The sequence below is a fragment of the Paenimyroides aestuarii genome (genome assembly GCF_024628805.1).
GTDB classification, from domain to species: Bacteria; Bacteroidota; Bacteroidia; order Flavobacteriales; family Flavobacteriaceae; genus Flavobacterium; species Flavobacterium aestuarii_A.
In genome coordinates this window covers 1382515-1497857 of record NZ_CP102382.1, presented here as the reverse complement: position 1 = coordinate 1497857, position 115343 = coordinate 1382515, and the positions used below count along the sequence as shown (strand labels likewise).

The 115343-nt window shown below is 35.4% G+C and carries 118 protein-coding genes, 5 tRNA genes and 1 pseudogene (1 of these 124 running past the window's edge); 65 read left to right on the top strand and 59 right to left on the bottom strand.

Going from position 1 to position 115343, the window contains the following annotated elements:
* The 3 genes and pseudogenes from NPX36_RS07130 to NPX36_RS07120 all read right to left on the bottom strand — a co-directional run.
* Positions 1–812, bottom strand: the 5' portion of a protein-coding gene (locus NPX36_RS07130) for a dihydroorotase (RefSeq protein WP_257498048.1). The gene continues 526 nt to the left of window position 1, outside the view; 812 of the gene's 1338 nt are visible here — the first part of the coding sequence; it begins with the start codon at positions 810–812; its stop codon lies beyond the left edge, outside the window.
* On the bottom strand, positions 813–1535 hold the full coding sequence (locus tag NPX36_RS07125) for a polyprenol monophosphomannose synthase (protein WP_257498047.1): 723 nt from the start codon (positions 1533–1535) through the stop codon (positions 813–815). It abuts the gene before it with no gap.
* 75 nt (positions 1536–1610) lie between these two features.
* Positions 1611–2503, bottom strand: a pseudogene (locus NPX36_RS07120) (IS982 family transposase).
* 148 nt (positions 2504–2651) lie between these two features.
* Between NPX36_RS07120 and NPX36_RS07115 the strand changes: the two are divergent.
* The 6 genes from NPX36_RS07115 (at position 2652) to NPX36_RS07090 (ending at position 8476) form a co-directional block, all read left to right on the top strand.
* The gene (locus tag NPX36_RS07115; protein ID WP_257498046.1) at positions 2652–3320 is read left to right on the top strand and encodes a DUF4271 domain-containing protein; all 669 of its coding nucleotides are present in this window, start codon (positions 2652–2654) and stop codon (positions 3318–3320) included.
* Positions 3321–3333: 13 nt separating this feature from the next.
* A complete protein-coding gene (locus tag NPX36_RS07110; protein ID WP_257498045.1) occupies positions 3334–4077 on the top strand; it encodes a uroporphyrinogen-III synthase in 744 nt (247 codons plus the stop codon).
* Positions 4078–4184: 107 nt separating this feature from the next.
* On the top strand, positions 4185–5042 hold the full coding sequence (locus NPX36_RS07105; protein WP_257498044.1) for a DUF4476 domain-containing protein: 858 nt from the start codon (positions 4185–4187) through the stop codon (positions 5040–5042).
* 143 nt (positions 5043–5185) lie between these two features.
* A complete protein-coding gene (locus NPX36_RS07100) occupies positions 5186–5518 on the top strand; it encodes a hypothetical protein (RefSeq protein ID WP_257498043.1) in 333 nt (110 codons plus the stop codon).
* A 144-nt stretch (positions 5519–5662) separates the two neighbouring features.
* Positions 5663–8008: a TonB-dependent receptor gene (locus NPX36_RS07095; protein ID WP_257498042.1), complete on the top strand. Its 2346-nt coding sequence runs from the start codon at positions 5663–5665 to the stop codon at positions 8006–8008.
* An 18-nt stretch (positions 8009–8026) separates the two neighbouring features.
* A complete protein-coding gene (locus NPX36_RS07090; RefSeq protein WP_257498041.1) occupies positions 8027–8476 on the top strand; it encodes a DUF4625 domain-containing protein in 450 nt (149 codons plus the stop codon).
* Between the two features lie 108 nt (positions 8477–8584).
* Here the strand turns inward: NPX36_RS07090 and mscL are convergent, their stop codons facing one another.
* Entirely contained in the window at positions 8585–9028 is a 444-nt protein-coding gene (gene mscL / locus NPX36_RS07085; RefSeq protein WP_257498040.1) for a large conductance mechanosensitive channel protein MscL, read from the bottom strand.
* Positions 9029–9086: 58 nt separating this feature from the next.
* A complete protein-coding gene (locus NPX36_RS07080) occupies positions 9087–11513 on the bottom strand; it encodes a bifunctional UDP-N-acetylmuramoyl-tripeptide:D-alanyl-D-alanine ligase/alanine racemase (RefSeq protein WP_257498039.1) in 2427 nt (808 codons plus the stop codon).
* A gap of 110 nt (positions 11514–11623) precedes the next feature.
* Here NPX36_RS07080 and NPX36_RS07075 point away from each other — a divergent pair, with 110 nt between their 5' ends.
* Positions 11624–12424, top strand: a complete 801-nt coding sequence (locus NPX36_RS07075) for a sulfite exporter TauE/SafE family protein (RefSeq protein WP_257498038.1) — start codon at positions 11624–11626, stop codon at positions 12422–12424.
* Between the two features lie 76 nt (positions 12425–12500).
* On the top strand, positions 12501–13910 hold the full coding sequence (locus tag NPX36_RS07070) for an MBL fold metallo-hydrolase (RefSeq protein ID WP_257498037.1): 1410 nt from the start codon (positions 12501–12503) through the stop codon (positions 13908–13910).
* Positions 13911–14391: 481 nt separating this feature from the next.
* Here the strand turns inward: NPX36_RS07070 and NPX36_RS07065 are convergent, their stop codons facing one another.
* A complete protein-coding gene (locus NPX36_RS07065; RefSeq protein ID WP_257498036.1) occupies positions 14392–15057 on the bottom strand; it encodes a hypothetical protein in 666 nt (221 codons plus the stop codon).
* 136 nt (positions 15058–15193) lie between these two features.
* Between NPX36_RS07065 and dnaG the strand changes: the two genes are divergently transcribed.
* On the top strand, positions 15194–17161 hold the full coding sequence (dnaG, locus tag NPX36_RS07060) for a DNA primase (protein ID WP_257498035.1): 1968 nt from the start codon (positions 15194–15196) through the stop codon (positions 17159–17161).
* A gap of 75 nt (positions 17162–17236) precedes the next feature.
* On the opposite strand, the gene nadE is transcribed toward dnaG, so the two are convergent.
* A complete protein-coding gene (gene nadE, locus NPX36_RS07055) occupies positions 17237–18043 on the bottom strand; it encodes an NAD(+) synthase (protein WP_257500703.1) in 807 nt (268 codons plus the stop codon).
* A gap of 59 nt (positions 18044–18102) precedes the next feature.
* Between nadE and gldB the strand changes: the two genes are divergently transcribed.
* The 5 genes from gldB (at position 18103) to NPX36_RS07030 (ending at position 21472) form a co-directional block, all read left to right on the top strand.
* The gene (gene gldB / locus NPX36_RS07050; RefSeq protein WP_257500702.1) at positions 18103–19062 is read left to right on the top strand and encodes a gliding motility lipoprotein GldB; all 960 of its coding nucleotides are present in this window, start codon (positions 18103–18105) and stop codon (positions 19060–19062) included.
* Positions 19062–19397 (top strand): gliding motility protein GldC, encoded by a 336-nt coding sequence (gldC, locus tag NPX36_RS07045; RefSeq protein ID WP_257500701.1) that lies wholly within the window; start codon positions 19062–19064, stop codon positions 19395–19397. Before gldB ends, gldC begins: the two co-directional genes overlap by 1 nt.
* Positions 19398–19433: 36 nt before the next feature.
* Positions 19434–19700 (top strand): hypothetical protein, encoded by a 267-nt coding sequence (locus tag NPX36_RS07040; protein WP_257500700.1) that lies wholly within the window; start codon positions 19434–19436, stop codon positions 19698–19700.
* A 69-nt stretch (positions 19701–19769) separates the two neighbouring features.
* A complete protein-coding gene (rpe, locus tag NPX36_RS07035; RefSeq protein WP_257500699.1) occupies positions 19770–20432 on the top strand; it encodes a ribulose-phosphate 3-epimerase in 663 nt (220 codons plus the stop codon).
* A gap of 98 nt (positions 20433–20530) precedes the next feature.
* Entirely contained in the window at positions 20531–21472 is a 942-nt protein-coding gene (locus NPX36_RS07030; protein WP_257500698.1) for a T9SS type A sorting domain-containing protein, read from the top strand.
* Between the two features lie 14 nt (positions 21473–21486).
* Here NPX36_RS07030 and NPX36_RS07025 read toward each other — a convergent pair whose 3' ends face one another.
* Positions 21487–23376: a TonB-dependent receptor plug domain-containing protein gene (locus tag NPX36_RS07025; protein WP_257500697.1), complete on the bottom strand. Its 1890-nt coding sequence runs from the start codon at positions 23374–23376 to the stop codon at positions 21487–21489.
* A 75-nt stretch (positions 23377–23451) separates the two neighbouring features.
* Between NPX36_RS07025 and NPX36_RS07020 the strand changes: the two genes are divergently transcribed.
* The 3 genes from NPX36_RS07020 to NPX36_RS07010 all read left to right on the top strand — a co-directional run bounded on the left by NPX36_RS07020 (position 23452) and on the right by NPX36_RS07010 (position 27095).
* Positions 23452–24948: an aminotransferase-like domain-containing protein gene (locus NPX36_RS07020; RefSeq protein ID WP_257500696.1), complete on the top strand. Its 1497-nt coding sequence runs from the start codon at positions 23452–23454 to the stop codon at positions 24946–24948.
* A gap of 123 nt (positions 24949–25071) precedes the next feature.
* Positions 25072–26349 (top strand): DUF4026 domain-containing protein, encoded by a 1278-nt coding sequence (locus NPX36_RS07015; RefSeq protein ID WP_257500695.1) that lies wholly within the window; start codon positions 25072–25074, stop codon positions 26347–26349.
* A 20-nt stretch (positions 26350–26369) separates the two neighbouring features.
* A complete protein-coding gene (locus tag NPX36_RS07010; RefSeq protein ID WP_257500694.1) occupies positions 26370–27095 on the top strand; it encodes an MBL fold metallo-hydrolase in 726 nt (241 codons plus the stop codon).
* On the opposite strand, the gene NPX36_RS07005 is transcribed toward NPX36_RS07010, so the two are convergent.
* The 3 genes from NPX36_RS07005 to yiaA form a co-directional block, all read right to left on the bottom strand.
* The gene (locus tag NPX36_RS07005) at positions 27092–27637 is read right to left on the bottom strand and encodes a DinB family protein (RefSeq protein ID WP_257500693.1); all 546 of its coding nucleotides are present in this window, start codon (positions 27635–27637) and stop codon (positions 27092–27094) included. The genes NPX36_RS07010 and NPX36_RS07005 overlap by 4 nt on opposite strands.
* A gap of 55 nt (positions 27638–27692) precedes the next feature.
* On the bottom strand, positions 27693–28226 hold the full coding sequence (locus NPX36_RS07000) for a Crp/Fnr family transcriptional regulator (RefSeq protein ID WP_257500692.1): 534 nt from the start codon (positions 28224–28226) through the stop codon (positions 27693–27695).
* A gap of 96 nt (positions 28227–28322) precedes the next feature.
* The gene (yiaA, locus tag NPX36_RS06995; RefSeq protein ID WP_257500691.1) at positions 28323–28778 is read right to left on the bottom strand and encodes an inner membrane protein YiaA; all 456 of its coding nucleotides are present in this window, start codon (positions 28776–28778) and stop codon (positions 28323–28325) included.
* Positions 28779–28913: 135 nt separating this feature from the next.
* Between yiaA and NPX36_RS06990 the strand changes: the two genes are divergently transcribed.
* A complete protein-coding gene (locus NPX36_RS06990; RefSeq protein WP_257500690.1) occupies positions 28914–30362 on the top strand; it encodes a hypothetical protein in 1449 nt (482 codons plus the stop codon).
* A gap of 3 nt (positions 30363–30365) precedes the next feature.
* On the opposite strand, the gene NPX36_RS06985 is transcribed toward NPX36_RS06990, so the two are convergent.
* Both NPX36_RS06985 and NPX36_RS06980 read right to left on the bottom strand, forming a co-directional pair.
* Positions 30366–30779 (bottom strand): hypothetical protein, encoded by a 414-nt coding sequence (locus NPX36_RS06985; RefSeq protein ID WP_257500689.1) that lies wholly within the window; start codon positions 30777–30779, stop codon positions 30366–30368.
* Between the two features lie 4 nt (positions 30780–30783).
* Positions 30784–31341, bottom strand: coding sequence for a DUF4256 domain-containing protein (locus NPX36_RS06980; protein WP_257500688.1), 558 nt, complete (start codon positions 31339–31341; stop codon positions 30784–30786).
* A 92-nt stretch (positions 31342–31433) separates the two neighbouring features.
* On the opposite strand from NPX36_RS06980, the gene NPX36_RS06975 reads away from it, so the two are divergent.
* Complete coding sequence (locus NPX36_RS06975) at positions 31434–32342, top strand: DUF808 domain-containing protein (RefSeq protein WP_257500687.1); 909 nt, start codon at positions 31434–31436, stop codon at positions 32340–32342.
* Between the two features lie 35 nt (positions 32343–32377).
* Here NPX36_RS06975 and NPX36_RS06970 read toward each other — a convergent pair whose 3' ends face one another.
* From NPX36_RS06970 to hemA, 11 genes are all read right to left on the bottom strand, one after another.
* The gene (locus NPX36_RS06970) at positions 32378–32779 is read right to left on the bottom strand and encodes a c-type cytochrome (RefSeq protein ID WP_257500686.1); all 402 of its coding nucleotides are present in this window, start codon (positions 32777–32779) and stop codon (positions 32378–32380) included.
* Between the two features lie 7 nt (positions 32780–32786).
* Positions 32787–33800: a porphobilinogen synthase gene (gene hemB, locus NPX36_RS06965; RefSeq protein WP_257500685.1), complete on the bottom strand. Its 1014-nt coding sequence runs from the start codon at positions 33798–33800 to the stop codon at positions 32787–32789.
* Positions 33801–33822: 22 nt separating this feature from the next.
* Entirely contained in the window at positions 33823–34230 is a 408-nt protein-coding gene (locus NPX36_RS06960) for a hypothetical protein (protein ID WP_257500684.1), read from the bottom strand.
* 14 nt (positions 34231–34244) lie between these two features.
* Entirely contained in the window at positions 34245–35183 is a 939-nt protein-coding gene (locus NPX36_RS06955; RefSeq protein ID WP_257500683.1) for a DUF4421 domain-containing protein, read from the bottom strand.
* Positions 35171–36076, bottom strand: coding sequence for an oxygen-dependent coproporphyrinogen oxidase (gene hemF / locus NPX36_RS06950; RefSeq protein ID WP_257500682.1), 906 nt, complete (start codon positions 36074–36076; stop codon positions 35171–35173). The genes NPX36_RS06955 and hemF overlap by 13 nt, the downstream gene beginning before the upstream one ends.
* Positions 36077–36171: 95 nt before the next feature.
* Entirely contained in the window at positions 36172–36531 is a 360-nt protein-coding gene (locus tag NPX36_RS06945) for a hypothetical protein (RefSeq protein WP_257500681.1), read from the bottom strand.
* A gap of 193 nt (positions 36532–36724) precedes the next feature.
* Positions 36725–37273: a transposase gene (locus NPX36_RS06940; RefSeq protein ID WP_257500680.1), complete on the bottom strand. Its 549-nt coding sequence runs from the start codon at positions 37271–37273 to the stop codon at positions 36725–36727.
* A 96-nt stretch (positions 37274–37369) separates the two neighbouring features.
* The gene (gene hemE / locus NPX36_RS06935) at positions 37370–38395 is read right to left on the bottom strand and encodes a uroporphyrinogen decarboxylase (RefSeq protein WP_257500679.1); all 1026 of its coding nucleotides are present in this window, start codon (positions 38393–38395) and stop codon (positions 37370–37372) included.
* Positions 38396–38471: 76 nt separating this feature from the next.
* The gene (locus NPX36_RS06930; RefSeq protein ID WP_257500678.1) at positions 38472–39146 is read right to left on the bottom strand and encodes a uroporphyrinogen-III synthase; all 675 of its coding nucleotides are present in this window, start codon (positions 39144–39146) and stop codon (positions 38472–38474) included.
* Position 39147: 1 nt separating this feature from the next.
* Positions 39148–40071, bottom strand: coding sequence for a hydroxymethylbilane synthase (hemC, locus tag NPX36_RS06925; protein ID WP_257500677.1), 924 nt, complete (start codon positions 40069–40071; stop codon positions 39148–39150).
* On the bottom strand, positions 40064–41323 hold the full coding sequence (gene hemA / locus NPX36_RS06920; protein WP_257500676.1) for a glutamyl-tRNA reductase: 1260 nt from the start codon (positions 41321–41323) through the stop codon (positions 40064–40066). Before hemA ends, hemC begins: the two co-directional genes overlap by 8 nt.
* A gap of 231 nt (positions 41324–41554) precedes the next feature.
* On the opposite strand from hemA, the gene NPX36_RS06915 reads away from it, so the two are divergent.
* From NPX36_RS06915 to NPX36_RS06895, 5 genes are all read left to right on the top strand, one after another.
* Complete coding sequence (locus NPX36_RS06915) at positions 41555–42424, top strand: helix-turn-helix domain-containing protein (protein WP_257500675.1); 870 nt, start codon at positions 41555–41557, stop codon at positions 42422–42424.
* 72 nt (positions 42425–42496) lie between these two features.
* Positions 42497–43510 carry a ferrochelatase gene (gene hemH, locus NPX36_RS06910; RefSeq protein WP_257500674.1) on the top strand — a complete coding sequence of 338 codons (1014 nt, stop codon included), beginning with the start codon at positions 42497–42499 and terminating at the stop codon, positions 43508–43510.
* 69 nt (positions 43511–43579) lie between these two features.
* Positions 43580–44113, top strand: coding sequence for a CopD family protein (locus NPX36_RS06905; RefSeq protein ID WP_257500673.1), 534 nt, complete (start codon positions 43580–43582; stop codon positions 44111–44113).
* A gap of 8 nt (positions 44114–44121) precedes the next feature.
* Positions 44122–45594 carry a sensor histidine kinase gene (locus tag NPX36_RS06900; RefSeq protein ID WP_257500672.1) on the top strand — a complete coding sequence of 491 codons (1473 nt, stop codon included), beginning with the start codon at positions 44122–44124 and terminating at the stop codon, positions 45592–45594.
* 13 nt (positions 45595–45607) lie between these two features.
* Positions 45608–46390: an enoyl-CoA hydratase/isomerase family protein gene (locus tag NPX36_RS06895; protein ID WP_257500671.1), complete on the top strand. Its 783-nt coding sequence runs from the start codon at positions 45608–45610 to the stop codon at positions 46388–46390.
* Between the two features lie 65 nt (positions 46391–46455).
* Here NPX36_RS06895 and NPX36_RS06890 read toward each other — a convergent pair whose 3' ends face one another.
* The 3 genes from NPX36_RS06890 to NPX36_RS06880 form a co-directional block, all read right to left on the bottom strand.
* Positions 46456–46923 carry a hypothetical protein gene (locus NPX36_RS06890; protein WP_257500670.1) on the bottom strand — a complete coding sequence of 156 codons (468 nt, stop codon included), beginning with the start codon at positions 46921–46923 and terminating at the stop codon, positions 46456–46458.
* A 77-nt stretch (positions 46924–47000) separates the two neighbouring features.
* Complete coding sequence (gene mtgA, locus NPX36_RS06885; RefSeq protein WP_257500669.1) at positions 47001–47690, bottom strand: monofunctional biosynthetic peptidoglycan transglycosylase; 690 nt, start codon at positions 47688–47690, stop codon at positions 47001–47003.
* 32 nt (positions 47691–47722) lie between these two features.
* A complete protein-coding gene (locus NPX36_RS06880) occupies positions 47723–48409 on the bottom strand; it encodes a DedA family protein (RefSeq protein ID WP_257500668.1) in 687 nt (228 codons plus the stop codon).
* 151 nt (positions 48410–48560) lie between these two features.
* Between NPX36_RS06880 and NPX36_RS06875 the strand changes: the two genes are divergently transcribed.
* Positions 48561–50465 carry a S9 family peptidase gene (locus tag NPX36_RS06875; protein ID WP_257500667.1) on the top strand — a complete coding sequence of 635 codons (1905 nt, stop codon included), beginning with the start codon at positions 48561–48563 and terminating at the stop codon, positions 50463–50465.
* A gap of 83 nt (positions 50466–50548) precedes the next feature.
* Here the strand turns inward: NPX36_RS06875 and NPX36_RS06870 are convergent, their stop codons facing one another.
* Complete coding sequence (locus tag NPX36_RS06870; RefSeq protein WP_257500666.1) at positions 50549–51013, bottom strand: hypothetical protein; 465 nt, start codon at positions 51011–51013, stop codon at positions 50549–50551.
* Positions 51014–51175: 162 nt separating this feature from the next.
* On the opposite strand from NPX36_RS06870, the gene NPX36_RS06865 reads away from it, so the two are divergent.
* Positions 51176–51469, top strand: coding sequence for a hypothetical protein (locus tag NPX36_RS06865; protein WP_257500665.1), 294 nt, complete (start codon positions 51176–51178; stop codon positions 51467–51469).
* Positions 51470–51479: 10 nt separating this feature from the next.
* Here NPX36_RS06865 and NPX36_RS06860 read toward each other — a convergent pair whose 3' ends face one another.
* Complete coding sequence (locus NPX36_RS06860; RefSeq protein WP_257498120.1) at positions 51480–52373, bottom strand: IS982 family transposase; 894 nt, start codon at positions 52371–52373, stop codon at positions 51480–51482.
* 563 nt (positions 52374–52936) lie between these two features.
* Between NPX36_RS06860 and NPX36_RS06855 the strand changes: the two genes are divergently transcribed.
* Positions 52937–54130 carry a C1 family peptidase gene (locus NPX36_RS06855; RefSeq protein ID WP_257500664.1) on the top strand — a complete coding sequence of 398 codons (1194 nt, stop codon included), beginning with the start codon at positions 52937–52939 and terminating at the stop codon, positions 54128–54130.
* 71 nt (positions 54131–54201) lie between these two features.
* Positions 54202–55152: a mechanosensitive ion channel family protein gene (locus tag NPX36_RS06850; RefSeq protein WP_257500663.1), complete on the top strand. Its 951-nt coding sequence runs from the start codon at positions 54202–54204 to the stop codon at positions 55150–55152.
* Between the two features lie 103 nt (positions 55153–55255).
* Here NPX36_RS06850 and NPX36_RS06845 read toward each other — a convergent pair whose 3' ends face one another.
* From NPX36_RS06845 to NPX36_RS06835, 3 genes are read right to left on the bottom strand one after another with little or no spacing between them, the layout of a single operon-like run.
* Positions 55256–56416 carry a hypothetical protein gene (locus NPX36_RS06845; RefSeq protein WP_257500662.1) on the bottom strand — a complete coding sequence of 387 codons (1161 nt, stop codon included), beginning with the start codon at positions 56414–56416 and terminating at the stop codon, positions 55256–55258.
* Positions 56417–56426: 10 nt separating this feature from the next.
* On the bottom strand, positions 56427–57479 hold the full coding sequence (gene thiL, locus NPX36_RS06840; protein WP_257500661.1) for a thiamine-phosphate kinase: 1053 nt from the start codon (positions 57477–57479) through the stop codon (positions 56427–56429).
* Between the two features lie 47 nt (positions 57480–57526).
* Positions 57527–60850, bottom strand: a complete 3324-nt coding sequence (locus tag NPX36_RS06835; RefSeq protein WP_257500660.1) for a DUF2723 domain-containing protein — start codon at positions 60848–60850, stop codon at positions 57527–57529.
* 183 nt (positions 60851–61033) lie between these two features.
* Here NPX36_RS06835 and NPX36_RS06830 point away from each other — a divergent pair.
* From NPX36_RS06830 to NPX36_RS06815, 4 genes are all read left to right on the top strand, one after another.
* Positions 61034–61104, top strand: a tRNA-Gln gene (locus NPX36_RS06830).
* A 30-nt stretch (positions 61105–61134) separates the two neighbouring features.
* A tRNA-Gln gene (locus tag NPX36_RS06825) sits at positions 61135–61205 on the top strand.
* Positions 61206–61312: 107 nt separating this feature from the next.
* On the top strand, positions 61313–61645 hold the full coding sequence (locus tag NPX36_RS06820; RefSeq protein WP_257500659.1) for a hypothetical protein: 333 nt from the start codon (positions 61313–61315) through the stop codon (positions 61643–61645).
* Positions 61646–61713: 68 nt separating this feature from the next.
* A complete protein-coding gene (locus NPX36_RS06815) occupies positions 61714–63336 on the top strand; it encodes a SulP family inorganic anion transporter (RefSeq protein WP_257500658.1) in 1623 nt (540 codons plus the stop codon).
* Positions 63337–63431: 95 nt separating this feature from the next.
* On the opposite strand, the gene NPX36_RS06810 is transcribed toward NPX36_RS06815, so the two are convergent.
* The 8 genes from NPX36_RS06810 to NPX36_RS06775 form a co-directional block, all read right to left on the bottom strand.
* Entirely contained in the window at positions 63432–64394 is a 963-nt protein-coding gene (locus NPX36_RS06810; RefSeq protein WP_257500657.1) for a sodium-dependent bicarbonate transport family permease, read from the bottom strand.
* A 104-nt stretch (positions 64395–64498) separates the two neighbouring features.
* Positions 64499–65311 carry a DUF2490 domain-containing protein gene (locus NPX36_RS06805; RefSeq protein WP_257500656.1) on the bottom strand — a complete coding sequence of 271 codons (813 nt, stop codon included), beginning with the start codon at positions 65309–65311 and terminating at the stop codon, positions 64499–64501.
* Between the two features lie 48 nt (positions 65312–65359).
* A complete protein-coding gene (locus NPX36_RS06800; protein WP_257500655.1) occupies positions 65360–66025 on the bottom strand; it encodes a hypothetical protein in 666 nt (221 codons plus the stop codon).
* A gap of 86 nt (positions 66026–66111) precedes the next feature.
* Positions 66112–67065 carry an L-threonylcarbamoyladenylate synthase gene (locus tag NPX36_RS06795; RefSeq protein ID WP_257500654.1) on the bottom strand — a complete coding sequence of 318 codons (954 nt, stop codon included), beginning with the start codon at positions 67063–67065 and terminating at the stop codon, positions 66112–66114.
* Between the two features lie 9 nt (positions 67066–67074).
* On the bottom strand, positions 67075–67911 hold the full coding sequence (locus NPX36_RS06790; RefSeq protein ID WP_257500653.1) for a DUF6671 family protein: 837 nt from the start codon (positions 67909–67911) through the stop codon (positions 67075–67077).
* A gap of 2 nt (positions 67912–67913) precedes the next feature.
* Positions 67914–68195 (bottom strand): hypothetical protein, encoded by a 282-nt coding sequence (locus NPX36_RS06785; RefSeq protein WP_257500652.1) that lies wholly within the window; start codon positions 68193–68195, stop codon positions 67914–67916.
* Positions 68188–68364 carry a hypothetical protein gene (locus NPX36_RS06780; protein ID WP_257500651.1) on the bottom strand — a complete coding sequence of 59 codons (177 nt, stop codon included), beginning with the start codon at positions 68362–68364 and terminating at the stop codon, positions 68188–68190. The genes NPX36_RS06785 and NPX36_RS06780 overlap by 8 nt, the downstream gene beginning before the upstream one ends.
* A 21-nt stretch (positions 68365–68385) precedes the next feature.
* The gene (locus NPX36_RS06775) at positions 68386–69822 is read right to left on the bottom strand and encodes an NADP-dependent isocitrate dehydrogenase (RefSeq protein ID WP_257500650.1); all 1437 of its coding nucleotides are present in this window, start codon (positions 69820–69822) and stop codon (positions 68386–68388) included.
* A gap of 98 nt (positions 69823–69920) precedes the next feature.
* On the opposite strand from NPX36_RS06775, the gene NPX36_RS06770 reads away from it, so the two are divergent.
* Both NPX36_RS06770 and NPX36_RS06765 read left to right on the top strand, forming a co-directional pair.
* Positions 69921–70844 carry a LysR family transcriptional regulator gene (locus tag NPX36_RS06770; protein WP_257500649.1) on the top strand — a complete coding sequence of 308 codons (924 nt, stop codon included), beginning with the start codon at positions 69921–69923 and terminating at the stop codon, positions 70842–70844.
* Between the two features lie 237 nt (positions 70845–71081).
* Positions 71082–71726, top strand: coding sequence for a carbonic anhydrase (locus NPX36_RS06765; RefSeq protein WP_257500648.1), 645 nt, complete (start codon positions 71082–71084; stop codon positions 71724–71726).
* A gap of 31 nt (positions 71727–71757) precedes the next feature.
* Here NPX36_RS06765 and NPX36_RS06760 read toward each other — a convergent pair whose 3' ends face one another.
* Positions 71758–72351 (bottom strand): riboflavin synthase, encoded by a 594-nt coding sequence (locus NPX36_RS06760; protein ID WP_257500647.1) that lies wholly within the window; start codon positions 72349–72351, stop codon positions 71758–71760.
* Between the two features lie 55 nt (positions 72352–72406).
* On the opposite strand from NPX36_RS06760, the gene pdxA reads away from it, so the two are divergent.
* The 6 genes from pdxA (at position 72407) to accC (ending at position 77412) form a co-directional block, all read left to right on the top strand.
* On the top strand, positions 72407–73450 hold the full coding sequence (gene pdxA, locus NPX36_RS06755) for a 4-hydroxythreonine-4-phosphate dehydrogenase PdxA (protein ID WP_257500646.1): 1044 nt from the start codon (positions 72407–72409) through the stop codon (positions 73448–73450).
* Positions 73451–73521: 71 nt separating this feature from the next.
* Positions 73522–74115, top strand: coding sequence for a YceD family protein (locus NPX36_RS06750; RefSeq protein ID WP_257500645.1), 594 nt, complete (start codon positions 73522–73524; stop codon positions 74113–74115).
* A gap of 9 nt (positions 74116–74124) precedes the next feature.
* Positions 74125–74319, top strand: a complete 195-nt coding sequence (gene rpmF, locus NPX36_RS06745) for a 50S ribosomal protein L32 (RefSeq protein ID WP_091522482.1) — start codon at positions 74125–74127, stop codon at positions 74317–74319.
* Positions 74320–74490: 171 nt separating this feature from the next.
* Positions 74491–75492 carry a beta-ketoacyl-ACP synthase III gene (locus NPX36_RS06740; RefSeq protein ID WP_257500644.1) on the top strand — a complete coding sequence of 334 codons (1002 nt, stop codon included), beginning with the start codon at positions 74491–74493 and terminating at the stop codon, positions 75490–75492.
* 28 nt (positions 75493–75520) lie between these two features.
* On the top strand, positions 75521–76012 hold the full coding sequence (gene accB, locus NPX36_RS06735; protein ID WP_257500643.1) for an acetyl-CoA carboxylase biotin carboxyl carrier protein: 492 nt from the start codon (positions 75521–75523) through the stop codon (positions 76010–76012).
* A 47-nt stretch (positions 76013–76059) separates the two neighbouring features.
* On the top strand, positions 76060–77412 hold the full coding sequence (gene accC / locus NPX36_RS06730) for an acetyl-CoA carboxylase biotin carboxylase subunit (RefSeq protein ID WP_257500642.1): 1353 nt from the start codon (positions 76060–76062) through the stop codon (positions 77410–77412).
* A gap of 290 nt (positions 77413–77702) precedes the next feature.
* Here accC and NPX36_RS06725 read toward each other — a convergent pair whose 3' ends face one another.
* The 9 genes from NPX36_RS06725 to NPX36_RS06685 all read right to left on the bottom strand — a co-directional run bounded on the left by NPX36_RS06725 (position 77703) and on the right by NPX36_RS06685 (position 83573).
* Positions 77703–78680, bottom strand: a complete 978-nt coding sequence (locus NPX36_RS06725) for a PQQ-binding-like beta-propeller repeat protein (protein WP_257500641.1) — start codon at positions 78678–78680, stop codon at positions 77703–77705.
* 176 nt (positions 78681–78856) lie between these two features.
* Positions 78857–79411, bottom strand: coding sequence for an REP-associated tyrosine transposase (locus NPX36_RS06720; protein ID WP_257500640.1), 555 nt, complete (start codon positions 79409–79411; stop codon positions 78857–78859).
* A gap of 20 nt (positions 79412–79431) precedes the next feature.
* Positions 79432–80211, bottom strand: a complete 780-nt coding sequence (locus NPX36_RS06715; RefSeq protein WP_257500639.1) for a hypothetical protein — start codon at positions 80209–80211, stop codon at positions 79432–79434.
* A gap of 441 nt (positions 80212–80652) precedes the next feature.
* Positions 80653–81015, bottom strand: coding sequence for a hypothetical protein (locus NPX36_RS06710; protein ID WP_257500638.1), 363 nt, complete (start codon positions 81013–81015; stop codon positions 80653–80655).
* A gap of 237 nt (positions 81016–81252) precedes the next feature.
* The gene (locus NPX36_RS06705) at positions 81253–81729 is read right to left on the bottom strand and encodes a hypothetical protein (protein ID WP_257500637.1); all 477 of its coding nucleotides are present in this window, start codon (positions 81727–81729) and stop codon (positions 81253–81255) included.
* A 5-nt stretch (positions 81730–81734) separates the two neighbouring features.
* Complete coding sequence (locus tag NPX36_RS06700; protein WP_257500636.1) at positions 81735–82031, bottom strand: hypothetical protein; 297 nt, start codon at positions 82029–82031, stop codon at positions 81735–81737.
* A gap of 409 nt (positions 82032–82440) precedes the next feature.
* Positions 82441–82887: a hypothetical protein gene (locus tag NPX36_RS06695; RefSeq protein WP_257500635.1), complete on the bottom strand. Its 447-nt coding sequence runs from the start codon at positions 82885–82887 to the stop codon at positions 82441–82443.
* A gap of 4 nt (positions 82888–82891) precedes the next feature.
* On the bottom strand, positions 82892–83104 hold the full coding sequence (locus NPX36_RS06690) for a hypothetical protein (RefSeq protein ID WP_257500634.1): 213 nt from the start codon (positions 83102–83104) through the stop codon (positions 82892–82894).
* 118 nt (positions 83105–83222) lie between these two features.
* Positions 83223–83573 (bottom strand): hypothetical protein, encoded by a 351-nt coding sequence (locus NPX36_RS06685; protein WP_257500633.1) that lies wholly within the window; start codon positions 83571–83573, stop codon positions 83223–83225.
* A gap of 498 nt (positions 83574–84071) precedes the next feature.
* Here NPX36_RS06685 and NPX36_RS06680 point away from each other — a divergent pair, with 498 nt between their 5' ends.
* The 21 genes from NPX36_RS06680 to NPX36_RS06580 all read left to right on the top strand — a co-directional run bounded on the left by NPX36_RS06680 (position 84072) and on the right by NPX36_RS06580 (position 105068).
* The gene (locus NPX36_RS06680; RefSeq protein ID WP_091517786.1) at positions 84072–84266 is read left to right on the top strand and encodes a cold-shock protein; all 195 of its coding nucleotides are present in this window, start codon (positions 84072–84074) and stop codon (positions 84264–84266) included.
* Positions 84267–84468: 202 nt separating this feature from the next.
* Entirely contained in the window at positions 84469–84834 is a 366-nt protein-coding gene (locus tag NPX36_RS06675; protein WP_257500632.1) for an NADH-quinone oxidoreductase subunit A, read from the top strand.
* 14 nt (positions 84835–84848) lie between these two features.
* Positions 84849–85400 (top strand): NADH-quinone oxidoreductase subunit B, encoded by a 552-nt coding sequence (locus NPX36_RS06670; RefSeq protein WP_257500631.1) that lies wholly within the window; start codon positions 84849–84851, stop codon positions 85398–85400.
* 1 nt (position 85401) lies between these two features.
* Positions 85402–85923 carry an NADH-quinone oxidoreductase subunit C gene (locus NPX36_RS06665; protein ID WP_257500630.1) on the top strand — a complete coding sequence of 174 codons (522 nt, stop codon included), beginning with the start codon at positions 85402–85404 and terminating at the stop codon, positions 85921–85923.
* 10 nt (positions 85924–85933) lie between these two features.
* Positions 85934–87172, top strand: a complete 1239-nt coding sequence (locus tag NPX36_RS06660; protein WP_257500629.1) for an NADH-quinone oxidoreductase subunit D — start codon at positions 85934–85936, stop codon at positions 87170–87172.
* Between the two features lie 3 nt (positions 87173–87175).
* Positions 87176–87712: a complex I 24 kDa subunit family protein gene (locus tag NPX36_RS06655; RefSeq protein WP_257500628.1), complete on the top strand. Its 537-nt coding sequence runs from the start codon at positions 87176–87178 to the stop codon at positions 87710–87712.
* Between the two features lie 4 nt (positions 87713–87716).
* Positions 87717–89081 carry an NADH-quinone oxidoreductase subunit NuoF gene (gene nuoF, locus NPX36_RS06650; protein WP_257500627.1) on the top strand — a complete coding sequence of 455 codons (1365 nt, stop codon included), beginning with the start codon at positions 87717–87719 and terminating at the stop codon, positions 89079–89081.
* An 87-nt stretch (positions 89082–89168) separates the two neighbouring features.
* Entirely contained in the window at positions 89169–90191 is a 1023-nt protein-coding gene (locus NPX36_RS06645) for a 2Fe-2S iron-sulfur cluster-binding protein (protein ID WP_257500626.1), read from the top strand.
* A gap of 2 nt (positions 90192–90193) precedes the next feature.
* Complete coding sequence (gene nuoH / locus NPX36_RS06640; protein ID WP_257500625.1) at positions 90194–91225, top strand: NADH-quinone oxidoreductase subunit NuoH; 1032 nt, start codon at positions 90194–90196, stop codon at positions 91223–91225.
* 11 nt (positions 91226–91236) lie between these two features.
* Entirely contained in the window at positions 91237–91776 is a 540-nt protein-coding gene (locus NPX36_RS06635; RefSeq protein WP_257500624.1) for a NuoI/complex I 23 kDa subunit family protein, read from the top strand.
* Between the two features lie 2 nt (positions 91777–91778).
* The gene (locus NPX36_RS06630) at positions 91779–92285 is read left to right on the top strand and encodes an NADH-quinone oxidoreductase subunit J family protein (RefSeq protein WP_257500623.1); all 507 of its coding nucleotides are present in this window, start codon (positions 91779–91781) and stop codon (positions 92283–92285) included.
* A 1-nt stretch (position 92286) separates the two neighbouring features.
* Positions 92287–92607 (top strand): NADH-quinone oxidoreductase subunit NuoK, encoded by a 321-nt coding sequence (gene nuoK / locus NPX36_RS06625; RefSeq protein ID WP_257500622.1) that lies wholly within the window; start codon positions 92287–92289, stop codon positions 92605–92607.
* Position 92608: 1 nt separating this feature from the next.
* The gene (gene nuoL, locus NPX36_RS06620; RefSeq protein ID WP_257500621.1) at positions 92609–94477 is read left to right on the top strand and encodes an NADH-quinone oxidoreductase subunit L; all 1869 of its coding nucleotides are present in this window, start codon (positions 92609–92611) and stop codon (positions 94475–94477) included.
* Positions 94478–94487: 10 nt separating this feature from the next.
* Positions 94488–95891 (top strand): complex I subunit 4 family protein, encoded by a 1404-nt coding sequence (locus NPX36_RS06615; protein WP_257500620.1) that lies wholly within the window; start codon positions 94488–94490, stop codon positions 95889–95891.
* A gap of 19 nt (positions 95892–95910) precedes the next feature.
* Positions 95911–97284 (top strand): NADH-quinone oxidoreductase subunit N, encoded by a 1374-nt coding sequence (locus NPX36_RS06610; protein ID WP_257500619.1) that lies wholly within the window; start codon positions 95911–95913, stop codon positions 97282–97284.
* Between the two features lie 318 nt (positions 97285–97602).
* Positions 97603–97851 carry a hypothetical protein gene (locus tag NPX36_RS06605; protein WP_257500618.1) on the top strand — a complete coding sequence of 83 codons (249 nt, stop codon included), beginning with the start codon at positions 97603–97605 and terminating at the stop codon, positions 97849–97851.
* 78 nt (positions 97852–97929) lie between these two features.
* Positions 97930–98718, top strand: a complete 789-nt coding sequence (locus tag NPX36_RS06600) for a GLPGLI family protein (RefSeq protein WP_257500617.1) — start codon at positions 97930–97932, stop codon at positions 98716–98718.
* A gap of 49 nt (positions 98719–98767) precedes the next feature.
* Positions 98768–101392, top strand: a complete 2625-nt coding sequence (locus NPX36_RS06595; RefSeq protein ID WP_257500616.1) for a carboxypeptidase-like regulatory domain-containing protein — start codon at positions 98768–98770, stop codon at positions 101390–101392.
* Positions 101393–101462: 70 nt separating this feature from the next.
* Entirely contained in the window at positions 101463–102650 is a 1188-nt protein-coding gene (locus NPX36_RS06590; RefSeq protein WP_257500615.1) for an oxygenase MpaB family protein, read from the top strand.
* 65 nt (positions 102651–102715) lie between these two features.
* Complete coding sequence (locus NPX36_RS06585) at positions 102716–103750, top strand: LLM class flavin-dependent oxidoreductase (protein ID WP_257500614.1); 1035 nt, start codon at positions 102716–102718, stop codon at positions 103748–103750.
* Between the two features lie 247 nt (positions 103751–103997).
* Entirely contained in the window at positions 103998–105068 is a 1071-nt protein-coding gene (locus NPX36_RS06580; protein ID WP_257500613.1) for an NADH:flavin oxidoreductase/NADH oxidase, read from the top strand.
* A gap of 7 nt (positions 105069–105075) precedes the next feature.
* On the opposite strand, the gene NPX36_RS06575 is transcribed toward NPX36_RS06580, so the two are convergent.
* From NPX36_RS06575 to NPX36_RS06565, 3 genes are read right to left on the bottom strand one after another with little or no spacing between them, the layout of a single operon-like run.
* Positions 105076–105801, bottom strand: coding sequence for a YqjF family protein (locus tag NPX36_RS06575; RefSeq protein WP_257500612.1), 726 nt, complete (start codon positions 105799–105801; stop codon positions 105076–105078).
* A gap of 1 nt (position 105802) precedes the next feature.
* Positions 105803–106378 carry a DUF1572 domain-containing protein gene (locus NPX36_RS06570; RefSeq protein ID WP_257500611.1) on the bottom strand — a complete coding sequence of 192 codons (576 nt, stop codon included), beginning with the start codon at positions 106376–106378 and terminating at the stop codon, positions 105803–105805.
* An 11-nt stretch (positions 106379–106389) separates the two neighbouring features.
* Positions 106390–107271: a DUF72 domain-containing protein gene (locus NPX36_RS06565; protein ID WP_257500610.1), complete on the bottom strand. Its 882-nt coding sequence runs from the start codon at positions 107269–107271 to the stop codon at positions 106390–106392.
* Positions 107272–107367: 96 nt separating this feature from the next.
* On the opposite strand from NPX36_RS06565, the gene NPX36_RS06560 reads away from it, so the two are divergent.
* The gene (locus tag NPX36_RS06560) at positions 107368–107874 is read left to right on the top strand and encodes a hypothetical protein (RefSeq protein WP_257500609.1); all 507 of its coding nucleotides are present in this window, start codon (positions 107368–107370) and stop codon (positions 107872–107874) included.
* 35 nt (positions 107875–107909) lie between these two features.
* On the opposite strand, the gene NPX36_RS06555 is transcribed toward NPX36_RS06560, so the two are convergent.
* The gene (locus NPX36_RS06555; RefSeq protein WP_257500608.1) at positions 107910–108563 is read right to left on the bottom strand and encodes a DUF6891 domain-containing protein; all 654 of its coding nucleotides are present in this window, start codon (positions 108561–108563) and stop codon (positions 107910–107912) included.
* Between the two features lie 206 nt (positions 108564–108769).
* Between NPX36_RS06555 and NPX36_RS06550 the strand changes: the two genes are divergently transcribed.
* Positions 108770–109918, top strand: a complete 1149-nt coding sequence (locus NPX36_RS06550) for an MFS transporter (protein ID WP_257500607.1) — start codon at positions 108770–108772, stop codon at positions 109916–109918.
* A gap of 85 nt (positions 109919–110003) precedes the next feature.
* Positions 110004–110429, top strand: coding sequence for a hypothetical protein (locus NPX36_RS06545; RefSeq protein WP_317618271.1), 426 nt, complete (start codon positions 110004–110006; stop codon positions 110427–110429).
* A 92-nt stretch (positions 110430–110521) separates the two neighbouring features.
* Here NPX36_RS06545 and NPX36_RS06540 read toward each other — a convergent pair whose 3' ends face one another.
* Both NPX36_RS06540 and brnQ read right to left on the bottom strand, forming a co-directional pair.
* Positions 110522–111472, bottom strand: coding sequence for a hypothetical protein (locus NPX36_RS06540; protein ID WP_257500606.1), 951 nt, complete (start codon positions 111470–111472; stop codon positions 110522–110524).
* A gap of 9 nt (positions 111473–111481) precedes the next feature.
* Complete coding sequence (gene brnQ, locus NPX36_RS06535) at positions 111482–112777, bottom strand: branched-chain amino acid transport system II carrier protein (protein WP_257500605.1); 1296 nt, start codon at positions 112775–112777, stop codon at positions 111482–111484.
* A gap of 240 nt (positions 112778–113017) precedes the next feature.
* On the opposite strand from brnQ, the gene aspS reads away from it, so the two are divergent.
* Positions 113018–114772, top strand: coding sequence for an aspartate--tRNA ligase (gene aspS, locus NPX36_RS06530; RefSeq protein WP_257500604.1), 1755 nt, complete (start codon positions 113018–113020; stop codon positions 114770–114772).
* 166 nt (positions 114773–114938) lie between these two features.
* Here the strand turns inward: aspS and NPX36_RS06525 are convergent.
* From NPX36_RS06525 to NPX36_RS06515, 3 genes are all read right to left on the bottom strand, one after another.
* A tRNA-Gly gene (locus tag NPX36_RS06525) sits at positions 114939–115011 on the bottom strand.
* 36 nt (positions 115012–115047) lie between these two features.
* Positions 115048–115120 (bottom strand) — tRNA-Gly (locus tag NPX36_RS06520).
* A 36-nt stretch (positions 115121–115156) separates the two neighbouring features.
* Positions 115157–115229, bottom strand: a tRNA-Gly gene (locus NPX36_RS06515).
* Positions 115230–115343 lie beyond the last annotated feature (114 nt).

Sequence of the window (115343 nt, the reverse complement as noted above, 5' to 3'; positions counted from 1 at the left end):
TCTTCATCCGAAAATAATAAATGATGCACGCAAACTTCGGCAGTAATCATTTTTTCTTCCAAAGGAATATCGTTTCTAAACAAATCGGTTTCAATACCGGTGCTGATGTGAAAAATATGCAAACGTGCGCCTGTTTTCTTAGCCAATTCAATTGCCTTTGATGATGATTTATAACAAGCTTCGGCACTGCGAATCACCGGATGTTGGCTTACGGGAATATCTTCTCCAAATTGCTGTTTTGCTTTTGCAAGGTTTTCGCGAATGGTTTGCTCGTCTTCGCAATGCACTGCGATAAGCATTTTGGTTGATGAAAAGATTTTTTCAAGCACTTCTTCGTTATCAACCAACATATTTCCGGTAGATGATCCTAAAAAAAGTTTAATTCCGGCCACATTTCGTGGATTTGTCTTTAAGATTTCTGCTAAATTATCGTTGGTTCCGCCCATCATAAACGAATAATTGGCATAGGAAGTTTCAGCAGCAATTTGATATTTTTGTTCTAAAATTTCTTGAGTCACAGCATTTGGAACCGTGTTTGGTTGTTCGATAAATGAAGTAACACCTCCAGCAATCGCTGCTTTCGATTCGGTAGCAATGTTTCCTTTGTGTGTTAAACCGGGTTCGCGAAAATGCACCTGATCGTCTATAACACCCGGAAAAATATGCAAACCAGTGGCATCAATCACTTGATCGGCAGCAACCGTAATCTGGTTATCAATTTTAGAAATCATTTCATTTTCGATTAATATATCGGCTTTGAAAACAGTTCCTTCGTTTACTATTGTTCCATTTTTAATTAACAGCGTACTCATTTATAAAGTTTTAAATAGTTTTTTAAATCGTAATTGCAACACACCCAAAACGGCTTCTTTTATAATGCTTCCAGACATTTTTGACTTCCCCTTGGTGCGGTCGGTAAAAATAATAGGCACTTCTTCCAGCTTAAAGTTACGGGAAAATGCCCGATATTTCATTTCTATTTGAAAAGCGTATCCCACAAATTTTATTTTATCAAGGTTGATTTGTTCTAAAACTGAACGATGATAGCAAATAAAACCAGCTGTGGTATCCATAATATTCATTTGGGTAATAAAACGCACATAAACCGATGCAAAATAGGAAAGCAACACGCGGCTCAAGGGCCAGTTTACCACATTTACACCTTTAACGTAGCGCGAGCCAATGGCAACATCTGCATTGTTTTGGCAAACCGTTAATAATTTGATCAAATCGGCTGGGTTGTGCGAAAAATCGGCATCCATTTCAAAGATGTATTCGTATTGATGTTTTAATGCCCATTTAAAACCAGCCACATAAGCAGTGCCCAAACCGTTTTTTTTAAGGCGTATTTTTAAAAAAATTCTATTGGGAAATTCTTGAGCAATTTGTAATACTTTTTCTGATGTGCCATCGGGTGAATTGTCATCAACCACCAAAACGTCAATGGGTGTATCTAAATTCATAACGGCGCGCAAAATATCCTCGATATTTTCAATTTCGTTAAAAGTGGGTATTACAACTATGTTTTGCTTCATAAAATAATTATTGGCAAATGTACTTTTTTTTAAATGTAGTTTTCTTAATAAAATTAGAAACCTGAGTTCGATTAATCAGAACATTGTTAACTGATTTGTTTTTAGTTCATTATATTGTATTGAAGGTTTTTTAGGAAAAAATGAATAAGCAATTAGACCCGAAATAAGGTTTGTAAGAAAGTTTCCTATAGATCTATGTCTTGAATGTTCAATTTGACACATATTTTTCAATTCATCGTTAACTGTTTCAATAACAGAACGTTTTCTCAATAGTATTTTGTCAGACAAGGTCATTAAACAGTTTTTCATATTGTTTTTAAGTTGTGTGATTAGATGAACACCATCAACAAATAATATGTCTGCAATTTTTTTAGAGATATACCCTTTATCTGCAAAGAGTTTTCCGAAATCCCTTTGAGAAATCCTTCATTTTTAAGAGGTTCACGGTCATCTACATTGGCTTGTGTAATAGTAAAGCTTAGAATTTCACCCTTTTCATTGATAATTAAGTGAAGCTTGAACCCATAGAACCACCCCATAGTGGACTTGCCTACGGTAGCTATATCTTTGAACACTTTATTGTTTTTGATTCGCTTGTTTTTACAAACCCTTACTGGAGTGGAATCAACAAATGAAATACCTGTACAATTGCCCATACAGCAGGTTTTTAAAAACATTGTGAGCGGAAGTATGTTGGATTGCATAAGCTCTGTAAATCTATTGTAAGACACTGTTTTAGGAAACTCAGCTTGCATATGTTTTTGAATATAGAAAATGTAAAAGTGCTTAAAGCATCTGAAACCGCTCAAATGAAAAAGAATCATAATACTTATTATTTCACTGGGTGACATCATTGGGGGTCTTTTAGATTTGTTTCCAATACTGTTTTTTTCAAGAAAAGGAAAAAATTGCTGGCAAAATTCATCAACAAGACAAAAAATTTCTGTAATTTTATCGAAATTAATCATAAGAAATAGTTGTTTAAATGTTTAACAATCAGATAATTAAATATACAACTATTTCTTTTTTTATACAATATATTTATCCTAAATAATAATAATCGAACTCAGGTTAGAAGGTTTTATTCGATATAAAATTAGTATTTTTACGCCGGTTATGGAAATAGATTTTTTACAAAGGAACATTTCGTCGATAGACTGGGTAACGGTGCTGCTTGTGGCTGCCTTTGCCGCTATTGTTATTACCCGAATTACGTTTCCAAACCGGTTCAGCGATTTTGCAAAACTGGCGTTTTCGAACAAATATCTTTCCACGTATCGCGATTCCAACAACATGAAAAGCGGCTTCACCATAAGTATGTTTTTTGTGCAAATGGTATCGCTAAGTCTTTTTGTGCATTACATTATAAGCCTTACTGGTTTATCTGAACTTAGTTATTTTCCTACCTATTTGCGTATTCTAAGCATTCTTTTGTTTTTTGTGCTGGTAAAATATTTTATTGAAAAAATCATTGCAGTTTGTTTTAATATGGAAGAATTTGCAGAACAATACAATTTGGTCAAGGTAAGTTATCGTTCCTATTTAGGATTATTGCTGCTTCCTGTTGTTGCAATTCTGTTTTACAACCGATTTTCATTTGATTATTTTATATGGATTGTATCAGGCGTTTTCGTGCTTTTTAATGCCATTTTGTTTATTCTTCTCTTAAAAAATTATCAAAAAGTATTTAGTCAGTTTTTGTTTTATTTTATTTTGTATCTTTGCACCTTTGAAATAGCACCGTATATAATCATGTACCATTGGTTTGTTATTTCTAAAACATAAAGCAGAAAAATATATGAAAGTGAAATCAATTTTGGTGTCACAGCCAGAACCTAAAGTAGAAAACTCACCGTATTTCGATTTACAACAGAAATACAAAGTAAAAATTGACTTTAGACCTTTCATTCACGTTGAGGGTGTAAACGCTAAAGAAGTGCGTGTTCAAAAGATAGATTTGAGCAATTTTGGCTCTATAATTCTTACGAGCAAAAACTCGGTAGATCACTATTTTAGAGTGGCAGAAGAAATGCGTTTTAAAGTTCCTGAAACCACCAAATATTTTTGCCAATCGGAAGCCATTGCATATTATTTGCAGAAATATGTAGTATATCGCAAACGAAAAATTTATGTGGGACAGAAAGATTTTGGAGATTTATCGCCTCTTATAAAGAAATTTAAAGACGATAAATTTTTATTACCCGCATCAGATAAATTAAACGATGATGTGCCACAAACGCTGAACGATTTAGGCGTAAACTGGACACAAGGTATATTTTTTAGAACCGCAATGAGCGATCTTTCCGATTTAAAAGATGTAAAATACGATGTTTTATGCTTTTTTAGCCCAACGGGAATCAATTCATTGTTTAAAAACTTTCCCGATTTTGTGCAAGACAACACCCGAATTGCTGTTTTTGGAAGCACTACAAAAAAAGAAGCTGAAGATGCAGGCTTGCGCGTAGATATCATGGCGCCAACCCCCGAAGCACCTTCCATGACCATGGCAATAGATCAATATTTAGCAAAAGTGAACAAATAATAAACAAACAACCTCTTCATTCCGAAGAGGTTGTTTTTATTTCACGCACTCGCAAAAGATTGGCACGATTCATGAATGCACCTTTTTGAACACAAACTTTATCGATCATGAAAAAAATAATTACTCTTTGTTTACTTGCCCTAAGCAGCGTTACTTTCGCACAAGAAGCCGGAAAAAAAGGCGAACTTTTAAAAAACGAAGCCTCTACTTCTGAAATGAGAACCCAACGAAGTAGCAACGCAGCACGAAGCATTTCATCGAACCAAACAAATAATCGGGCATTGATTCGAAACAACAATCCGCGATACACTTGGAATCAAAACAATGGTTATGCCGAAGTGTTCCTACGAATTCCCGAATTTGGTTATTATACTGTTGAGATCGATGATCAGGTAATGAGTTCTTCTTCGGGCAAATACCGCTTTTTTGATTTACGTTCGGGCAGAATGATGCTTTCTATTTATCAAGACCGCTATTTAGTTTACCGCACTTCCTTAAACATTCGAAACAACACCCGTATGGTTTTAGACTATTTTAGCAACCATGGTTTGTATTTGTTAGATTCGTACCGAGTGCAAGGACAGATGTATGGTTTTAACGAATGGGATGATGTTTGGAACAACCCGTATAACAATATGTCTGGTTTCAACAATTACCCGAACACATCACGCGGAGTTATGGACAACCGTTCGTTTGAAAATTTTGTGCAGTATTTAAAAAAAACGGCTAGTTTCGATGACAACAAATTGGCTTATATACAGCAACAAGTAGGTGTAACTTGGTTTACATCGCAGCAAATAGCTGTTTTATTAGACACTTTTTCGTTTGATACCAACCGCTTAAAAGCCGGCAAGCTATTGTTTGATTATTGCGCCGACAAACAAAATTTTTATACCGTTTACGATAGTTTTGATTTTAACAGCAACCGTCAAGAATTAATGAACTACATTTCGAACAGAAGATAAAGCAACCATTCTCTTTTTTTTATGAAATTCAATTAAATTTTAGACTGATCTCCACGCATAACATATGAAATCACTCTTATCAAAATGTTAATCCCATATAAAAAACTCTTGATTCGTCAAGAGTTTTTTATATTTGCAGTTCTATGAAATCAAACAAGCAAATCATATCATTGTTTTTTAGCATTTGTGTTCTGGTAACGCTAATGTTTCAATCGGTGCATACGTATTCGCATTTGGTTTCCGATTTTTTAAGTACAGATACGCACCATGATAAACATGAGCAACTGGCAAACCATCATTCCGATGATTGTCAAATCTGTCACTTTACTTTTAGTCCGTTTACAACTGTTACACCAGATGTAATCGTATTTTATCCCACCAAAACATATCCAAAATTAAACGCGTTGTATCAAACAACTTCTGTTGATGCTTCGTTTGATTTTGTATCACTTCGCGGTCCGCCGGTTTTTGTTTAGTATGCAATTTTGGTTATTTAATCAGTATATATTCCAATTCATCACTTCGAGTAATGAAATGGATCTTTTACATATAGTTTTCAACTTCGTTTAAACTTACGAATAACCAATTCAATCATTTACAAAAATTAAAAAGCTCACAAAATGCGTTTATTATTAACGATTGTTTTGTGTATGTTGGGCTATGGCGTTTTTGCGCAGTATCAATTATCGGGTGTTGTGAAAAATGTTGATGGCGAAAGCATACCAAACAGTCATGTTGATTTAAGTAGTAGTTGTGTGGATACTGATGATTCGGGATATTTTCAATTCACCAATCTTAAAAGCGGAACTTATACTTTAAAGGTTTCAGCAGATGGTTATGGTGTTTATCAGGAGAAAATTCAGTTGCATCAATCCAAACAAATCTCCATTGTTTTAAATGAAGAAGAAACCTTAGAAACTGTTGTAATTCATACCGCACAGCAAAAAGCTTACAATCAGCAGAAAGTTACACAGAAATATCTTCAGGATAATTACAGCAACAGCTTGGCAAAAACCTTGTCAAACGTTGTTGGGTTAGATGCCGTTACCGTTGGTTCGCAAACCGCAAAACCTATGATGCGGGGCTTGGGGTTCACCCGTTTGGCTGTTACCGAAAACGGTATTAAGCAGGAAGGACAGCAATGGGGCGCCGATCACGGTTTGGAAATTGACGCGTTAACTACCGAAAGTGTGGAGGTTATAAAAGGTGTGGGCACTATCACGCACGGGTCGGACGCGATTGCGGGTGTGATAGAAGTAAACAACGAAACCATTCCTACCGATGGTTTTAAGGCACAATATCTTACAACGGCTCAAAGTGTAAACAAATCGTGGGCAAATGCGCTGAATATGTCGTACAAAAAAGGGCAACATTTTTACAAATTAAAAACATCATACACCACATTTGCCGATTTTAAAGTTCCGGTTGATGAAATCAGGTATTTGGGAACCAGAATTCCGTTGACCAATGGAAACATGACCAATACTGCTGGAAACGAATTTTCGGTATATGGACAATGGGGTTATTTGAAGGATGATTTTCAAAGTATTTTAAGCATCAGTCAGTTTCAAAATAAATCGGGCTTTTTTGCAGGTGCACACGGAATTCCGTCTGTGAATGATGCCAAACCCGATGGAAACAATCGAAACATCGGCATGCCCTATCAACAAGTAAATCATACCAAAGTAACCTATCATGCCAAATGGATGAACACACATAGTATCTGGGATTTTAAGTTTGGTTTTCAACGCAATCACCGCCAAGAATACAGCTTGTTTCATTCCCATTACTCCAATCAAGTTCCGCCCGAAATCGACCCTAATTTAGAGTTAGATTTTAAATTGAATACGCTAAACGCCGAATTATCGTACAAAAAAGATTGGTTGTTAGATCATACTACTATTTTGGGTGTGCAAACTCAGTATCAAACCAACGATATTGCGGGATACAGCTATTTAATGCCGGAATATAACCGATGGAATATAGGCTTTTTTGGCAAACACAATTGGGATTTCGTAACTGATTGGAAATTGGAATTAGGCGCACGATATGATGTTGCCCATGTAAAAGTTGCCGGTTTTTTTGATGAAGTGTTGTTTGATTATTTGTTGCAACGCGGCACACCAAACGATCAGGCTTTACAAAATGCCCAACGAGCAGTACCACTTTCTAAAGATTTTTCAAGAGGAAATGTAGCTTTTGGCGTATCGCACCAAATTTCCGAAGATTGGGAAACTACGTTTACTGTTGCATCAAATTTTCGATTTCCAACGGCAATGGAATTAAGTTCGAACGGAATTCACCATGGCGCTTTTCGTCACGAACAAGGAAATCCGAATTTAGATGTAGAAAAAGGCTGGGCTTTTGATTTAAGCCAACATTTCCATAAAAATAACTTTAAAATAAACGCCAGTGCTTATTTATATTATTTCACTAATTACATCTTCTTAAAACCAACGGGCGCGTTTTCAATTTTGCCACACGGCGGTCAATTATACAAATACGACCAATCAAAAGCGATGCTTACGGGTTTAGAGGTTGATGCGCATTACCAGTGGAACAAATTTGGTTTCCAGGCACAGGCGGCATATTTATACAATAAGCAAATTAGTGATTCGGGTGTTGATTATCCTTTGCCATTTTCAACCCCAATTAACGGACAATTTAATGTACAATATCGTTTAAAAGACGGTAGTTTGTTGCAACAAAATGAGTTTCAAATAGGAACAAAAACAGCTTTGCAGCAAAACAGAATTGCCCAAAACGAAGAAGTAACGCCGGGTTACACCATTGCAAACGCTCAATTTAGTTCGGTACTAAATTTTAAAGGTTTTAAACCACAAATTCGTTTGCAGGTGAACAATGTTTTTAACACGGTTTACTATCATCACAACAGTTTTTACCGCGCTTTGGATATTCCGGAGTTTGGCAGAAACATTCAAATTTTTATAACAATACCTATTTAATTTAAAAAGAAATCAATCATGAAAAAATTAGTAAGTTTAAGTTTTGCATTAGTAAGTTTAATAGCAATTTCATCATGTTCAGACGATGATGCAGTGGTAGATACAACAAAGCCAACAGTTGAAATTTTAGCACCCACAGACCATCAGGAAGTAGAACCGGGTTCGGTTTTAAACATTAAGGCCAATTTAGCAGACAACGTGGGCTTAGCAAGTTATAAAATCGAAATTCACTCGGCAGAAGACGGACATGAACATAAAGCAAAACAACTTTTAGCCGCCGACTTTGAGTACAACAGCGTGCAAGAAGTATCTGGAAATGCTACAAACCACAGCGTGGACCACAATGTTTCGATACCAACAGATGTTGCTGAAGAACACTATCATGTAGGCATCACAGTAATTGACGTGAACGGAAATCAAAATCAACAGTTTGTTGAAGTTTTTATAGGTCACGATCATCAGCATTAATAGATTCTAAACACTTGTTAAATACATGAATTTTAGATTCTCATAATAAATAAGCCTCAAAAAGTTACTTTTTTTGAGGCTTTTTAAACTTAGTATTCTTCTCCCTTACTACTGCTGTTTTCTTAATAAATCGCGAATATCTGAAAGCAATTCTTCTTGTGTTGGTCCTTTTGGAGCTTCTGGTGCAGCTGCTTCTTCTTTTCTTTTTAAACGATTAATTCCTTTAACCAATAAAAAAACTGCAAAAGCAAGCAACATAAAATTAATTGCTACTGTAATAAAATTACCATAAGCAAAAACCACAGCATTCTCAACGGCTCTAGCATCTGCCAATGCCATCCCTTCATTAATACTACCTGTTGGATCTTTTAGAACCATGTACATATTTGTGAAGTCTGGAGAACCAATTACCGCTGAAATTAGTGGCATTACAAGGTCTTTCACAATACTGTCAACAATTTTACCAAAGGCTCCGCCAATGATTACTCCAATTGCCAAATCCATTACATTGCCTTTCACAGCAAATTCTTTAAATTCTTTTAAAAATCCCATAACAAACTATTTTTTTATTTTATTTAATACGAAATTACAATTTTATGTTAAAAACCAATTACTCTTTATAAAAAATTCGCTTTACTCGATGCGAAATAGAGGTCATTACTTCGTAAGGAATTGTATTCCAAATTTTTGCTAATTCAGTAATTCGTAAATCATTTCCAAAAACAACCACCTCATCGCCTTCGTTTGCGTTTATATCGGTAACATCAACCATTAGCATATCCATACAAATAGTGCCTGCAATAGGTGCTTTTTGGTGATTTATCAGTACAAATCCGTTTCCGTTTCCATAGCTTCTTCTGATTCCATCGGCATATCCTATGGGAATGGTCGCTATTCTGCTTTTTCTGTTTGCAATGAAGCGTCGGCCATATCCCACCGTTTCGTTTACATCCACTTCATTTATTTGCAAAATAACGGTTTTTAATGTAGCTACATTTTGCAGCTGCGCGTCTTCTTTCGCTTCGTTTCCCACACCATACAAGCCAATACCCAAACGCACCATATCCATTTGGTAAGCACCAAAATGATAAATGCCCGATGTGTTTAAAATATGTAAAATCGGATGAATTTGTAATTCTTCTTTAAGATAAGTCGATTCTTTTTGAAAACGTTCGATTTGCTGCAAGGTGAACTGTTTTTCTTCTGGCATATCGCTGGTTGCCAAGTGCGAAAATATGCTGGCAACCTGCACTAAATTGGTGTTTTTAAGCAATTCTATTAATGCTGGAAAATCTTTCTGGGTGAATCCCAAACGATTCATGCCTGTGTTTAATTTTAAATGCACCGGATATTGAAACAGATTGAAATTTTCTGCAATTTGAAGAAAAGCTTTCAATTCGTGCAAATTATAAATTTCGGGTTCCAAATTATAAGCAATCATAGTAGCAAAAGCCGAATTTTCGGGATTCATCACAATAATTGGCAATTTAATACCGGCTTTTCGCAGCTCTACGCCTTCATCGGCAAAGGCAACCCCCAAATACGCCACTTGATGATGCGCCAGCAGTTTTGCGATTTCATAGCTGCCATTTCCGTATCCAAAAGCTTTTACCATAACCATTATTTTGGTGGTTGGTTGCAGTTTTGATTTATAAAAATTAAGATTGTGACTAATGGCATCTAAATTGATTTCCAGAACGGTTTCGTGTGTTTTTTCTTCCAATTCTGAAACAATTTTTTCGAACTGGAAGCTTCGAGCGCCTTTAATCAACACGGTTTCATTCCTAAATGCTTTCAAATTGAAATCATTCAAAAACGTTTCTGTATTGGGATAACTTTGAAATTGAGAAATATTTTTCAGGTGCGATCCAATCTGGTTTCCAATGCCAATTACGCGTGTCACATGATTTTGGGTAAGCAACTGCCCTACTTTTTGATACAACACTTCGGGAGTAAATCCGCTTTGAAAAATATCCGACAAAACCACCGTTTTTTGCTGATACATTTTTTGTTGTTCCAAAAAATCGAGGGCAATTTTTAGTGATTGATAATCGCTGCTGTAGCTATCATCTATTAACAAACAATCATTTATTCCTTTTTTAACCTGAAGGCGCATTTGCACGGTTTGCAATTTTGGAATTGCTTGAATAATATACGTTTTATCAACCTTTAAAAACAACAAAACGGTTATACATGTGGCAATATTTTCAACCGAAGCTAAATCGGTAAACGGCAAATTCACCTGAAATATCTCCTTTTCAAATTGAACGCTAAGCACGGTATCATTCCTTTCAAAAAAAACATCGGCTTCTTTGATAAAGCTCCATGTAAACCATTTTGGATTTTGTGGTTTGTTGGCAGCAATTAAATGGGTTTGTTCACTAATTAAAACGTCGGCATTTTTGAAAAGCTTTATTTTTTCTTGTAATTTTTCTTCTTTCGATGAAAAGCCTTCATTGTGTGCCGGACCAATATTGGTTAAAATACCAATTGTAGGCTGAATTACAGCTTCGAGAAACTCCATTTCGTTTGGTTGCGAAATTCCTGCTTCAAAAATACCTAAATTGTGCTGGTCATTAATCGCAATCACTGAAAGCGGCACCCCTACTTGCGAATTGTAGCTTTTAGGGCTTTTAATGATATTGTAAAAAGGCAACAGTAACTGGTTTAACCATTCTTTCACGATGGTTTTTCCGTTGCTTCCAGTAATACCTATCACGGGGAAATGATAGTTTTTTCGGTAAAAAGCCACGAAGTTTTGCAAAGCCCGTAAGGTGTTTTTTACTTTAAAGATAACGGCATCGGCAGGCAACAAAACATCTTGTGAAACCACAAAATACCGCACCCCGTTTTGGTACAAGTCGTTTAGATAATCGTGGGCATTGTGATTGTTTCCTTTCAGGGCAAAGAAAAGCGTGTGGGCATTGTTTCGCAACGAACGCGAATCTACCGAAATATCTAAAACCGAGATTTCATCAGTTGCAACTGTATCCACCACTTGTAAAACATTCGCTAAAACGGTTGTTTCAATTTTCATAATCCATTAAAATAGAATCAAAGGTAACAAGATATTTTTGTAAAAATGATTGAAAATTTCGCTTTGTTAAGCAATGATATTATCGTAATTTGCAAATTCTTAAACAATTTATGCACGACATACATTTTTATATTGGTTTAATATTGGCGTTGTTTATTGGCGTAACCCTAGGTTTGGTGGGCAGTGGCGGCTCTATCTTAACTGTGCCTATTTTAGTGTATGTAGTAGGGATTGATCCATTGCTTGCTACCGCCTATTCGCTTTTTATTGTAGGAAGCACCTCGGCAGTGGGAAGTGTTAAAAACACCATTGAAAAAAATGTAAATTTTAAAATTGTATTGCTTTTTGGCATTCCCTCGTTGCTGGCAGTATTTTTCACCCGTTCCCAATTGGTACCTTTATTGCCCGATGTGATTACGCTAAGCAACAATGTGAGCTTATCAAAATCGAAATTAATCATGATTGTGTTTTCGATTGTCATGTTTGCTGCTTCGTCTAAAATGATTAAAAAACCACGACAAAAAAACTTAGCCACACCAAAAATCGTAACATCGGCAATGCCTTTAATCACGCAAGGTTTACTCATTGGAACCGTATCGGGTTTAGTGGGTGCAGGCGGCGGCTTTTTAATCATTCCCGTATTGGTGTTTTTTGCCAATTTGCCCATGAAACAAGCCATAGGCACCTCGCTGACCATTATTGCTATTCAATGTTTAATAGGTTTTACGGGCGATTTAATGCAACATTCTATTGATTGGATTTTGGTATTATCGTTTTCAGCTATTTCGATATTGGGATTATTTATAGGAAATCGCTTGTCAAAAAGAATTATCGACGGAAATTTACGCATGATTTTTGGCTGGTTTATATTAACCATGTCTGTTTATATATTGATAAAAGAGTTGTTTTAGCACAGATGATGCTTATCATATTCAGCAACAAAGAAATTTAGTACTTTTGCAATTACGAATGTTTATCGTTTAAATTATGAAGATAGAACAAATTTATACCGGATGCTTGGCTCAAGGCGCATATTATATTGAAAGTGAGGGCGAAGTAGCAATTATTGACCCTCTACGAGAAGTGCAACAATATATTGATAAAGCACAAGCAAACAATGCTACCATAAAATATATTTTCGAAACGCATTTTCATGCCGATTTTGTAAGCGGGCATGTAACCCTTTCTCAAAAAACGGGCGCACCAATTGTGTACGGACCAACCGCAGAACCAACCTTCAAAGCGCATATAGCAAGCGATGGTGAAGTTTTTAAAATTGGAAAACTAAGCCTTATTGCCTTGCACACTCCTGGGCACACCATGGAAAGCACCACTTATTTGTTGCGCGACGAAAACGGAAAAGACCATGCAATTTTTAGTGGCGACACCTTATTTTTAGGCGACGTAGGTCGACCCGACTTGGCGCAGAAAGCAGCAAGTATGACGCAAGAACAATTGGCAGCAACTTTGTTCCACAGCTTGCGAACCAAAATTATGCCGTTGGCAGATGAGGTGATTGTATATCCGGCACACGGAGCTGGATCGGCTTGTGGGAAAAATTTAAGCAAAGAAACAGTTGGAACTCTAGGCGAACAAAAACGCACCAATTATGCATTGCGTGCCGATATGACCGAAGCGGAATTTGTGGCAGAAGTGACCGATGGTTTATTGCCTCCTCCTGCTTATTTTCCTGAAAATGTGCGATTGAACAAAAGTGGTTATGAAGCTATTGATACCATTATTGAAAAAAACAAAGCTTTTTCGGCTGTGGAATTTAAACAAGCTGCAAGCGATGCATTGATTTTAGACGTACGCGATGCAGATAGTTTCGGAAAAGCACATATACCCGGCGCTATTTTTATCGGGATTGATGGTGGATTTGCTCCTTGGGTGGGATCTTTGATTACCGATATTAACCAACCAATTATTTTGGTAACGCCAGAAGGTCGTGAGCAGGAAACCATTACGCGTTTGGCTCGTGTGGGTTACGATAATACCTTGGGATATTTGGCAGGCGGAATGCAAACTTGGATTGATGCCGGTTTTGAAACTGCTTCTATTGGCAGAATCACCGCTAATGAATTGGAAACATTGATGAATAACGGTGAAGAATCAGTTATTGATGTGCGTAAACCGGGTGAATACAGTTCGGCACATATTGCCAACGTACCCAACCTTCCGTTAGATTTTATTAACGATCATGTTGCCGATTTTCCATCACAGAAAACAACCTATCTGCATTGCGCAGGCGGTTACCGATCTATGATTGCAGCGTCTATTTTAAAGGCACGCGGTTTCCATAATATGATTGATGTAATTGGCGGTTTTGGTAAAATTAAAGAAACCAACTTACCAATTGTAACACAAGAATGCGAAAGCAGTTGTAGTACGAAATAAACTAAAAACGCCTCGAGATTTTCGAGGCGTTTGTGATTTTCAATAACTAGTTACTCCATAAATACTCGTTAATAATTTGATATTGTAGGGAGTAACAAATTACTTTTAGAACAAAACATTTTTAACTAAAGAAGAATTAGAACCATTTTTAGATCCAAAAAATATGTTGAGTTCGAGTTAATTATTATTTCTTAAAGCATCAATCTCCTTTTTTTTAGAGATTGATGCTTTTAATATTTATTTTAAATTATGTTATATTTCTTTGATGTGTATTCTTTTTCTATTTATTAGTAAATAAATAGAATATAAGATGCCAATCGGTGGTAAAAACAACAATAATCCAACACTAATTATTTTATTTACTTGGTTTATTCGTTTATTAGTGACAACTAATATTAGTATAGAAATTATTATTAATAAACCTAACAAAAAAAGGCTCTTTAGACTTTGATTTTCTAAAAGTAAACTCATAACTAAAAATTTAACATTCTATTTCACCAATAGCTATACAACCAAAATCTCCAAATGAACACCACGTGTCAATCCCTCCTAATTGATGACAATCTGGATTTTCCGCTAGATAATCATCTATTAACCTCTGACAATTCTCTACTGCTATAGATTTTCGCCATTGAATAGAAATCGCAGTATGGATAGTACTACCTATAGAAAGAGAATTATTTGATTTAGCGGCATTAGGATTATTATTTACAACGGAATATTGATAATATACATATACTAAATCATCAATATACTCATTAGTGATATCAACTTCCACTAAATTTTCATAATATGTTATTGTTTCATCTACTCTATTAAATACCAACGACCTATGAGCATCATTATCTATTATTTTTAGTTCGTTTTCAGTCTTTTCTATATCAATATTTTTTTGTATTCCTAATGAATCCAATGTATAAACGTAGATACCGTTACTACCTTGAATATTAGAAATAAAAAAATCAGAAAAATTAACAACTCTTTCAATAGAGTTTACTGAATAACTAGCACTGCTACTACTAAATAATGCATTATTCGTCACATTTTCATTACTTCTACTTTCATCACTTGTAAGATTTTCATCACTACATGAAGCTAACAGTAAAGTAATTGATAAACATTTAAATAAAAACTTAACTTTTCTCATAATAAAAGATTTTAAAATTAAACATAACAAATATGACAAAAAAATGTAAAAAAAAAATAAACAACATAATTTTAACAATAAAAAACATCTTTATTCTTTTCTCTTTCATGTTTACTCAAATCTTTATATTTGCAGTATGATTAAAAAAGAAACTATAGACGCAATTTTCGAGGCTGCCCGTGTGGAAGAAGTCATTGGTGACTTTGTGCAACTTAAAAAATCGGGCAGTAATTACAAAGGTTTAAGTCCGTTTGTGAACGAAAAAACGCCGTCGTTCATGGTTTCACCTGCCAAACAAATCTGGAAAGATTTCTCGTCGGGCAAAGGCGGCAATGCCATTAGCTTTATTATGGAACACGAACATTTTTCGTATCCCGAAGCGTTGCGTTACCTTGCCAATAAGTATCAGATCGAAATTGAAGAAACCGAACAAACCGATTTAGAAAAACAAGCCTTAAACGAACGCGAAAGTTTGTTTGTGGTTTCCGAATTCGCCAAGAAATATTTTCACGATGTGTTGTTAAAAACCGATGAAGGCTTGGCAATTGGTCATTCGTATTTTAAAGAACGGGGGTTTACCGAAGAAACCATCAAAACATTTCAATTGGGATATTCACCCGATCAATGGGATGCTTTTACGAAAGAAGCTTTGGCGAAAGGCTATCAATTAGAATTTCTTGAAAAATCTGGATTAACGATTGTAAAAGACGACAAAACCTTTGATCGTTTCAAAGGGCGCGTCATGTTTCCCATTCAAAGTATGAGTGGCCGCGTGTTGGGTTTTGGCGGACGAATTTTAACCAACGATAAAAAAGCAGCGAAATACCTAAACTCACCCGAAAGCGACATCTATCATAAAAGCAAAGTTTTGTACGGAATTTTCCATGCAAAACAAGAAATTGCTTCCAAAGACAACTGTTATTTGGTAGAAGGATACACCGATGTGATTCAAATGCATCAGGCAGGCATAAAAAATGTGGTGGCTTCGTCTGGAACAGCTTTAACGCCCGATCAAATCCGATTGATTAACCGTTTAACTAAAAACATTACGGTTTTGTTTGATGGCGATGCTGCCGGAATGCGTGCGTCGTTGCGAGGGATTGATTTGATTTTAGAAGCTGGTATGAATGTTCGTGTGTGCACGTTTCGCGATGGCGATGACCCCGACAGTTTTGCCCGAAAAACGCCGATTGATGAATTACAAAGCTATTTAAAAGAAAACGCTATCGATTTTATTCGTTTTAAAGCGAATTTGTTGATGAAAGATGCCGGCAATGATCCAATTAAAAAGGCCGATGTTATTCGCGACATAGTGGTTTCTATTTCTAAAGTGCCTGATCATATTCAGCGCGAGGTTTATGTGCAAGAATGTGCATCGATCATGGATATTTCTGAAGATGTTTTGTTCAGCACGTTGGCACAAATCGGCAAAAAAGAATTGCAAGAAGCCAATAAAAAATTTGTTCAAGACAAGAAAATGGAAGTGGTTCGTCCTGAAGCGGATCAATCAAAAGAACAAGTCAACATTATCTATCTATTAGAGCGAAAAATTATTGAAATTTTGCTGATTTACGGTAATTACGAAGAATTGTTTAACGAGTATGAACTTACTGTTGAAGACGAAAAAGTAGTTACCCAGGAAAAACGTGTGAAACGCAAAGTATTTGATAAAGTGTTTTTAAGCTTGCAAGAAGATGAAGTGGAAATGAGCAATGAAAAATTCAAAGCCATCTTTAAAGACATTCTTTCCTTTTACCACACCAATGAAGGCTGGAATTTAGAAAATTATCTAACCCAAGTACCACCAGAATTAGCCGATGAAATCACCTCCATTATTATGGATGAAGAACGTTATAACCTACACAATTGGGAAAAACAGAACATTATCGTGAAAGGAAAAGATTTGGGTGTGCAACAATATGTAAACGAAACCATTTTAACGCTTCGTTCGTATTTGATTTTTGATATAATTGAAGATTTAAAAAAACAAATTCACGAAAACCCTGAAAAAGCACGCGATTTATTAGCCGATATTGTTGATTACAACAATTTAAAACACACTTTTTCTACCCAACTAGGCAGGGTAATGTCGAGGTTTAGTTGATTTTAATTTAAACAACTCTAACAGAGTTTAAAACTTTGGCAGTGTTTTATTTAATAGAGTTAAAAAAAATCCCTCCTAAAACTTCACCTCATCGGGAATTTCACAAACCGGTATAGGATTCATTTTGTGCTGGTTAATCGTATTTAATCGTTTGTAAATCTTAAAAACTTCTAATTCGCGCCCTGTTAAGTCGGCTTCAGTTTTCCCGGCAGCATCTGCATGCATCGCCGCTTCTAGCTCGTCATAATTAGCTCCTAATTGATCTTCGTCTGAACGATCATCTCCAAACAATCCGTCAGTGGGTTTTGCTTTGATGATATTTTGAGTAATTCCCAAGTAGGTTGCTAGTGCACGCACTTCCGACTTCATTAAATCGGCAATCGGACTTAAATCAACCCCGCCATCACCGTATTTTGTAAAAAATCCAACACCAAAATCCTCTACTTTATTTCCTGTTCCGGCTACCAAAAACCCATTGATTCCTGCAAAATAATACAAAGTTGTCATGCGTAAACGCGCGCGCGTATTGGCTAAAGTTAAATTTTGTAGCGTTTGATTTTCGGTTTTTGGCAAATTATCGCTCATTAAATCAAACGTAGGTGTTAAATCGGCAACAGTATCACGTACATTTGGATATAAATCTTTCAAAAAAGCAATATGCTCTTTCCCGCGCGATACCTGACTAGCAGCTTGGTGTATAGGCATTTCCACACACAAGGTAGGCAAGCCGGTTTTAGCACATAAAGTGGAAACCAAAGCAGAGTCAATACCTCCTGAAATTCCCACTACAAATCCTTTCACTTTGGCTGTTTCTGCATAGTTTTTAAGCCATTGAACAATATGATTTACTATTTTTTCAGAATTTATTTTTTTATATTCCATTGCAATTTTCGTTTAAGTATCTTTGTGCATTAAAATTATAAAATCTCATACGTTTTACGATGAAAAATACATTTTATTTATTGTTTTGTTCGTTATTTTTTGTGGCATGTGAAAAAGAAAATACCGTTCGCGATGAAATTCTCGCTATTCCTGTGGAAGCAAAAATAGAACGTTTCGACCAAGAATTCATGCAAACAACACCAGAAAGTTTTGACCGTTTAAAACAAAAATACCCCTATCTACTAACTGCTAGCACGCCTGATTCGGTTTGGTTTAAAAAGAAAAACGACAGTTTGTTTGGTGAATTGTATAAAGAAACCCAAAACAAATTTAAAGATGTTTCTGAATTACAAAAAGAACTTTCCCTACTTTTCAAACATATTAAATATTATTTTCCAAACGAAAACCCCGGCAAAGTGGTCACGGTATTGTCGGAAGTTGATATAATGAGTCGTGCTATTTATGCCGATTCTATTGCTGTAATTTCTTTGGATACTTATTTGGGAAAAGACCATAAATTCTATGTAGATTTTGACAGCTATACCTTAGGCGATTTTGAACCGAACCGAATTGTGGTGGATTTAGCAGAACATTTTGCCGCTCAAAAAATAGCTGCGCCACAAGAACGCACCTTTATCAGTCAAATGATTTATTGGGGAAAAATTATGTATTTTAAAGAACAATTGTTGCCAGAAGTGAACGATGCTTTAAAAATGAATTACACCGCAGAGCAAATGCAGTGGATACAAGCAAACGAAGCCCAAGTATGGAAATATTTTGTAGAAAGTAAATATTTATATGACAACGATGTGAAACTCATTGCACGGTTTATTCAGCGGGCACCATTTTCTAAATTTTATTTAGAACTAGACCAAGAATCGCCAGGTAGTGTGGGTGTATATATTGGCTGGCAAATTGTGCGTTCATATATGAAAAATAATAATGTAACTTTGCAAGAATTGGCATTGAAAGATGCTAAAACCATTTTCGACGAATCTAAATATAAACCTAAAAAATAATGGCAAACAACACCTCTGAAATTAAAATAAACATCACGGTTGATGAAAATAAAGTTCCTGAAGACATCCGTTGGACTGCAAACGATGGTGGCATAGTAAACGAACAAGCAAAGGCAATGCTTTTATCAATCTGGGACAGTAAAGTACAAGAAACACTACGCATTGATTTATGGACAAAAGAAATGCCTGTTGATGAAATGAAAGTGTTTTTTCACCAAACTTTAGTGGCAATGGCAGATACGTTTGAACGTGCAACCGACGACAAAAAAATGAGCGATACCATGCGCGATTTTTGCGCTTATTTCGCCGAAAAATTAGAATTACACAAAAAGTAAGTCGCTAAAAACACTTATAAAAAATTGGCTTTTAAAATGAAACTTTCTCAAATTGTTTTTGCTGTTAGTTTATTCACGACCATTTATTGGCTCACAGCTTTTAACATAAATGTTTATGGAAATGTACTTGCAAAAACAATTTTTGAAACAACTTCTTTATTGCTAATGATTACTTTGTATGCGCTGCCCATTCTAATCATTGCATTGATGCTGCGCTTAAAAAAGCGCACTCCAAAACTTCATTACATAAGCCTGGGAATGCTATTCACCATGTTGCTTTTAATCTTTGCTGTTTATCAATAAAAAAGCTAAATAAATCCATTCAAGAGTAGTAAAAATAACTTTGTATCTTTGCACAAACAACACACAACAATGAAAAATACATTAATTGCGCCATCGGTACTTGCTGCCGATTTTGCGAACCTACAACGCGATGTGGAAATGATTAACAACAGCGCTGCCGATTGGTTCCATATTGATATTATGGACGGCGTTTTTGTTCCAAACATTTCATTTGGTATGCCGGTTTTGGCTGCCATCAATAAACATGCTAAAAAAACCATCGATGTACATTTAATGATTGTAGATCCAGACCGATACATTGAAACTTTTAAAAATTTAGGTGCCGATGTGCTAACGGTTCATTATGAAGCCTGCACGCACCTTCATCGTTCGTTGCAAGCGATTAAAGCAGCAGGCATGAAAGCCGGTGTTGCCATTAACCCACACACGAATGTGGCTTTGTTAGAAGACGTGATCAACGATATAGATTTAGTTTGTATCATGAGCGTGAACCCAGGTTTTGGCGGGCAATCGTTTATTGAAAATACGTATAAAAAAGTGCAGCAGCTTAAAGAGCTTATTGTTAAAAACAATGCCACAACTTTAATAGAAATCGATGGTGGCGTTACCGACAAAAACGCTGCCGATTTAGCGAAAGCAGGTGCCAATGTTTTAGTTGCGGGTAGTTTTGTATTTAATGCGAAAGATCCCATTGCCACGATTGAAAATCTAAAAAAAATCACCAGATTATAATTAAAGACTTCCAAAAACGGAAGTCTTTTTTTAAGCACATACATAAACTTTTGTTAATTTTTTATTATATTTGACATATAAACCTAAAAATTAACATATTGAAAAAGCTAATTTTAACCTTACTAATACTTGTGCCTTTTGCAATAAAGGCGCAAGTTACATTGATACCAGATCAAAATTTTGAAAATTATTTGGTACATTGGGGATATGATAGCGATGGATTGATAAATGGTCAGATTTTAACTAGTGACGCACTAACAGTTACCGAATTAGATTTTATAGACAATAGTCCCAATAATTTCCCATATGTTGGTAATTTAGATGGTTTTAATGATTTTACTAACTTAGAAATACTTAAAGTCATAAATGACGCGACCAACATAAATTTCAGCAACTTATCAAATCTAAAATATATATATTTAGACAACTGTGACCTAACTGCTTTTGATGCAACACCTTTAAGTTCTTTAGAAGAATTGATACTTGAATGCTCAAGCCTAGATGTTCCACCAAGAGAAATTCGCGAATTAGATTTTAGCAACAGCCCTAATTTTAGCTACCTCAACGTACGAGAATTAAGTTATTTAGAACGAATTAGTTTACGAAACAACCAAGCTAGCTCCGTGTCCATTATTTTGTATGGAGGTGCAGATCCGGACCTATGTATCGAAGTTGATAACCCTTTAGATGCAACAAACAATTTGCCACCATATAATAATTGGTCCATTACATGGGATGGTGTACATGACTATACTAATTTCTATTTCAGCGATTTGTGTACATTAAGCTTAGAAAAATTTGTAAATGAAAATTTTAAAATATACCCCAATCCGGCAACTGATTATGTGGCAGTTGAACAAAAAACAACCGATGGTGTCCATCTGCAAGCTGTTCAAATTTTAGATAGTTCCGGCAAATTGGTACGTTCTGTAAAAGAAAATTTTGATTCTATCAATGTATCAAACCTTAATAAAGGCGTGTACCTTTTTGTGATACAAACCGATAAAGGTAACAAAACAGAAAAAATTATTGTTCAATAAACTAAAAAGACTTCCTATTCGGAAGTCTTCTTTTTTAAATTAAATCGGTAATTCACACCCAATTGGATCCAACGGCTTGGCATGGGCACTGCTGCCACTTCTTTATACGAACTGTTGAATAAATTGGTTGCTTGCGTATATACCTGAAACCAAGGGAATTCATACATTAATCTTAAATCGCTAACTACATAGCCTTCGTTCAGCTCGCGTTTTATATATCGGTTTTGAAACTGAATGCTTACCTCATCTATCGTATAATTAATTCCTGCTATTGCTTGGTGTTTTAAACTTTCAATGGTGTATTTTGAAAGCACTTCGCTTGCAGAATCTTCTTTCTTCGGACTTAAATATTGATAACTTACAGAGTAACCTAATTTTTGATTGGTTGCAATCTGAATATCTTGATTGTATCGCACATTCAATCCACGCATGATTTGATTTCCTAAATTTTGCGGTTGGTAAGGAACATCGGTTGAAATCCGAGTCCAATCAATAAAATCAGAAATATTTCGCTCAAAAACACTAGCAACAAAACGTCTATTGGCTTTGGTATAGTTCACCCCTACTTCGTATTGCCAAGCAGCTTCAGGCTTTAAATCAGGGTTTCCGATATTTCCTGGTCGTTGATTTAGATACAAATCTGTAAACGATGGAATACGCTGGCTGCTTCCCACACTTGCTTGCACTTTCCAATCATTGGTAAGCAAATAAGCCACATCGGCACCGGGATACCACTGAAAACCGTAATCGGTATTATAATTCCAATAAGCACCTACGTTTACCAACAATTTATCGAAAAAGGTATTTTTATACTCGGCAAACCATCCATGGTTTTTTCGGTCGTGTTCGCCAATGTTGGAACTATTTATGTCTTCTAAGCGCAACTCATAACCTGCTCCAAAATCTCCAATATTTGTGGTATAAACACCGTTCAATTCAAACATAAACGCATTGGAATAGTGCAAGGAACGCGCTCTGCTTAAATCGTTTCGGTAAAAACGATAATCATCTTCGTTGTATCGATTACTTATTCGAGGTTTTATGGTCAAATCATCGGTAATTCGGTGGTTACTGCCCACGCTTAACAAAAGGGTTTGCACCACTTCATATGATTCTTTATCAAACGGAGCTGCATAATATCCATTGGCTCCAAACTCGTTATCAATATATCCACCCATCCAGTTAAAGCCGTGGTTTTCGTTCAACGGAGCATTACCTTGATACATGGTTTTTAAATTCTTCGCAGCAGTGTTGTAGCGCTGTCCGTTGGTTTCTTCCTTGGCAATACTTAGTAAATGATGTACTTTTCCGGTATTGATACCAGCTGTTGCCTGCAAACCACCACCTGCATAGATTCCGTTGCCATCTCCTTCTTCTTTGCTTTTAAACGAACTACCACCATAGGCATGCAGTTGCACAAAATCATTGGTTTGGGTTTTAGTAACGATATTCACCGCTCCGGTTAAGGCATTGATACCGTAAATTCTGGCTGCTGGTCCTTTTAATACTTCAATGCGTTCAATCGCATCCAAAGGAATAGGCAAATTCATGGAGTGGTGTGCCGTTTGTGCATCGCCCATTTTAACGCCGTTCCACAGCACCATTGTTTGTTCGAACGAACCACCGTCGATACTGATATCTGCCTGCGAACCAAACGGACCACGCTGGCGAATATCTACTCCACTTACATACGCCAACACTTCATTTATCGATGAAACCGGCAGTTTTTTAATATCTTCTTTTGTAATTACTTGAATATTTCGGGTTGATTGTTGAAAAGGAATCTGCATACGGTTTTCATAGATGACCAATTCCTGCAATTCGTCAATAGTATCATTTGCAACTTGGGCTTTACCAATAAACGAAAAACTACAAAGTGCCAACAATAGGTATTTATTTTTCATTTGTTATATATTTAATAAAAAGTGGTGCAAAATTCGTAACTTGCCAGCCGACTAAAATAGTCCGGTAGAAACACAATGAATAGTCCGGTAGAAGAAATAATACAAAAAGTAGTATCAATAGACAGAAAAGCATCGGTTGCGGTTTATATACAAATTGCCCAACAATTGATTCGTGCGTTACAAGAAGACCTGTTACCGGCAGGCAGTAACTTACCTGGAACCCGTCAATTAAGTAAACTGTTACAAATTCACCGAAACACAGCCGTGGCTGTTTATGACGAATTGGCTTCGCAAGGTTGGGTTGAAATTATTGCTAATAAGGGTACTTTTGTTTTAGAAAAAAAGCATCCACACCCCACAAATCAGCTGAAAGCATTTGTGCAAAGCAAGCAATATCCTTTAGAAACAGGGTTTAGCTTTACCCAAAGTCCGCATGTAATTTCTCCGTATGAAAAAGCAAACACCACTTACACATTTAACGACGGACAAACCGATATTCGGTTGCATACCGATGGTTTATACAATCGGTGGTACAACACCGTTTTAAGGCGATCTACCCTTCACACCAAATGGAATCGGTTTTTATTCGACAAAACTTCTTTTTTAGATGCACAATTGAGTAATTATTTAAACCTTACTCGCAATTTACAAATTACACCAAAAAATGTGTTGGTAACGCGCAATACCGAAATGAGTTTGCATTTAATAGCACAACTTTTATTGCAACCAAGCGACTTGGTCTTGGTAGGAAATTTAAGCAATTTTTCTGCGAATATGGTCTTTAGTCAAGCAAAAGCTACAATAAAAACCATACCTGTTGATGCATTTGGAATTGATGTGGAATTTATCAGAAGAAATTTCACCAAAAACAGCATCCGACTGCTTTATTGCACCCCTCAAAGACATTACCCAACCACAGTCAGCCTTACATCCGAAAGGCGTGCACAGTTGCTGGCATTGGCAAACGAATATAAATTTGCCATTATTGAAGACGATTATGATTATGATTTTCAGTATGATGCGCTTGCAACACCGCCAATGGCAAGTGCAGATACAAACGGTCTGATTATTTATTTGGGAAAAGCCGGACAAGTATTGTTTCCTGCGTTTGAGGCTGGTTTTATGGTGGCGCCGCAAAACTTTATAAATGAGGCTAAAAACTACTATAAAATGATGGATCCGCAAGGCGATTTAATGAAAGAACAAATACTTGCCGAAATAATTCACGAAGGCGAAATGCACCGTCAAATTAAAAAGAAAATTGTGCTGTACAAAGCCAAGCGCGATACTATGTGCCATGCATTAGAGACACACTTTGGATCATTGATTTCTTTTGAGAAACCTAAAGGAGGTTTGGCTATCTTTGTTCAATTCAACCCAATTATTTCACTGGCAAAATTGGCAAAAGAAATACAGAGATACGATGTGTTCTTACCCGGTTATTTATTGTATCAAACCAAAAACATTTGCGGCATTCGGTTGGGATTTGGTCATTTGAATACCGAAGAAATCAACCACACCATTGAAATGTTACGAAAAGCGTATGATGATCTGGTAACTAGAAATGCATAGCAAAAATGCACTAAAACTGAATTTCTTCCCACTAAAAAAATAAAAAACTATAAAAAATAGCTTCATAAACCTTTTACATACTTCTAAATCATTATCTTTAGTAAAGAATTTAAAAAAAAATTTATGAGTTTATATGATCAAATTGCAACGGAAGGGTTGCGATTACCTTCAGAAATGGGCATTTTCGGAAGAAATAACCAAAACACACTTAGCTTTGAATACCTTCACAATCAACTAAAAAATACTAAAGATTTTGAGGTGGTTTCGTTTGAAGAAGAAACGGTGGAAAGCGATAATCCTGCCTTAAAAAAACAATTTGCACTAAACATTGTGTATAAAAACAATGCGTATGAGGTGCATTTATATGTGGTAGAAAGCAGCGTGCTAAACTTAGACAATTACGCACGTATCAACCACATCGACCCAAATGATTGGGAACTAGCAAAAAACGAATCGTTTTATTTGGAATCTTCTATGTATTTTTCTACACATATTTTAGAAAGTTTTCATCTGCAACTAAAAGTGCTTACTGCTTTGGTGCCGAACCCTACTGTTTTGGTCGATTTCATGCCTGCTCGTTTGCTTTCAGGACAATGGGCAAAAGTTGCCTCGAAACTAATCACACCGCCTTCGCCCCATTATATTTACACCATTCACGGTGTGTATGATGAAATTGATGGCGAAAAAACATATTGGCTGCACACGCACGGTTTGCATCGCTGCGGTACAGTAGAACTGGAAATGATCGATATTAAAAACGGAGTAAACGAGCTCAACGGCTTGTTAGACGCTATGGTTTCTAAGTTCATTTATGAACCCGCACCTGAAAACGAACCATTTAATATGGGTTTTATTGGATATGATTTGAATTTTGTTTGGATGCGTTGGGAAGACGTTGTGACCAATTATCCGGCAGCAATACCGGGCGGTTTGCAAGAACGTACTCCGGAGGAAGGTAATTATGGACCATCGGGAGTGGTTTATTTGCACGAAAACAATGAGATTTACCCACCTGATGTTTTAACAGAAGATTTAAGAGAAAATCCGATTTATTTCATCAAAAACGAAGAAACCGAACGTATGTCTGCTTTGGCTTATGAACAATATCATTCTTTTAAAAAAGCCTTTCAGCAACAATTTGGTCAGGAAAATTGGCGGTTTTTAATGAAACTGGGATTGCCTATTGATGAAGGCGATGGCAACGAACATTTGTGGTTTGATGTAACCGCTATTGATGAAGACGATACGCTGCAGGTAACTTTGCTCAACCAGCCGTACCAAATTGAAAAATACAATCAAAACGATGTGTTAACCCTTCCTTTAAAACATTTAACCGATTGGGTGATTTATGCACCTGAGAAAAGTTTTACACCCGACAGCATTTACGAATTATTTGCTTAATAGCTATAAAACAATAAAGAATGGAACTTAAAGTAATTAAACAAGGGAATTTTAAAATTGTCAAGAATAAAAAATTCAACCTGTTAGATCCGAACGATGTGTCAAAGGGAATAAAACTGGCTGTTCAACCTTTTTTAATTACCACCTTAAACGATTGTATATTGTTAGATGCCGGGTTGGATTTTTTAGAAGATAACCAACCCGCCATTTTAAAACAATTAGCAACGCATGGAGTGCATCCAGGTCATATCACTAAAATTTTGATTTCTCATTTTCACAAAGACCATGTGGGCGGTTTGGGATATTTTAATACGGAAAAAGAATGGGTTGCAAATTTTCCTAAAGCAACCATTTACCTAAACAAGCAAGCTTTTGAACACGCTTTAGAACAAAAAACAAACCCTTCGTATGATCATGAAATGTTGCAACAACTACAAAAAATGTCTGATATTTTTTGGATAGATACCGCTGAGGGTTGGCTCACTCCCGAAATTGGTTTTTTAGTGACCAATGCACACGATGTTTTTCATCAAGTTTTTTGGATAACCGACAAAACCACTACTTTTTTCTATGGCGCAGACGATTTGCCAACTACTGCTTATTTAAAGCGAGCTATTGCCTACAAAACAGACTATAACGGCGAAAAAGCAATGAAACTCCGTAAAATTTGGAAAGAAAAAGCCAAAGCCGAAAAGTGGCACATTTTGTTGTACCATGATTTAAAAAATCCCGTATTACAGTTTTAATTCATAAGCACTTTTTTCGCTTGCACCACATGCCTTTTATTGTGATAAATAACAAACCGAAACGTATCGCCCAACTTTAGTTTTATAAGAGATGTGATACTGATACTGGTTTTGATTTTATTCAAATCCACTAATCTCGCTGCATGCAACAAATGTAGCAACTGTTTTTGTTGCTCTATAAAAACTGTAACGGTGTTTTTTGACAAACGACTGTGAATAGGGTTCATAGACTTAAACGCTTTCATTTTATTCAACTTTTCTTTGGGTAGCATGCTTTGTGCAAAATAATTTCCCAGCCAGCCGCTTTTAAAGGCTGTTGTAGCTTTTGTGTTTGATGCCTTCATACGACTTTCAATTTCAGGTAAATAAAAATTCCCGTACCAATTCAAATGTTCCAAGCATTCTAAAACACTCCAACTGTCATTTGTAAGTCTTTTGTTTAAATCGGCCTCGGATTTTAAAAGCAATTCTTCGGCGAATGTCAAATGTTCCGTGGTAATTTCAATAAGTTCCTCGATTAAGTTTTCGGTAGCAATTCTCATGGTAATATTTTTAAGCAAATATCACGCTTTAAAAATCATTAAAAGTTGATTGAAATCAAGATTTTTTTAAGCGCGATAATGTTTCGGGGGTCATGCGCAAATAGTTTGCAATATGCTTGTTGGGAATTTCCTGAAAAAGTTGCGGACTGCGTTTTAAAACGCGTTCGTATCGTTCTATGGGCAATGCAATCAATAAATCCTTTTCGCGTTCTATTTGTTGTAGAACCAAATCTTCTAAAATAGCAATCCACCATTTTAAATAAGCGGGTTCCGAATTAAAAAAAGCAATAAGATCTTCTTTAGCAACCACTTGAATGGTAGATTTCTTTATCGCTTGAATGAAAAAATCGGATGGTTTTCCTGATAAAAAAGAATCCAGCGAAACAATGATGTTGTTTTGATATCCAAACCGTATAATTTGTTCTTCGCCGTTATTTATCACATAAACTTTCAAGCTTCCTTCTTTAATAAAATAAATATCGGTTGCAATGGAGCCACTTGTCGATAGATATTCGTTGCGATCTAAATGCAGCTCTTTTTTAAACAAGTTATGAGTTTCGAATAAGCGATAAGGGTCAGCTGTTTTCATGTAGTACTTTTGTAAATTAAAGGTACTAAAATCTCTTAAATAATCGCTTTCTTCTTAAAAAAACAAAACCCGCTTGAGAAGCGAGTTTTAAATAAATTATTTGTAAAGATTATCAATTAATTTAGCGTCGCGGGTGTTTTTCTGTACAGCAATTGCACCATAAACCGCCAATATAAAGGATACGCCGTAAAATCCTTTTTCACTCAGCAATAAATCTGCATTCCACAAACCAATTACGAGCAATGTGATTGATGCTATGGTTGCAAACCACGCCAATCCGTAGTAAAGTTCCGTCACTTCCAACCCCTCTGCTTTATCGCGTACCGTTTTTTGAACCGATATCACTGCAAACAAACCAAAAAGTAAAATGGTAAAGTAATAGCCCTTTTCGTTTAACTGCATGGCGGCGTTCCACAATCCAACACAATAGGAAATGGTTCCAATAAAAAGTACCATCCACGAAGCGCCGATAAATGCAGGTGTTGGTTTTAAAGGATTTCTGTTGATTTCGTTTTTTTTATGCGTTTCATTGTTTGTTTTAACTGTTTCCATATTTTTTCAATTTTAGTGATTTTGATACAGCAAATCTGCAACATAATCCGAAATACAAAAAACTAAATTTTCACAAAAACCGTTGATATATTCCTTTTTAAAAGTATCTTTATTTTAAATTCAAAAAGAACAAAAATGGATGCGCTATCAGAACTAATTTCTATTTTAAACGAAGAAGAATCAAAGGGTTTTAAACAATATTTAAAGCTTCGCAATAAACGGAATGACACCAAGAATATTGAATTGTTTTCCATCTTAAAAACGGTCGATATAAATAAATTAAAAAGATTGTATGGTTCCGATAAAAATAAAGATGCATACCATTCTTTAAGAAAACGTTTATATGAAAGTTTGCTTCTTTTTCTCTCTAAAAAAACCTTTGAGAAAAACAATTCCGAAGCCCACGAAGCTTTGCGTTTACTGGTTGTAAGTAAGTTTTTACTAGAGCACAATTTGCACAAAACCGCCTTTAAATGTCTAAAAAAAGCAGAAATGGTGGCTGAAAAACTAGAACAATACAGTTTGTTGCACGAAATTCTACAAATCAAATTGCAATATGCTTTTCTAAATGATCGGGAAAAACTGGAAGATTTAACCGATAAAATCATTAAAAATCAAGAGCTTTTAAACAAAGAAGCCCGACTAAACATGGCATACGCCGTTTTAAGGCAAGCATTTCAAAACACGCAAGCACATGGAAAAATAATCAATCTTAACGATTTTATTACAGAAATTGCTGCCAAGTATCAACTACAACCAACCGATTTTTTCAATTATAAATCTATCTATCAAATTTTGCATTTGGCAAATGAATACGCGCATATTCAACAGAATTTTTCTTTAATTGAAGCCTACGCATCCAAAGCTGCAACTATTATTCATCAAAAATCGGCGAGTGGCAACCAACTTTATTACCATATCCACATATTGTATTATTTGGCGAATTTTTGTTTTAGAAACAAGCTTTTTATCGATTCTGAAAAATATTTAAACCAAATGCATATACAAATGCAACAGCAAAACGGTCAATATTTCAATCTATTTCACCATAAATGGATTATTTTGCACAGTTTAAATCTGCATTTTTCAGGAAATACAGACGAAGCACTTCAAAAAACAACTGGCGAATTAAGCAATTTACCCAAAAAATTTATTGCTGAGGATGTGATAGATTTGCAGCTTTGCGAATGTTTTTATTTGGCAAAAAAGAAGAATCGGCAGGCGCTAAAAAGTTTTACAAAATTGCAGCATTCCGACATTTGGTATGAGAAGAAAATGGGTGTTGTTTGGACAATACGCAAAAATTTAATCGAAATTCTATTACACGCACAGTTTGATAATCTTGAGTATGCGCTTACACGGTTGCAGAGTTTTAAAAACAGATATAAAAAATATTTAACGCAAGTAAATGAACAGCGAATCATTGACTTTGTACTGCTTATTGAAAAATATTTACTGAATCCCGATATCATTCAAAGACAATCTTTCAGGGATAACATAATTTTTATGCAGCATCAAAAAGAAAATCAAGACGTTTTTAGTTTAACTTTTATCAATTGGTTTATTGATTTGTGGCAAAACTAACAATCATAAGCACTCAAAAACCACCAATTCATCATTTGGCAAATCATATTCATATAAAATTTTATCTTTGGCATCGTAATACAGCCATTGTGCTTTGGTAATTCTGCCCTCTGTTACTGTTCCAATTCCTAAAACCGTATATTCTTTATCATTGCGCTGTTGCTGTTCAATGGAATATTCCAATCTGTATTTACTGTCAATGATGTTTTTAAGCAATTGATTTTTAGAGTTTGCAATGTAATATTCTGCAATTAAATAAAGTTCATCTAAGTACTTTTGGGAATAACTAAAATCGCCGCTGTAATAGTAATAAATGTCCTTTCCATAAATATTTCTAAAATCGGACACTTTATTTTGAGCTGCTAATGAAAAGCTAAAGCCAAAAAGCAGTATGAAAGCAAAACTAATACTTTTCATTGCACTAAATTTTTAACAAGCCACGGAAACCGCGTGCCGCATAATAAGACGAAGCCCCATTGTGATAGAAAAAAACGGTATCGTATCGAAAATCGCCAAATAAGGCACCACCTAAATCTCGGATTTTTTGAGGCGTTTCAATCCAGGTCGATGTTTTTGTATCAAAAGCTTCTAAAGCCTGTAAAGCGTGGTATTCTTCTTCGTTTAACAATTTAATACCGATTTCATCTGCGGAATCAATAACGTTGTTTGCGGGTTTATGTTCCTTTCGGGCATCCAAAGCGGGACGGTCATAACAAAAACTGCGACGCCCTTTTGGGCTTTCCTTTGAACAATCACAAAAAACAATTTCATTTGATTTCTCCTCAAAAACCACCACATCAGGTTCGCCTCCTGTTTCTTCCATTCTCAACAACACATCGATTTTTGAAGGATTTTTTTGCAATTTTGTTTCCACATCATTCCAATCGATATTTTTATGTCGATGCCTGTTCTTTGCGAATCTTTTTTTTAAAGTATCTAAAAAAATAGATTGCTCCTCTGCTGATAATTTGCTTTTCATTGTTTTAATTTTGTAGCTATATTTTGATAGCGAATTAAAAATAAATCTAAAGATAAATTTATATTTTTACATTTAAAAAAAATTAAATAGATATGGCATCAGGCTTTTTTGCAATTTTAGACGACATCGCAGCTTTAATGGACGATGTGGCAGTAACGAGTAAAATTGCAACACAAAAAACAGCAGGTATTTTAGGAGATGATTTAGCAGTGAATGCAGAAAAAGCAACCGGTTTTCTATCTTCGAGAGAAATTCCGGTACTCATGAAAATTATGAAAGGATCTTTCTTAAACAAACTGATTATTGTTCCTTTTGTTTTCCTTTTAGAATGGCTGTATTCACCCGCAATCACTGTTATATTAATCATCGGTGGATTTTATTTGGCCTTTGAAGGCGTAGAAAAAATTGTGGAGTTTTTGTTTCACAGAAAGAAAAAAGGAGTGGAAGTAATCGAGGAAGCTACTGAAGTTTCCGAAGACGGCGAGGCGCTAGAAAAAGCAAAAATTAAATCGGCTATTACTACCGACTTTATTCTATCATTAGAAATTGTGATTATTGCCTTAGCAGCTGCAAAATCGGGCTATGAATCGCTAAAATCTGAGTTCAACCCGCTTCTTGTTGAAATTGTAACAGTTTCCATCGTTGCCATTATTGCAACAGTTGGGGTTTATGGAATTGTAGCTCTAATAGTGCGTATGGACGATGCCGGCTACAAACTGATAAAAAAATCAAAAAGTGAAACAGGTTTTCTGGCTACTTTAGGCAACTTTTTAATTAAAGCCCTTCCTTGGGTAATTAAAGGTTTAGCAGTTGTTGGAACATTGGCTTTACTATTGGTTTCTGGCGGAATTTTTGATCATAATATAGATTATTTACATCATTTACTTCCCAATGTACCAGAAATGGCCAAACAGTTCTTATACGGTATAGTTGCCGGTTTAATTGTAGTTTTACTAGTTACGGCATATAAAAAGATGTTTGGTAAAAAGACAAGTCATTAAATAAAAAAGAGGCATCTAAATGGATGCCTTTCTTGTTACTTAATCGTACTCATCATATATGCTTCTAAAGCTTGCAACTCTTCGTCGCTCATGGTTTTTAGAATAGCAAAATTGGTTTCCATCACATTGTATTGCGACGGGTCAACAATTGGGTCGGCTTTTTTACGCAAAAATGCTATCATGTCACCGTTTTGTTCTTTGTAAACCTTAGCAATCTCTTTAACGCTAGGTCCAATCACTTTTTTATCCACTTTATGGCACGAAAAACAAGCTGCTTTGTTGCTTTCAAACAACTCTTTTCCGTCGGCAATTAGCTGCTCTTCAGGGCTTAATTTTTCAGCAACATTTTCAGGATACAATGCTTCTTTTTTCTCTTCTTTTTTACTGCATGCTGCCATTGTTAATGCAACAATTCCTAAAAATAAAAACTTTTTCATATTGATATTATTTGTTTAATAAAATAGCCGCTTCCTTGGCAAAATAAGTCGAAATTAGACTTGCTCCAGCACGTTTAATGCACATGAGTTGTTCCATCATGATTTTATCGTGATCGAGCCAACCTTTTTCAGCAGCGGCTTTGATCATGGCATATTCGCCCGAAACATGGAAAACCGTTACGGGAATATTTACGGCATTTTTTACCTCACGAACGATATCCAAATATGCAATTCCGGGTTTTACCATCACCATATCAGCGCCCTCTTCTACATCCCAAAGGGCTTCTTTCACAGCTTCGATGCGGTTGGCATAGTCCATTTGGTAGGTTTTCTTGTCTTTTGGTACTTCGACAGGGTCAGCAACATCTCCTTCATTTTCTTTTGGTGCAGAATCCAATGCATCGCGAAAAGGTCCGTAAAAAGCCGAAGCATATTTAGCCGAATAACTCATAATGCCAACATTTTGAAAACCTGCCGCATCTAATCCTTGACGCAAACGCAATACGCGACCGTCCATCATGTCGCTTGGTGCCACAAAATCGGCTCCGGCTTTAGCATGCGAAACCGCCATTTTCACGAGTGCTTCGTTGGTTTCGTCATTGGCGATATCACCGTTTTTGATGATTCCATCATGACCGTAAATGGAATATGGATCGAGAGCCACATCGGGCATCACAATCATTTCAGGACATGCTTTTTTGATTTCGCGAATGGCACGTTGCATCAATCCATTGTCGTTCCAAGCTTCTTTTCCGGTATTGTCTTTTAGGCTTTCATCGACTTTTACGTAAATATTTACGGCACGAATTCCTAAAGCAAAAAGTTCTTTGATTTCTTCTATTGTTAAATCAATCGAACGACGAAAAATTCCGGGCATTGATGGAATTTCAACTTTATAATTTTCACCTTCTGCAATGAACATCGGAAACATAAAATCGCTGGGACTTAAAGTTGTTTCGCGAACTAAATTTCTTATGGATTCGTTTACTCTTAAACGACGACCTCTGTGTAATGGAAACATAATCTTGTTATTCGTTTTTAGCTTAATATATATTTAAAACTTCTGTGTGATCTTGTTTTGAATTAGTGTACAGATTCTGTATAATATATTGATTACCGTAAAATACTAAAGAATCTTCCTTATAAATAGTTATTTGATCATAACGATCAAGCAATGGATAACCATTAGTTGCACCGCCAAACATAAATTCTTCATCACTATCTAAACTTAATTTTAGCTTATAATTTATGGTATCTAATGAAATAATCTTATTTGATCTCAAATTGTACATCATTGATTCTTTAATATTCTTTGAATCAATATATTTGTCATTTACAACAACTTCAACAAGCAAGATTTGACCTGATTTATTTTTCAAGGAATAAGTATTGAAATAATCACAACCTGTAAAAAGATTAATCATCAAAAAAAATAAAATATACTTTTTCATAACATCATTTTAAATTAAAACCCAATTTTTCGGGTTATATCATCATACGTTTTTTTTACCTTTTTGGGTGGATCAAATCGATAGCCAGCTGCTAATTTAAACTCTGCAAATGAATCAAAAAATCTATTTTGATTTTCTTCTTGAAAAAAATTGGTACTATTCAATCCGAAATATGCAAAAAAGGCATCTGTATTGTACCCCAGTTTAATATTTGTTGATACTTCATACATAATAATGGCTTCGTTACTAGCGACATTCACACCCGCACCAACCAATAATCCGCCGGAAATCAAAAAATTTTCATGAATAACCCAGTTGTAATAATACGATGGTGCCAACGAAAAAGTATAGATGTCGATGTGTAAATGATCTGATGTGTCTTTTGATGTTAGATTGGTATAATATACAGAAAAATTGGGAATGAAACTACCTGCGCTTTTTTGTTGCCATTGATTTTGATTGAACAAGGTTTTGAAAGAAAACTTATCGTTAAAAACATACGAAGTTGTTCCTCCTAACTTTGTAGAGCGAAAACGTGGCAAATAAAATTTTTCTGAATCGTTATACTCTAAAAAGAACCCTTTTTGATTGATAAACGTTACCGATTGATACCATTTTTTATAATTGAACCGAAAGCCTAAATTAAAATTATTTGATTCTAATTTTGAGGCATCTGTTTTTAAAAAATTTGGTGTAAATCCAATTGAAATATCAATCAATTTATAACTTAAACCTGCTACAATCTTTTGTTGTGTATTGGGTGTAAAACTTGCCGCATAACCACCCTCTTCATCTTGATAATTTATTAAAAAACTATTAGAATTGTTTTGATAAGTGATACTTGACACCACTTTTTCATCATACGAAACGGCGTAAGTATTCAATGTATCATTCTGAGCAACAACACGTAATGAAAAAAGCAAAAAGAGACAAAACCAAATTAATTTATCCATTCTTTAGGATTTTCTAACACTTTGATTAATTTTTCTTCTTCTGAACCTGCTTCTGGATGATAGTCATAAATCCATTGAACGTGCGGCGGCAAACTCATCAAGATACTTTCGATTCTTCCATTGGTTTTTAGTCCGAAAAGTGTTCCTTTGTCGTGAACCAAATTGAATTCTACATAACGCCCACGACGGATTTCTTGCCAAGTTCGTTGCGCTTCGGTATAAGGTAAATTTTTTCTTTTTTCGACAATTGGTACATAACACGCTAAAAAACTATTCCCTATTTCGGTTACAAAATTGTACCAATCGTTCATAGACATTTGATCGTTTGCTTTTAAATAATCAAAAAACAAACCGCCAATTCCGCGTGCTTCGTTTCGGTGTGCATTCCAGAAATAATCGTCGCATTGTTTTTTATATTTTGGATAAAATTCTGGATTATGTTTGTCGCAAGCGGTTTTACAAATTTGATGAAAATGTGTGGCATCTTCTTCAAACAAATAATAAGGTGTTAAATCTTGTCCGCCACCAAACCAACTGTTAATTACATTTCCGGCATCGTCATACATTTCAAAATAACGCCAGTTTGCATGAACCGTTGGAACCATCGGGTTTTTAGGGTGAATGACCAAGCTTAACCCGCAGGCAAAAAAATCGGCTTCACCCACGTTGAACATCTTTTGCATACTTTCTGGCAATTTCCCATGAACGGCTGAGATATTTACGCCGCCTTTTTCAAAAACGTTTCCGTTTTCAATCACACGTGTTCGTCCGCCACCACCTTCTGGGCGTTCCCAAAGGTCTTCACGGAATTTTGCGCTGCCATCAGTATCTTCTAATGCCTTACAAATTTGGTCTTGAAGGTTTTTTATATAGGTGTAGAATTTATTTTTCATGGTTTGTGGTGTTTAGTCCTGCAAGGTCTCTCAGACCTTGTAGGTTTATTTATATCTGGATACCTACAAGGTTTTAAAAACCTTGCAGGATTTTTTTATAATTTCGTCATCTTACTCATAATTTCAAAAGAAAACATTTTGCTTTCGTTTTGTATGAATTGATACAAATTTTTGGCGCGCTCTTTTAATATTTGATTGGGTTGTTTGGCATCTAAAGCCACTAAAATATCAGCCAATCTTTCCATGTGTTCCCAAGGAAATTGCAAATCGATCAATTGCTGAAAAAATAAATTTTCTTCTTTTTCCAATACATCGACTTTAGACAATCCTGTCTCTTCTAAAGTGGTCCAAAAAACAGCTTCGTTCCAATTTTCGGGCACAAAGGTAATGCCCGACAGCTTTTGCAATATCGAGTTTAAGCGTTGTTCGGTTTCGTCTTTTTTACTTGTGAGCATTTTTTTATTATTTGTCCTGCAAGGTCTTTAAGACCTTGTAGGTTTATTATATATCTGATACCTACAAGGTTTTGAAAACCTTGCAGGGTGCCTATCCTTTATACTCCTTCATCGCATCAATAAATCCCTTTGTATTTTCAATCTTGCATGTATTCATTATTTTTATCAACTTGGTTTGTGAAACCTTATAAGATCATTCCAATGTGTAAATTTCGGTCAAAATTTCTTGTTTTGAGGAATGACAATACACAAAATTCTCAATATTATCAAACATTTCTATTACCTCATTCCTTGCTAATTGTGTTGCTTTATCTGATAAAAAACTGCGATATGAGGAGAATTGAAATTGTGTGTAATCTTGATTCAAGTGATGCAACGGATTAAGATGTACATAAATAATCAGATTTTTTAAATACTTATCATCTTTTAATTGCACTCTTTTAAAATGCTTTTCAAACAAACTACCTGTCCTGTTTTGTTCTTTATTGTACGCTTTTGCATATGCATTGAATAAATTAGAAAAACTTTGACTTGCAAGACTTTTATCATCAATTCGTACAACTAAATGAAAATGATTGTCCATTAAACAATACGCAAAAACAGTAACAACTGATGTTAGGTAACGCTTAAGAAGGCTTAAAAAATACAGTTTATTTTTATCATTAGAAAAGACATTACAACTGTTAATACCACGATTGTAAATATGATAGCAATATCCTTTTTCTAATGTTTCTAATTTCATTTCATTGTCATTTTTCACCCTGCAAGGTCTTACGGGCCTTGTAGGCTTTTTATATATACACGACACCTACAAGGTTTTAAAAACCTTGCAGGATATCTATCCTTTATACCCCTTCACCGCATCAATAAATGCTTTTGCATTTTCTAAAGGAATGTCTGGTAAAATACCGTGCCCGAGATTAACGATGTATTTATCTTTTCCAAATTGGTTGATCATATCTGTTACCATGGTTTTGATTTTTTCTGGTGAAGAATATAAACGTGTGGGGTCAAAATTTCCTTGCAACGTAATGTTTCCGCCAGTTAAGTAGCGTGCGTTTTTAGGCGAGCACGTCCAATCTACACCAAGTGCCGAAGCACCAGACTTTGCCATAACATCTAACGCAAACCAGCAACCTTTACCAAAAGCAATAACAGGCGCATCGTCTTTTAAGGCGTCGATAATTTGTTGGATATATTTCCATGAAAATTCTTGATAATCATCAGGCGATAACATTCCGCCCCAAGAATCGAACACTTGTACCGCATTGCAACCAGCTTTTACTTTTTCTTTTAAATAAGCAATGGTTGTATCTGTGATTTTTTGAAGCAATTGATGCGCTGCAACAGGATTTGTAAAACAGAATCTTTTGGCTTTATCATAATTTTTACTGCCTTGTCCTTGTACACAATAACACAAGATTGTCCATGGCGAACCAGCAAAACCAATTAACGGAATTTCGTCATTAAGCTTTTCTTTGGTTGCTTTTATCGCTTGGTACACATAATCTAAAGCTTCGGTAACATCGGGTACAATTACATTGTTTACGTCTTGTTGTGTACGGATAGGATTGGGTAAATACGGACCAAAATTTGGTTTCATTTGTACCTCAATATTCATCGCTTGAGGAATAACAAGAATATCACTAAACAATATGGCCGCATCCATCCCATAACGGCGTATGGGTTGAACGGTAATCTCACTTGCTAATTCTGGTGTTTGACAACGTGTAAAGAAATCGTATTTGGCTTTTATCTCCATAAACTCTGGAAGGTAACGCCCCGCCTGACGCATCATCCAAACTGGCGGACGCTCTACGGTTTCTCCTCTTAATGCTCGTAAAAATAAATCGTTTTTTATCATTTTTTATTTAGCTTTAGGCTTTAAGCTGTATGCTTCAAGCCAAATTGTTTGTATTAAATTGCTTAAGGCATTCTGCCTAAAGCTTATTGTTATAGTAATTAATACATTGAATAATCACATTTTCTACCGTTTGCTTATTGGCAATTACGATATTGTTTGTGACTCCGTTCAAAGCCGCCGCAGTTGTAGTGCCAATACAGAAACAAGTTTGATTTTCTATGGTGTTTTGTTGCAAATAACTGTGAATACCAGACGGACTAAAAAACAGCAATGCATCAGTTTTGGCTTGAATTTCAATTGAATTTGCTAAGTTTTGATATACTGTGTATTCTTCAAAAGAAATATTGCTTTTTCTCAGGGCATTTGGCAAAACATCTCGTCTTAAATTTCCGGCGAAAAAAGCTATTTGTTGCAAGTGATATTTCTGCTGAATAATTGGTGCTAAATCTGCTGCATATTCTTCATTTTCCAATACTTTAAACCCATTTTTTTGTAACAATTCTTTGGTTTTTGAGCCTACACAAACTGCTGGAATTTCTTTCAAATTTTCGATATGTTCATTCTGCAATACGCTTTTTACGGCATTTTGCGAGGTGAATAGCAATAAAGTTGGAATGGTTTTTAACTGAAACGGAACAAATGAAATCTTTATAAAATCTGCTTCAATGACCGAAAAACGAGCATTTAGCAAAAATTGTTTTTGATTGCTTTGAAGTTTTTTGGTTGATAAAACACAGATTTTGGTTTTCATTTTACTTTTTCAATTGTTCTCGAAGTTGTTTCATTAACTGCTCTCCACCGTTTTCTAAAATTTCTTTAGCAGCAAGAAATCCTAATTTTTTCCATTCATTAATCGGAACGGTTTTTTCAATTTCGAATTTCTGTTTTCCATCTATCGAAAGTAAATTTCCTTTAAAAACAATGGCATCTTCATCTTCATTATATGTTGCCAAAGCGCCAATTGGTGCTGTACAACCACCTTCTAGCGTGCGCAAAAACTGCCGTTCGATGTGTGTACAAATTTCGGTTTCGATATCGTTTAATTGAACCAAAGCATCTAAAGTATAATTGTCATTTTCCATAGCTACAACCAACATAGCGCCTTGTGCGGGTGCAGGAACCATCCAATCTAGATTAACAAATTCGGTAGGCTTTAGATTGATTCGTTCCAAACCAGCCGCCGCAAAAATAGCTCCGTTCCACGGGTTATCTTTCAATTTTTGCATGCGCGTATTCACATTTCCGCGCAGATCTTCCACTTGGTGTTGGGGATATTTGTTTAACCATTGTGCTTTTCTGCGCAAACTTCCAGTGGCAATGATTCCGTTTTCGTTTAAAAAGTCTAGCGAACCTTTATGAACCAAAATATCTAAAATGTTTGCACGTTCTAAAACAGCGGCTTGCACAATGCCTTGCGGCAAAACAGTAGGCACATCTTTCATGGAATGCACCGCAATATCAACCTTACCAGCAATCATGGCAACATCGAGGGTTTTTGTGAAAATTCCAGTAATCCCTAGCTCGTACAAAGGTTTATCCAAAATAATATCGCCATCGGCTTTTACTGCTACAATTTCTGTTTTATAGCCTAAATCGTTCAGTTTTTTTTGTACGGTGTGTGCTTGCCAAAGGGCTAATTCGCTGTCGCGGGTTCCAATTCGAATGGTTTTAGTCATTTTGTAAAGATTCTAATTGAAACACTTTTCCAATCCATTCGATGCTTTCGTCCACTTCGGTTTCATCATCTTTTAAATGATTGGCAAAATGTGTGGTGATTTTTTGAATAAGGCGGCTTGTAATCAGTTCTGCCTGTTCTTCATCAAAATTATTTATTTTCTTTTTGTGGTATTTTAATTCGTTTTGCTTCATCTCTTCCAATTTGGCTTTCAAGGCGTGAATGGTCGGAGCAAACTTTCGGGCTTGTGTCCAAGTGATGAATTCGTGTTTCACTTCTTCAATGATAGCCATGGCTTGCGGCACATATTGCTTACGTTTTTCCAAGGTGTCATCGGTCATTTGCGATAAAGTGTCTAGATGAATCAGTTCCACGCCGTTTGTTTCCAAAACATTTTCATTCACATTTTTTGGAATGGATAAATCTAAAATCAACAACGGTTTTTTTAGATTAAGCAGTTCTTTGTCGATGGTAGGGTTTTGAGCACCTGTGGCAACAATCAACACGTCGGTATTTTGAATTTCGGCTTGCAAATCGGCATAATCTTTTACGATTAAGTTAAATTTGCCTGCAATTTTCTGTGCTTTGTCTTTGGTGCGATTAATCAACGTAATATGACTGTTTTTGGTATGTTTTACAAGATTTTCGCAAGTGTTTCTACCAATTTTTCCAGTTCCAAACAATAAAATATTTTTGTCTTTTATGTTGGAAACGTTCTTCAAAATATAGTGAACCGAAGCAAAAGATACCGAAGTGGCACCTGTGCTTATTTCGGTTTCGTTTTTAATGCGTTTGCTTGCCTGAATTACCGAATTTACCAATCGTTCAAAATAATTGTTGGTTAATCCTTTTTCCCGTGCGGCAATAAAACCGGTTTTAACTTGGCTTATAATTTCAAAATCGCCTAAAATTTGGCTATCCATACCTGTTCCCACTTTGAAAAGATGCGAAACGGCTTCGTTGTTTTTGTGCACATAAGCAACACGCTGAAAATCGTCAATAGTTCCACTGCTGTGCGCACACAATAATGAAATCAATTGAAAAGGATGTTCTGCAAAACCATATAGTTCGGTTCTATTACAAGTAGAAATAGCCATAACCGACGAAATTCCCTGTAAGTGGGCATCTGCCAACAAATCTAATTTTGCTTGTTCGCTTAAGCTGAATTTGCCTCGCATTTCTGCATCGGCTTTTTTATAGCTTAACCCAACCACATAAAAATGCGACGGTTTTATATCGTTGTTGTTTTTCATTCTTTACTTTTGTACTAAAGTGCTACAAATTTACAGGCTTCCTTTGAATTAAAATAACGCTAAAAGGACTAATTATAACCTTTGAGTTATTTTTACACTAACATTGCGGTACTTTTCTTAAAAAGGCTTACATTTGCTGTGTTAAAACGATTATTTTGAATCTATATTTAGAACTATTCTAAATAAAATAATCTCGAGTTGTGTTTGTCTAATAAAAATAAAAATAACGCTATGAGTACTCAAGAAGATGTTATTTTAGAAGATGACTTTATCTGCATCCGTTTAAAGAACGAAAGCGATAATTTACAGATAGTTACCAAAGATGTGGGCAATGAAGTGTTGCAATTTCATTTTATGTTGAAAGGCAGCAGTAAGTTTATTTTTAACAATGGTTCTTATGCCATGCCGGTGAACGAAGAAAATAGTTTAACACTGTATAATCCGCAAAAAAATTTACCGATTTACTTGGAACTTCAGCCCCATTCATGGATTATTTCAATTATAATATCGATTAAAAAATTTCACAGTCTTTTTTCAACTGAAGCAGAATTTATTCCTTTTTTAAATAAAGATACCATCAACCGAAAGCATTATGCCCAAAACGGTATTACACCGTCTATGGCAGTGGTTTTGTATCAAATAATGAATTTTAACCTACATTCATCGGTAAAAAAACTGTACTATAAGGCAAAGGTTTACGAACTTTTAAGTCTGCTTTTCAATAAGCCCGAAGGGGAAGAAGATGAAAGCTGCCCGTTTAAAACCGATGAAGAAGAAATTATGAAGATTAAACAAGCAAAAGATATCCTCATTAAAAATATGGCTGAACCACCCACTCTGCAAAAGCTTGCCGATGAAATTGGACTGAATATTAAAAAATTGAAACAAGGCTTTAAGCAAGTTTATGGCGATACCGTCTATGGTTTTTTGTTTGATTATAAAATGGAATATGCCCGAAAACTATTAGATAGCGGCACCTATAATGTAAACGAAGTGGGCATTCGCATAGGTTACAGCACTGCCAGCCATTTTATTGCCGCTTTTAAGAAAAAATTTGGCACAACGCCTAAAAAATATTTAATGTCGTTAACCGCAAATTAATAAATTAAAAAATGTAAAAAAGCTTTGCCTAAGTTCTAAAATCTAACAAAGCTAAATTATAAAAACAAAGAAATGAAAGGAGTTTTATTAGTAAATTTAGGTTCGCCTGAAAGTCCAACACCGAAAGATGTAAAGCCATATTTAGACGAATTTTTAATGGATAAATATGTGATCGATGTTCCGTATCTGTTGCGGGCTTTAATCGTTAGAGGTTTTATTTTAAGAAAGCGTCCCGAAAATTCGGCGCATGCTTATGCACAAATCTGGACCGATGAAGGTTCGCCTTTGATTGTTTTTTCTAAAAGAATGCATGAAAAGGTGAAAAAACAAGTGGACATTCCCGTTGCTTTAGCCATGCGATACGGCACCATGACTATTGAAAAAGGCTTGCAAGAACTAAAAGAACAAGGAGTGACCGATGTGATGCTTTTAGCTCTGTATCCGCAATACGCCATGGCATCAACCACCACTATTTGGGCTTTGGCTGATGAATTGGTTGCTACCAAATTCCCGGAAATGAAATTGACCAAGGTTCCCGCTTTTTACAACAAACCCGATTTTATTCAAGCTTTGGCAAATTCTATTAAAAAACATTTGGAAGGATATGATTACGACCACTTATTGTTTTCGTACCACGGAATTCCAAAACGCCATATCCGCAAAACTGATGTAACCAAATCGCATTGCAAAATTGATGGTTCTTGTTGCAACACCGCTTCGCCTGCACACGAATTTTGCTACCGTCACCAATGTTTTGAAACCACCAAACAAGTGGTTAAATTGCTGGGAATTCCTGAGGGCAAATACAGTGAAACTTTTCAATCCAGATTGGCTGGTGACAAATGGTTAACACCCTATACCGATGTGGAAATCAACAAAATGCCTGCAAAAGGAATTAAAAAATTAGCGGTTGTAACGCCTGCTTTCGTGGCAGACTGTTTAGAAACTTTAGAAGAAATTGCCATGCGTGCTAACGAAGATTTTAAAGAGCATGGAGGTGAAGAATTTTTTGCCGTTCCTTGTTTGAACGATGAAGACGAATGGTGTGGTGTAGTAGCCAATTGGATTAAAGATTTTAGTAAATAAACGGTTTCAGGTTTCAAGTTTAAAAAGCGGTAATAACCTGAAACCTGAACCCAAAACAAATTTTATTCTATGTATCTGTATTTAAAGGCTTTACACATTATTTTTGTAGTTTGCTGGTTTGCCGGACTTTTTTACATTGTGCGCCTGTTTGTATATTATGCAGAAGCACAATTGAAACCAACAGTTGAAAAGGAAATTCTTTCCAATCAATACCAAATAATGACCCACAGATTGTGGTACATCATCACGTTTCCGTCTGCTATTTTAGCAACTATTTTTGGCGTGTGGATGCTTATCGAAAATGCATCGTTGTTGAAGATGCCTTGGATGCATGTAAAGCTGCTTTTTGTTTTGCTACTTTGGTTGTATCATTTTAAATGTCAACAATTTGTAACTCAAATCAAAAATAAAAACCTAACCAAAACAAGTTCGTTTTTCAGAATTTGGAACGAAGGTGCCACTATAATCCTTTTTTCAGTAGTTTTTTTAGTAATTTTAAAAAGTGCAATTAATTGGATTTTTGGTGTAGTGGGCATTATTGGTTTATCATTACTACTTATGCTGGGAATTAAATTTTATAAAAAAATACGCACTAAAAGCTAGTTTGTTTCATGGCGCATCCATTCAGTATAAAAAGAACGTCGTTGCAGGTAAGAATTTTCATAGCCATGATTTTTCTTACCATCATCTCGTCTGTTTTAATTGCAATGGTTACTATTTATCAATTTAAAAAAGAAGCGCGTAACTATCATCAAGATCGATTGCTGCGAAAAGAAGACGCCGTAAACGAACATGTGAACTTTATTCTACAAACCACTCCTCTACCCGTTTGTACCGAAAATTTACCTTTAATTTTTAAGGATAAAATATTTGAACTTTCTACCATTCATAACATACAAATTAATATTTATGATTTAAAAGGAAAGCTTTTAATGACATCGAAAGGAAATTTTGTGGTTGATAAAGTGAACAATGAAGAAATTTCGCCGACTGTTTTAAAAATTATTGAAACCACCAGCACCAAACGCTTTACCGATTTGCGAATTATTGATGGAATCACCTATCGTTCTGCATATAATTATATAAAAGACCGTCGTTTTAAACCTTTGGGAATTATCAGCATGCCGGTTGCCGAAGAAACTTCGTATTATGAAAAACAACTAAACAGCTTTTTAATTCTGTTTGGTCAAATTTATATTTTTGTAATTATTTTGGCGATATTTCTTGCCTATATTCTATCGAATTACATCACCAAATCCATTCAATTAATCAGCGAACGCATCCAAAAAACCAACATCAACCGAAAAAATGAAAAGATTAAAGTACAAAACACGTCCTACGAAATTGAAACCTTAATCAATTCCTACAATGAAATGGTGGACAAATTGGAAGAATCGGCTGAAAAATTGGCACAAAGTCAACGCGAAATGGCGTGGAGAGAAATGGCAAAACAAGTAGCCCACGAAATTAAAAACCCATTGACACCTATGAAGTTATCGGTGCAAAGTTTTCAGCGAAAATTCAATCCAGATGACGAAAAAGTAAACGAAAAAATAAAAGATTTTTGCGATACCATGGTGCAGCAAATTGATACAATGAGTGCCGTAGCATCTGCATTTTCTAATTTTGCATCGATGCCGGCGCAACAAAACACCCAAATAAATGTGGTGAAAGTGGTGCAATTGGCTTTGGATATTTTTAACGAAGATTTTATTCAATTTCAATCTACCGAAGAAGAAATCATAGCAGTTTTTGATCAATCGCAAATTATTCGCATTATTAATAACCTAGTTAAAAATGCCATTCAAGCAATTCCATCATACGAACCTTTTCCTCGCATTTTGGTGAAAGTTGCGCGCAAAAACGATGCGGTTTTAATAAGCATTTCTGACAACGGAACCGGAATTGCAAACGATATAAAAAATAAAATTTTTGAACCAAAATTCACCACCAAAACAAGCGGCATGGGGCTTGGCCTGGCAATGATTAAAAACATGATCGAAGCTTACGGTGGTACTATTCACTTTGAAACCATGATTGATAAAGGCACCACGTTTTATGTGCAATTACCCATTACTAATTAAAAATGATACCATAATGCTATTTGAAAACATTTTAACAGAGAAAAACAATGCTGTGGCGACCATTACCATAAATCGTCCCACAAAATTAAACGCTTTGAACAAAGCAACTATCGAAGAACTGCACCAAGCATTTAAAGAATTTGAAAGCGATAAAGAGGTGCGCGCAATTATTATTACCGGCTCGGGTGAAAAAGCATTTGTTGCAGGAGCAGATATTTCTGAATTTGCAAGTTTTAACACATCCGAAGGATCTGAATTGGCACGAAAAGGACAAGAATTGCTGTTTAATTTAGTGGAAAATCTAGAAACTCCTGTGATTGCTGCCGTGAATGGATTTGCTTTAGGAGGCGGATTAGAGCTGGCAATGGCTGCACATATTCGTATTGCATCAGACAATGCTAAAATGGGCTTACCCGAAGTGACACTAGGTGTGATTCCAGGATATGGTGGCACCCAACGCTTACCTCAGCTTATTGGTAAAGGCAGAGCCAACGAATTAATTATGACCGCACAAATGATTGATGCGCCCACAGCATTGTCTTTTGGATTGATAAACCACATGGTGGCACAACCTGAATTAATGGATAAAGCCCAAGAATTAGCTTTGAAAATTGCTAAAAACTCACCAACGGCAATTACACAAGCAATTAAGGCAGTGAATGCAAACTTTAAAGATGGCGTAAATGGATTTAACACCGAAATTGATCGTTTTGGTTACTGTTTTGGAACAGCCGATTTTAAAGAAGGAACTACTGCTTTTTTAGAAAAACGCAAAGCCGATTTTAAAGGAAATTAAAGTAAAAAAAACAAAAAAATCCTGTATCTTTTTACGATACAGGATTTTATATCTAAACCAATGATTTAGTTTGTTTTCATTTTTTCTAAGGTTTTGTTGTAGCCTTCTTCTACATCCTTACCTACTTCTTTTGCTTTTTGGCCTACTTTGTCGGCACCTTCTTCTACTTTGTTAGCGGCATTGTTAATACCGTCTTTCATGTCGTTTGCTGCTTGGTTTACTCCTTCTTTTAGGTTTTCCCAAGAATTTTTAGCTTCATCGCGCACTTTTATTGCAGCAGCCTCGGCTTTTTTGTCGCCTTTTTCAATAGCAGCTTGTACGTCTGCTTCGGCTTTTTCATACTTCATTTTTGCTTCGTCAAGCTCTGCTTGAACCGCTGGATCTACAACCATTGTTGTATCTTCCGTAGTCACAGTAGTTTCGGTATTTAACGAATCAATTGTGGTTTCGGTTGTAGTGGTGTTTTCTTTTTTACATGATGCAAATGCTACCAATCCGGCTACAACAGCTGTTAATAAAATGCTCTTTTTCATATTTTTTGATATTTTGAATTTATGTAAAGTTACAAAAAAATAAATACATCAAAATACCAACCGCTTTCTAAGCACTTTTATTCGCCATTGTAATTAGGGTTATTATAGAAATTCATCTGCCTTTTAATGGCGTTTTTTCTACGCTCGATGTATCGCGAGCTGTTTTTTGCTTTGTAAACTCTTGGATTGGGAAGAATGGCTGCAATAGCGGCGGCTTCGGCTTTGGTAAGATTTTTTGCTGGTTTTTTAAACCAATGTTGCGAAGCTGCTTCGATTCCATAAATTCCATTGCCCATTTCAATAGAGTTCAAATACACTTCCATAATGCGTTCTTTGCCCCAGACAATTTCGATTAAAACCGTAAAATAGGCTTCTAAACCTTTTCGCAAGTAACTTCTTCCCGGCCAAAGAAAAACATTTTTGGCGGTTTGCTGGCTTATGGTGCTTCCCCCTTTTATCTTTTTTCCTTTTTGATTGTTTTTATATGCTTTTTCAATCGCTTTTACATCAAAGCCATTGTGGGTGGTAAACTTACCGTCTTCGCTCGCAATTACGGCTTTTTGTATAGGAATTCCCATTTCATCGATTGCAATCCAATCGTGTTTCCAAACCAAATCTTTGTCGCCGCCCATTTGTTCAAAAGTGCGAATAAACATTAACGGCGTAAAGGGCACAGGAACAAATTTAAAAAGCACCACTAATCCTATACTAATACCGAAAAAGTATAAAAGTACTTTGCCTATGAATCTTAAAACTTTCTTAATCATAATACATAAAAAAAGGGATGTAAATATACTCCCTATTTTTTATTTTTTGCTCTTTTATTGTTGATCAGTTTCACAACAAATGGAACAGTTGTTATTATAATGATAATAAGAATAATATACTCAATATAATGTGTTAGATCAAACCCATAACTGTCTAATAGAAAGCGATACAAATAATGTCCGGCAAAAATCAGTGAAAAAGCCCATGCAATCGAACTAATGATATTGTAGAACAAAAACTTTTTAAATTCCATATTAGCCACACCTGCAATAATAGGTGTAAAGGTGCGAACAACGGGTAAAAATCGGGCAAAAATAATGGCACGACCGCCGTGTTTTTCAAAAAAAGCTTTCGATTCTAACAAATACTTCTTTTTAAATAGAAAACCGTCTTCTTTCTGATACAAATAATTGCCACTTTTAGAGCCAAACCAATAGCCAAACAAATTACCAATGATTCCTGCCAAAGCAACCAACGAAGCCACTCCTAAAACATTTAAAAAATCACTCTCAATAACCACTACTTCGCTTAACAAAGCTTTGCTGTAAATTCCCGATAAAAAAAGCAAACTATCGCCCGGCAAAAAGAAACCTGCAAGCAAGCCCGTTTCTGCAAAAACAATAAACAAAACAACGTACAAGCCAATTTTATGGCCCGCTATTTCTAAATTTATGTAGAATTCAGGATTGATTAAATCGCCCCAGTTAAAATCTTCCATTATGAATGAATTACGTAGTATTTTTTCGAGCGTGAAATTACTTAATATTTTTTAGTTTTTAGGGATAGCATTCACATAAAAACAAAACTTTAAGGAATTTTTATCATTTAGAATTTCGTAAATTTAGCGTCAATTAAAAACAAATGTTTACATGAAACGAATTTTAGTAGCTACATTATCGGTTATTGCTTTGAATATGAATGCACAAGAACAAGTTCTCACTAAAGAATTATTATGGCAATTAGGCAGAGTAAACCCGGTTGGCATCACAGAAAAAGGCGATTTTTTAATTTATAAGGTGGGATTTCCTAATGTGGATAAAAACACAATGGAATATAAAACCTATCAAATTTCAATCGATGGAAAGAATGCAAAACTGCTTGAAAGTGCGGATGGTTTGATAAAAGACAGAAATCTTTCGCCCAACGGAAAATTCAAATTATCTGCCGAAGAAGTAAAGGTAAACAAGGTTTTAGGAAAAGACCGCTATCCGGAATTAAAAGAAGCGAATGTGTATGTGTACGACGGTTTGGATTACCGCCATTGGGACAAAGACAACGATGGATCTTTCAACCACGTTTTTGTAACAAATCTGGAAACCAACGAAAAAATCGATTTGTTGCAAGACGAACCTTATTACAGTCCGCAAGCTCCGTTTGGTGGCGATGAAGATTATATTTGGCATCCAAGCGGAAAATCGGTGATTTATGTATCTAAAAAGAAAGCAGGAACCGCCTATGCTATCAGCACCAATACCGATTTGTATGAATATCATTTAGACACCAAACAAACCGATAATTTAACCAAAGATAATTTAGGATACGATACGCACCCAACTTTTTCTCCTAATGGCGATTTAACGTGGTTGCAAATGAAAAACGATGGTTATGAAGCCGATAAAAACGATATTATTGTACGCCATAAAGGCATTGATATCAACTTAACCAGTGGTTGGGATGGCACTGTAAACAGTTATGTTTGGAGCAACGACGGTAAAAAAGTATATTTTATTGCACCCGTTGATGGAACAAATCAGTTGTTTGAAGTAAATTTCCCGGGGCTCACACGAATTGCAATACAAGTAAAACAGTTAACCAATGGGGTGTTTGATGTTGCAAGCATTGTAGGTTTTGCGAATGATAAAATAGTGGTAACCCGCACCGATTTTAACTCGGCAGCTGAAGTCTATTCATTTGATTTAAAGAAAGAAACTTGGAATCAAATAACGCATGTGAACGATGCAACGTACAGTAAAATTGCCAAAAGCAAGATTGAAAAACGCTATGTAACAACAACCGACGGTAAAAAAATGCTGGTTTGGGTGATTCTTCCACCAAATTTTGATCCTAACAAAAAATATCCGACTTTATTATATTGCCAAGGTGGTCCACAGTCTATGGTATCGCCTTTTTATTCATTTCGATGGAATTTTCAGTTAATGGCAGCAGAAGGGTATGTCATTGTAGCGCCCAACCGTCGCGGTTTACCAGGTTTTGGTGTGGAATGGAACGAAGCCATTTCAAAAGATTGGGGCGGACAAGCCATGGACGATTACCTTTCTGCAATCGATGCTCTTTCTAAAGAAAAATATGTTGATAGCAAACGCCTAGGAGCGGTTGGTGCAAGTTACGGTGGCTATTCGGTTTATTATTTAGCAGGCATACACGAAAACCGTTTTAAAACATTTATTGCGCATTGCGGTGTGTTTAACTTACACAGCATGTACGGAACAACTGAAGAAACTTTTTTCCCTAATTGGGATGCAGGCGGTGCGTATTGGGATGCTGAAACAAATAAAGACATTGCAAAAACCTATTACCAACACAACCCCATTTTGTTGGTAAAAAACTGGAACACGCCTATCTTGATTTTCCACGGTGGTAAAGATTACCGCGTGCCGATTGGTCAAGGGCAGGAAGCATTTGCAGCGGCACAGTTGCAAGGTATTAAAAGCCGATTTGTTTATTTACCCGATGAAAACCACTGGGTGCTGAAACCGCAAAATGCACTAGTTTGGCAAACGGAGTTTTTTAAATGGTTGAAAGAAACGTTGTAGGTTGTAGGTTGTAGGTTAAAAAAAACTTTGTCAAAGTTTGGAACTTTGACAAAGTTGAATAAATATCAAAAAAACCTTCAAAATTAATTGAAGGTTTTTTGCTTTTGTTTAAATGAATAATACTTTTCAAAGGCTACATTATGGACTTCTTTATTTTCAAATTCCATAAACTCATCATAACCGTATTTTTCGCCCAAATTATCAAATTCTTTTGAAAGTCTATTGGATTCAGGCTGATTTTTACTTTTTAATGCACTCCGCTCATTAAATATTTGTAAAGCTTCTTCCTTGTTTACAAAAGTAGTTTTATCTAAGTTTTCAGTAATCCATTTTTCAAAATTTTTAAAATCGTAATTTTGGATAGACTTTCCCATTTTTTCAATGAAATAACTACCGAGATACATTTCTTTAATGTAATCTTCAGAGCAATAAAACTTTAAAGCTTCTTCTTTATACTTTTCATAAGCCGGATCATTCTTTACTTTATCTTCCCATGTTTGCGCTTGTGAAGATAAACCACTAAAAATTACAATTATTAGTAAAAGCATTTTTTTCATAAATAGAGTTCTTTAAAATTCATTTGTAAATAAACGTATTTTACATCTAAATTAGTATCAAAAGTTTGAAAAATTTGGAACTTTGATTATCCTTCAGGTTTAAACTTGATGATTTTTTTTAATTTTACTTTTATTTTTTTTTATAAATCAACCATGAAAAACATATTTTTACTAATCCTCTTTATTCTAAATAATATTTGTTTTGCTCAGAAAATTATTCTAAGCAATCCAAATAATAACACTTTATTATTGGATTTTGAAAACCCTATTGATTTTCTTACAAATGATATTGATTGCAGAGAAATAAGATTCGAAGCACAAAATGCAGATCTTCATGTAATTGACAATTGCAAATTATCAGTTAGACCAAAAATTAAAGACATTGTAACTATTAATGTCTTTTTTAAAGATAAATTAATTGCTAAAAATGTTTATTTAGTAACCTGAGTTCGATTAATCAGAACATTGTTAACTGATTTGTTTTTAGTTCATTATATTGTATTGAAGGTTTTTTAGGAAAAAATGAATAAGCAATTAGACCCGAAATAAGGTTTGTAAGAAAGTTTCCAATAGATCTATGTCTTGAATGTTCAATTTGACACATATTTTTCAATTCATCGTTAACTGTTTCAATAACAGAACGTTTTCTCAATAGTATTTTGTCAGACAAGGTCATTAAACAGTTTTTCATATTGTTTTTAAGTTGTGTGATTAGATGAACACCATCAACAAATAATATGTCTGCAATTTTTTTAGAGATATACCCTTTATCTGCAAAGAGTTTTCCGAAAATCCCTTTGAGAAATCCTTCATTTTTAAGAGGTTCACGGTCATCTACATTGGCTTGTGTAATAGTAAAGCTTAGAATTTCACCCTTTTCATTGATAATTAAGTGAAGCTTGAACCCATAGAACCACCCCATAGTGGACTTGCCTACGGTAGCTATATCTTTGAACACTTTATTGTTTTTGATTCGCTTGTTTTTACAAACCCTTACTGGAGTGGAATCAACAAATGAAATACCTGTACAATTGCCCATACAGCAGGTTTTTAAAAACATTGTGAGCGGAAGTATGTTGGATTGCATAAGCTCTGTAAATCTATTGTAAGACACTGTTTTAGGAAACTCAGCTTGCATATGTTTTTGAATATAGAAAATGTAAAAGTGCTTAAAGCATCTGAAACCGCTCAAATGAAAAAGAATCATAATACTTATTATTTCACTGGGTGACATCATTGGGGGTCTTTTAGATTTGTTTCCAATACTGTTTTTTTCAAGAAAAGGAAAAAATTGCTGGCAAAATTCATCAACAAGACAAAAAATTTCTGTAATTTTATCGAAATTAACCATAAGAAATAGTTGTTTAAATATTTAACAATCAGATAATTAAATATACAACTATTTCTTTTTTTATACAATATATTTATCCTAAATAATAATCGAACTCAGGTTAGTAGAGACCATTAAACCTGAAATAGAACTGATTTGTCCATATACAAATGGTAAATCTAACTATAATTTATCAGAAAGATTAATGATATACTTAGACAAGTATTCAATCAGCATGCAGCTAAATATTGTCCAATATGAAATGATCGTTGTTAGTAAAAATAATATATTACTTCGTAAAACTTATAATTCCAGAGTTTTTAATGAAGAACAAAAAAAGATTATATCAACGCTAAAATCTGGAGACTTCATAATTTTGAAGGACATTCATATTGAAAGTCCAGAAGACAATAGTTCATCTTTTGAACCTATCAATTTTAGAATATTTGAAATATAATATAATTAAACTTTGTCAAAGTTTGGAACTTTGACAAAGTTGGTCACAATAAATCAAAATTATCAATCAATATCTGTAACAAATTCCATAAATTCGTACTTACTATTAAAATATTCAAATAACAAATATGTTTCGTATAAAATTAAAACCATTTTTTGCGGCGGTATTAATTGCTTTAGCTGCAACTTCAAATGTATCGGCACAAGACGATTTAATGAATAAAGTAAAAGCAAATCAAAGTGCCAACAGTAAAGCTCATTTTACGTTTACCGATGTAATTAATTTAGAAAACACTTCGGTTAAAGATCAAGGTTCTTCTGGAACTTGCTGGAGTTATTCAGGAAATTCGTTTATAGAATCGGAAATGATTCGTATGGGTAAAAAACCCGTAGAATTGGCTCAAATTTTCACAGCTCGTAATGCATATATCGAAAAAGGCAAAATGTATGTAAAAATGCACGGTGCAGTTACCTTGGGCGAAGGCGGTGCTTTTCACGATGTAATGAATATGTACAAAAAATACGGAACTGTTCCTCGTTCGGCATACACTGGATTGCAAGAAGGACAAACACGCAACAATTTCTCTGAAATGAGCAAAATGACTGAATCGGTTTTGGCATCGGTTGTTAAAAACGATAAGCTTTCAGAAAATTGGTTAAACGCATACACAGCAGTTATTGACAGCTATTTAGGGGAAGCTCCGAAAGAGTTTATGTATGAAGGAAAAAAATATACCCCAAAAACGTTTGCCGATGAAGTAGTAGGGATCAACCCAGATGATTATGTAGAAATTTCTTCTTTTCAGGAATATCCTTGGTATACAAAATTCACTTTATTAGTACCAGACAATTGGGCGTTTGACCAAGTTTGGAACGTGAAACAAGATGAATTGGTAGAAATTGTTGATCATGCTTTGAAAAACGGATATACAGTTGCGTGGGGTGGTGATGTTTCTGAAAAAGGATTCAGTTGGAAAAATGGTGTAGCCTATATTCCTGAAATTGATTTTGCTCAAATGACTGCAGAACAAAAAGCAGATATGTTCAACGGACCAAAGCCAGAGAAAAAAGTAACCGATGCAGACCGCCAAAAAGCATTTGACAATTATGAAACCACTGACGATCACGGTATGCACATTGTAGGTATTGCAAAAGATCAAAACGGTAAAGAGTATTATATTGTTAAAAACTCTTGGGGGTTATCAAACGACTATAAAGGCTATTTGTATATGACCAAAGAGTTTATGAAATACAAAGCCACCGATATCATGGTGCATAAAAATGCATTACCCAAAGCCATTACTAAGAAATTGGCTATCTAAACAAAAGTTAAATCGAAAGAAAGAGATGTTTTCCGCATCTCTTTTTTTATTTTTGTAAATAAAAAAATGAAATGAAAAAAGATACCATTATTCAAGCCGCTAAAGATTCTTTGTCTTTGGCAGCAGAAGAAAAACAATTAGTAAACGATTTAAAACCTGAAACTATGAAAGATGGAATAACGTCCGTTGTAAACGATGCTTCAATTTACATGGAAAAATTCATTGCTATGCTTATAGATGCAATTCCCGCAGTTGTAAAAGCAATACTTTTTCTTATTGTAGGTCTATTCATCATTAGAACCGTTTTAAAAATTGTAAAAAACCGATTTGAAAAGCGCAATGTAGATGTGTCATTGAGAGGTTTTTTACTATCGATTATCAAATTTATTTTATATGCTTTATTGTTTTTATCGGTTGCCGCTAACTTAGGTTTCCAAACAACCGCTATTTTAGGAGCATTATCTGGTTTGGTTTTGGCAGTAGGTTTAGCGTTGCAAGGATCGTTATCAAACTTTGCAGGTGGCGTGTTGATTTTATTATTCCGACCATTTGAAGTAGGTGATTATATAGAAAATTCAGCTGGAACAGACGGCACAGTAGATAAAATAGATTTATTGTACACTACCTTAACCACAGCACAAGGGATTAAAGTTTTTAGCCCGAACGGGGCGTTAGCAAACTCGGTGATTCGCAACTTTAGTAAAATAACCAATCGCCGTTTTGAATATCTTGTGGGTATTAGTTACGAAGACAATATCCAAACCGCACAAAGAGTGATTTTAGATATTTTAAACAATGATCCACGCGTTATTAAAGAACCCGCACCCGATGTTTTTGTAAGTGAATTAGCAGATAGTTCCGTAAACTTAACCATTCGTGCATGGGCAAGCAAAGACGATTATTGGGCTGCACGCAACAGCTTGCAACAAGAAATAAAAGTTGCTCTAGACAAAGCAGGTATCAATATTCCGTTCCCTCAGCAAGAAATGCGTATTATTGGCGAAAAACCGGAAATAAAATAACCCAATTCATAAACCTAAACTATTCCGTTATAGATTGGAGTTTTTTAGGGTGGTAATGAAGAAAAAACACAAAGTTTACAACTTGTAAACTTTGCGTTTTTTTTTAGAAGGTGTAGCCAATCTTAAAGTTCAATGCCGTGTTTTTATTTATATATAAAGTATTAAACACAAAATCATAATTAACTTCAACCAGGATTGAATTGAACAATTTAGCTCCCAAACCTGTATTAATACCACCAGCAAATCTATCTAAAACAATTAATCTTAACCTTCTAGCTTCTTCAGGAGAGTTGATTTTATATTTAATGGGATTATTAATTCCTACACCAAACTTACCATAAAATTGAATATTTGGAGATGACATAAAATATTGCTTAGCACCTATTGAAACATACAAAGATTTATAATCAACGGTATGATGCCAATTCTCTCTCACATATTCTTCAATAAATTCACTTTTGAAAGTGTGTAACTTACCATTGACGTAAAAACTAGTTGGGTTTATAGCAAACCTGTTAAACATAAACTCTAACTCGGGCATAACGGTTAAGCCATTATGTGTTTTTTGATCAATATTTGATAAAAAGTTTAAATCCATAGTGTGCATAGAATAGCCTACAAAAAAATTAAATAGAACCTTTTGTTTCTTTAACCTATTAAATGATATTCCATTGGCTTCTTTAAAATAGTCTTCTAAATTTTCTTGTGTATATCTTAAAGTAAAATAATCATCTAAATTGTTGTATTTGTTATTCTTTACATCGTGCAATAATTGCACTTTAAAGTCATTATTTTCATTTATGGTATAATTTTTACCACGATACTTTTTATATATTAAAGTAGTAATTTCGTTATCGCCACGCTGATAAAAATAGCTTGCAACTCCATTATGAATATATCTATATAATGTGTATTGACCATCTACTAAGCGTTGTAAAAAATCTTCAGTTTCGACTAAATTTAAATTTTTATTAAAATCAAGATTTCCAATTTCATAGCGTACACTTGGATCGAATTTAAATCTCTTTTTTACAAAATAAACAGCTCCATAACTAATCTCGTTTACAAACTTGGTCTCCATCTTAATTTGTTGATTGTCTTTTTTAATATAAAATTCTGATGGAAATTTATCGGCTCTTATTTCAGAAATTTCGCCCTCAATCTTATTACCAGACTGGTCAATGTAATAGCCTAACTCATATTTGGTCTGACCTAATATACTAGTTGATATCAGAATCAGCAAAAAAGTAAAAATATTTTTCATCATCATGTTTTTATTTTTCTTGGTTTAATGCGTTCCAACCACGGGCTTTTAGTGCCAATTTAGTATTCTCGCGGGTTATTAAATGTATGCCTTCGTTTTCGGCTGTTATATGTCCTATAATTGATAAATGCGGGTTTCCTTTGATTTTTTCAAAGTCGTTCATAGACACTGTGAACAATAATTCATAATCTTCGCCGCCGTTTATAGCAATGGTGGTACTGTCTAAATTAAATTCTTCGCAAACGTTTATTAACTGCGGGTCAAGAGGCAGTTTGTCTTCGTATAAATTACAGCCTACATTCGATGCTTTACAAATATGCATGATTTCAGAGGAAATACCGTCTGAAACATCGATCATCGATGTTGGTTTCACATCTAATTTCTGCAAAAGCTCTTTAATGTCGGTACGGGCTTCTGGTTTTAATTGGCGCTCAATTATGTAAGAATAATCTTCTAAATTGGGTTGGTTTTGCGGATTTACCAAAAAAACTTGTTTTTCACGTTCTAACACCTGCAACCCCATATATGCCGACCCAATATCACCAGTTACCACCAATAAATCATTTTCTTTGGCACCTGAGCGATAAGTGATTTCATCTTCGTTTGCAGCTCCTAAAGCGGTGACACTTACCAACAAACCTGTGGTGCTTGATGTGGTATCCCCTCCTACTAAATCTACTTTATAAAAATTACATGCTAAACGAATGCCTTCATATAATTCTTCGATTGCTTCTAACGGAAATCGGTTGGAAACTGCGATAGAAACCGTAATTTGCGTGGGCACAGCGTTCATCGCACAAATATCGGATAGGTTCACAACCACTGCTTTATATCCTAAATGCTTCAAAGGCATATAACTTAAATCAAAGTGAACGCCTTCTATTAATAAATCGGTTGAAACGACTGTTTTTTTCGATTTAAAATCTAAAACGGCAGCATCATCACCTATTGATGTTAGGGTTGATTCTTGTTGAATGGAAAAATGCTTTGTGAGCTGATTGATTAAACCAAATTCACCCAATTGTGCAAGTGGTGTTTTGTTTTGATCTTTATTTTCTAACATTGCTTGTTTTAATTAGTAAAGACGGTATTTCTACCGTCTTTTATGATTTATTGTTTTACCGAATCTACTGTTTGTGTGGCAGAATCTCTTAACATTTGTTGCTCTTGTTGCATCATTTCAGCTTCGGCTTCTTGTTGCTGTTTATAAGCATTCAAATAGCGGTTGAAATGTTTTTCAAACGGTGCAATTCGCTTGGTGAGTGCAGCAACCGTAGCGGTATCTTTATGCAATTTGCAATTATCAATAATACGGTATGCGGTTTCAAATGCGTTAATAATGTCCATTCCAAATTCGCGCTGTTCGTTTAATTTCATTTCTTTATAGAAATTCAAATTTTCTTCGGCTTTGGTAAACAATTTAGTTGCAAGTGTTGCCGCTTTGTGCTTTTCGCCCAACACGTAATACAAATCTGCAAATGGCTCCACAGCAAAATAACTCGCTGTTCGATCGTTTGGCAAATAATATTCTATCGGGAAATTTTGAATTGCTAAATCCACAATTTTCTTAGCTTTTTCTGTTTTACCTTCTTTCACCAACTGTGTAGCCAAACGCTCTAAGTTGATTCTAAAATTCATTGAATTTTTGCGGGTTTCCGGATCGTGATAAATATTTGGGCTTCCAAAATTACCCCAATACCAGTTGGTTACTGTTTCATACATTTTATCGGTATCAATAGAACCAATATACAATGGATGCATATCGTATGTACGTTCTGCTTTCATTGGAACCAATTTATATACCAGACCATTTAACTGCAGATAATCTTTCATCCACAAGAAATCTTCGTCTGTGATAGATCCTCCTGTAAAATAAACAGGTCTGTCCCAATTGTTGTTCGCAATGATATCGTACATAATAATGCGCATACGATATAAAGCATTTGCTTTCACATCAATAGGAATTTCATTTACAATTTCATCAGCATATTGTTGGGATATGGTTCCATTTTTCAGAACCTTTTCTTTGTCAACAGGCAAACTGAATTTATTGGTTGGAATACGGGTAAGGAATGTTCCTCGTTCGGTTTCCATTTTTCCTCTTGGATCGTCTGATGCAATGAATTCTAAAATAGTATTCAAATCAAAGCGCTCATCAACAGTTGGTGCAACTGCCGCATAATACATGTTTTCACCAGCATATTGTTTGTGATTGAATCGAATTTTCAAAGGTTCTGATTGATGTGCTTTTACTTTCATTTGGTCAATATACCATTCCGCTTGCAACAAAGTGGTACAAACCACACGCACATCGGTACGATATCCTTCTACTTCTTGCAAATACCAAAGCGGGAAGGTATCGTTATCGCCAATAGTAAATATAATTGCATTTTTATCTAATGAATCTAGATAAGCTCTACCTAAAGCTAAAGCGGTATATTTATCGGAACGGTCGTGATCGTCCCAATTTTCAGATGCCATTAATACCGGCGATGCCAAAAGCGTAACACCTAAAACCAACGGTAAGGCAATTTTTGCGTTTATTTTGCTTGATAAAAATTCGTATATCGCATACACACCATAACCTACCCACATAGCGAAAACCATGAACGAACCTACTACTGCATAATCGCGCTCACGAGGTTCAAAAGGGCGTTCGTTTAAGAATATTTTTAATGCAAAACTTGTAAATAAGAACAATGCCAACAACACATAAAACGTTTTTGGATCTTTGCGGTAGTGAAAAATAAATCCAACCAAGCCCAAAATAAAAGGCAACATATAATACACGTTTCGCCCTTTATTGTTCAGCATATCGCTGGTTAAATTTTCTTGTGAACCTAAACGAATTTCATCTAAAAACTTAATCCCCGAAATCCAGTTTCCATTCATTCGATCATTATAACCTTGAATATCATTTTGTCGGCCTGCAAAATTCCACATTAAATAGCGTGTGTACATATATCCAAACTGATAATTGAACATAAAACTCATATTATCAAAGAAACCGGGTTTGTCAATATCAATATATTCGCCCATTTGTCTCAAAATATCATCGTATTCACGCAACGACATTCTTCCAGACTGCACTTGAGCTTTTAACTGCGATGCCATTTCCATTAATTGAGGTTCTGAAGCAAACTCAGGTTTCAATTTAAAGTCAATCGGTTTTGTATAAGTCATGTAGTTCACAGCCATATCGGGCTCCCAAACACGCGGTAAAAATCCTTTAAAGCGGCTGGAATAGTTTGGCTCTGACCCTTTTCCATCGGTAACCATAATGTATTTGCCCGATGTTTCATCGCGTTCATAATTGGGTTTACCGTCTTTGTAAGGTTTTGAGGGATCTAATGCATCGCCAGCTCCGTATTTAATGGTAAAATAGGTATCGTAAAACAACGAGCGCGAACCGTATTGCTCTCTATTGTAATAAGCTAATAATTCAGCTGCATCCGACGGTTTGTTTTCATTAATTGGAATTTGAGTGTTCGCGCGTATTGGCAACATTAACCAACACGAAAACCCAATAAAGATAAACATCACACTTAGTATCAAGGTGTTTGCAAACTGTTTTTGCTTTTGGCGAGTAAGTTTTAATCCAATAACAAATAACGAAACTACGATTGCAAATGCTATGATAGAACCTGCGTTGAACGGAAGTCCAATTGAGTTTACAAAAAAGATTTCAGACTTTCCGAAGAAAATCATGGTATATGGAAGTAGAAATCCAAAAACAACCAGCAAAATAGCTACCACTACAATATTTGCAATGATGAAATTTTTAACAGTTACCTGCGGATATTTTTTAAAGAAATACAAATAACCAATGGAAGGTATTGCCAATAATGCCATAAAATGCACACCGAAAGACATTCCTATAACTAATGAAATCAACAACAACCATTTGTTGCCTCGGGGCTCATCAATCGCATCAATCCAACGCAAACCAAGCCACAGTAATAAAGCCAACATAAAAGTTGCCATGGCATACACTTCGGTTTCCACCGCGCTGAACCAAAAAGTATCTGAAAAAGTAAAGGTTAACGCACCAATTAAACAGCTGCCTAAAACTGCGATTACGGTATTGTTTGATAATTTTTCGGTACCTATTTTAACAACTTTCATTAAAATATTGGTTGCCGACCAAAACATGAACAACACAGCAAAGGCACTGGAAAGAGCCGAAACCATATTTACAGCCGCAGCAATTTTATCGGGAGAACTGGCAAACGTTGAAGCCAATGCTCCCAGCATTTGAAAAAGCGGTGCACCAGGCGGGTGACCCACTTCTAATTTTGCAGAAGTAGCAATGTATTCGCCAGAGTCCCAAAAACTAACGGTGGGCTCTAAAGTGATGGTATAAACTGCAAGTGCAATTAAAAATGCAATCCATCCGATGATGGTATTCCATTTTTTAAAATTGATTGTCAACATAATAGCTTTTTTTTGTACTTTTTTAGTAGGAACTACAAAGAAAACGTTTTTTTTTTATTGATGCGCTTTTTTAGATTTTTTTTAAAAAAATTCTACGATTTTGTTGCACTTTTCTTTTTTTGTACTACATTTGCACTCGCAATATTTAACCAAATACGGTTTTTTATACTGCACAAGTTTTATTGGCCTATGGTGTAATGGTAACACAGCTGATTTTGGTTCAGTCGTTCTAGGTTCGAGTCCTAGTAGGCCAACAAATAAGACTTCTTTACACACAATACCATTGGTCTATGGTGTAATGGTAACACAGCTGATTTTGGTTCAGTCGTTCTAGGTTCGAGTCCTAGTAGACCAACAAAAAACATCCTTTCAAGGATGTTTTTTTATTTCTAGCCAAAATTCTTTAACATTTATTCCTACAATTATTCTCATTTAGAAAACTTTAAACTACATTTGCTAGATATGTTTAAGTTTTTCAATATTACCACATTATTATTATTCGTGTGCTTTTTATTTGCACCCACAATTTCTTATGCCTTAAACAGCGATATGGACACTTATTCTTTGATAGTGAATGAAGAAGAAGAAACACAGTCTAAGAGTAAACCGAAAAACAATAACAACAACCTTAACGAAGAAGAGGAAAAAGAAATAAAATACCACTTTTTTTGCAATGCAAAGGTTTTGTTTAGTTCAAAAAAAGCACTTAACAGCTCTTTGTTTTTATGCAGCCAACAGCTTCGTAACATATTAGTTTTTAAAATTCCTTCACCACCTCCTGAACCACAACTATAATGATCGCATTTGGTATTTTGCACAGGAACAAAATGCTAAAATTATACATGTAATTAATTATAGATTTTATGAAAAAAAGTATTAAAGCAGAGTTGTCTCAGAACTTTGCACCTGGTTTGGTTGTATTTTTAGTTGCCTTACCTCTTTGTTTGGGCATTGCATTGGCATCGGGTGCACCGCCATTGTCTGGGATTATTGCCGGTATCATTGGTGGTATTGTGGTGGGGTCTCTCAGTAATTCCAACATATCTGTAACCGGACCTGCAGCGGGTTTAACTGCCATTATATTAACCGCCATTACGGATTTGGGAGGCGATGTAAAAGCCTTTGAATTGTTCCTTTGTGCAGGATTAATCGCAGGTATTTTGCAATTGATTTTGGGTTTTATTCGTGCAGGAAGCATCTCTAATTATTTTCCAAATAATGTCATCGAAGGAATGCTTGCCGGTATTGGTATCATTATCGTTTTAAAACAAATACCACATGCATTTGGAATAGATACAGATTATGAAGGAAACCAAAAGCTTTTTAACGGAGGAATTAACTTAGAATACTTTAAAGAATTAGTTCAGTATTTTAAATCATCAATTGATGATATTCACCCAGGAGCTGTTGTTGTAACCATTGTTTCGATTGCTATTTTGCTCACTTGGGAACGCGTTCCGATATTAAAACGCATTAAAATGTTGCCAGGAGCATTGGTGGCTGTAATAGCAGGTATTTTATTGAATCAGTTCTTTGTGGCAACAAATAGTTTTTTGGCTATTGGTGCCGAACATTTAGTACCCCTTCCGGTTCCGCAAACTGTTGAAGATTTTAAAAATTTAATAACACTGCCCAATTTTAGTGGTTTTACCAATCCAAAAGTCTGGGTAATTGGCGCAACCATTGCTGTAGTGGCATCTATTGAAACCTTATTGTGCATTGAAGCTTCGGATCGATTAGATACCAAACGCCGCATCACCGATACCAATTTAGAGCTAAAAGCACAAGGAATTGGCAACTTAATAAGTTCGTTAATAGGTGGTTTACCAATGACATCGGTTGTAGTGCGCAGTTCTGCAAATGCCAACGCAGGTGCCACATCTAAGGCATCGGCTATTATTCATGGAGTATTGTTACTAGCTTGTGTGCTATCCATTCCTTTTTTATTAAATTTAATACCGTTGGCAACATTGGCTGCTGTATTAATTTTAGTGGGATACAGATTGGCAAAACCTGCAACTTTCAAACATTTCTGGCACAATGGCAAATATCAATTCATACCTTTTGTGGCTACTGTTTTAGCCGTAGTTTTCACCGATTTATTAAAGGGTGTAGGTATTGGTTTAGCCATTTCGATTATTTATATTTTGCAAGGAAATATGAAAAGAGCGTACTACCTAAGCCGTGAAAAACTGAATGATGCCGATGAAATCACCATTCAATTAGCCGAAGAGGTTTCGTTTTTAAACAAAGCGGCCATTAAAAAAACCCTTAAAAACATTCATCCCGATTCAAAAGTGATTATTGATGCCCGCAATACATCCTATATCACTACTGATGTTTTAGAAATGATTCAAGATTTTGCAAATGTTCGCGCAAAAGAAGAAAACATACAAGTAGAATTACTTGGTTTTAAAACATCTTATCGCGATTACGAAAACGACCAAAACTCGCATGTAGTAATCAATCACAAAAAAGCAATGTAAGTTGAATTAGCACAATAATTGAATATACTATCAAAGTAATATTTTATTGTGCTAAATTTAACTATAACTCCAACACATTAATAGTTATTGACTATTTAAGTATTTTGCACCACCAGAAAGTACAATGGCATTCCTAAAGTAATATTCATAGGGAAAGTAACTGCCAATGCCATTGGGAGAAACAATCCCGGATTGGCTTTTGGTACAGATATTTTCATAGCGGCGGGTACGGCGATGTAAGATGCACTTGCCGCAAGAATAGCAAAAATAAAACGGTTAGAAACATCAGGGGTAACCCAAGCGCTTATCCAGGCGACCAAACAGCCGTTTATCAGTGGAATAATCGCCGCAAACAAAATAGGAAACCAGCCGAAAGAGAAAAAAGATTTTAGCTTTCGTCCGCTAGTAATTCCCATATCTAGTAAAAAAATGGCTAAAAACCCTTTGAATAAATCGTTGGTAAATGGTTTAATACCTTCCGCTTGTTTAACATCTGCTAAAAAGCCAATTGCCAAACTTCCTAAAATAAGCAACACACTTCCGTTGGTAAATGAATGTTTAAGTGCGGTTCTTTTTTTGATTTCATTGCCTTCCTCTTTCCCAAAAACCGAAATGAGTACCAATCCCATAATAATTGCCGGAGATTCCATCAGTGCCATAATGGCTACCATATGACCGTGCAAGGTCAATTGCTGCGCTTCTAAATAACTTGCAGCCGTTACAAAAGTGACGGCACTTACCGAGCCATAAGCTGCTGCAATAGCTCCTGCATCATAGAGCGATAAGCGTTTCTTTAAAATAAAAAATGTGTACAGCGGAATCACCAGCGATAAAGCAATTCCGAAAAGCATGGACCAACCAATTTCTGCTGTAAAATGCTCGTGCGATAATTCCTGACCGCCTTTGAACCCAATAGCAAAAAGCAGGTATAAAGAAATAAATTTGGAAGAGTTGGGCGGTATTTCCAAATCGCTTTTCACCATTACAGCTATTACCCCCAACACAAAAAACAACAGTGCAGGATTGGTTAAATTTTCTATCAATAAATCAAAATTCATTCGTATTTGTTTATATAGTTGATTTTTTAAAGTTATTTTTCATAACCACGCGTCTTCTTACAGAAAAAAACAGGCGTAATGAATTAATTGTTGATGTAACTTTTTTAATTATTTTTTATGGAAACATTTTTGGTTTTATCAGACTTTGTCAAGTCAAAATTAAAGTTGGTATTTAAAATAAATCCATTGTTATATTGGAACACGTTCTGGTTATTGATTGATCTTCCATATTGCACAATTTGTTTGAAGTATCCTGCTTCTATCCTCAAATTTTTATTGAAATGATAACCAAACAAAAGCCCTGTTCTGTTTTGGTCAAAAACATTAGCATTCACATTTTTACCAAATCCAACAAATAGTTCATTATATGCTGCTAAATAAGGTGTTTTATCTTGTATTTGTTTACCTTTTAGCGGCATTTGCAAACGAATCATATAGCGCATTCGGTGTAAAAGTGGAAATTCATCCTCACTATTTACTTCCGCCGAAGAATACCTGCCCACAAATCGTTGTTCCAACATGAACCGGTGAGAGAAATCGACTATTGTTTCTTTGTGTGAAAGCTGAACCATTTGAAATAAACGGTGTTCTGTAAAATCTCTACCCAAACCATTTAAAGGAATATCGCCATAAGGATACGTTTCTATCCAAGCATAACCCGCTCTAAATAAAACTCTTTGGTTTAGGTGATAGTTTACCCCTACTCTTAACAAACCTTGTTGCCACTCTTCAATCATATCGTTCCTACGCCATTGATATTCAGTATGTACTCCAAACTTTTCCGACAACTTAAAAGTTCCAAAATAATTGTACCAACCAATTGTGTTCCGATCACTTAATCTGTTATTTTGTGAATATGCCCGATGAGAAAATAAAACGATTGAAGCTGTTATAATGAAATAAAAAATACGTGTCATTTATAAAAAGATATAGGTTGGGCTAGTGAACCCAACCTTGTTATAAATTTATTTCGCTTCTGGATTGTATGGTAAAGATGATTTATGTACAATAATTCGTAGTTTTCCGTCTTTTCCCTTTCTAAAGACCCACGTTTTATCAACCATCACTTCTTTTCCGTTTTTGTCTGTTACCCATACATTGCCCATTGTGATAGCAACTGATCCATAAATTTGAATACCCTCATTATTATTTCCCGCATTATCATACCTTGCTTTTACCCAAGGTGCTAAAGCAAAACCTTTGTCATTAGGATAATCTGGATCCCCTCCAATAAAGTAAGACAGTGCTCCTTTTTTATCATTTCGAAAAGTTTGATCACCAAAAGCTAATGTTGGTTTAAAAAACACCTTTCCTTGATCATAGTTATATGCTTCGGAAAGCACTTGGTTTGCATACGCTCGGTAATCTCCTCCCTCTTCTTTTATTTGCCCTATTCGCACTAGCGCATCACACCAAGCTTGTTGGGCAGCATTCACTTCCTCATAAGTAATGATGTTCTGAGCACCTTCTTCAACGTAAACTAACCCCAATTCATTGATTACTTTCTGTACTTCCTCACTTGTTTGAGATGTGGTTGTGTTGATTTCTTCTTGCTTTTTTTCATTTTCTTGTTTGCATGAGCTCACAATCCCCGCAAATACAAGCAGTCCTAAAATTAATTTCTTATTCATATTAAGTAATATTATGTTTTGCCTACTTCTTAAAACGGTGTTCGGCTTGTCCGCTTTTAAATTTCTAATTTTTAAACAATATCTTTCTACCTCTTCACAGCGCGGCTGAGCCTGTCGTTTAACGTAATTCCCAATCCGTGGTTAGGTAAGCGTTCGGCTATAATGATGTCCAAATCCATTGCATCTAAACGATGCAAAGCAGCATACAAATTTTTGGCAGCTTCTTTTACATCGCCTTTAGGCGAAAGCGTTTCGCAGTGTACTATTTCTTTTCCTTCCAAAACATTTCTAAACACCAAAATACCCATTTTTTTCCCGGCATTTTTTGCCACCTCCGCTGCTATATTTTCCGTAAGTACCGCAGGCGTTTTAGGGGCATAATGTTTTGAAAGCATTCCCGGTGCATCGGGCGTGGTATCGTTGTGAGTTATGGTTTCTATTTTGCCAATCATCTGTTCTATTTCTTCTACCGATACCGAACCGTGCCGGTACAAAACAGCTTCATTGCCCCGAAATCCAACGATGGTAGATTCTACTCCGTTTGCACAATTTCCACCATCTAAAATAACGGGCAGTTTGTCTTGAAAATAATCCCAAACGTGTTGTGCAGAAGTAGGACTAATGCTCCCAAAAGGATTGGCGCTAGGTGCTACCAACGGAAAATCTAATTGCTCCAATAACGCCAATGCAACTAAATGCTGCGGAATTCTTACCGCCACAGTATCTTTTCCTGCCGTTACCAAATCAGGAATATGCTCCTGCTTTTTCAATACTAAAGTGAGGGATCCCGGCCAAAATTTTTCGGCTAAAATTTTTGCTCTTTGCGGAATTTCTTTTGCTACTTCTTTTAATTGTTCTGATGAATGCAAATGCACAATTAAAGGATTGTACAACGGTCTTTTCTTAAGCTCAAAAATTTTTTTAATGGCTGTTTCGTTGTAAGCATTTGCTGCCAAACCGTAAACCGTTTCGGTTGGGAGCGCTATCAACTCATTATTTTGTAATGCTTCTATTGCTTTTTGAATATCTTTTGTAATCATTTTTCTTCATTAAGGATTGCAGAAGTCGCAATACATAGGATCTTCCAGTTGCTTTTGATGCGGATATTTTTCCTCAGTTTGATAATCACATTTTTTACAAGAATAAATGTAACTCAGCGTACTTCTGGTAGAAAAACCACATAACTCGCAAGGCAAGCCTTTCACGGCTTCAGTAATGTCAAAACCCGGTGTTTGGCAATTGGGGCAGTTGCGTTTGATTTTTTCTACCAGCTTTTTTGCGGTTTTTTCTATCACCCTCATTCTAGTAGGATTGTACATTGCTCGCATATCGGTTTCTACAAAGGCTTTTTCGTATAGTTGTTGAAATTCTTTAAAACTATTGAGCAGTGTAGTTTCATCTGTAATTCCTTTTACCAAATGCGTAGCATCCTGCGCTTCTTTTCTAATAATTAAGCCATGCTGCGGAAAACCTGCTTTGGCAGCAAACTCCAACAAATCTCTTTCTGTTGCCACTTCCGCCCCTGCAAAATTGGTTTCCAAACTTATTTCTCGGGCTATAATTTCCAGCTTATTTTTTTCATCCAACAACACCAGAAACTCTTCGTCTGCCGAAGCAAAAAACACACTGGGATGCGCTCCAAACGAACCTTCGCTGGCAATAACCAAATCGCAGTTTTCCAAACTCATCGCTGCTCTGCATTTTTCTATTACTGTAGTAATTGGATCGTTTTCGCGTGCTACTTCGCCTGTAAATGTTCCTAAAACATCTGTATCAAACTGCTGCGAAACAATACATTTTACCCCAAAAGCTTTTTCAAAAATGGGGGCAATCACCTTTTCTTTTTGATGTTTGGTGGCAATAAGCAGGGTTCTTCCTTCAAACATATTTATTCTTCAATAAAAGAAATATGAATTTCAGATGATAAATGCAGCCTCTTATGATGCTGTTGCGCCCAAGTGAAAATTTCGTTCAGCCGTTGCAATTCTTTTTTTAGCTCCGGAATTCTGGCTACCGCAGTTTCATCATCTTTGCCAAAACGCTCCATACTGCTGAAATTTTTATGCTCGTGAAACCTGATTTTGGTGGTAAAAATATTCTGCAAAATTTCTTTGGCTTCTTCTGTGGTAAAGTTCCCTTCTATAAGGGTCAATTTTTCTAAATTATTCATTGTCTTTATTATTTTGGGGTGAAAATTTTTGGATACAATCTGCTCCGATAACAATAGCCAGCACAACAAACAAGTAGCTGTAAATGGTATTTTCGATGAATATTCCCAGCAACAGCACCACAGTCATTAATACTAATGTTAGGGCAAGACTTAGATTTTTAGTTATCATAAAAATTATTTTAAATGATTTTTATTGTCCCTGCCCCAGAGAATAAGCGGCTTTTTCATCAAAGTTGTACAGATTCTCAGTTTTAATGGTATCCACTTCCTGTTCTAAGGCTTTTTGCAATATTTGAACTATGTGTGCTTTCTGAATTTCCTGATTTTCGGCAGGTTTAAATCTGCATCTCCAATGATCGGTGCAAAACGTTTCTTTAAAACCATCGGGCCACACTTTAATACCTCGGTTGGTAATCATTGTAAGTTGAATGCCTTCTGTTTCAATTTTTTTTATTTTATCTGCCAATTCATTAGGGTCTGTGCCGCTCCAATGCACGAAAACATCTACTCCCGCCAATTCTTTTTTTGCAGAAGGTTTTCTCTGGTATTTTGGAAGATTCATTACCGCATTGTTGGCATAATGCACCGGTTTTAGCTGAGCTGGTTTTTGTCCCAGATTAGCAATTACGGCATCGGCAAACGCTTGGGTTCCTACTTTTTGCTTACTGGTTTCATCGCTGAAAATATCTTGGGTATGAATACCGTCTTCCAGCGTTTTCAGCCAAGCATTGTGTACTTTTTCGGCTACCCCGTTTTGTCCGATATGGTTCAGCATCATTACCGCTCCCTGCAATAAACCCGAAGGGTTGGCAACGTTCTGCCCTGCAATGTTAGGTGCAGAACCGTGAATAGCTTCGAACATAGCACATTCTTCGCCGATATTTGCAGAGCCCGCTAAACCAACAGAACCTGTAATTTGTGCTGCTATATCGCTGATGATGTCTCCGTATAAATTTGGCATCACAATTACATCAAAATCTTCTGGTGTATCTGCCACTTTTGCGGCACCTATATCAACAATCCAGTGTTCATTTTCAATTTCGGGATATTCTTTTGCAATTTCATTGAACACCTGGTGAAACAATCCGTCAGTTTGTTTCATAATATTATCTTTGCTAAAGCAGGTTACCTTTTTGCGGTTTTGCTGTTTTGCATATTCAAAAGCATATCTTACAATTTTTTCGCAACCCGGTCTGCTGATGAGTTTCAAACATTGTATCACCTCATCGGTCTGTTGATGTTCAATTCCTGCATACAGATCTTCTTCGTTTTCTCTCACAATCACCATATCCATTACCGGATGTTTGGTACTTACGAAAGGGTGCAGACTTGTGCAGGGTCTTACGTTGGCGTACAATCCTAAAAATTTTCTGGTGGTTACATTCAGGCTTTTGTATCCTCCGCCTTGAGGAGTGGTGATAGGGGCTTTCAGGAAAATTTTATTTCTTCTGATAATATCCCAGCTTTCGGAAGAAATTCCAGAAGTATTTCCAGACAGATATACTTTCTCGCCAATTTCTATTTCATCAATTTCCAATTGTGCTCCTGCTGCTAAAATTATTTTCAGGGTTGCATCCATAATTTCCGGACCTATACCGTCACCTTTGGCTACTGTAATTCTTTTCATTGTCTAATTTTTTAGATTGTTATTTCTAATGACAAATTTGAGAAATGCAATTCATAAATTTTTATTTATTTTTGTAATGTTTTATATAAATATATTTTATGAATTACACGTTAAATCAATTGCAGATATTCCTAAAAATTGTACAAACAGAGAGCGTTACCAAAGCTTCGGAAGAGTTACACCTCACGCAGCCAGCGGTTTCCATCCAACTAAAAAACTTTCAGGATCAGTTTAATATTCCGCTTACTGAGGTCATTGGCAGAAAAATTTACATTACCGATTTTGGCAAAGAAATAGCCAAAGCAGCCGAAGTAATTATTCAACAGGTACACGCCATTAATTATAAAACGATGGCTTATAAAGGGCAACTTACAGGCAGATTGAAAATTTCTGTAGTATCTACCGGAAAATATGTAATGCCTTATTTTCTAAGCCAATTTATGCAGCAACATCCCGGAATTGAGCTGGAAATGGATGTGACCAACAAACAAAAAGTAATAGAAAGTCTGGAAAATAACGAGGTAGATTTTGCGCTGGTTTCCATATTGCCTAAAAATTTAAGCATTGAAAAATTAGACTTGCTGCAAAACAAACTTTTCTTGGTAGGAAATGCGCAGCGAAACGTGGAAATTCAGGCAAACGTAAAAGATTTTTTTGAAAGTCTGCCTTTAATATTTCGGGAAAAAGGTTCGGGAACCCGACAAACAATGGAAAAATTTATTAACCAAAACCATATTTCTGTACTCAAAAAAATGGAGCTCACCTCCAACGAAGCGGTAAAACAGGCTTTGTTAGCAGGTTTAGGGTTTTCAATAATGCCACTTATAGGAATCAGAAACGAGCTGCGGAATAAAGAGTTACAAATTATCCCAATGAAAGGCTTACCCATTAAAACCAACTGGAGCCTCATCTGGCTTAAAGAGAAAAGACACAGTCCGGTTTCTGAAGCATTTTTAGAATTCCTGCAAAAAGAAAAAGAAACTATTGCCCACGACACATTTAGGTGGTATGAAAAGTATTAATAAATATCTAAATATCAGTATATTAAAAATACAGATTGCTTTTTTGTTAAATTAAACACTTGATAATCAAATAATAAACACAAATATTAATCAAATAACAGCATTAAAAGTGTATTCACTCCAATCTGTTTCTTCATTAAATAATAAAATGATGAGACCGAATAATAAACAAATGAAAAACACTTTTTTACCAGTTATTCCTTTTTTTTTGTATAAATTCGCTAAAAATATCTATTTATGTGTAACGATTTAAATACAAGTTTTAGCAAAATCATCCAAGGTAATAAAGAGTGGGTAGATTTTGTAAAAAACGATACATCAGGGCGTTTTCAGCAATTAGCAAAAGGACAAAACCCGGAAATATTATGGATTGGTTGTGCAGACAGCCGCGTACCTGCCAACGAAATTACAGGTACTAAACCCGGAGAAGTTTTTGTACACAGAAACATTGCCAATGTGTGTGTGCACTCAGACATGAACATGCTTTCGGTATTAGATTATGCGGTAAACGTTTTAAAAGTAAAACATATTATTGTTGCCGGACACTATGGTTGTGGTGGAGTAGCTGCATCATTGAGCAGTTCACAATTCGGAATTATTGACAATTGGCTGCAACATATTAAAGATGTGTATCGTTTAAATGCAACAGAAATAGACAGCATCACGGATTTGCAACAAAAAACCGATCGTTTGGTAGAACTCAACGTGCAGGAACAAGTTACCAATTTGTGCCGAACATCGATTGTTCAAAATGCTTGGAAAAATGGGCAACCATTGGCAGTGCATGGTATGGTGATTAATATTGGTTCGGGCGAATTAATCGATCAAAACTGCACCTATACAAGCAACGATGCTTTAAGCGAAGTGTTTTCGTATAAATAAGAAAAAATCAGGCTAAAAACCTGATTTTTTTTTACTTTAAACCAACCTGCATCAGCTTGGTTACATATTTTCCAATCACATCAAATTCCAGATTTACTTTGGTTCCTACTTTATAGGTTTTAAAAAGTGTGTGTTCCAATGTATAAGGAATGATGGCTACGCTAAACGTATTAATCCCCGAATTCACAACCGTTAAACTGGTTCCATCAATCGTAATGGATCCTTTATCAATTGTTACATGTTTTAATTGTTCGTTGTATTCAAAACTAAAATAGGTACTTCCACCCACTTCTTCTATTTTTGTAAGCACTGCGGTGCCATCAACATGTCCTTGTACAATATGACCATCTAAGCGTGCATTCATAGGCATTCCGCGTTCCAAATTCACCAAATCGCCTTCTTTCCACAAGCCAATCGTGGTAACATCAACAGTTTCTTTAATAGCAGTAACTTTATACACATCCCCAGCAATTTCAACCACCGTTAAACACACACCATTGTGTGCCACACTTTGATCAATTCGCAATTGTGAGGTAAAAACACTTTCTATATAAAGGTGTAGATTGGTTTGGTCGTGCGTTATTTTTTTGATAACTCCAAGAGTTTCAATAATACCAGTAAACATAAGTAGAATAATTTTACTAAATTTGTAACAAAATTAGCAATAATTAGCACAACGCATGTTTAAAAAAGACGAAAATATTATATTAGGTATTTCTATTGGCGATATGAACGGCGTTGGTCCTGAAGTAATCTTAAAAACTTTTGAAGACCAGCGCATGATGGAATTTTGTACGCCGGTTGTTTTTGGAAATGCCAAACTGTTATCTTTCATAAAAAAGGTAGTAAACTGCACCACAAATATTCATGGAATTGACGCATTAGATCAAATCCAAAAAGGAAAATTTAATGTATTGAATGTTTGGAAAGAAGGGGTGAATTTAGATTTTGGAACTTTAGACGATACGGTGGGTCAATATGCCATAAAATCGTTTATCGCAGCAACCGATGCCTTAAAAAACGATGAAATCGATGCTTTGGTAACAGCACCAATCAATAAATACAACATTCAATCGAACGATTTTAAATTTCCGGGGCACACCGATTATTTAAATCAAGAATTAGAAGGCAATGCATTAATGTTCATGGTGAGCGATGCCATTAAAGTGGGGTTAGTAACCGATCATGTTCCTTTGCAAAACGTGTCGCAGCACATCACCTCCGATTTAATCAAGCAAAAAGTACGCACCATTAACCAATCATTGATACAAGATTTTAACGTGATTAAACCACGTATTGCTTTGCTTGGGCTAAACCCGCACAGTGGTGACAACGGCATCATTGGTATGGAAGAGCAAAATTTCATTATACAAACCGTGAAAGAATTGTTTGATGAAAATATTATTGTGTATGGTCCCTATTCTGCCGATGCCTTTTTTGGATCGGAACAACACAAAAATTTTGATGCCGTAGTGGCATGTTACCACGATCAAGGATTAATTCCTTTTAAAACCCTTACCTTTGGAACAGGAGTAAACTATACGGCAGGTTTAAACAAAATTCGCACATCGCCTGATCACGGCACAGCGTATGACATAGCGGGCAAAGGAACTGCCGATTGCACATCGTTTAAAAATGCAGTGTACACCGCTTTAGATATTTACAAAAACAAAAACGAGTATTTGCAAAGCACAGCAAACCCTTTAAAAGTTTCAACTATTTAACAACAAAAAAATAGTGATAACTGTTTGTAATTAAATTATTTTTATATCTTTGCACGCTCAAATAGATGGCTATGATAAATGAAAAAGATTTTTTAATTCAGTTTTCTGGATTAAAACAAGGAACACATCGATTTGAATACACTATTGAAAATGATTTTTTCAATCTATTCAATTACAGTGAATTTAACAGCACTAACCTACAGGTAACTGTAGATTTGCTAAAAAAGCAAACCATGTTAGAGCTCGATTTTTCACACAAAGGCACAGTAAATGTACCTTGCGACGTTACAAACGAAGATTTTGATTTACCTATTGAAGGAAATTTAAAAATTTTAGTGAAATTTGGCGACACATTTAATGATGAAAATGAAGATTTATTAATTTTGCCCCACGGAGAATTTCAGGTAAATGTTGCACAGTATATTTACGAAATGATTGTACTATCGGTTCCGTACAAAAGAGTACATCCCGATATTGCAACAAACGACGAAGAAGAATTAGGCGACGATTTAGATTTTTTAGATAGTGATGATTTAGAAATGATAAACGAAGACGATTTTTCAGAAGACGAAACAAACGAGAGCGAACCCGATGAAAATTCGGACAATAATAAAGAAACAGACCCGCGCTGGGATAAATTAAAAAAACTATTAACGGATAAATAATATTGTAAGATGGCACATCCTAAAAGAAAAACCTCGAAAACAAGAAGAGATAAAAGAAGAACACATTACAAAGCGGTGGCTCCAACAATTGGAACTTGCGCAGTAACTGGTGAAGCACACTTAATGCACAGAGCATACTGGCATGAAGGAAAATTATACTACAGAGGACAAGTTTTAGTAGATAAAACCGAAGCTGTAGCTTAATTTATATTAAAAATAGCAAAAAAAGCTCTCGCAATGCGAGAGCTTTTTAGTTTAAAACCAATGCAAATTACACCCAAAAAAGCTTTTTTTGATTAAAAATGATGCTATTTGCTATTTTTTTTGTAATTTTCACCACTTTTTCAACTTTTTTGAACATTAAGTTAGTCCCTTATGACAAAGATTACAGCAGCCATAACAGCGGTTGGTAAATATGTACCAGAATACGTGTTGTCTAATGAAGTATTAGAAACAATGGTTGATACAAACGACGAATGGATCACATCGCGTACAGGTATCAAAGAACGCCGAATCTTAAAAGATAAAGATAAAGGCACCTCCTTTATGGCAATTAAAGCAGCAGAAAACTTAATTGCAAAAACCGGATTGGATCCTAAAGAAATCGATTTAATTGTAATGGCAACCACCACACCCGATATGCCCGTAGCATCAACCGGTGTGTATGTGGCTACACAAATTGGCGCAGTGAATGCCTTTTCATACGATTTGCAAGCAGCCTGCTCTAGCTTTCTTTATGGTTTATCAACAGCAACAGCCTATGTGGAATCGGGCAGGTATAAAAAAGTGTTATTAATAGGTGCCGATAAAATGTCGTCTATTATTGATTATACCGACCGTGCCACTTGCATTATTTTTGGCGATGGAGCCGGTGCAGTTTTATTAGAACCCAACACAGAAGGTCTTGGTTTACAAGATGAGATATTAAGAAGCGACGGTATTGGTCGTGAATTTTTAAAGATTGAAGCCGGAGGTTCTTTATTACCGCCATCGGAAGAAACCGTAAAAAACAAACAACACTTTGTGCACCAAGACGGAAAAACCGTTTTTAAATATGCCGTTTCTGGCATGGCAGATGTGAGCGAGCAAATCATGCAACGCAACAACCTAACCCACGACGACATTAACTGGTTAGTACCGCACCAAGCAAACAAACGCATTATTGATGCTACCGCACATAGAATGGGTTTAAATGAAGATAAAGTATTGGTGAACATTCACAAATACGGCAACACCACATCGGCAACTTTACCCCTATTATTAGCCGATTTTGAAAACGAACTAAAAGAAGGCGACAACTTAATATTGGCGTCATTTGGCGGCGGATTCACTTGGGGTGCTATTTACCTTAAATGGGCTTACACAAATAATAATTAAACATAAAGAACAACAAATTTAGAATTATATGGATATCAAGGAAATTCAAAATCTAATCAAATTTGTAGCAAAATCAGGAGCTACTGAAGTAAAATTAGAAATGGACGATTTTAAAATCACCATTAAAACAACTACTGAAAACGATACAGCAGACAACGGAAACTATGTACAGCACATTCCGGTTTCTATGCCGCAAATGCAAGCTGCTGCACCCGTAGCAACACCAACGCCTGCTGAAGCACCTGCCGCGCCTGCTGCAGAAGCAACAGATGATTCTAAATACATCACTGTAAAATCACCAATTATTGGAACATTCTACCGCAAACCATCGCCAGACAAACCTGCGTTTGTAGAAGTGGGAGCTTCCATCAAAGCAGGTGACGTATTGTGTGTAATTGAAGCTATGAAGCTTTTTAATGAAATTGAATCAGAAGTATCAGGAAAAATCGTAAAAGTTTTAGTTGACGACTCTTCTCCAGTAGAGTTTGACCAACCATTATTTTTAGTTGATCCAGCTTAATAAACAAGGTTTCAAAAAACACATTGTTTCATTAAAACTAAAAACAAATGTTTAAAAAAATATTAATTGCAAACCGCGGCGAAATCGCTTTGCGTGTGATTAGAACTTGCAAAGAAATGGGTATTAAAACCGTTGCGGTTTATTCCACTGCCGATGCAGACAGTTTACACGTGCGTTTTGCAGACGAAGCAGTATGTATTGGACCTGCCCCAAGTGCGCAATCATACTTAAAAATGTCGAACATTATTGCAGCTGCCGAAATTACCAATGCAGATGCTATTCACCCGGGTTATGGTTTCTTGTCTGAAAATGCAAAATTTTCGGATTTATGCCAAAAACACGGTATCAAATTCATCGGTGCATCGCCCGAAATGATTGATAAAATGGGCGACAAAGCCACTGCAAAAGAAACTATGAAAGCAGCGGGTGTACCAACGGTTCCCGGATCAGACGGTTTGTTAGAGTCTTTAGAACATGCAAAGAAAGTGGCCAAAGAAATTGGCTATCCAGTTATGATGAAGGCTACTGCCGGAGGTGGTGGTAAAGGTATGCGCGAAATTTTTAAAGAAGACGAACTTCAAAAAGCGTGGGAAAGTGCACGCCAAGAAGCAGCGGCAGCTTTTGGAAACGATGGAATGTATATGGAAAAACTAATTGTTGATCCACGCCATATCGAAATTCAAGTAGTGGGTGATTCGTACGGAAAAGCATGTCACTTATCAGAACGCGATTGTTCCATTCAGCGTCGCCACCAAAAATTAACAGAAGAAACACCATCGCCTTTCATGACAGATGAATTGCGTTTAAAAATGGGTGAAGCAGCTGTAAAAGCGGCTGAATACATTAAATATGAAGGTGCGGGAACCATTGAGTTTTTAGTGGATAAAGACCGTAATTTCTATTTTATGGAAATGAACACACGTATTCAGGTAGAGCACCCTATCACCGAGCAGGTAATTGACTATGATTTAATCCGCGAGCAGATTTTGGTGGCTGCCGGAGTGCCTATTTCGGGTAAAGATTATTTACCGCAATTACACTCTATTGAATGCCGTATTAATGCCGAAGATCCATTCAACGATTTTCGTCCGTCACCTGGAAAAATCACCACATTGCACGCTCCAGGAGGGCACGGTGTTCGTTTAGATACGCATGTGTATTCAGGATACACCATTCCACCTAACTACGATTCAATGATTGCGAAGTTGATAACAACAGCGCAAACCCGCGAAGAAGCAATTAGCAAAATGAAACGTGCGTTAGACGAGTTTGTGATTGAAGGTATTAAAACCACTATTCCTTTCCACCGCCAGTTAATGGACAATCCAGACTATATTGCCGGAAACTATACCACAGCGTTTATGGAATCATTTAAAATTCAGAAACCTGTAGAAAACTAATATTACAAAAGCCGAGTGTATGCTCGGCTTTTTTTATTTCTTTTATGTATTTTCCTTTTGTTATAAAAAACAGTCTCTATACGTTTGTAAAGAGGCTGTTGGTTTTATTGCTTATTGCTCGGGCAAGATGCCCGCGCCAGCGTAGGGAATAAACAAGCTGTTGCGTTTGCATTAGCAAACACAGTATTAATGTGATTAATATGTACAGCTTGTTTTTCATTATTTGGTTATTTTAATGCACGGATTGCAAATCCGCGCGATCGGGTACTTTTATAACAGATTTAAAAATCCTACTCTAAAACATACAAAACATTATTAGAATCATGCAGGTATATTTTACCTTGATGAAAAACAGGTTTATCAAATTGTCCGTCATTTTCTAAAGGAAAACTTTGAACAAAATCGATCTCTGATGTTTCTAAATCGATTGCCCCAAACTTTGCCTCTTTACCTCTTCGTGATACAAACCAAAGCTTGTTGTCATAAATAGAGTTGATACTTGGAAGTAAATCATATTCTTTGTTTTCTTTAAACTCTTTTTGGAGAATTATCTCTCCTGTTTTAGGGTTTAATACCTGATAAACATGTCCGTATCCGTACATTAATTTATCTTCTTCATTAAGATTTTTTGCTACAACAAAATTATTTTCATTAGTTACCTCATATTGGTTTTGATACAAAATAGTTCCTGTTTCAATATCCAAACCTGTTACCAATTGATAATGATTGTCTTTATAAGCTATAAAAAACAACACATTGTCAATTACTTGTACAGAACCAACGATTTTGAAGCCTTCGGGTAAGGTGTGTTTCCAAAGAGATTCACTAATATTTTTTAGAGACCAATAGGATATTATATTCTTGATAGTATATGATTTTCCTTCCGTTACAATAACACCGTTTTTAACATATACACTTATGTCTTTATCAAAAGAAATTGTTTCAATTGTTTTTCTACTATTCAAATCATAAATTGCAATATCGTCACTTGATAAATAGAATAATAATATTTTATTTTCATTACTTAAGTTTTGACGTAAATCATTTGAATCTGTATTTATCTCAACAAAATCATCATAATTATCTCTAAATACTTCCAATATACTTTGACGATATCTGTAAACTGTTTGTAAATCATTAAACAGATAATAGTCATCAGATACATGTATTCCTTCTATTTCATCATTTTTGTGTGAAGATTGTGTAAATATTCTTTTATTCACCAATAGAATCTTCTTTACATTTTCTATTTTATGTTTCAGTATCATACTATTTTTTAAAGATTAGGTACTAACTCAAATATCTCATCAAACTGAGATAATATTTCCTGCTTCAGTTTAATAGCATTTGGATTTCTTACTCCAGGTAGTAATTTCTTTGCTAAGTTATCGTCCAACTCAAGGTTCTTAACCCGATAGCGCGGATTTGCAATCCGTGCCTATATCTACCCGATAAACACTACCTCAACTTCCAGATCATTATCTAAATCTGCATAATTACGTGCCGAACTGAAATAATAATCTTCTGCATTTACAACCACTTTCTCTTTTACCGGATTTTGATGAATGTAATTTATCTTCTCTTTTATAAATGAATTAGAATAAACAGATTCTGCATGGTAGCCATCTTGCCAAACTTTGTATTGCTGTGGTCGTTTTAAATGTGCGCAAGCTTCGGTAAAATATTTTAACATCCATTCTCTTCTGCTTTCGGGCTCATTTATTATGGTTTCTATTATTCTTTTACTTGTGTACTTTTTAAAATCTCGCATTATTTCTGCTAATGTTAAGATTCCTGCACTTTTACAAAGCAAATGCAAATGACTGTGCATTAAAACATAAGCATAGATTTCTAAACCTTTATGTTCTTGACAATATCTTAATGCATCTATAATTACATTTTTTTGATTTAGCCGTGTAAAAATATCTACCCAACCTACTGTTGTTATGGTTATAAAATAGGCACTGCTACTATCTGTTGCTTTGTATTTTGTTGACACACTACACTTTTATTTTTTATTTAGCGCACGGATTGCAAATCCGCGCGATCGGAGTAGGCTTTACCCTTATACACTTGGTAAATGTTTTTTTCTTCTGTAATATGACCAATGTCTTTTAATGATGTCCCAATCCCTTTTTCCTGTTCCGCTTTTTTTAGAGCTGCATCTTCATCTTTTATTTTTTCTAAAACCGGGTCTGGGTAATAAGAATCATCACTTATGCGTTCTTTTTTGATGAGTTTGCCTGTATCTGTATTGATGATATAACGCCAACCTCTTTGCCATTGGTCTGGGGCAATGTCATTGAATGCTTGTATAGTCCATAAGCGGGTTTTTTCATTAAATTCATACCATATATTTTCAGCATTTTCTCCTGTACGTAGATTGAGAATTCTTTTTTCCTGTAAAAAAGTGGTTAGTTCTTTTTGTTTATTTAGAAACTCTAAGACTTCATTATAACTAAATTTTCCAAATTTTTTGTCCTCATCTACTTCTTTAGTTAGTATGCCGTTTTCATCATAATACCGCCAAATGCCTATCTTTACATCACTTCTTCCGTTGTATATACCTAAATATTTGCCGTAATATTTTAACTCACAACTTTCTTTATAGTATTCGTAATGCGTGGTATAGAAAGATGGTTGGGAAAGCAGCACATCATAAAACACGACAGAACCATAATAAGGCATAAATTCAGTGCCATCCTCTAAAAGATAACCATGTTTATTTTCTTTAAAATTAGAATAACGGTTACCCCATAAGTTAAAATCAAATTTTTTAAAAAATTCTTTATTTTCCATATTCTCAGTATTTTTTATTAATCCTTTTTGTGCCATGCAACTACTTAGGGTTAAAGTAAGAATTAAAACTATATATCTCATATTATTTGATATTTGTATTTGCCTTTTTCCATTGCCAATACCATAATAGATAACGGTTTTTTGGAGTTCTTTGAATCTTTGCTATTGCCGTTGGGTCTTTCTTTTGGGTATCTGTAAGATTGTAGTAAGCCACCATACCCGATGGCGCGGATTTGCAATCCGTGCCTATATCTACCCCATAAACACTACCTCAATTTCCAGATCATTATCTAAACCAGCATAATTACGTGCCGAACTGAAATAATAATCTTCTGCATTTACAACCACTTTCTCTTTTACCGGATTATTGTAACATTTGAAATATTATCAGTTCCTGCATCCCGATAGCTCGGATTTGCACCTTAAATCAGCGCCATCAGATTATATTTTATTTGTAAATACTAAAGCGAGAGGTAATATAAATGCTATAAACCAAAATAAAGCATTAAATACTCCGTCAATCATTAAAGTTTTATCCATACTCCCAAAAGTATCCTTTGGCTCTCTTTTATATAATTTCACAAAAATGAAATAAAAAATTCTATATATACCCCATTGTAAAAGAGGTATTTTCAATGCTTCTCCACCTTTGACATTTGTATTTTGTAGAATATCCCCTAAAGCAAATAGAACTATACAAGCGAAAAGAAAAATAAATTGATACTTTTTATCAACTAATATTTTTCTGTTAAACAAAAAGATATATAAGATAATTTGCCCACTAAATATTAAAAAGAAATCCATAAAAATAATTTAATCAAAAGAATTATATATGGGATCAAATGTCAAAAGCGCAACCTTCTAACTCGTACCATATACATCCAATACAATTTTTAAAAACTGCTTTATTGCATTTTAAACAATTTCTTACATTATTCTACTCCAAATCTATAAAATTAATAGCAAACACTGATTGTAAAGTTTTACAACAATACCACCTCCATACGTTTGTAAAGAGACTGTTAACCAGATGAGCAAATTTTATTTTTTGTAAAAATAAAATTTAAGGATAATTATTATAGCTGAAATCGGTAGTAAATAGAAAATTATCGTGTAAAAAGCCCATGGACTATTAATAAAACCCTCCACTTCCAAAAAATATAAGAAGAAAGCATAACCAAAAAAGTGAGGAATCATCTGGAAAATAAGATTGACTACACCACGTATTTTTTTTAACTTTGTATTTGTTAACCAAAACCCTAACAACAGTAAGACCATGGGAATCAATAAAGTATAAATATAAAACATAATTTCTCTTTTTTTAATTGGCAATATCGCTATACACTTCATGCTGTAACCCCCCGTTTCCGCGCGAATCCCTTTGCGTGGGTCATAATTTAAAATTTTGAAAAACGAAAAACCGTCTAACAATCCTTTTTCATCTGCATAATCTGGAGCGCTACTATATTTATAATCTTCGGGTCGTTGTTGCCAATTCCCGCTCAAGAACCGCGCCATAGGGCTTACTTTTTAGTATTTAAGGATACTTTTTCAAAAAATAAAATCTTAAGATAATTCATGACACCCGATGGATATTTCATTAATTTAAGTGGTATTGCATTATTTAATTCATCAAAATTTTTATAATGTAACCCCATTATTTTGAAAGCAGTTTTATTTTGAGCATTAACCAAATAAACTGTTTTATAACTTCCTCTTGTCCCTATTTCTGTTAAAAGAACCTTTCCTATATAATCTTCTAAATTTAAAGTTCTTCCGAACGGTTGTAAAATAGAATAGTATTTTAACTTTCCGTCCATAATATTTATAATTTTTATATGTTTAAGAAAATTAAGTAAAAAATAAAAGAGGATGATAAATAACAATAAGATAAACGTTTCGTTCATCTTGAACGTATAGTTTTTTAAACCTCTTAAAATCAAGATACTACCAGGTATAATCAATATAAATGTGAATATTCCCCAAAAAATTGCATCTCCCGAAAACTTGCTTTTTATCATCATATAAATTTTTAAAATAGTGCATTCACCCAGCTTTATGAACCAACATTTTCATCTATCGTATCTGAAATTGTTTTAAATTCACAGTTTTAAAAGGTAATAATTATACGTTTCAATCCATATATCAACAACACCCCTAACCCTGCTGAAATACCTCAAGAAAAAAAAGAAAATAACTTACAATTCACGATACCCTCTATCACTAATACTATTTTGAACTAAAACCATCTGAATATACTTCATATCCCACAATCATTATTTTATCGCCTTTTTTTTCCATTCGTATGGTTTCTTTAGCTTCATGATGTGAATAATCTACTTTATAATACAAAGCATATTGCGATTTAGGTTTTGATCCTTCCAATACAAACGTTTTCCAGTCTTGAAGTTCCTTACTTTGAAATTCGCCTAAACTTTTTATCTTTAAAAACATCTTTTGCAAAGAGTCTGATGGTGTAACATTAAGGAATTTTTCACTAAATAATTGTTCCGCTTCTTCAAACTGAGATTTTTCCATCAAAACATACAATCTTTCAGCAATCACCTCTGCATCCTGTTTATCTGATATTCTATTTGAATATGTTTTATTAAAATTACATCCCGTTAAAATCAACACCGAAATGGAAATAATACCAAATATTAAGGATTTTATCATCTAATTATTTATTTGTGTGAAATAGTTCATATTTGTTTGCTTCATTTTTTCTGTATATTAAAATTTCATTTGAAAATAGTGGTTTATAAATAGAATCGCCTTTAACCAATTTCTTATCGATATGTATCTCCGAAAGAACATTAAAATCAGGTGTATTGTTAAACTTAATGAGGTATCTATTATCTCTTATTTTTTTGGTTTCATTGATTACTCTCATTAAAGTGTTTTGATACATATCTTTATCACGAATATAATAACGAGTAAAGAAGAAAACAAATACAGCTATCAACAAAAACACCAATCGTTGAATATTTATAAGATTTTATTTCATTTTGTTAATCTATTGATGTGATTTTATAGAGATACAAATAGCTTCCGTTACGCTTCCTAAAAACAAAGAAATCTTTACTAAAAATGGGTTTAAAAATAGCATCTCCTTTTACAATTAAGTCTTTGTTTTTAGAAAATTGTGGGTTTTGAATTCCAGACAACATGTTAGTTTCACCAGTATTTTTGAATTGAATATTTATATATGTACTATCTCTTGTATTATATATAACTTTTTCTACAACATCAGTAAATGAACTGTGATACATATCTGTAGTTCTTATTGATTTTACTGCAAGAAACCATAGCATTATAAGCAAAACAATAAATACAAATCTTTCAAAAACTATTTTTCTCATTAGTAAAATTTAAGGTTGTAAGGCATTAACTACTCTAGGTTTTCCATTAAAACCGACACCTAATTCTTGCATGAGACTGCTTTTCCGTCCGAATCCTTTCGTAACAAACTTAATAATATCATTTTCCGTTTCAAAAAAGTTGAATTTTAACTTTTGCTGTTTGCTTTATACAATAAAAAAATCATATAATAATGCGCTATGCCAAAAGTAAAAAATCTTTGCCTTTGCATACCAATTAAAGAAGATTTGTTTAAGTTTTTAAACTGCCTTTTTTTTACTTTTTAATCGATTTTTTTTAAGTAATAACTCGCCTTTGCTGTGCAAAACAATTTCTACCAACTTTTTTAAACACTTATAAGCAATTTCAAATTACAAAAAGCATAAATTACCATTCCTTTAAAATTTTTATTTTTTGATTAAAAATACTTCTCAAAAACTTTGAAAACAGAATAAAAAGTTTATCTTTGACCATTATTAATTTATTTTTTATTATTACAAATGAGAACAGGTACAGTAAAGTTCTTCAATGAATCAAAAGGATTTGGATTTATTACAGACGAAACAACAGGTCAAGACATTTTCGTTCACATCTCTGGACTTAAATCAAGAGAATTAAAAGATGGAGATGTAGTGAACTACGTTGAATCTGACGGAAAAAAAGGAAAAATCGCAACTGACGTTGTTGTTTTATAATATACGTTAGTACAACATATATTTAGTTCCAAAAAAAGAAACACTTGCTTGCGCAAGTGTTTTTTTTATTCGCACAGTTTATTTATAACCATTATAAATTACTACAAAACCGTTAAAATGCTATACAAAGCAAAACAATTGGTTTTTTATACGCTATGAAAAAATTATATTTGAAGTTTGAAAATTTAATGCACCAAACAACATGCAATCAAATCAATTAGATTTAATCCCAATCCTTATGCAGCTTGGGCTGGCAGCGGGTTTTGTTTTTGTTACCATTATAATTTCAGGTTTTTTAGGTCCTAAAAAAGCATCGAAAAATAAAGACGTAAACTTCGAATGTGGTATCGAATCGTTCGGTAATGCCCGCGTTCCTTTCAATGTGCGCTACTTTTTGGTGGCCATTCTCTTTGTTTTGTTCGATGTAGAGGTTATTTTTATGTATCCGTGGGCCGTAAATTTCATGGAATTAGGCTGGGAAGGCTTATATAAAATGGGCATTTTTATGTTCCTATTAATTGTAGGCTTATTATATGAGTTTAAGAAAAAAGGATTAGAGTTTGAATAAATGCAGTAAAAATTATGAGTAATCCATCAAACATAAAACAAGTTGCTCCGCCCGATGGTTTCGCTGGCGAAGGTTTTTTTGCAACAAAATTAAGTGAAGTGGTAGGTTTAGCGCGCGCCAATTCTATGTGGCCGCTGCCTTTTGCAACTTCATGTTGCGGCATTGAATACATGGCTACCATGGCTGCTACCTACGATATTGGCCGATTTGGGTCAGAACGTATGAGTTTCTCTCCTCGCCAAGCCGATATGCTTTTGGTAATGGGAACCATCGCTAAAAAAATGGCGCCTATTTTACGCCAAGTGTACGAACAAATGGCAGAACCTAAATGGGTGATTGCCGTTGGCGCTTGCGCAAGCACCGGTGGGGTTTTTGACACCTATTCAGTTTTGCAGGGTATCGATAAAGTAATTCCTGTTGATGTATATGTGCCAGGTTGCCCACCGCGCCCCGAACAAATTTTAGACGGTATTCTAGAGCTGCAAAACATCGTTAAAAACGAATCGGTTCGCCGTAGAAGCAGCGAGGAATACAAAGATTTATTAAACTCATACAACATTAAATAACATGAGCTTAACAAACGAAATCATTCAGCAAACGCTAAGCCAACAGTTTACCCCTAAGGTAGAAAATTTTCATGTTTTGCACGATATGTTGGCATTTGAAGTTAAAAAAGAAGCATCCTTTGAAGTGATTCAATTCTTAAAAGAAGATGCCTCTATGAACTTTAATTTCTTAACCGATGTTTGCGGAGTGCACTATCCCGATTATGAAGAAGACCGCCAATTTTGTGTAGTATATCATTTACACAATTGGTTCGATAATATACGTGTTCGCGTAAAAGTTTTTTTACCGGCAAAAAATCCCGAAGTGGAAAGCATTGTTTCGTTGTATCCTGCTGCAAACTGGCAAGAACGCGAAACATTTGATTTTTATGGAATTGTATTTAAAAATCATCCACAATTAAAACGCATTTTAAATATGGATGAAATGCAATCTTTCCCTTTAAGAAAAGAATTTCCTTTAGAAGATCAAGGAAGAACCGATAAAGACGACCGTTTCTTTGGTAGAACTGGTCCTAATTGTTAATACGAAAACGATGTCTGATTTATTATTAGTTCCGGAAAAGCGATTTGAAAAACAAATCAAGGAAACCAAAGAAAAAGATGGTGTAGAATTATCTATTTTAAATTTAGGACCCACACACCCTGCAACCCACGGAATTTTTCAGAACATTCTTTTAATGGATGGCGAAAAAATCATCGATGGCGAAGGAACCGTTGGATACATTCACCGTGCCTTTGAAAAAATTGCAGAAAACCGTCCGTTTTATCAAATAAACGTTTTAACAGATCGCTTAAATTACTGTTCATCGCCCATCAACAATACAGGTTGGTGGATGACGGTTGAAAAAATGTTGGGTATCGAAATTCCAAAACGCGTACAATATATGCGTGTAATTATTATGGAATTAGCCCGAATTGCCGATCATATCATTTGTAGTTCGGTAATGGGTGTTGATACCGGCGCTTTGACTGGTTTCTTATACGTGATGCAATACCGCGAAAAGATTTATGAAATCTACGAAGAAATTTGCGGTGCACGCCTAACGACTAACATGGGAAGAATCGGAGGTTTTGAACGTGATTGGAGCGAAACAGCTTGGAGAAAAATCGATGAATTTTTAGCAGAATTCCCAGCGGTTTGGACCGAATTTGAAAACATGCTTACCCGCAACCGAATTTTCATGGATCGTACCATTGGTGCAGGTGCTGTTGATGCCGAAATGGCAATGAGTTACGGCTTTACAGGCCCTAACTTACGTGCTGCTGGTGTTGATTACGACATTCGCGTGGCGAGTCCTTATTGTTCTTACGAAGATTTTGAATTTGATATTCCGGTTGGGCAAAATGGCGATTGCTACGATCGTTTTTGTGTGCGAAATGCCGAAGTTTGGGAAAGTATGAAAATCATCCGTCAGGCGTTAGAAAAAATGCCTGCTGAAGGTGGCTTTCACGCTGATGTTCCCGATTACTATCTTCCTCCAAAAGAAGATGTGTACAACAATATGGAAGCCTTAATTTACCATTTCAAAATTGTTATGGGCGAAATTCCGGTTCCAAATACCGAAGTGTATCATTCAGTGGAAGGCGGAAACGGCGAATTAGGCTTTTACCTGATAACCAACGGAAGCCGTGTACCTTATCGCTTGCACTTCCGCAGACCTTGTTTCATTTATTACCAAGCTTTTAACGAAATTGTGAAAGGGCGCAGCTTGTCTGATGCCATTATTACGCTTTCAAGTATGAACGTTATTGCTGGTGAATTAGATTGTTAGTATATGGAAACTTTAGATAAAAAATACCATCAAGATATAAATATAACTCCGGCGTTAATGGAACGCATCAACGAGTTAAAAAGCCATTATCCCGAAGGAAAACAAAAATCGGCATTGTTGCCCGTATTGCACGAATTGCAAGATGCACACGACAATTGGTTGAGTGTGGAATTGCAAAACAAAGCTGCCGAATTTTTGAATATTACACCTATTGAAGTGTATGAAGTGGTTACTTTTTACACCATGTTCAACCAAAAACCGGTAGGAAAGTATATGTTGGAATTCTGCGTAACATCTTGCTGCGCCATTAATAAAGCCGAAGATGTTATGGATTATACCTGCGAAAAATTAGGCGTAAAACCCGGACAGGTAACAGCAGACGGAATGTTTTCTGTAGTGGGTGTACAATGTTTAGGTGCTTGTGGTTATGCTCCCATGTTGCAATTGGGCGATTTTTACCACGAACATTTAACCAAAGAAAAAGTAGATCAGCTGATTGCCGATTGTAAAGAAGGAAAAATAACCTTACACGATAAATAATACCATGGGACAAAAAATATTATTTGATAAAATCCATATTCCGGGTATCAAAACATACGATGTTTATCGCGAAAATGGGGGCTATGCTTCTGTTGAAAAAGCATTGAAAATGAACCCCGACGATATCACCGAAGAAGTGAAAACTTCTGGTTTGCGTGGTCGCGGTGGTGCAGGTTTCCCTGTGGGTTTAAAGTGGAGCTTTATCGATAAAAAATCGGGAAATCCACGCCATTTGGTTTGTAATGCCGATGAATCGGAACCCGGCACGTTTAAAGACCGCTATTTAATGGAATACATTCCGCATTTATTAATCGAAGGAATGATTACCTCATCGTTTGCCTTAGGAGCAAACCTTTCGTATATCTACATTCGTGGTGAATATATGTGGGTTTTTAAAACCTTGGAACGCGCCATTAAAGAAGCATACGCTGCGGGTTGGTTGGGTAAAAACATCAAAGGATCGGGTTATGATTTAGACCTTCACGTTCATTGTGGTGGTGGCGCTTATATTTGTGGCGAAGAAACCGCTTTAATAGAATCTTTGGAAGGTAAACGTGGGAACCCACGTATCAAACCGCCTTTTCCGGCAGTTAAAGGTCTGTGGCAAAACCCAACAGTTGTAAACAACGTAGAATCAATCGCCTCTGTGCCATGGATTGTACTGAATTCGGGCGAAGATTATGCTAAAATTGGTTTAGGAAGATCTACCGGAACCAAGCTATTCTCTGTTTCGGGTCATGTTAAAAAACCTGGGGTTTATGAAATTGAAATGGGAATTACCGTTGATGAATTCATGAATTCTGATGAATATTGTGGCGGAATGATTGATGATCGTCCGTTGAAAGGATTAATTCCTGGCGGTTCATCGGTGCCGATTCTCCCGCAACATTTAATTTTTAAAACCGCAAACGGTGAAGATCGTTTAATGACGTATGAATCGTTGGCAGACGGCGGTTTTGCGACAGGATCTTCATTAGGTTCAGGCGGATTTATTGTTTATAATGATACGGCTTGTATCGTTCGAAACACATGGAATTTCTCTAGGTTCTATCACCATGAAAGCTGTGGGCAATGTTCACCTTGTCGCGAAGGAACGGGATGGATGGAAAAAATATTGTGGAGAATTGAAAACGGTCAAGGTACAGAAGAAGATATTGATGTATTGTGGAGTGTTCAAGCAAAAATTGAAGGAAACACCATTTGTCCGTTGGGCGATGCGGCTGCTTGGCCAGTTGCTGCTGCCATTCGTCATTTTAGAGAGGAGTTTGAATACCACATTCGTTTCCCAGAAAAAATAAAAAACAGAGATCATTTTGTAAATGAACCTTTTGAAAAAGTAAAACATTTAGTAGCAAAGGAAACCCTATAAATTTAGTTTAATGTTCAATGTGAACTGGTATATGTAAATTAAGCATAACCCTAAACTTGAAACCTTAAACCTTAAACTAAAAGAGAAATGAAAGTTACAATAGACGGAATAGAAATAGAAGTAGAACCGGGAACCACCGTGTTGCAGGCGGCTCGCATGATTGGCGGTGATGTAGTGCCACCTGCCATGTGCTACTATTCAAAATTAAAAGATACAGGCGGTAACTGTCGTGCGTGTTTGGTAGAAGTATCAAAAGGCAGCGAAGCAGATCCGCGCCCAATGCCTAAAATGATGCCTTCTTGCAAAACAGGTGTAATGGATGGTATGGAAGTAAAAGTAAAAACTTCGGAACGCGCATTAGATGCCCGCAAAGCGGTTACAGAATTTTTGTTGATCAACCACCCATTAGATTGCCCTGTGTGCGACCAAGCTGGTGAATGTGATTTGCAAAACCTTTCGTTTAAACACGGGTTAGAAAAAACGCGTTTTAAAGAAGAAAAACGCACGTTTGAGCCTGAAAACATTGGCGATAAAATTCAGTTGCACATGAACCGTTGCATTTTGTGCTATCGTTGTGTGCACACTGCTGAGCAAGTTTGTGGCAGCAGAAACCACGGCGTACTAAACCGTGGCGACCACGCACAAATTTCTACCTATATTTCGGCATCGATTGACCACGAAATGTCTGGAAATATGATTGATGTGTGTCCGGTGGGTGCATTGACCGATAAAACCTTTCGTTTTAAATCGCGTGTTTGGTTCAACAAACCGTTTAATGCCCACAGAAACTGCGATAAATGTTGCGGAAAAACAACTTTGTGGATGTTTGGAAACGAAATTCAACGTGTCACGGCTCGTAAAGATGAGTATCATGAAGTAGAAGAATTCATCTGTAACGAATGTCGTTTTGATCATAAAGAAGTATCGGATTGGGTGATTGAAGGTCCAAGAAAATTTGAAAAATTCTCAGTAATCAATCAAAACAACTATACCCGTAAAATGGATACTGTGAAAATTGCTACCGAAAAGCAGATTTTAGAAGGTCGTGAGCAAGACCGCAAAAAAATCAGTATGAAAGAAGTTCCATATAAAAACACAGAAAACAGCTAATTATGGAAGAAGCAATTATTATAGAAAAAAGTGTAATCATTGTAGCTGTTTTTGCAATTACAATGCTTTTTGCCATGTATTGTACGTTGGCAGAACGAAAAATTGCCGCATGGATTCAAGACCGTAGAGGTCCAAACCGTGCGGGTCCGGGTGGAATGTTTCAGCCTTTAGCAGATGGTTTAAAACTTTTTGCAAAAGAAGAATTCATGCCCAACACACCCAACACGTTTTTGTTTGTATTGGGTCCGTTTATATCAATGACTATGGCGTTGATGACCTCGGCAGTAATTCCCTGGGGTGATACCTTAGAAATTGGCGGTAGAAAAGTAATCTTACAAGCTGCTGATATCAATGTGGCCATGTTGTATGTTTTTGCTGTGCTATCGGTAAGTGTGTATGGCATCATGATTGGTGGCTGGGCATCAAACAATAAATATTCGTTGATTAGTGCCATGCGTGTAGCTTCGCAAATGATTTCCTACGAAATTGCGATGGGCTTGTCTATTGTGGCATTGTTAATGATGCACAGCTCTATGAGTTTACGCGATATTGCAGCAGGTCAACACGAGATGAATTGGAATATATTTTACCAACCAATTGGTTTTTTAATCTTTTTAATTTGTTCGTTTGCAGAAACCAACAGAACCCCTTTTGATTTAGCAGAATGTGAACAAGAATTGATTGGTGGTTACCACACCGAATATTCGTCTATGCGAATGGGCTTCTTCTTGTTTGCAGAATATGCCGCAATGTTTATATCTTCTACCCTACTAGCTGTTCTTTATTTGGGTGCTTACAATTATCCGGGGATGACTTGGGCAGCAGAAAATTGGGGCGAAAATGCAGCTAACGGTATTGGTATTGCTGTATTGTTTATAAAAATATGTTTCTTTATATTTTTATACATGTGGGTGCGTTGGACCATTCCGCGTTTCCGCTATGACCAATTAATGAATTTAGGCTGGAAAACATTAATACCGTTAGCCATTATTAATATCGTTATCACAGCGGTTGTGTTATTATTAAAAAGCTAAAAATTAAGAATATGTCTATTCAAAATATATCCTTATCAGGCCGAAAAAAACAGGTTTCTAATAAAGAAATGACCTTGGGCGAGCGCTTATACATTGGTGCAATTGCCGGCGGAATGGCTACTACGTTTAAACATTTGTTTAAAAAGAAAGTAACCATTAATTATCCTGAAGAAACCCGTCCGTTCAGTCCGGTGTATCGTGGGCAACACATGCTTATGCGCGATGAAGAAGGCAGAGAACGTTGCACTGCTTGTGGTTTGTGTGCCTTATCATGTCCGGCAGAAGCAATTACTATGAAAGCTGCCGAACGCAAACCCGACGAAAAACATTTATACAGAGAAGAAAAATACGCCGAGATATACGAAATTAATATGTTGCGTTGTATTTATTGCGGTTTGTGCGAAGAAGCTTGCCCTAAACAAGCCATCTACCTTACCACCTCTAAAAAAATTGTAAAGGCAGACACCAATCGCGAACATTTTATTTTTGGTAAAGAACAATTGGTTATGCCTTTAGATCAAGCTATTAACAACACAGCAAAATCAGAATAAAAATGATAGAGATTTTATTTTACATTCTTTCGGCTGTTACTTTAGGAAGCGCGTTTTTAACTATTCTTTCTAAAAACCCCATTCACAGCGCCATTTGGTTGGTGGTTTGTTTTTTCAGTGTTGCTGGTCATTATGCATTGTTGAACTCGCAATTTTTGGCAATGGTGCATATCATTGTATATTCTGGTGCCATCATGATTTTAATGTTGTTCACCATCATGTTAATGAATCTAAATATTAGCGATGAAATTGCCAAACCCGTTGTTACCAAAATCATTGCTACAATTTGTTTTTGCTTGATTGGTTTCTTTTTAGTGAGTTCGTTAGCACAAACAGCTCCGGCACTAGAAACCTACACCCAAACAGGAGTAGATTTTCAATCGATACAAGTATTGGGCAAAGCTTTGCTTAATGAATTCGTAGTTCCGTTTGAAATGGCAGCAGTTTTATTGCTTATGGCGATGATTGGTGCCGTATTAATATCTAAAAAAGAGAAAAAAACAGCATAATATGGAACATGTTTTACAACAAATTGGTATAGACCAATACATTTATCTAGCCATATTATTATTTTGTATTGGAGCGTTTGGTATTTTGTACCGCAGAAACGCAATTGTAATGTTTATGTCGATCGAAATTATGCTGAATGCAGCAAACTTGCTTTTAGTGGCTTTTTCCAATTACCACGAAGATGCCAACGGACAAGTTTTTGTATTCTTTACAATGGCGGTTGCCGCAGCCGAAGTGGCAATTGGTTTGGCAATTTTGGTAGCCATCTACAGAAACATTGGATCAATCGATATTGATAAACTTAAAAAATTAAAAGGATAGCATGAGTACAACTATATTACTACTTACATTGATTTTCCCTTTGGTTGGTACATTAATCAACGGATTTTGGGGCAAACATTTAAGCAAAAAAGTATCGGGTACTATTGCAACAGTAGCGATTGCTGCTTCGTTTGTAACTTCATGCTTATTTTTCGCTTACATTCAAGATGCAGCACCTGTAAAAGTGGTGTTATTTGAATGGATGAAATTCAATTATTTTTCTATTGATTTCGGATTTTATTTCGATCAATTAGCTGCTCTTTGGTTGTTGTTCATAACAGGTATCGGAACATTGATCCATCTGTATTCAACAAGTTATATGAGCCATGACGAGCATTTTTCTAAATTCTTTACCTATCTGAATTTCTTTGTTTTCTTCATGTTGATTTTAGTCACAGGAAGCAACTTAGCAATGATGTTTATTGGTTGGGAAGGCGTTGGTTTATGCTCTTACTTATTAATTGGATTTTGGTATAAAAATCAAGATTACAACAACGCCGCTAAAAAAGCATTCATCATGAACCGTATTGGTGATTTAGGCTTTTTGGTTGGTATTTTTGTAACCGGCTATTTATTTCACACGCTTGATTTCGTTGCCTTAAAAGAACAAAGCTATTTAGCACCTACTCTAGGAATTGCAACCATGGCATTCTTTATTGCAGCAACAGGTAAAAGTGCGCAATTACCGCTATACACTTGGTTACCAGATGCAATGGCGGGACCAACACCTGTTTCGGCATTGATCCACGCAGCTACAATGGTTACCGCAGGTATATTTATGATTACCCGCTTAAACTTTTTGTTCGATTTAACGCCCGATGTGCAACACATTATTGCAATTATTGGTGCAATAACCTCGTTAGTTGCAGCAACTATTGCGCTGGTACAAAACGATATTAAAAAAGTATTGGCATACTCTACTGTATCGCAATTAGGTTTAATGTTTTTGGCATTAGGCTTAGGTGCGTACGAAGTTGCCGTTTTCCACGTAATTACACACGCGTTCTTTAAAGCATGTTTGTTCTTAGGTTCCGGATCGGTTATCCACGCAATTGGCGGCGAACAAGATATGCGCCACATGGGTGGATTAAAGAAACACATGAAAATCACGTATGCTACATTTTTTATATCCACTTTAGCTATTTCAGGTTTTCCTCCGTTGTCAGGTTTCTTCTCTAAAGATGAAATTTTATTATCGGCATTTCACCACAATACGGTGTTATGGGTTATTGCAAGTTTAGCATCGATATTAACTGCATTTTACATGTTCCGCTTGTTGTTCTTAACCTTCTCTAACAAATTCAGAGGCACCAAAGAACAAGAAGATCATTTACACGAAAGTCCGTCTGCAATGACCATGCCTTTGATAATTTTGGCAGTATTGGCAGCAGTTGGCGGATTAATCAGCCTTCCAGGAAACAGTTGGTTGAACGAATTTTTAAAACCGGTGATTAAAAACAGTGCTACATTACACCACCATGAATTAGGCACAACTGAATACATCTTAATGGGATTGGCTGTTGTTGGTGCATTGGTTGGTTTAATGGTTGCCTACTTTAAATATGTTAAAAACAAGCAAGTTCCTGTTAATGATAACAATGTGTCGGGCTTACAAAAAGTGCTTGTAAACAAATATTATTTAGATGAAATTTATCAATCATTAATTGTTCATCCATTGAATTTCTTTGGATCATTCTTCAAAAAACAAATCGATGGATTGATAAACGGGGTGGTTTTAAGCTTTGGGAGAATTCCAGCAGAACTATCTTATCAAGGTAAAAAAGCACAAAACGGAAACATTGGTCTGTATTTATTTGCCTTTGTAATTGGTGTTTGTGGCTTGTTGTATTATTTATTTATGTGTTACTAAAATTATGGCAATGAATTGTATTATTATTTTACTTATTTATGTTTTGGGAGCAGTTGCTACGTTGGCATCAAACTCTAAAAATGCAGCTAAAATTGCTTTAGTAACCAGTTTGATAAACGCCGTAATTGCATTGATTTTAACAGGCGATTATTTAAACGGTGGCAATATCTCGTTTACACAGCAATGGATTTCAAACCCAAATGTAGCTTTATCATTTGTGGTGGATGGTTTAAGCTTAACCATGGTGCTATTAACAACGCTTTTGTTGCCAATTATTATTTTGGCATCGTTCAACACCTTATATTCTAAAGCAAACCAGTTGTATGCTTTGGTTTTGTTTATGGCATTTGCAATGGCTGGAACATTCTTGGCACAAGATGGTTTGGTGTACTATATTTTCTGGGAATTAGCATTGTTACCTATTTTCTTTATTGGATTATTATGGGGAAGCGACGATTGGAAAGTACGCAAACGCGTGATGGTAACCTTTTTTATCTACACTTTTGCAGGATCACTGTTCATGTTGGCGGCTTTTGCTTATTTGTATTCAGTAACAGGAAGTTTTGCTTGGGCTGATCTTTCTAAAGCAGTGCTATCAACCAAAGAAGCAAATTATATTTTCTTGGCATTTTTCTTAGCTTATGGAATTAAGATTCCTGTTTTTCCTTTCCACACATGGCAGGCAAACACCTACGAAAAATCGCCAACAATTGGTACTATGTTACTTTCGGGCATCATGCTAAAAATGGGTATCTACTCTATTTTGCGTTGGCAAATGCCGATTGCAGGAAATGTATCCGAAAATGTTTTAAAAACAGTTATTGTACTTTGCATCATCGGTATCATTTATGCTTCGTTGATTGCTTTACGTTCTGAAAATTTAAAACGTTTATTGGCCTATTCGTCAATGGCACACGTTGGTTTAATCGCTGCCGGCGCTTATGTTGGAAATAGCACGGGTTATCAAGGTGCGATTATTCAGATGGTAGCCCACGGTTTTGTAGTGGTTGGCTTGTTTTATTTAGCCGATATCATTTACAAAAGATACGACACCTATCAAATTAAGGAAATGGGCGGTATTCGTTCACAAGCTCCTAAATTCACCACTTTCTTTTTAATTGTATTATTTGCATCGATTGGTTTGCCGGGAACTTTTGGATTCATCGGAGAGTTTACCCTATTGTTTGCCTTATCAGAAAAAGAATTATTATACGCCATTTTTGCAGGAACATCGATCATTTTGGGAGCATATTACATGCTAAAAATGTTTCAAAATGCCGTGTTAGGAAGTACTGAAAACAAAGTTTTTGCCGAAGTAACTACTAAAGAATATATGGTTTTGGCAATTATTTGCGTGGTTTTAATTGGTTTGGGAATCTATCCAAAATTACTAACCGATTTATTTATTCAATAGAACATAGAAAAATTAAACTATGAGTACATTAATAGCTTTAGCATCTTTAGCGGTTCTTATATTAGTATTAGAAATTTTTAACCTGCGCAAAACCATTGTACCTCTTACTTTGATTGGTTTGTTGGTGGCTTTAGGATTAAATATCTGCGATTACAACACCGTAGATTCGTTTTATAATAATATGATCGTGGTAAACAAATCAACGGTTTTGTTCAATTCGTTATTTATTGTTTTAACGTTTTTTATAGTGGCTTTGGGTCAATCATTTTACAAGGAACAATACGATAAAATATCAGATTACACCTCTTTAAAAATATTCTTATTGATTGGTGCATACTGTATGGTTTCATTTGGAAACTTGGTAATGTTCTTTTTAGGATTAGAAATTTTATCGATTACCTTATACATTTTAGCAGGAAGCGACCGAACAAATATCAAAAGCAACGAAGCCGGAATGAAATATTTCTTAATGGGATCTTTCGCTTCAGGATTTATTTTGTTCGGAATAGCCTTGATTTATGGCGCAACAGCTTCGTTTGACATGGATCAGATTCTTTTGGCAAGCACACAATTGGCTATGCCAAAATGGTTCACGGTTGGTTTCACATTAATGTTGGTTGGTTTGTTATTTAAAATAGCTGCCTTCCCATTCCATTTCTGGGCTCCGGATGTGTATCAAGGAGCACCTTTGCTTACCACCACCACCATGAGTACCTTGGCAAAAGTGGCTGCCGTAGCTGCGTTTTACAAATTAAGCGTAGTATTTTTCCCTGCCATGCCAACAAACTTTGTAAACTTAATTGCCTTTTTAATTGTAGTAACATTGATTGTGGGTAACGTAATGGCATTGAAACAAACCAACATCAAACGTCTTATGGCCTATTCAGGTATTTCGCATGCCGGTTTTATGTTAACGGCAATTTTGTTGGGTAAAACCGCCGAGCCTTATTTATTTTATTATATGGCAGCTTATGCAGTAGCAGGTATTGCAGCGTTTAGCGTTATTTTATATGTTTGCCAAGATAAAAAAGAAGAATTGGTTATGCATTTCCGCGGATTTGCAAAACACAAACCAGTGTTGGCAGTAACCTTGTCGTTGGCCTTATTATCAATGGCAGGAATACCTATTTTAGCCGGATTCTTTGGAAAATTATTCTTGTTTACCGAAGCCTTAAAACAAGGTTTCTATATCACAGTTATCATTGCTGTAATCACATCAATCATTAGTATTTATTACTACTTTAAGGTAATCATCACCATGTTTACCTATAAAAATGCAGATGCACAAACAGTTTATCCAAAAAACCTTGTGTATGTAACGGTTGCTGTAGCAGCCATCATCATTAATCTAATTATCGGATTTTGCCCATCATTAATAATAGATTTATTTTAGTTAATTGATTACTTTACTAAAGGTTGATTTGAAGTTCAAATCAACCTTTTTTTATATCTTTAAACACTCATACTATATTTCTGAAACACAGAAAGCTTAGATGATTTTAGGCTTTTAACTTATTGAAAACGTAACACATAAATGGTATTTTTATACCGAAATTTGTGTACTACTATTTTTATCATTATAATAGGGATATTAATTGCTAATTTAATACTGATATGAGAAAAAAAATTATTTCTAGCTAATACTGTGATAGCTTGCGCGGCAAATGGGTTTGCTTCTAATGAAGTTGTAAACCCTCTAGAAGGTCTAGAGATGAATCCACCTTCAACTAATTCTTCAGAAAAAGAAACTGAAAGTTTAGAAGGGGGGTATCGTATTTGTTCTACAGTTGAATATAAAAGCCTCGTGGGCATTTACCAAACGGATTACACAGGTATAGATGGACAAGTTTATACCACCACCACTTGGTATTATGTAACAACCGGTGCATGTACAACTTGTATGTCTCTAGGACACGGAGGTACATCATCTTCAACTTCTTGTTGGGGTTACGGCTGGTAGCGAAATTGTTAACTGAACGATTAAAATCAAGCGATTGTATTAACATAATTATACAATCGCTTAAATATTGAATAAATTATGCTTAAATATACATTAACGTTTTTTTTCTTAATAACCGTAAATTCGTTTGCACAAAAAATACAAGTAGAGTATTTTGAAAACAAAATTGTAAAAAATCCTGAAGAAATAAAACAACTTCCTGCACCTGTACGGAAAACTTTTGAACGTAATATGTTTTCTTATACATTAACTTATGCAAATGGAATATCATTATATGAAAACAACGACTTCTCAAAACTAAATAAAACTGAGACAAGCACTGAATTAGTTAAGTTAGCGAATGGTGAAGAAATCACACAAGTTATCACATTTGAGGACACGTCTAGAATTTTCAGAATTTTTGAAAAAAGATTTTTCAAAGATTATATTGACAGAAAAATATATGCCGAACTATTTGTAAATGAAAAAAAGCAAATTGTAGATAATTTCTTTGATTGGCAATGGGAAATTACAAACGAGCAAAAAGAAATAAGTGGCTACACCTGTACAAAAGCAATATCAAAAATTAATGGATATCATTTTGAAGCTTGGTTTACCGATGAGATACCCATTAGTGCCGGTCCAGAAAAGTATGACAGCCTGCCAGGTCTTATCCTTTACGTGAATACAGGTGCTTCAGAATTAGTTGCTAAATCGGTGAAATTCATTGACAACCCAATCAATATACAAAAACCAACTTTTACTGGGCAAACCTACACTTTTAATGAAGTTTACATGAAACCTAACACACCTAAACCTCAATTTAAAAACATAATAGAAAAAGACCCTAATAATAGCAATATAACAAAACAAACTATTACATATTAATTTCTAGTTGAAAAGCATTTACAAAATACTTTTATCATTATTTATTAGCTTGATTCCCTATATTTTTTATGGGCAGGAAATTAATGGCACTATAACAGACGAAGGCGGCAACAAAATACCTTTAGTTACTATTCAACTAATAAATAACACAACCAATAAAATAATCACTTATACCCAAACAAACAGTTTGGGTAATTTTACTATCGCTACAAATAATAATGCCTTTCCGCTAAAGTTAAAAGTACAGCATTTTTCTTATGAATCTAAAGAATTAATTTTAGATACAAATGAGTTCTTAAATGTCGTATTAGAAGCAAAAACAAATGAGCTTACAGAGATAATAATAGATACAAAAGCGTATGATGTAATTAAAAAAGGTGATACCCTGCAATATAATTTAAAATCACTATTAAATGGTTCCGAACTAAAACTAAAAGATGTAGTTAACAAATTACCCGGATTAGCAATTGATGAGGATGGAAAAATAAGATACAACGGAAAAATAATTGACAATTTGTTGTTTGATGGCAATGAATTTTTCGATAGAAACCACCAAATTGCAAATGACAATATTACCGCCGAAATGATTCAAAAAATAGAATTGCTTACCAATTATAAAAATTTATCAAGCATAAAAAATTTTGATGAAAACGGTAAAACAGCCTTGAATATTGGCATTAAAGACAACTTTAAAAACAAATTCAAAGGAAACATTACATTAGAAGGTGGGTTTAAAGAACGCTACAATTTACACGGCAACCTTTATAATTTTGGCGAAAAAACAATGTTTAATCTGGTAACAAATACCAATAACATTAATTACAGCGTTTTATCGGTTAAAGATTATATGGATACCCGAAAAATGAATGGAAAGCGAATTATGAGTGAACAATTCTCACAAGGAGGTTTTTCTACCTCCGATTTAGATCTACCTTCTTTTTTATTCGCAGACGACCATGTAAAATATAGAAAACTAACCAATTACACCTTAAATTTCTCGCATAAATTTAGCAACAAGTCAAAAATAGAATTTATATCTATTTTCAACTTATTAGATCAAACCGAAGAATCAATTAATAAGCAAGTATTTTTCGATGGGCAATCAAGCAATATTGACAGGTTAGATAAAATAACAGGTTCATCAGCTTATGCATCAAATATATTAAAATACGAAGTTAAGTTAAACAACGATTCGTATTTTAATGTAAATGGTTATTCGTTATGGTCAAAAGATAATCAAAATCAATTTTTAGAATCTACTTTTTTATCAAGCGGTGACCAATTATACTTTAACAATGATTTAAATTTTAAAACAAATAAATATGGTATAAATGCTATTTATAAAAATCCATTAACTAAAAATTTATTAATAGATGTTGTAGCTTTTTACGACAATAATTCCACCAATACAAAAAAAGGCTTTCATTCATCTGAAGTGTTTTCATGGTTTGATATTTTAAATTCTAACCTAAATCAAAAAACAAATGTGAAAAGCAGTGATATTGGAGTTCAAGGTAGAATTTCGTGGAAATTAGGAAGTGATAAGTTAATTTTTAGAACATACTTAGGTCGTTCGAACGAGCATTTAAATAATAATTTAGATGATTTAAAATCTTATCAATTAAATGATGATTACAACAAATCCGAACAAATACTTGGTGTTCAATATCAAGGTACTTTAAAAAAACCGTTGTTTAACTATAGTTTAGGTTTTCAATATAATTACACCAATCATTCTTATTTACTTGGTTCTAAAAAAGCTGTAAGTGCTATTTTACCCAATTTTAGTATTTCTCGTAATTTAAATAAAAATTTATCCAGTTATTTTGCATATAACGCAAATTTAAACGGATTTTCGATACTGAACTTCCTATCAAACAATTTAGTTGATGATTACAGATCTTATATCTTGCCATCACTAGTTGCCCCTGAATTAATGATAACAGATTCTTATAATATTGGATTAATGTACAATATTCCTGAGAAAAATATATTCTCTTCTCTTTCACTTTCCCATAGTAGTGATCGAAAAAAGTTGGAGAGAACATTTAATAACTTAGAATTAGTCACTCAACAAAATTTTCAGTACATAGAAACAAATAAAACAACATCTGGAAACTTTACATTTAATAAAAAATTTCGAAATATACCATTTGGCTTAAATTTCAACACTTTTGGTAGTGTTTCTATGCTTGAAACCTTTATAAACAAAGAAAAAAGCGAAAATGAAAATTATAATATATCTTCAAAATTGTATCTGCAAAGTTACTTTAAAAACAATCAACTAAATTTTAATGCAGGTATTAATTATGTTAGTAATACTAGTAAAAATAGTACTGCTTTTTTTTCGAACTTATCAAAACTAGAAAGAATAACACCTTTTGCAACCTTAACAGGAGTAGCATTAAATAACAAATTTAATTGGAGTATAGATTCTCAATACTTTATTTTTAAAACTTCTTCAATACAATCTCAGAATATTTTTGATTTAGGGTTTAGAACACAGTACAACTTCAGTAAAAAAGTACAATTTTATTTAAACGCAAAAAACATATTAAATATTCGTGATAATAACACTAAAAACAACTTAATGGCAACTCCAAATTTTTCACAAGAAATGATAATGCATTCTTTATCGGGATTTGCAAATTTTGGTATCATATTTTCGCTATAATTATAAAAGAATTACGGTACTAAAGGTTGATTTGAAGTTCAAATCAACCTTTTTTTTATATCTTTAAACTATGAAATACCCCGAAAGATACCAGCCTGAAAACAAGCACTCCTTTTCGAGTTATTGGAAGGCTACTAATGATAATTTATTACCGCATTTACTGCCCAATGATTCTTTGGAAGAAAGCGAGCAACTTATTCCGCTGTATTTCCAGGTTGATGAATTGGGCGATACCGTAGCAAAAGAGTATTTCAGCAACAAACCGTTTAGCGCGGCTATTGCAAATTTGCATCGTGATTTTTCTATGTATCCGTCCAACAAAGAACATCTATCTGAAGCCGCACAACAACTTTTTAAACAGTTTACCGATATTCCAACTTGGGTAGATTTTGATTTGATTAATCAGGCAGCATCTTACTGCAACCGCAGCGGAACACCGGCACTTTCGGTTTTGCGCAATTATTGTTTAATGGGCGGATATGAATCATCGGCAATCAACAAACCACTCATATTTACAAAAGCTTTGCACAAAGGTGCTGTGAAACGCTTGGCAGACACGGTTGATTTTTGGATGTTTGTAACCGAAGTAAACGGATTAAAACCCAAGCAAAAAGGTATCTATTCGGTACTTACCACCCGACTGATTCATTCGTTTTCGCGCTTACAAATTGAACAATCACCTGATTGGAAATCCGAACTTTGGGGCAGACCCATTAATTTGTGGGACATGTTGGCTACCAATTTAGGCTTTTCCATTGCCTTTATGGACGGATTATCAAAATTGAAAATTGCACCAACAAATGAAGAAATAAACGCTGTTTTGCATCTGTGGAAATATGTGGGCTATCTTTTGGGCATTCCGTTTAATTTATTGCCTGATACTGGCGAAGAAGCTGCTAAACAATTGTATTTATGGAGCAAAACCCAAAAAGGCATCGATCAAGACTCGAAAGATTTGGCTTGGGCTTTATACGAAGAACCAAAATTGGTAAGCTTTACCAATAATTCGCTTATGAAATGGTTTGTGCAAAAAACAAACATTGGTTACAATGAAGTTTTATTGGGCAGTGAAAGCCGGTCTGCATTGGGACTTCCCTACTCTAAAGCCAAATATTGGATTTTATTATTGAACCATTTCAATCATTATTTAGATAAAAAAGCGAAAAGCAATTCAAAATCATACATCCAAGTGGCACAAAAAGGCAGGAAAGAGCAAGTAAAGATCTGGGATTTGTATCGCAAAGAAAAAAGGGAGTAACTTCTTACACTACATTAAGCAGATACCGCAACTATTTCACGAACTTTACTAAAAAATCAGTTTCTATGGAATTAGGAATATCAATGTTTGGCGATTTGAGATTGCATCCCCAAACACAACAGCGCAAAGCACCTCATCAACGGTTTACGGAAATGTTAGAACAAGTGCAACTGGCAGATGAAGTGGGTTTAGATGTTTTTGAAATGGGCGAACACCACCGCGCCGATTACAGCGTAACCAATCCGCAATTGTTTTTAAGCGCCGCAGCGGCTGTTACAAAAAACATAAAGTTAGGATCGGCTGTAACCGTTTTAAGCTCTAGCGACCCAGTGCGTTTGTTCGAAGATTTCAGTATGTTAGACCAAATTTCAAAAGGCAGGGCACACATTATGGCAGGTCGCGGTAGTTTTATAGAATCGTTTCCGCTTTTTGGCTTTAGCTTAGACGATTATGATGCCTTGTTTGAAGACAAACTAATGCTTTTGTTAGATATTGTTGCTAAAAACGGTACCAATATCAATTGGAATGGCCGACTAACACAGAGTTTGCAAAACGTAAATCTACATCCCAAACCATTTCAAGACCAACTGCCCGTTTGGATTGCCGTGGGTGGAACGCCCGCATCAGTACTTCGTGCTGCACGATTGGGATTACCCATCATGTTTGCCATTATTGGCGGTATGCCCGTAAATTTTAAACCTTTGATTGATTATTATAAAGAAAATTATCTGGCAGCAGGTCATGATGTAGCAAAAATGCAAGTAGGTATTAATTCACATACTTTTTTAGGCGCCACCGGCAGTATAAAAGATGATTATTTTCCGTTCTATGCAGCCCAGATGGATCATATAGGAAAAGAGCGCGGTTGGGCACCATTTAGCAAAGAAGTATTTTTAAACACCACCCAACCAGAAGGAGCTTATTTTATAGGAGAACCCAATGCGGTGATCGATAAAATTTTGCAACAGCACGAATGGTTTGGTCATACCCGCTTCGTAGGACAAATGGATGTGGGCGACCCAGACCACAATATGCTTATGAAATCGATTGAATTATTTGGAACTAAAGTAGCTCCGGAGGTAAGGAAAGCTTTGAAATAAGATCGAATCGCTACTAATAGAAATATTAGTGGCGATTTTTTTTATACAACTCAATTATTTTGGGAACTAACTTCGCTTAAAAGATCATCTTTTCAATCGATTCGATTGAGTGTGGGTTAATTGTAATTATTGATTTTTTTGAGGTTTAAAAAAAATAAAAATTCAAAACAATAAATGTTTTAGCACAAACCTTTTTATATATCTTTAAAATAGTCCTAACTTTATGTTTCCATAACAAATACGTTTCATGAGCCTATTATTTCAACCTTTAGAACTACAAAATCATACATTAAAAAACCGCATGGTGGTTTCGCCCATGTGCCAATATTCTGCTGAAAATGGCTTTGCCACCAATTGGCATTTGGTGCATTTAGGCCAGTTTGCAATTGGTAAAGCAGGCTTAATTATGCAAGAAGCTACAGCAGTGGTTCCTGAAGGACGCATCACCTACGGCGATTTAGGTCTTTGGAACGATGCGCAAATTCCGGCATTAAAAAACATAGTTGATTTTGTACACTCGCAAGGGAGTTTAATAGGAATTCAACTGGCTCATGCAGGCAGAAAAGCATCTACCAACAAACCTTGGATCAACCGCAACCAATTTTTACCCGAACATGAAAATGGCTGGCAAACAGTTGGTGTTTCTACGCTACCTTATCACCAAAAAGACCATCCACCGGTGGCTTTGACCAAACAAAATATCCAAGAAATCATTCAGGCATTTAAACAGTCGGCACAGCGTGCGGTTACTGCCGGGTATAATGTGGTGGAGTTACATGCAGCTCATGGCTATTTAATCCATCAATTTTTTTCGCCCTTAATTAACAACCGTTCCGATGAATACGGCGGAAGTTTTGAAAACCGAATTCGTTTTCTTCTAGAAATAGTTGAGCAGGTACAGCAAGTGCTTACCAATCAGTCGCTATGGGTACGTATTTCAGCGACCGACTGGGCCGAAGGCGGATGGACGTGTTTTGAGAGCGTGAAATTGGCCCATATTTTAAAGCAGAAAAATGTGGAGGTTATTGATGTTTCAACAGGTGGTGCGGTGGCGCATCAACAAATTCCGGAACATGAAAATTACCAAGTTCCTTTTGCTAATCGCATTAAAACCGAAACAAATATGATTACAGGTGCGGTTGGTTTAATTACCCATGCAAAACAAGCTGAAGCTATTTTGCAGAAAAAAGAAGCCGATTTTGTTTCTATTGCGCGAGGCTTTTTACAGAACCCGCATTTGGTGTACGATTTTGCCAACGAGCTGAATGTTGCCATTGATTGGGCGCCCCAATATGAACGCGGAAAAGAATCGTTTTAAGCAACAACTAAACCTGTATTTTATTCCAAGCAATCACTTGCACGCCCGGAGAATAATGCACTTTAAACGGCAAAGTGTTTAGATCTAAATTGCCCAACACATAGTTGGTTTCTAATTGATACAAATCAATATGATATAACGGCCATGGAATATGGTGAATATCGTATCGATATAAACTTTCATTGGCATCAACATACAAGCAATAGCGCTCGGTTAAAAAACAATCTAAGTCGGTTTTGTTGGTTATTTCGTTTTTAATTTGATATTTAGCTTCAAACGAAAATTGTTTCTTATTAAACGCTGATTGATAAAAATCTTTGTTGTTCCGATACATATCGGCATGCTCATAAGGCAAAACCGACAATAATTTTGAAACAGCTACCGAAATGATTTTACTAGCTTCGATACTTAAAAAATATACGCCGGGAATATCGTCTTTCACCACATAGGTTCGCAGATTGATTTCCTCGAAATTAGAAATCGGTGCAAATGCAGGCAAAAATCGTGGTCGGATTTTTTCCATGCTAAAAGCCACTAACGAAACATAGGCTTCGTCATTAAACAAATCAAGGGTTAAACCATCGGGAATTAATTCTAGCAACACATCTGCATCTATCTTCCAATGAAAAAACAAAGCACGGTTCCACTCTTGGTAAAAACTATATCCATGCTTGGGTGGATCCCAACTGCGGTGATGGGTTTGTTTTAGTATTTTTTTGATTGATAACCCCATATTATTTTCGGTGTTTATCGTTTAACAAATCATCGGTAAAATGCTTGCGCTGTTTCTCTGTAGAAAATTTGTTGGCATTGTATTTCTGAGATTGATTCCGAGGAATTGATAACGAGTGCCACTTGTTGTTTTGAATCATTTTACCAATAAAAACAATTTGTCCCACATGATAAGGATAATGCGCTAGTTGGCGGTTAATAGCCTCTTGCACCGTGTGCCCTTCATTTCGAATATAGACGATTGTGCTTAAATCAGCATCCGATAAGCTGTTCAGGGTGGCAAACAAACGGTTCCAGCCAGCTTCCCATTTTTCTAGAACCTCTTGGGCAGACTTTAAGTCATTTTCAAATTCGGAATCACGGTTACGCCATTCTTTTTCGCCATCGGTTATAAAAAAATCAGTCCATCGTGAAAGCATATTTCCCCACAAATGTTTTACTATAATGGCAATGCTGTTGCTTTCCTCATTAAATTGCCAAAAAAAATCGGTTTCATGCAGTTGTTCAAATGTTTTATCACCCAACTGTTTGTAATAAGCAAACTGTTTTTTTACACTTTCTATAAATGTTGATTCCATAAGGTTTGATTTTAAAATAGTGACAATTCTTCTTTTCCTGGATATGGAAGATTCAATTTAAACGCATCATTTAACTGCTTTATAAAATGAGTAGCCAATAAAGGTGATTCAACCTCGGTGTTTTGATGAATAAAAAAATACAGTTTTTGCAAACCGTTTTCGCGCCAATCTTTAAGCACCGAAAGCCAATCGTTTAGTCTTTCGTAATCGGCAGCGTTATTGGCACCTACATAGCGCACAAATGCTGTGTTGCTTGTTAACCGCATATGCAGCATATCACGCCGACCAGCAGTGTCAACAATAATATTTGCTACATGGTGCTGTTGCAACAAATTGCAATATGTATTGAAAATAGTTTTATCGGCAAACCATTCTTCATTGCGAACCTCAATTGCTAACGGAAAACCTTTTGGAAATTCTTCGATAAACTGTTGCAATCGGCTAAAATCTTTTGGTTTAAAATTTTCGTGCATTTGCAGAAAAATCATTCCTAACTTGTTTTCAAAAAACGCCAACGCATCTGTAAACGCCAATACTTTTTCGTTGGTGTTCAACAACCTGCTGTAATGACTGATTGATTGTGGTATTTTAGGAAAAAACTTAAAATTTTCAGGAGTTTTAGCATTCCAAATCTGTACTTGTTCTTTAGAAGGTGCGCTGTAATAGGTAGCATTCAGCTCAATACTGTTGAACTGTTGCGAATAATAGGTTAATTCATCTTTTGTGCCTCTGGGATAGAAATTCTTTAAATCGGTTTTGTTCCATTTGGCACAACCTACAAAAACTTCAAAATCGCTTTTAGGAGTATGTGCTAAAACCGTATAGGTTTCGGGCGCAGTGGGCGGCAAGGTAAAATCTATTAAAGACGGATCGGCAACTTTTCCAAATTTCATTTTTATTTAAAGATACGTATTTTATAAAAAAATAGTGAAAATAATTATGTATAATTACAAACTGATTTTTTAAACAAATTTTAATCTCTTTTCTGGATGGAAAATGAATATAAAGCTTTAGCCGATTCATATGAAAATGCGCTATTCTCTTTTACCGACTATAAAGTTGGCGGGGTTGGCGGAAGCAAGCTTCCTATTAGCGAATATATTATTGAAGTTACTTACAAGAATATGACAATAAAGATGCGCAATGAATTAGGTAATTATAACTTAGGGACTGTTGATTTGATATTAAGTAATTGTAATTTTCATTCATTTGAAATCACCTCTCGAAATCATTTTATGAGTTTATTTTCTCGGAAAAAAGAAATGCTGAAAATTTCATGTAACAACCTCTCGTTCAGAAACACCCTTCAAGAAACAGTTATTAATTGTGGTTTAGAAAAAATAGCTAAACAAAATGCGTTCGAACCACATATTGAGTCAAATTATAGCGATGGCAAATGGAAAGTGGCCAGTAAATATCATTTAGAATTTGAAGATAAAATTGGTGCTGCAAAAGCGTTGATTGATTTTTATAAGTTATTAATCGATTCTATCTAAATTTCACAAAAAAACCACTCGGCTGAGTGGTTTTTTTATTTATTCAGTAAAATCGCATCGATTACATAGTTGTAATTCAACAAATCGCGATCGTCTTCATCATATACTTTTTCCCATTTAAAATCTGGCAGTAAAATGCGTGTGGCTGCTTTTCCGTTCCAATCCACTTTCAAACCATGCTTTTCTAAAACTTCCACGATTTTTTTTGCCACTTCTTTGCTTACAGCATCACTTTCGTTATTAACTTTTTGAAAACTAATATACAGTCCTTCGCCACGAACGGCGCGTTCTAAATCTTGACCGTGATAAAAGCAATATCCTTCCGATTTTTCGTCGTTGTCAATTAAAGTGCGTTCTACTTCTACCACTTCATATTCCCCGTCATCAATCGTAAATCCGGCATAGTGCAGTGCAATGATTTTTTTTTCCGCCAACTCGTCAAAAGCAGCAATTAAACGTTGGGTTTGGGTATCTTCACCCCAATTTTTACTTTCGTTCAAAAGCGTTTCATACTCTTGGTTTATTTGTTCGTGTGCCCATTCTTCCGAAATTTCATCTTCAAAACCATTATCCTCTATTTCTTCGATAATATTGGCTTGGATCTCTTCTAAACTATAAAATCCAGAACGTACTTGTGTGTAAATCGAATCAAAAATAAATTGCTGATCTTCAGACATACTTTGTTTCATACAAATTTGCTTTAAAGCCTTTAACTTTTTAAAATTTTACTGTACGAATATATCAATTCCTTTTAAATTTTAAATATACTGAATGCTTTTTTTTATCAATTTTAAGACAAAAAATTTGTTTTTTAAAGTTTTAAAATGATTTTATTTACCTAACCCTTATTTATAAAGGAAGCTGTACCTTTGCAAATTCTTAATAAAACGAAGCTATGAACAAAGGATTGATTGCTTTGGCTTTTGGCGGTTTGGCCATAGGAATGACGGAGTTTACCATGATGGGTATTTTGCCTGATATTGCCAAAGACCAACAAATAGAAATTACGCAAGCGGCTCATTTTATTGCGTTGTACGCTTTGGGAGTGGTGATTGGCGCACCTGTCTTAACATTGTTTACAGGAAAAATTGCACCGAAAAAAGTATTACTTTTCTTAATGCTGTTGTTTGTTTTTTTTAACGGATTGTTTGCTATTGCTCCTGAATATTACACCCTTGCCGGTAGCCGGTTTTTATCGGGCTTGCCCCATGGAGCTTTTTTTGGTGTGGGATCGGTTGTGGCAGCGCAATTAGCAAAAAAAGGAAAAGAAGCACAAGCAATTGCCTTTATGTTTACCGGAATGACGATTGCCAACTTAGCCGGTGTGCCATTGGGAACGTATATTGGTCATCATTTCTCGTGGCGCATTACCTATGCAATTATTGCTTTGTTGGGTTTGGTCACTTTTGCCAGCATTTATTTTTGGTTGCCCGCTTTAAACAATACTGCAAACGGCGATTTAAAACAGCAATTATCCTATTTTACACGCGTCAAAGCATGGCTTATTGTAGCTATTATATCTATTGGAACTGGCGGCTTATTTGCTTGGATTTCCTATATTGCGCCAATGGTTACAAAGGTGGGCAAACTTCCTGAAAGTCATGTTCCTATTATTATGATTTTGATTGGTTTTGGAATGTTTATCGGGAATATTTTAGGCGGAAAATTGGCCGATGCTTTTTCACCTACGAAAGCTGCAATTGGTTGCTTTTTAACGATGTCGGTTACTTTAACGGTTGTTCATTTCACGGCTCATATTGAATCGTTGACCTATATAATGGCATTTTGCACGGGGTTGGTAGCCTTTACTATTGGTTCGCCTTTGCAAATGATGCTGATTACGTCGGCAAAAGGTTCCGAAAATATCGCAGCTGCTGCCGGGCAAGCTAGTTTTAATATTGGCAATACATTAGGGGCATATTTTGGAGGCATTCCTATCACTTTGGGCTTTGCTTATAATGCACCCGTACTTGTGGGTGTGGGGATGGCATTTACAGGAGCTTTGCTTGCAACTTTATATCTTAAAAAATTCTTAAATCAATAATCTGCTTTACCCTTTTTGTAGAAAAAAGGAACACTTTTTAAATATTTTTTGGATACCGAAGCACTAAAAATCATGAATTTGGCACATGGCACAATCATTGAACTTTGTTAGGTGTAACATTAAATATTTAAAAGCTATGAAAAATGTTTTAAAAATCTTTGGAATCTTATGTTTATCAATTTTTGTATTTACAGCATGTAGTGATGATGACGATCCTGCAAACAATGATTTCTTTATTGGTCGATATAATGGGAATGTGAGTTACGTAAATAGTGATGAAACAAAATCGAATGATAATGGAAATGTTCAAGTTGTAAAAGTAGGCGATAAATATAACTTTCTATTTTCAGACGGAATACCAGATATTACTGGTGTTGAAATCGAAAAAAACGAAAACACTGCTGTTATGATTGGATCAACAGAAACCCACTATATCCGAATCAATGCAAGCAATCTAACCATATTGTATTTAAAAGATGGTGCTACTTGGACAGCTGATGCGGATAGATAATACCCATTAATCAATTTTTGAAAAACCCAACAAAACGTTGCTAACTTAACGCTTTGTTGGGTTTTCTTTTATAAACAAAAGCAGGAATAATCTTAAGCTTCTAAATTGTTTTTTATGCTTTTCAATAAACGCTTTTCAAAGTCGGCAATAATATTTTTAGCCCAGAAGTTTGCATAAAAATTCATTTTTGAATTGATGGTGTATTCGCATGATAAAACAACTTTGGTTGTAGTATTATTGATAGGTATTAATTCATAACTTATTTTTCCGAATTTAAAATAATCACTTTTCATTATATGTAAATCCGTGGGTTTATCTCTTAATTCTGACTTATCTAAATGAACTTGAAAACTCACAAAATGATTTTCCTTTAATTCTTCGACACTTTCGTATAACTTTAAATCATCTGTAAAATATCCAATCCGATACAACAAACTATCTTTGCTAAAAATTTTAGAGTTTATGGGTGTAGGAATTCCAACAGTTTGAAAAAATCCATTTCCATATACGATTGTATTAATAGGTTGTACTTCTAGCAAATTAGGAAAAATAGCTGATGCACTTTTATGAATAATAACAGAATGGGTTTCTTTAAAAACCTGAGACTTATTGGGAAAGATATTTTCTACCGGGCTTAAGATCAAAGGTAGTAGAAAAATGGAATATATTTTTTTGTTAACTATTTTATCTTTTAGAAATGCACCAAGTAAAATTCCTAAAACACCAGCTGCAATAAAACAAGGAATTCCCATAATGAATAAACAAAAAACATCTTCTAAACCTGTAAGGTAAGTGGTGATTAAAAACAAAAAAACACTTATAATGGGGTATAAAAATAATTTTAAGGGTGATAAGTACAGTTTGTTCGATGAAAACAAAATTGGAAAAAGACCTATTAGTGTAGGAATTATCCATATAAATGTGATACTGAATAAATCATACAAACCACTTAAATGATCCATATCTGAAAGCAATCTAAATGCAATACCGTATAAAATTCCTAATACAAACCCCGCATATTGCGAAACATTTTTTATTTTCATTTGTGCGATTTATCTTCTATTCAAATTTCTTCCCAGAGCAAAGCAACTTATGACAAAAGTTAAAACAGCTGGTAAAACCCATTCTAAATTGTATCGCGCCATTGGCAAGGCATTCAACAGATTGGCTAAAAAAGTTTCTTCTGGAAACCAACCGGCTAACACCCGCACAAATGAAATCACCATAGTAACTACCAATGTTATAAAATAAGGTTTTTGGTTGGTGATTGTTTTTCCAAAAAGCAATACCGATAATATAAGAACCAAGGTAACCGGATAGATGAAATTCAACAAAGCTGCCGCATATTCTATTATGGTATCAACACCTGTAATGGCTAAGAAAATAGAAATTAAGGTAATAGAAATAACTCCTTCTATATAACCCAATTTTCCTTTCGTTAAGCGTTCAAAAAAGTTTGCCGAGCCTGCCGTTAATGCAATAGCTGTTGTTATACACGCCAAAAGCATTAGTAAAGAAATTAAATACATGCCGTTGCTACCAAAATACTGAGTAGCAATGCTTATTAGCAAGGAAGAACGTGTTACATCGGATGCATTGGCTTGAGCATGTGCACCTAAATAAAACAAACCGCCATACACCAACAGCATACAAACTGCAGCCAAGAGCGCCGATTTTACCACTACGTCAATTTTATCCTTTGTATGCGTGTATCCTTTGCGATTGGCACCTGCAATTAAAAGTACGGCAAAAATCAATCCTGCCAATACATCCATGGTTTGATATCCTTCTTGAAAGCCAACATAAAAGCGGTCTTCAATCACCGTGGGCAAAGTGGCTAAAGTGGCTCCCATAAAAAGTCCTGGAAGAATTAGTAGCACTAAAAAAAACAATAAAAGGGGCGCAAAAATCTTTCCTAAAATTCCAGTAATTTTATTGAGTGAAAACGATGCCACCATTACCGCTCCAAAAAACAACACACACACCCAAACCGGCTGCGCTGTTGGTATGATAGGCTGAATGGCAACTTCAAAAACCGACGCCCCAGCTCTTGGCAAAGCAATTAAAGGGCCAATACAAAGCACATTTATTAACGATAAAATATAGGCCAATTTCACGTTGGCACGTGCGCCCAAATCGGTGAAATAATTTCCAGAAACAGCTACTGCAAAAATTGCCAATACCGGCGCCAAAATAGCAGTAATCGAAAATCCGGTAAAGGTAAAGGTCCAATCTGTTCGGGTTTGAAAACCTAAATAGGCAGGCAATAATAAATTTCCTGCACCAAAAAACATAGCAAATAACGCCATCCCTAGAAAAAGGATGGTTTTACGTTTTCTTACATCCATGAATTCTCCAATTTATTTTCATTTTTTTCAAACATACTTATTTTTTTTAACAAAACATTATGTTTTGTGTTATAAAATTCAATTTTTACAATCATTAAAAACAACTACTCTTGTTCAAAATCTATCAAAGAACAAAATTTCATGTTAAAAGAAATTATGTTCCTATTCAATCAATTACAACACAATTGTGGTAAATCACACACAAAATTGTACATTTGCACAAACAATTTTTTTAGAAAAATGTACAGAAGTCACAATTGCGGCGAACTGCGGTTAGCCGATGTAAATAAAGAAATTACCCTTGCGGGATGGGTTCAAAAATCGCGAGATAAAGGTTTTATGATTTGGGTTGATTTACGCGACCGATACGGCATCACCCAATTAATTTTTGATGAATCGCGCACTGAAGCAGCTGTTATGCAACTTGCCAAATCATTAGGCCGTGAGTTTGTTATTCAGGTTAAAGGTACGGTGATTGAGCGTGAATCTAAAAACAGCAATATTCCAACGGGCGAAATCGAGGTTTTAGTGAAACAACTCACAATTCTAAACGAGTCGCAATTGCCGCCATTTACCATTGAAGACGAAACCGACGGTGGCGAGGATATTCGTATGAAATACCGTTATTTGGATATTCGCAGAAACCCGGTTAAAAACAGCTTATTGTTTCGCCACAAAGTAACGCAAGAGGTTCGAAATTATCTTTCGAATTTAGATTTCTGCGAGGTTGAAACGCCTTATTTAATTAAATCTACACCCGAAGGGGCGCGCGATTTCGTGGTGCCTTCACGTATGAATCCGGGTCAGTTTTACGCTTTACCACAATCGCCACAAACCTTTAAACAGTTATTAATGGTGGGCGGAATGGATAAATATTTCCAAATTGTGAAATGTTTCCGTGACGAAGATTTACGTGCCGACCGCCAGCCAGAATTTACACAAATCGATTGCGAAATGTCGTTTATCGAACAAGAAGATATTTTAAATGTTTTTGAAGGATTAACACGCCATTTATTAAAGAAAATCCACAACATAGAAATTGAAAAATTCCCACGTATGACGTTTGATGAAGCGATGAAAACATACGGGAACGACAAACCGGATATTCGTTTTGGAATGAAGTTTGGCGAATTAAATGCTGTGGCTAAACACAAAGAATTCTCTGTATTCAATACAGCAGAATTAGTAGTTGGCATTGCCGTTCCAGGAGCAGCAACCTATACCCGTAAAGAAATCGATGCATTGATTGATTGGGTGAAGCGTCCGCAGGTGGGTGCATCGGGCATGGTATATGTAAAATGCGAAGCAAACAATCAGTACAAATCATCGGTAGATAAATTTTACGATCAAGAAGATTTAGCAAAATGGGCAGCAGCAACCAATGCTAAGGAAGGCGATTTGATTTTGGTTTTGTCAGGTCCGGCAAACAAAACGCGTGCCCAATTATCGGCATTGCGTATGGAATTAGGAAACCGCATGGGCTTGCGCAAACCCAACGAATTTGCACCTTTGTGGGTGGTAGATTTTCCGTTGTTGGAATGGGACGAAGAAACCGAGCGGTTCCACGCGATGCACCACCCATTTACATCGCCAAAACCTGAGGACATGCACTTGTTAGACACCGATCCGGGTAAAGTTCGTGCAAACGCTTACGATTTGGTACTGAATGGCAACGAAATTGGTGGTGGATCCATCCGTATCCACGACAAAGAAATGCAGGCTTTAATGTTTAAACACTTAGGTTTTTCACCAGAACAAGCTCAAGAACAGTTTGGCTTTTTAATGAACGCTTTCCAATTTGGTGCACCACCACACGGAGGTTTGGCTTTTGGATTGGATCGATTAACAGCTATTTTGGGCGGTCAAGAAACCATTCGCGATTTTATTGCATTCCCTAAAAACAATTCGGGTAGAGATGTAATGATTGATGCACCTGCAATGATTGATAACGCACAATTGGATGAATTATCAATTATGCTGAATGTAAAAGCATAGTTTTACTAAATATCTCAATAAAACTCTCAGCAACACGCTTGTTGAGAGTTTTTTTTTTTTTGAAAAGAAACGTTTTTCTGCTACCAAAAAAATATCAGGAAATTTTAGAATTAAAGTTTATAGAATAAAAAAACCTCATCGTTTGATGAGGTTTTTTGTTTCCAAGAGCGGAAGACGAGGGTCGAACTCGCGACATTCAGCTTGGAAGGCTGACGCTCTACCAACTGAGCTACTTCCGCATGCACGATTTTTAAATCTTCGTTTGATTTTCCAAGAGCGGAAGACGAGGGTCGAACTCGCGACATTCAGCTTGGAAGGCTGACGCTCTACCAACTGAGCTACTTCCGCATGTACGATTTTTAAATCTTCGTTTGATTTTCCAAGAGCGGAAGACGAGGGTCGAACTCGCGACATTCAGCTTGGAAGGCTGACGCTCTACCAACTGAGCTACTTCCGCATATACGGTTTTTAAATCTCCGTTTGATTTTGTGCTTGCAAATATAGCCATTTAAAAATATTCCACGCAAATTTTTTTGTAGTTTTTTTCTGTCATTTCATTTCGCTTTTGTAA

What these genes read in the sequence shown, in the direction of transcription:
- NPX36_RS07125 (WP_257498047.1), bottom strand. Translation starts at nt 1,535, where the DNA reads ATGAAGCAAAACATAGTTGTAATACCCACTTTTAACGAAATTGAAAAT.
- NPX36_RS07115 (WP_257498046.1), top strand. Translation starts at nt 2,652, where the DNA reads ATGGAAATAGATTTTTTACAAAGGAACATTTCGTCGATAGACTGGGTA.
- NPX36_RS07110 (WP_257498045.1), top strand. Translation starts at nt 3,334, where the DNA reads ATGAAAGTGAAATCAATTTTGGTGTCACAGCCAGAACCTAAAGTAGAA.
- NPX36_RS07105 (WP_257498044.1), top strand. Translation starts at nt 4,185, where the DNA reads ATGAAAAAAATAATTACTCTTTGTTTACTTGCCCTAAGCAGCGTTACT.
- NPX36_RS07100 (WP_257498043.1), top strand. Translation starts at nt 5,186, where the DNA reads ATGAAATCAAACAAGCAAATCATATCATTGTTTTTTAGCATTTGTGTT.
- NPX36_RS07095 (WP_257498042.1), top strand. Translation starts at nt 5,663, where the DNA reads ATGCGTTTATTATTAACGATTGTTTTGTGTATGTTGGGCTATGGCGTT.
- NPX36_RS07090 (WP_257498041.1), top strand. Translation starts at nt 8,027, where the DNA reads ATGAAAAAATTAGTAAGTTTAAGTTTTGCATTAGTAAGTTTAATAGCA.
- mscL (WP_257498040.1), bottom strand. Translation starts at nt 9,028, where the DNA reads ATGGGATTTTTAAAAGAATTTAAAGAATTTGCTGTGAAAGGCAATGTA.
- NPX36_RS07080 (WP_257498039.1), bottom strand. Translation starts at nt 11,513, where the DNA reads ATGAAAATTGAAACAACCGTTTTAGCGAATGTTTTACAAGTGGTGGAT.
- NPX36_RS07075 (WP_257498038.1), top strand. Translation starts at nt 11,624, where the DNA reads ATGCACGACATACATTTTTATATTGGTTTAATATTGGCGTTGTTTATT.
- NPX36_RS07070 (WP_257498037.1), top strand. Translation starts at nt 12,501, where the DNA reads ATGAAGATAGAACAAATTTATACCGGATGCTTGGCTCAAGGCGCATAT.
- NPX36_RS07065 (WP_257498036.1), bottom strand. Translation starts at nt 15,057, where the DNA reads ATGAGAAAAGTTAAGTTTTTATTTAAATGTTTATCAATTACTTTACTG.
- dnaG (WP_257498035.1), top strand. Translation starts at nt 15,194, where the DNA reads ATGATTAAAAAAGAAACTATAGACGCAATTTTCGAGGCTGCCCGTGTG.
- nadE (WP_257500703.1), bottom strand. Translation starts at nt 18,043, where the DNA reads ATGGAATATAAAAAAATAAATTCTGAAAAAATAGTAAATCATATTGTT.
- gldB (WP_257500702.1), top strand. Translation starts at nt 18,103, where the DNA reads ATGAAAAATACATTTTATTTATTGTTTTGTTCGTTATTTTTTGTGGCA.
- gldC (WP_257500701.1), top strand. Translation starts at nt 19,062, where the DNA reads ATGGCAAACAACACCTCTGAAATTAAAATAAACATCACGGTTGATGAA.
- NPX36_RS07040 (WP_257500700.1), top strand. Translation starts at nt 19,434, where the DNA reads ATGAAACTTTCTCAAATTGTTTTTGCTGTTAGTTTATTCACGACCATT.
- rpe (WP_257500699.1), top strand. Translation starts at nt 19,770, where the DNA reads ATGAAAAATACATTAATTGCGCCATCGGTACTTGCTGCCGATTTTGCG.
- NPX36_RS07025 (WP_257500697.1), bottom strand. Translation starts at nt 23,376, where the DNA reads ATGAAAAATAAATACCTATTGTTGGCACTTTGTAGTTTTTCGTTTATT.
- NPX36_RS07020 (WP_257500696.1), top strand. Translation starts at nt 23,452, where the DNA reads ATGAATAGTCCGGTAGAAGAAATAATACAAAAAGTAGTATCAATAGAC.
- NPX36_RS07015 (WP_257500695.1), top strand. Translation starts at nt 25,072, where the DNA reads ATGAGTTTATATGATCAAATTGCAACGGAAGGGTTGCGATTACCTTCA.
- NPX36_RS07010 (WP_257500694.1), top strand. Translation starts at nt 26,370, where the DNA reads ATGGAACTTAAAGTAATTAAACAAGGGAATTTTAAAATTGTCAAGAAT.
- NPX36_RS07005 (WP_257500693.1), bottom strand. Translation starts at nt 27,637, where the DNA reads ATGAGAATTGCTACCGAAAACTTAATCGAGGAACTTATTGAAATTACC.
- NPX36_RS07000 (WP_257500692.1), bottom strand. Translation starts at nt 28,226, where the DNA reads ATGAAAACAGCTGACCCTTATCGCTTATTCGAAACTCATAACTTGTTT.
- yiaA (WP_257500691.1), bottom strand. Translation starts at nt 28,778, where the DNA reads ATGGAAACAGTTAAAACAAACAATGAAACGCATAAAAAAAACGAAATC.
- NPX36_RS06990 (WP_257500690.1), top strand. Translation starts at nt 28,914, where the DNA reads ATGGATGCGCTATCAGAACTAATTTCTATTTTAAACGAAGAAGAATCA.
- NPX36_RS06985 (WP_257500689.1), bottom strand. Translation starts at nt 30,779, where the DNA reads ATGAAAAGTATTAGTTTTGCTTTCATACTGCTTTTTGGCTTTAGCTTT.
- NPX36_RS06980 (WP_257500688.1), bottom strand. Translation starts at nt 31,341, where the DNA reads ATGAAAAGCAAATTATCAGCAGAGGAGCAATCTATTTTTTTAGATACT.
- NPX36_RS06975 (WP_257500687.1), top strand. Translation starts at nt 31,434, where the DNA reads ATGGCATCAGGCTTTTTTGCAATTTTAGACGACATCGCAGCTTTAATG.
- NPX36_RS06970 (WP_257500686.1), bottom strand. Translation starts at nt 32,779, where the DNA reads ATGAAAAAGTTTTTATTTTTAGGAATTGTTGCATTAACAATGGCAGCA.
- hemB (WP_257500685.1), bottom strand. Translation starts at nt 33,800, where the DNA reads ATGTTTCCATTACACAGAGGTCGTCGTTTAAGAGTAAACGAATCCATA.
- NPX36_RS06960 (WP_257500684.1), bottom strand. Translation starts at nt 34,230, where the DNA reads ATGAAAAAGTATATTTTATTTTTTTTGATGATTAATCTTTTTACAGGT.
- NPX36_RS06955 (WP_257500683.1), bottom strand. Translation starts at nt 35,183, where the DNA reads ATGGATAAATTAATTTGGTTTTGTCTCTTTTTGCTTTTTTCATTACGT.
- hemF (WP_257500682.1), bottom strand. Translation starts at nt 36,076, where the DNA reads ATGAAAAATAAATTCTACACCTATATAAAAAACCTTCAAGACCAAATT.
- NPX36_RS06945 (WP_257500681.1), bottom strand. Translation starts at nt 36,531, where the DNA reads ATGCTCACAAGTAAAAAAGACGAAACCGAACAACGCTTAAACTCGATA.
- NPX36_RS06940 (WP_257500680.1), bottom strand. Translation starts at nt 37,273, where the DNA reads ATGAAATTAGAAACATTAGAAAAAGGATATTGCTATCATATTTACAAT.
- hemE (WP_257500679.1), bottom strand. Translation starts at nt 38,395, where the DNA reads ATGATAAAAAACGATTTATTTTTACGAGCATTAAGAGGAGAAACCGTA.
- NPX36_RS06930 (WP_257500678.1), bottom strand. Translation starts at nt 39,146, where the DNA reads ATGAAAACCAAAATCTGTGTTTTATCAACCAAAAAACTTCAAAGCAAT.
- hemC (WP_257500677.1), bottom strand. Translation starts at nt 40,071, where the DNA reads ATGACTAAAACCATTCGAATTGGAACCCGCGACAGCGAATTAGCCCTT.
- hemA (WP_257500676.1), bottom strand. Translation starts at nt 41,323, where the DNA reads ATGAAAAACAACAACGATATAAAACCGTCGCATTTTTATGTGGTTGGG.
- NPX36_RS06915 (WP_257500675.1), top strand. Translation starts at nt 41,555, where the DNA reads ATGAGTACTCAAGAAGATGTTATTTTAGAAGATGACTTTATCTGCATC.
- hemH (WP_257500674.1), top strand. Translation starts at nt 42,497, where the DNA reads ATGAAAGGAGTTTTATTAGTAAATTTAGGTTCGCCTGAAAGTCCAACA.
- NPX36_RS06905 (WP_257500673.1), top strand. Translation starts at nt 43,580, where the DNA reads ATGTATCTGTATTTAAAGGCTTTACACATTATTTTTGTAGTTTGCTGG.
- NPX36_RS06900 (WP_257500672.1), top strand. Translation starts at nt 44,122, where the DNA reads ATGGCGCATCCATTCAGTATAAAAAGAACGTCGTTGCAGGTAAGAATT.
- NPX36_RS06895 (WP_257500671.1), top strand. Translation starts at nt 45,608, where the DNA reads ATGCTATTTGAAAACATTTTAACAGAGAAAAACAATGCTGTGGCGACC.
- NPX36_RS06890 (WP_257500670.1), bottom strand. Translation starts at nt 46,923, where the DNA reads ATGAAAAAGAGCATTTTATTAACAGCTGTTGTAGCCGGATTGGTAGCA.
- mtgA (WP_257500669.1), bottom strand. Translation starts at nt 47,690, where the DNA reads ATGATTAAGAAAGTTTTAAGATTCATAGGCAAAGTACTTTTATACTTT.
- NPX36_RS06880 (WP_257500668.1), bottom strand. Translation starts at nt 48,409, where the DNA reads ATGGAAGATTTTAACTGGGGCGATTTAATCAATCCTGAATTCTACATA.
- NPX36_RS06875 (WP_257500667.1), top strand. Translation starts at nt 48,561, where the DNA reads ATGAAACGAATTTTAGTAGCTACATTATCGGTTATTGCTTTGAATATG.
- NPX36_RS06870 (WP_257500666.1), bottom strand. Translation starts at nt 51,013, where the DNA reads ATGCTTTTACTAATAATTGTAATTTTTAGTGGTTTATCTTCACAAGCG.
- NPX36_RS06865 (WP_257500665.1), top strand. Translation starts at nt 51,176, where the DNA reads ATGAAAAACATATTTTTACTAATCCTCTTTATTCTAAATAATATTTGT.
- NPX36_RS06860 (WP_257498120.1), bottom strand. Translation starts at nt 52,373, where the DNA reads ATGGTTAATTTCGATAAAATTACAGAAATTTTTTGTCTTGTTGATGAA.
- NPX36_RS06855 (WP_257500664.1), top strand. Translation starts at nt 52,937, where the DNA reads ATGTTTCGTATAAAATTAAAACCATTTTTTGCGGCGGTATTAATTGCT.
- NPX36_RS06850 (WP_257500663.1), top strand. Translation starts at nt 54,202, where the DNA reads ATGAAAAAAGATACCATTATTCAAGCCGCTAAAGATTCTTTGTCTTTG.
- NPX36_RS06845 (WP_257500662.1), bottom strand. Translation starts at nt 56,416, where the DNA reads ATGAAAAATATTTTTACTTTTTTGCTGATTCTGATATCAACTAGTATA.
- thiL (WP_257500661.1), bottom strand. Translation starts at nt 57,479, where the DNA reads ATGTTAGAAAATAAAGATCAAAACAAAACACCACTTGCACAATTGGGT.
- NPX36_RS06835 (WP_257500660.1), bottom strand. Translation starts at nt 60,850, where the DNA reads ATGTTGACAATCAATTTTAAAAAATGGAATACCATCATCGGATGGATT.
- NPX36_RS06820 (WP_257500659.1), top strand. Translation starts at nt 61,313, where the DNA reads ATGTTTAAGTTTTTCAATATTACCACATTATTATTATTCGTGTGCTTT.
- NPX36_RS06815 (WP_257500658.1), top strand. Translation starts at nt 61,714, where the DNA reads ATGAAAAAAAGTATTAAAGCAGAGTTGTCTCAGAACTTTGCACCTGGT.
- NPX36_RS06810 (WP_257500657.1), bottom strand. Translation starts at nt 64,394, where the DNA reads ATGAATTTTGATTTATTGATAGAAAATTTAACCAATCCTGCACTGTTG.
- NPX36_RS06805 (WP_257500656.1), bottom strand. Translation starts at nt 65,311, where the DNA reads ATGACACGTATTTTTTATTTCATTATAACAGCTTCAATCGTTTTATTT.
- NPX36_RS06800 (WP_257500655.1), bottom strand. Translation starts at nt 66,025, where the DNA reads ATGAATAAGAAATTAATTTTAGGACTGCTTGTATTTGCGGGGATTGTG.
- NPX36_RS06795 (WP_257500654.1), bottom strand. Translation starts at nt 67,065, where the DNA reads ATGATTACAAAAGATATTCAAAAAGCAATAGAAGCATTACAAAATAAT.
- NPX36_RS06790 (WP_257500653.1), bottom strand. Translation starts at nt 67,911, where the DNA reads ATGTTTGAAGGAAGAACCCTGCTTATTGCCACCAAACATCAAAAAGAA.
- NPX36_RS06785 (WP_257500652.1), bottom strand. Translation starts at nt 68,195, where the DNA reads ATGAATAATTTAGAAAAATTGACCCTTATAGAAGGGAACTTTACCACA.
- NPX36_RS06780 (WP_257500651.1), bottom strand. Translation starts at nt 68,364, where the DNA reads ATGATAACTAAAAATCTAAGTCTTGCCCTAACATTAGTATTAATGACT.
- NPX36_RS06775 (WP_257500650.1), bottom strand. Translation starts at nt 69,822, where the DNA reads ATGAAAAGAATTACAGTAGCCAAAGGTGACGGTATAGGTCCGGAAATT.
- NPX36_RS06770 (WP_257500649.1), top strand. Translation starts at nt 69,921, where the DNA reads ATGAATTACACGTTAAATCAATTGCAGATATTCCTAAAAATTGTACAA.
- NPX36_RS06765 (WP_257500648.1), top strand. Translation starts at nt 71,082, where the DNA reads ATGTGTAACGATTTAAATACAAGTTTTAGCAAAATCATCCAAGGTAAT.
- NPX36_RS06760 (WP_257500647.1), bottom strand. Translation starts at nt 72,351, where the DNA reads ATGTTTACTGGTATTATTGAAACTCTTGGAGTTATCAAAAAAATAACG.
- pdxA (WP_257500646.1), top strand. Translation starts at nt 72,407, where the DNA reads ATGTTTAAAAAAGACGAAAATATTATATTAGGTATTTCTATTGGCGAT.
- NPX36_RS06750 (WP_257500645.1), top strand. Translation starts at nt 73,522, where the DNA reads ATGATAAATGAAAAAGATTTTTTAATTCAGTTTTCTGGATTAAAACAA.
- rpmF (WP_091522482.1), top strand. Translation starts at nt 74,125, where the DNA reads ATGGCACATCCTAAAAGAAAAACCTCGAAAACAAGAAGAGATAAAAGA.
- NPX36_RS06740 (WP_257500644.1), top strand. Translation starts at nt 74,491, where the DNA reads ATGACAAAGATTACAGCAGCCATAACAGCGGTTGGTAAATATGTACCA.
- accB (WP_257500643.1), top strand. Translation starts at nt 75,521, where the DNA reads ATGGATATCAAGGAAATTCAAAATCTAATCAAATTTGTAGCAAAATCA.
- accC (WP_257500642.1), top strand. Translation starts at nt 76,060, where the DNA reads ATGTTTAAAAAAATATTAATTGCAAACCGCGGCGAAATCGCTTTGCGT.
- NPX36_RS06725 (WP_257500641.1), bottom strand. Translation starts at nt 78,680, where the DNA reads ATGATACTGAAACATAAAATAGAAAATGTAAAGAAGATTCTATTGGTG.
- NPX36_RS06715 (WP_257500639.1), bottom strand. Translation starts at nt 80,211, where the DNA reads ATGGAAAATAAAGAATTTTTTAAAAAATTTGATTTTAACTTATGGGGT.
- NPX36_RS06710 (WP_257500638.1), bottom strand. Translation starts at nt 81,015, where the DNA reads ATGGATTTCTTTTTAATATTTAGTGGGCAAATTATCTTATATATCTTT.
- NPX36_RS06705 (WP_257500637.1), bottom strand. Translation starts at nt 81,729, where the DNA reads ATGGCGCGGTTCTTGAGCGGGAATTGGCAACAACGACCCGAAGATTAT.
- NPX36_RS06700 (WP_257500636.1), bottom strand. Translation starts at nt 82,031, where the DNA reads ATGGACGGAAAGTTAAAATACTATTCTATTTTACAACCGTTCGGAAGA.
- NPX36_RS06695 (WP_257500635.1), bottom strand. Translation starts at nt 82,887, where the DNA reads ATGATAAAATCCTTAATATTTGGTATTATTTCCATTTCGGTGTTGATT.
- NPX36_RS06690 (WP_257500634.1), bottom strand. Translation starts at nt 83,104, where the DNA reads ATGAGAGTAATCAATGAAACCAAAAAAATAAGAGATAATAGATACCTC.
- NPX36_RS06685 (WP_257500633.1), bottom strand. Translation starts at nt 83,573, where the DNA reads ATGAGAAAAATAGTTTTTGAAAGATTTGTATTTATTGTTTTGCTTATA.
- NPX36_RS06680 (WP_091517786.1), top strand. Translation starts at nt 84,072, where the DNA reads ATGAGAACAGGTACAGTAAAGTTCTTCAATGAATCAAAAGGATTTGGA.
- NPX36_RS06675 (WP_257500632.1), top strand. Translation starts at nt 84,469, where the DNA reads ATGCAATCAAATCAATTAGATTTAATCCCAATCCTTATGCAGCTTGGG.
- NPX36_RS06670 (WP_257500631.1), top strand. Translation starts at nt 84,849, where the DNA reads ATGAGTAATCCATCAAACATAAAACAAGTTGCTCCGCCCGATGGTTTC.
- NPX36_RS06665 (WP_257500630.1), top strand. Translation starts at nt 85,402, where the DNA reads ATGAGCTTAACAAACGAAATCATTCAGCAAACGCTAAGCCAACAGTTT.
- NPX36_RS06660 (WP_257500629.1), top strand. Translation starts at nt 85,934, where the DNA reads ATGTCTGATTTATTATTAGTTCCGGAAAAGCGATTTGAAAAACAAATC.
- NPX36_RS06655 (WP_257500628.1), top strand. Translation starts at nt 87,176, where the DNA reads ATGGAAACTTTAGATAAAAAATACCATCAAGATATAAATATAACTCCG.
- nuoF (WP_257500627.1), top strand. Translation starts at nt 87,717, where the DNA reads ATGGGACAAAAAATATTATTTGATAAAATCCATATTCCGGGTATCAAA.
- NPX36_RS06645 (WP_257500626.1), top strand. Translation starts at nt 89,169, where the DNA reads ATGAAAGTTACAATAGACGGAATAGAAATAGAAGTAGAACCGGGAACC.
- nuoH (WP_257500625.1), top strand. Translation starts at nt 90,194, where the DNA reads ATGGAAGAAGCAATTATTATAGAAAAAAGTGTAATCATTGTAGCTGTT.
- NPX36_RS06635 (WP_257500624.1), top strand. Translation starts at nt 91,237, where the DNA reads ATGTCTATTCAAAATATATCCTTATCAGGCCGAAAAAAACAGGTTTCT.
- NPX36_RS06630 (WP_257500623.1), top strand. Translation starts at nt 91,779, where the DNA reads ATGATAGAGATTTTATTTTACATTCTTTCGGCTGTTACTTTAGGAAGC.
- nuoK (WP_257500622.1), top strand. Translation starts at nt 92,287, where the DNA reads ATGGAACATGTTTTACAACAAATTGGTATAGACCAATACATTTATCTA.
- nuoL (WP_257500621.1), top strand. Translation starts at nt 92,609, where the DNA reads ATGAGTACAACTATATTACTACTTACATTGATTTTCCCTTTGGTTGGT.
- NPX36_RS06615 (WP_257500620.1), top strand. Translation starts at nt 94,488, where the DNA reads ATGAATTGTATTATTATTTTACTTATTTATGTTTTGGGAGCAGTTGCT.
- NPX36_RS06610 (WP_257500619.1), top strand. Translation starts at nt 95,911, where the DNA reads ATGAGTACATTAATAGCTTTAGCATCTTTAGCGGTTCTTATATTAGTA.
- NPX36_RS06605 (WP_257500618.1), top strand. Translation starts at nt 97,603, where the DNA reads ATGAATCCACCTTCAACTAATTCTTCAGAAAAAGAAACTGAAAGTTTA.
- NPX36_RS06600 (WP_257500617.1), top strand. Translation starts at nt 97,930, where the DNA reads ATGCTTAAATATACATTAACGTTTTTTTTCTTAATAACCGTAAATTCG.
- NPX36_RS06590 (WP_257500615.1), top strand. Translation starts at nt 101,463, where the DNA reads ATGAAATACCCCGAAAGATACCAGCCTGAAAACAAGCACTCCTTTTCG.
- NPX36_RS06585 (WP_257500614.1), top strand. Translation starts at nt 102,716, where the DNA reads ATGGAATTAGGAATATCAATGTTTGGCGATTTGAGATTGCATCCCCAA.
- NPX36_RS06580 (WP_257500613.1), top strand. Translation starts at nt 103,998, where the DNA reads ATGAGCCTATTATTTCAACCTTTAGAACTACAAAATCATACATTAAAA.
- NPX36_RS06575 (WP_257500612.1), bottom strand. Translation starts at nt 105,801, where the DNA reads ATGGGGTTATCAATCAAAAAAATACTAAAACAAACCCATCACCGCAGT.
- NPX36_RS06570 (WP_257500611.1), bottom strand. Translation starts at nt 106,378, where the DNA reads ATGGAATCAACATTTATAGAAAGTGTAAAAAAACAGTTTGCTTATTAC.
- NPX36_RS06565 (WP_257500610.1), bottom strand. Translation starts at nt 107,271, where the DNA reads ATGAAATTTGGAAAAGTTGCCGATCCGTCTTTAATAGATTTTACCTTG.
- NPX36_RS06560 (WP_257500609.1), top strand. Translation starts at nt 107,368, where the DNA reads ATGGAAAATGAATATAAAGCTTTAGCCGATTCATATGAAAATGCGCTA.
- NPX36_RS06555 (WP_257500608.1), bottom strand. Translation starts at nt 108,563, where the DNA reads ATGAAACAAAGTATGTCTGAAGATCAGCAATTTATTTTTGATTCGATT.
- NPX36_RS06550 (WP_257500607.1), top strand. Translation starts at nt 108,770, where the DNA reads ATGAACAAAGGATTGATTGCTTTGGCTTTTGGCGGTTTGGCCATAGGA.
- NPX36_RS06545 (WP_317618271.1), top strand. Translation starts at nt 110,004, where the DNA reads ATGGCACAATCATTGAACTTTGTTAGGTGTAACATTAAATATTTAAAA.
- NPX36_RS06540 (WP_257500606.1), bottom strand. Translation starts at nt 111,472, where the DNA reads ATGAAAATAAAAAATGTTTCGCAATATGCGGGGTTTGTATTAGGAATT.
- brnQ (WP_257500605.1), bottom strand. Translation starts at nt 112,777, where the DNA reads ATGGATGTAAGAAAACGTAAAACCATCCTTTTTCTAGGGATGGCGTTA.
- aspS (WP_257500604.1), top strand. Translation starts at nt 113,018, where the DNA reads ATGTACAGAAGTCACAATTGCGGCGAACTGCGGTTAGCCGATGTAAAT.